The sequence below is a fragment of the Acinetobacter sp. GW821-FHT01C12 genome (genome assembly GCF_059422625.1).
The window spans coordinates 216,278-326,827 of sequence record NZ_JBWKXD010000004.1; the positions used below are offsets into that span (position 1 = coordinate 216,278).

The window sequence follows — 110,550 nt, forward strand, 5'->3', positions numbered from 1 at the left end:
CAAATGGAATATCAACTATGTAATACTAGAACTGATTGCAGTTATTGGGAAAGAATAAAATCACAATGTGAAAATAGTCATGGAAGAAATTTTTTTCCAGATTTTGGTGGAAGCGGGGGCGTAGGTCAATTACCAAGAATAGAAGTAGAGGCTATAAAACCAAGTCCACTCCCTAGTATATATGATCCTTGGCCTGGTGGTGGTTCTGGTGGGGGAGGTGGTTCTACGAGCACGGGTCCAACGTCGAGTTCTGAGGATACGGAGCTTGTTGTTCCTGCTTTTGAGGCAAGGGAATGTTCCGCGGATAGTACTTCTAATCCTATCGTGATTGCAAATGGGAAAAAAATACAGCAGGAGCTAGATTTTACAACCACTGGTGAGATGCCTTTAGCGTTTATTCGCTATTATGATTCTTTTGCTACTGGTACTGCGAATTTTTCAGTCAATGGAAAATGGAGGCATAATTTTGATTATCGTTTAGCTATAGATCCCCAGGGAAAGAGAGTTCGACAATTACCTAATGGTGAAAATTATTACTTAAATGAATTAACGCGTATTCAGAAATCTAATAACGAATTTATTGTTACCCTACCAGATGGTGGGGTTGAAACTTATACACTAAATGGAAGGTTGCTTAGTAAAAAGAATGCTTATGGTATCGGTTGGATACTTTCTTATGATGAAAATAAAAGATTAATTAAAGTCACACATACAAATGGAAGATCTATTAAGTTAATTTGGTATGCGGGTGAACTCTCAGAAGTGATAGACCCTGCTGGAAATATTTATTCATACCACCATAACTACCGCTCACTTTATCTAGTTTCTTATCCTAAAAATACAGGCACACGTACATATTATTATGGCGAAAATGGAGCTGACTCTTATCATATGCTGAGTGGGATATGGATAAATCGCAAGCCTTACAATAGTTATTATTTTAATGGAAACAAAGCAGTTCAAAGTGGCCGGAGTGATGGTACACAAGTTGATAGGTTAACTTTTGGTGATAATTATACAATTGTTACCAATCCTTTAGGTGCAGTTATTAAATATATTTATACAGATAATAAAAAAAATAAACTGGCTAAAGTAGAAAGAAGTGGGGTAAATAACTGCCCGAATAGCAGTATGGAAAATACTTACGATAACAATGGATATGTGATTTCCACCAAAGACTGGAATGGCGTAGAGACACAATATCAGCGTGATCGTTTTGGCAGAGTCACTCAAGAAACTATAGGTATCCAAAATGGTAATGCTTCCAATGCGTATATCAAAAAATATAGCTACCTTGGAGAAACCAGTTTAATCACTCAAATTCAAATGCTTGATGGATCTAATCGTTTAATTCGAGAGGAAACTTATAGTTATTATGCTGCCAATGAACCCACTAAAAACCGCTTAAAAAGCTTCTCCGTCTGCGACCAACACAGTTGTCGTAAAGAACAATACAGTTATACCTTCCATGCCAATACGATGCTGGCAACGATGGCCGTCACTAAAAATGGAAAGATCAGCCGTTATATGTATGACACAGCTGGAAATCTGATCGAGTTTAAGAATGCCTTGGGGCAAACCACGACATATAGCAATTATGATGCTTTAGGCAATGTGGGTAAAATTACTTCAGCCAATGGGCAAGACATTCAATACAGCTATGACAGTCGGGGGCGAGTAACCAGTGAAGCCTTAAAAAATTCACTGGCGAGGTATATCCAAACACGTTATGAATACGGGCCCTTCGGCCGTACCAAAACCAGCTATCCAAATGGAATGGTTGAAACAACGACTTATAATGATAATGGAACGATTGCCAGTATTAGTCATGGTACCGATGGCAATGTCATTAGCCAGCAGAACTACAGTTATTCCAATTTGGGTGTCCTACAACGAGTAGAGTATCGTGAAGGTAATACTGTTCGCTACGCTCGAGCAAATGACCAAAACCAGTTGGGTTGGATAACAGCAGACAAAGGTAATAATGGTCAGAACATTGCTCGGGAATATGATGGCAATGGCAATGTGATTAAACAAAGCAATGCACTGGGCCAGGTAAAAACCTTTAGCTATGATGCCATGGGGCGTTTGCTGACAGAAGGTCAGCCAGATGGCTCAATTGTAAGATACACATGGGATTCCCTGGGTAACTTAACCTCAGTCACTGATCCAGCTGGTAATACAACCACCTATAGCTATAACGGTTTCGGGGAAGTTCTTACCCAGAAGAGCCCAGCCACCGGTCAAACCAGCTACACTTATGACAATGATGGGAATCTCATTAGCTTGACCCGTGCCGATGGCAGTATCACCAATTATAACTATGATGCCTTGAATCGAAAAACTCAGGCCAGGACAGGTGATCAGGTTCAGGTCTGGCGTTATGATGACTGTACATTTGGTATCGGCCGTTTGTGTGCAACGTCAGATGGGGTAACGGGTAAAGGATATGGTTATACCAAATCAGGCCAACTCACCGTTCAAGTGACTAAAATTGATGGTACAGAATACAATTATTAATGGTTATACGATGATTATGACCGTGTGTTTCAAGAAGGTCATGAACTAATATTTAATACCGTGTATATATATGACGAACTGAATCGAGTCAAGGAGGTAATATTCAAATTCGATACAGATATTATCATAACTGTGGTGAGTAATATTCTTTATGAACCCTATGGTGGAGTTAAAAGTTGGACCTATGGCAATGGTCTGACTGAAAAGCGCAGTTATGATCAGGATTATCGCTTGACTGGTATTCGTGGAAACTTACAAAACTATGATTACAGCTACAACAGCAATGACTGGATCACGCAAGTCAAAGATGTTGTAGACGATAGCAAGAGCCTTAGTCATGAATATGATGCGATGGGCCGTTTACTTGGTTCTAGTACAAATGTACAAGCACTAAGATGGGGCTACGATACGGGGTCGAACAGACTGAACCAGTCCAGTAATGCAGCACGTTATGAAATTTCTGCTGGAAATCAGCTTAAATCAATGACCACTGCTGCGGGTATACAATCGTATAGTTATGACACACTTGGAAACTTAACTGCTCGTACAGGTCCGGTCGGGACAGCTAATTACAACTATGCTTATGATGGTTTTGGGCGTCTTAAAACAGTGAAATCAGGTGAAAGCGTTACCCGTTATGATTATGATGTGGACAATCTTCGCAGTCGTAAAGTCAATGGTTCAGCCCACACAGATTATATTTATACGCCTGATGGTCGTTTAACAGCAGAGACATGGCGAGTTGGTAGCATAGGCCGTTTCTATATCTGGTTAGGTGGCGAACCTATCGCTCTGTTCACAAGAGGTGATGTACATTTCATACACAATGATCATTTGGGTCGGGCAGAATCAATTACTGCCCCAAATAAGTCGGTGGTGTGGAAGGCTTCTAACGGTAGTTTTGGGCGTACAGTGACGAATGAAACATTAGGTGTTTTTAATCTTGGATTCCCTGGGCAATATTATGATGCAGAGAGTACACTTTGGTATAACTGGAACCGTTATTATGATGCAAGTATAGGGCGTTATACTCAGAGTGATCCGATTGGATTGGCTGGAGGTTTAAATACCTATGCTTATGTAGGAAATAATCCTATAAATTTTGTAGATCCAAAAGGGCTTGAAGTTAGAGCTGTTTTAAATCGCACTACAAATCGTTTGGCCGTTATGGATATAGATACGAAACAGATGGTTGTTACCACAGCATTTTCTGGTGGTCATATATCAATGGGGCAAATTGTAAGTCCAGGGTCAGGTAAAGAAATACCTGCACCTAATGGAACTTATATTATTACGAATAATCCTAATCCTAAAAATCATCAAGTTGGATGGTATGGTTTATTAAGAAAAGGAGATGGTAAATTAGATGATTTTTACAATGGGCGTGGTGGCTTTCGTTTACATTCAGGCACAGTTAGCCATGGATGTGTAACTGTTGATAGTACTAATAATAACAATTGGGAAAAAGTTTCAAAATTATTGAATAGTACGAAAACATCTCAAGTCACATATGAAGAACCATGGTATTCCCCAAATAAACCGATGACTCGGTATGGAGAAATAGAAATTGTTAACTAAAAATAAATTACGTTTATTCTTGTTTTCTTTAATGATTGGTCTTCTTTTAATAGGATGTGTTTATTTAATTTCTATATTTCATAAGTTAGATTTTGTAGAGTCTAATCTATTAAAATTTAAAGTTGTGAATATATGTATGAGGTTGCCTAGTGAAAAAATACCGACTTATTTATGGACCTCTATCGACTATGAGATTAAAGAAAATCAAGGTCTAGAACAGAATGAAAGAGTAGATTTTTATACTGCTCTTTTGGTCACTTGTGGTGATAAAATCTCAAGAAATCATGATCAAAGCTTAATTTTTTATGAAAGTGTAAAGTTAGAAGATACTGAATTATTAATCAATGACTTAAAAGAATTTATCAGTAGACATAGATCTAAAAACGTATCTGGAGATGAAATCCAAATGTTGGAAAATTGGGTAGAATATTTTGATGTTAAGCTAAAAGAGAGAAGTTATGATAAAGGAAAATAGTTTTAATTATCTTAGATAGTGTTGAGAATGTAAGATTTAGTTTTCTCCAAAAGAAATATTATAAATGATGTTGGGATTTAATCTATGAGGTTACGACTTGTATTTGTTTATAGGCTCCACAGGGGCTGTTTTATAGTTTTCTATTCTTGTTGTTAATGTAAGGTTATAAATATGAAAAATTTTAAAATATTTCTATTTGCTATAATTTACCTCTTATTGGTTATCACAGCTTTCTATTTAGGAAGTGTACTAAACTCTTTTAGCTTAAACCTATGCTATTCAGAAGCAATGGCTTCTCTCTCTAGTCAATCCAAATCAATGATCAATTCAAATGATCAAAAAAAGAAGCAGCAATTTGAATCGATGTTAAATAGTTTACCACTCAATGGATATGAAACAGACTGTGAAAAGATTAGAAGGATTATTCACTAATAGATTGAAATTATTTTAACAGTTAGAGAGTGATATTTATTTATATAATCTAATTTGTGGAGCAATAGGTAGGGGGGATAAGTGTAATTAAAAGGAGAAAGTTTTGAAAAATGATGAATTGATACAAACAGCCCGCGAGCTAGTAAAACAAGATATTCCAGATTACGAACAAGCTTATAAGCTATTAGACCTTGCATATAAACGAGGATCTCCAGAAGCAACTTACGCAATTGCAACATGGTATTTACATGGTGGTCATTTTTTGGAACAAGATTATGTCAAAGGAACTGAATATCTAAAAAAAGCGGCAGAAATGAAATGGCCTGATGCAATGTATGATTTGGCTGTTAGTTATGAAAGAGGAGTATATGTTTCTAAAAATCAAAAAAAAGCGTTTTTATTATATTTACAATCAGCTTTAAGAGGCTCATCTGAAGCGGTTTATGAAGTTTCTAGATGCTATTATTTTGGTATCGGTACTAGAAAGAATAAAGTTCTTGGAGCTATTTGGTATGATCGAGCAGAAGAGTTAGGAAGTGTTCGAAATGATGATTAACTCTTAATATTGAAACTTCTACTTGATACTAAATATTAACTATTCAACTTTTTTTAGTTTTCTATGGCTAGGTTGAAGAAATAGGAGGGAGGTTACTAATGGATAGTAAAATTAATCCTATTTGGGCAGACATAATAGGTAGTAGAAATATTTTACTAAATAGAAGGATAAATGAGTGTGTTGCCCCTTCCCTTCGAGACGCAATAGATAATTTGTCATCTATTCCAGTTGAAAGTACGCGGAGGATATTTGATTTTTGTTTAAGAGAAGTACTATTGCAAATACAATCCTCAGATTTCTATAGTGCAGGTATGATTTTGAATTTGATACATAATCTACCTCTAACTATGGAAAAAGCAAAATCATGGGATGTTGATTACTTTTTATCTATTGAATTAAGTACTTTTTTGGAAAACTTCGAAATAATCATATCTGCTAGAAAAATAGTATTTTTTATCTGTCGAGAGCTAAGTCCTAAATATATTGAATAAAAAGTATTGAATTGGAATCAGCACCATGAAATTGATAAAAATACTGATAATTACAATTTACTTAATGGCAGGAAGTGGTTGTAATACATCAATATTCGGTTATGCAAGCAATTAAATCAAGATATGAGGATATTCAACATACAACAATAAACTCAACTCAATTCTTGCGGATCAACATCTATGGTGACTTTCATCGTAGAAGGTTTGCTATGTAACAGCTGTTGCCACCATTGGCGAATATAAAAATGCATTTTTGCCCGATCTTGAGAAAGCAAAACCACATGGGCTTGGTAACGCCCTGCTTTACGCTCCATTGGCGCTGGAATCGGTCCCCAAATATCAATTAAATTCTCTTCGGCAGTTTGTTTAAGGAGCTGCGTCATTTCAGTCAAAAACTTTAAATTTTCTTCCTGATACTTTGAATCACAACGGATCAAAGCTGTATAACGAAAGGGTGGAAGTAGTGCTGCTTGGCGATCTTTTAAGGTTTGTTTGGCAAAGGTCCGATAGTCATTATGAATCAAGGTGTTTAATAACGGATGATCAGGTCTTAGGGTTTGTAAATAGACCTCACCTTTCATTTCACCACGACCCGCACGGCCAGCAACTTGAATAATCAATTGCGCAGTACGTTCTGTAGCACGGAAATCCACGCTCAATAAACCTGCATCGATATCCAAAATTGCCACTAAGGTGACATAAGGAAAGTGATGTCCTTTTGCCAGCATTTGAGTGCCAAGTAAAATGGTCGGTTCGCTTTTTTGGATTTGATCATAAATCTTTTGCCAACTACCAACCCGACTGGTTGAGTCACGATCTACGCGTAGAACGGGGAAATGAGGGAACAACTCATTCAAAGTTTCTTCAACTTTGGCGGTTCCCATACCGATAGGCTTTAATTGTTGTTGATTGCATTGTGGGCAAGTATCAGGCATACGGTTAATCGTACCACAATGGTGGCAATGTAAATGCTGATAAGGCTTTAAATGCAGGGTAAAGTGAGCATCGCAGTTGGGGCAATTGGCCTGCCAACCACAACTTTCACAGATAAGCACGGGGGCGTAACCGCGCCGATTTAAAAAAATCAGAACTTGTTCTTTTTTCTCTAAACGTTTTTTGATTTCAGCAATCAAAACATCACTTAAGCCATGCTGTTTTTTTGCCACTTTTAAATCAATCAAATGCATTTTCGGCATGATTGCGGCACCAGCACGTTGATTTAACTCAATCCGTGTCAGCTTTTCTTGGCGAGCAAGATAATAACTGTCGATGCTTGGCGTGGCAGAACCTAAGATAATCGGGCAATTTTCTAAATGTGCACGATACATGGCCACATCGCGAGCATGATAGCGAAAGCCTTCTTGTTGTTTAAAAGAAAGATCATGCTCTTCATCTAAAATAATCAAACCCAAATGTGGCAAAGGCGTATAAATTGCAGAGCGTGTACCTAAAATAATAGAGGCTTTGCCCGTTTGCGCATGCTGCCATGCTTGTAAACGTTTAGTATCATTTAAGCCTGAGTGCAGTAAGGCGATATTGCAATGAAAACGTGATTGAAAACGACTGATGGTTTGTGGGGTTAAGCCGATTTCAGGCACTAAAACCAAGACTTGTTTGCCTTGTTTAAGTACTTCATGCATCACTTGCAAATAAACTTCGGTTTTACCACTCCCAGTTAAACCATCCAATAGAAATGCTTGATATTTTTTTTGCGCTTTTAAAATCGCTTGAATGGCTTTCTTCTGATCGTCATTTGGCGTGAGTGGCATCTGTGCCAATTGCACAGGTTCTGGCGTGACATTTTGTGGTTCCAAATCACAACGAACAATGTCTTTTTTCTCAAGGACTTTGAGTGTGGCTGTTTCAACACCACTTAAATTAAGAATATTTTCCTGTGTCCCTTTCGGGTGTAGCTTTAAAATTTTATAGGCTTCTTGTTGTTTTTCAGAACGCTTAACTTTGTCTTCGGCATGTAAGTCTAAAAGTTTCCAGATACGTGCCAATAAATTATAAGGTTTACCTTGACGTAATAAGGTAGGTAACGCCGTTTGAATCACTTCACCGATAGGAAATTGATAATATTGTGATGACCATGTCAATAAACTTAAAACTTTACTGTCTAGAATGGCCTGTTCATCTAACAGTTCAGTAATGGCTTTGAGTTTAAAATGGGAATCCACAGGTTCATCAATCGGTACTTTCTTAACAATAACACCAATCAGATTTTGTCTGCCAAAAGACACTGCAACACGCGCACCGACTTCAGCTTGCGCATATTGTTCAGCGGTGACTTGGTAATCAAAGCAGTCATTCAAATAGACTGGAACAGCAACTTGAATACGATAAATCGTCTGTGGCGTAGCAAGGGTATTCGACATTTTTAATTTAGTGACTCATTAATTTAGTGAGGCTGTGATGAAATTGTTTCATGTCCAGATTCGGCTTGTGTTAGAGTGTAACAGTCATCTATAAACATGAATATGAATGATTTATAGGGTATGACGCAACAGCGTAATCAAAAAATTTTGGAAAACTAGAGCATAATAATGCCAGCATATCAATTTACTGCAATTGATGCTTCAGGAAAGCAGCAAAAAGGCGTGTTAGAAGGAGATTCCGCACGCCAGATTCGACAACAACTACGGGACAAGGAATTGATTCCTGTCACGGTGGATGCTGTTGAACAAAAAGATAAAAATAAAAGTTCAGGATTTTTTCAACGTAAATTCTCGGCTTATGATCTGGCTTTAATGACACGTCAACTTTCTGTTTTGGTCGCTGCTGCAATTCCTTTAGAGGAAGCATTACGAGCAGTTGCCAAACAAAGTGAAAAAGTGCATGTACAAAATCTTTTACTCTCAGCACGTTCAAAAGTGCTTGAAGGGCACTCTTTGGCTCAAGCGATGCAACAAACAGGACGCTTTCCAGATTTGTATATTGCGACTGTTGCTGCGGGTGAACGTTCAGGACATTTAGATTTAATTTTAGATCAATTATCTGATTACACCGAAAACCGCTTTGCCATGCAAAAGAAAATTCAAGGTGCGATGATCTATCCAATCATCTTGATGTTTATGTCTTTTGCGATTGTGATGGGGTTAATGACGTATGTTGTTCCAGACATTGTTAAAACCTTTGACCAAAGTAAGCAAGCCTTGCCATGGATCACTGTGGCGTTAATGAAAGCCAGTGAGATTATTCGGCAGGCTTGGCCCTTTATGCTGGTGTTTAGTGTGGTTGGGATCTTTTTATTAATTCGATTCCTGCGAACTTCTGCGGGGCACTATGCTTTTGATCGTTTAACACTCAGATTGCCATTATTTGGTAAATTATCTCGTGGTATAAATGCAGCGCGTTTTGCCAGTACCTTATCTATTCTTACCCAATCAGGCGTGCCATTGGTTGATGCTTTAAAAATTGGAGCAGCGGTGAGTAGCAATTGGGTGATACGAGATGCTGTTAATATTGCAGCAGAGAAAGTCACAGAAGGTGGAAATCTTGCAACACAATTGGAGCGTTGTGGTTATTTCCCACCGATGATGGTACAAATGATTAAAAGCGGTGAAGCTTCGGGTGAGTTAGATCGAATGTTAAGCCGTGCATCAGATATGCAGGATCGAGAAGTATCCTCGTTTATTTCAACATTATTGGCTTTACTGGAACCCTTAATGTTGGTGTTTATGGCTGGTATTGTTTTGGTTATTGTGATTGCAGTCATGTTGCCAATCGTCAATATGAACAATATGATTTAAGCCAATTATTTTTATAAAGAATATATAGAGAGTAAGCAGATGCAACGAAAGATGAATAGGACTCGTCAGTCAGGTTTTACCTTAATTGAAGTGATGGTTGTGATTGTTATTTTAGGCGTACTTGCAGCATTGATCGTACCCAATGTGATGGGACGTGGTGAAAAAGCCAAAGTTGACACCACTAAAATTGCATTAAAAGGTGTAGCGGGTGCTTTAGACCAGTATAAACTGGACAATGGGCGTTATCCGACAAGCCAAGAAGGTGGTTTAGACGCGCTTGTAAATCAACCTGCAACGGCTAAAAACTGGTTACCTGGTGGTTATGTTAAAGGTGGTTATCCGAAAGACAGTTGGGAAAATGATATTCAATATGTGATCCCTGGTTCTGAAGGTCGTAAATTTGATTTATATTCTTTTGGTGCCGATGGTAAACAAGGTGGTGAAGGAAATGATGCAGATATTTATTACCAACCTTAATTGAAGATTATTTAAGTTATTATTTATGGGATTAATCACTTCATTTAATCGAGTTAATAAATCTTGAGTGAAGTGATAATCTTTCTTGTTTGCTAAAGTGTATTTAATTTATTGAAATATAACAGCTATTTAAAATAACGATGTTTGAGAGTTATAATAAGAATTATTCCCATATTTAATAGTTACAAGAAAGTTAAATTGTGTATAAAAATAGACTTTTTATTTAATTAAAAGCTTGCATAATAGTTCTCAGGGCAATCTGAATTGCTTAGGAGGATGAGATGAAAGCATTATTATTACCAGATGAAATCAGCCAATTTCATTGGACTATGCTCAAATCTGTTCTTTTAATTTTGAGCCTATTACCGATTAGCCAGTTTTTTCTCAATATTTGGCAAGTTGCCGATGCCAATAGCCAGATCATGATTGGTTTTATGGCGATTAGCGTATTTAGTGCATTATCTATTATTAGTTTTTATAATGCCTTAAATTTGACAGTATTTCAGTTAAAAACTGAATTCTCATCATTATTAGAACAATATTTAGTACGTTCATATCGTTATGTGCCAATGTTATTTTTAGCTGCAATGATGTCTTATTTGGTGACTCAACTTTAGTTGAAATATCATGGAAAACCGAGGGTATAAGTATAATCCTCGGTTTTTTTGCACTACAATTTAATGATTCAGATTTATTCAACTAAGTCGGTTGAACCAGGCTCATGGTGATTTTGCGCACAATAGGTAAGATAAACAGTAACACTGGAAAGGCAATCAGCCAAGAAATCCCCCAAGCTGAAAGCCATGTGTATAGCGAAAAATTCTCAAAACCCATGCTTCTGAATGTACTGATACATGAAACAATAAATGTCATGATAATAGACAGTAACAAAGGTAAAACAATCGCTGCATAGCGATGTGGAATCTTTTTAAAATTAAAATAAGATGATTTAGAATTTTGCATTTTTTACTCCGTAAACCAACAAACGCCAGTGCCGAACCAAAATATTAAAATCTTGATTTAAATAGCCCCAAGCCTTGTTGGAGATATGTTGGCACGTTGATTGACGTAAACGTTTACGACTTTATGATCAGCGAAAATAATTTAGCATAAACTTGAAAAAAATATAATAAAAAATGCGCCGAAAATATTTTCAATTTCGTTTTGATAGGGCTTGGATTGAGTCTGGATTGAACATGATTGTCTTTTTAACAGGATCATTTGTCTGTTTTGTATAAGGTTGATCGCTTTAAATTTATCTAAAATGATTTTATCTCTTGAGATGAATTGATAAAAATACGAGGACTCAGCAATGCAACAAATAGAATGGAATGATTTTCTTAAAGTAGAGTTACGGGTAGGAAAAATTATTCAAGCCGAAGTGTTTGAGAAAGCGCGAAATCCTGCTTATATTTTGCATGTTGATTTTGGTGAAGTGCTTGGTGTAAAGAAATCGAGTGCGCAAATTACCAACCTGTATCAACCTGAAGATTTAATTGGGAAGCTTGTGGTTGCTGTTGTGAACTTTCCAAAAAAACAAATTGGACCGATTCAATCAGAGTGTTTAGTGACGGGTTTCCATAATCAAGATGGGCATGTGACGTTGTGTGTGCCTGATGCAAATGTACCATTGGGCACAAAGTTACTTTAATGATTGAATCAAGCGCTTTGTTGAAGCTAACCTCATCTCCTTAAACCAGAGATGAGGGATTCAAGCATTAACGTCTAGATTTAAAGCTAATATCGACTGCTTTCGGTCGATAGATCCAGCCTAAAATTAATAATAAGAGGGATAGCAATAAAATAGGGTAATCGCTAAAGCGGGTGTACCAAGTTTCACCTTGCATGGCTGGTAAATCACCACGAAGCACAGCTTTTTGATCTACAGGGGCTTGTTTTACAATATGCCCATTGTGGTCAATAAATGCTGTTACGCCTGTATTGGTTGCACGAATAAACCAACGTCCATTTTCCTTGGCACGCATTTGCACCATTTGAAGATGTTGTAATGGGCCTGCTGTACCGGTGAACCAAGCATCATTAGAAACAGTCACTAAAAAGTCACTATTAATCGCATTTCGTCGAGTGAGATTCGGATAGGCCACTTCATAACAAATGGCTGCAGCTAAATCATGTCCTTTAATATTAAAAGGTTTCTGATTGGATGCACCTTGGGAAAATCCACTCATGGATGGATCATTTTGTAGCGCAGGTAACACCCAAGCCAATAATCCTGAAAGTGGAATATATTCACCAAAAGGCACCAGACGTTGTTTTTTATATAAGCCTGAAGAATCCGCGCCAGAAGCCATCATACTGTTGTAGTACATTGGATAGCCATTTTTCTGCGATTCTTTTAAGTCCCAATAAGGAATACCCGTTACCCATGCTGTGCCTGAACTTTTGGCTTGTTGATCCATCATATCCAAGAATTGTTGAATATCTGTTTGGAACAGTGGAATCGAGGATTCTGGCCAAACAATCAGATCACGCCCCCATTCAGTACGGCTTAAATTGACGTAAATTTCTAAGGTTTTAACCTGATATTCAGTCAACCATTTTAAATCTTGCGGAATATTGCCTTGAATCAAAGAAACGGAGAGCGGCTTTTCTGCTTTCGGTTGTACGAAAGTGATAAACGATGCGCCCCATGCGCCAAGGATTAAAATGATTGCAGGAAAGATCCAAAAGACTTTTCTATTTAAAATTTCAACCAATGCACAAGCAAGGATAATCACAACAAAAGATACTGCAAACACACCAAAAAGTGGAGCATAGCCATCTAAGAGTCGTTCAGTGAATGCGTAACCTGCAAATAACCATGGAAAACCCGTAAAGACCCAAGTCTTCGACCATTCAAAAATAACCCACAAAGGAGCGAAAGTTAATGGCGTTTCAGGAAAGAATCTACGATATACCCAAGTCTGAATCGCGGTAAAAAGCCCCATGACAATGGCCATGATGGCGATCATCAAGACACTTAATACAGCATTGGTATCTCCATACACATGAATCGATGTATAGAGCCAGAATGCGCCAACAAACCATAGGCCAAAACCATAGCTTAAGCCAATCGCAAATGCTTGGCGTGGTGTACGGCTTTTTAAGCAAGCATACAGTAGGGCAGGCGATAAAATTGCCAACCACCACCAATAATAAGGCGCTAGTGCTAAACTGAACACTGCGCCTGACATTAACGAAATCAATAATGGGAAAATGAAGGGCAGCTGTTTTTGTTGTTGTGATGAATTTAACAGCTTGTCAAAGTATGCTCTCATTTATGTACAGCTCGAATCAGATGAATAGTGCGTGCATCTGCTTCAATAATTGTAAATTCCCAATCTTCAAGCTCAACCACTTGGCCTTGAAGATCACTCACTAGACCAATTTCTTGAAGCAGTAATCCGCCCATAGTCTCTACTTCATCGTCAGGAAATTCAGCATCTAAAACATTGTTAAAATGTTCGATTGGTGTAAGTGCTTGCACAATCCATGTATTGGCTGTGGTATGGGTTGTATCTGGAATGATAAATTGCGCTTCTTCGTCAACGTTATCATGCTCATCTTCAATTTCGCCGACAATCTCTTCCAGAATATCTTCTAAAGTGACCAGACCTGCTGTTGAACCATATTCATCAATTACAATGGCAATATGGGTTTGAGTGTTTTTTAACATTCTCAAAACTTGGTCGGATCGTGCACTTTCTGGGACAAATAATGGCTGACGCATTAACGCATGCACATCGACAACAGATGAGCGATCAGTTAAAAAGGGTAAAAGATCTTTAGCAAGTAAAATACCCACCACGTTTTCAGGCTGATCAGAAGAGAAAACAGGGAAACGTGAATGTGCAGATTCAATAAGAATATCTAAAATATCAAGAAGTTGATCATCTTCTTGTAAACTGACCATCGCTGTGCGCGGAGTCATGACTTCACGGATTTTTGTTGCAGGAAGGTCTAATACGCCTTCTAACATTGCAACAGTATCGGGTTCTAAAAAACGACGTGAATCTTGTACTAATTTTAGCAGTTCATCTCGGGTTTCTGGCGCTGTTCCTAACCATTTGCGTAAGCCACGCATTCCCCACGATGGGCCTGATTCCTCGTGCATGATCTTTCCTAAAGACGCTTAATATCTAGTAAATGTTTTTTTATCATACCGAAGAAAACACAGATGTCTATCTATTAAATAAGGTAAATAGATGAATGTATGTGTCATATTATAGATATATTGCAAGCCTTATTCATTATTTGAGTTTGTGTTAAAATTATTGACTGATTTCGCTTCTTTTTGAGAATAGATAATGTCTGAGCCGATGCCTACAGCAAGCATTCAATTAAACACGCGTGGACTACGTTGTCCTGAGCCTGTAATGATGTTGCATCAAGCAATTCGTAAATCTAAATCAGGTGATGTCGTTGAAGTATTTGCAACTGATAATTCAACCTCTTGGGACATTCCTAAATTTTGTATGCATCTCGGTCATGAGTTGATTTTACAAGAAGAAGTACTAGATGATGCCGGGAATAAGGAATTTCACTATTTAGTGAAGAAAGGTTAAAAGATCATGATGGGTGGAAATCAGTCTATGTTATATGTAATGATTTCCCTTTTATTGATTTAAAAATATTGAAATTTATTTAGCCTGTTTTTAATGGTTAATAAATTTGTGTTATATGTAATTTATTGAATTTTAATAATTATATTATGGATATTAAATCATTTTACAAAATTAAAAATGACAGAATTTTGACTTATGATTATAATCTAAACATATTTTTTAATAATAATTAACTCATTCAAATGAACAGCTTAGTAAATAGCATTTATAAAATATTGGATCAGCTTGGACTAAACGCACAAAAACGAGCTTTGCATATCCAATTTACAAATACAGACTTAAACAACCAAGTCTTCTTACAACGTATCGATGGACAACATGGTCTAAACCAAGGTGTGTCTATTGAACTGATTTGCCTTGCCACTTCGGCTGTGATTCCGCTTAAACAATTCATTGGTAGCCAAGTGGCCATTGATCAAGTCACAGATCATGGACAACTGTTTCGTAGCACAGGGGTGATTACTGAGGCCGCACAAGGGCAAAGTGATGGTGCACTGACGTTATATAAACTCAAACTCGAAGATGCCACTTCACTGTGGCATAAACGCCGTAACAGCCGAGTGTTTATGAATAAGTCGGTTGTGCAAGTCATAGAAACCCTCTTTAAAGAATGGCAAGACAAAAGCCCACTCTTTGCATCGAGTCTAAGCCTCGATAAAAGTGGTCTTAAAAAAGATTACGATATTCGACCATTCATTATGCAGAGTAACGAAAGCGACTATGCATTTTTAAGCCGCTTGATGCGCAGTGAAGGGATCAACTGGCTGATTGATGAAGCGCAATTGATTGTACCTAGTTCTGCGACTCAAATTCAGCCGCAAAAACTGCGCTTGGTGGATGATAACAGTGAATACAAAGCACTAGAACGAAGAAAGATCCGCTTCCATCGCAGCAGTGCCACAGAACAACAAGACAGCATTACCAGCTTTATCGGGCAACGTAGCTTACAACCCACCGCTGTCCATGTACAACGCTGGCAAGCAGATGTGTTAGAGCAAGAAGAGGGTGCAGGTAGTGTTCAAAGCAAACACCAACACAGTCAAAATCAAAACAATGCCAGTCTCGGTTTAGAACAAGCTTGGCATATCAGTCCGGCATGGATTCAAGACCTGAATGGTGAAGACCAAGCAACTGCTTCAAATAACAATCAGATTGAAAAGATTAACCAAAACCTCAGTCATTATTACGATGCTCAATCCAAACAATTTGTTGCCAACTCCACTGTACGTGATGCACAAGTAGGTTACTGGTTTGAGTTAAACGAACACCCAGAAATAGACCAACACAGTGGCTCAGATAAAGAGTTTCTGATCACGTCAAAGACATTCTATAACCAAAACAACTTACCCAAAGATCTGAGCGAGCAAATCAATCACTTGCTCCAACAGAGCAATTGGGTCAATTCAAATGTAGACTCAAACAACCCAGAACGCCAAGCCAATCAATTGGTACTACAACGTCGTAATATCACCACTGTTCCTGAATACCATCCACTACAACACCGTCCAAGTACCCATCCACAACGTGCCAAAGTGGTTGGGCCAAGTGGAGAAGAAATTCATGTCGATGAATGGGGACGTATTAAAGTTCGCTTCCTATTTACTCGCAATGAAGATCACAGTCATGATGGTGGTGCAGGGAGCAATGACAACGACACCGATTCCGCTTGGGTGGATGTACTGACCCCGTGGGCAGGTGAAGGTTATGGTGCGCGGTTCTTACCGAGGATCGGCGAGATTGTCGTGATAGATTTCTTTGATGGCAATATTGACCGACCATTTGTGGTGGGGCGTATCCATGAAGCGCAACGAAGCCCAACGAAATTTGATGACAAAGGCCAATTGCCTGATACCAAAAAATTAGCAGGAATCAAAAGTCGAGAAGTTAAAGGCAGTGGCTATGGCCAGCTTAGATTTGACGATACCACAGACCAAATCAGCAGCCAGCTACAAAGTAGTCACGGCGCGAGTCAACTTAACCTCGGTAATCTAAGTCATCCTAAAGAAACTGATATCAGTAAAGGACGAGGCGAAGGCTTTGAACTAAGAACAGACCAATGGGGAGCAGTGCGTGCAGGACAAGGTTTATTGCTGAGTACCCATGCTCAAGATTCAGCTTCAGGTAACCATCTCGATGCGACCGCCGCGAAAAGTCAGTTAGAAAGTAGTCTAAATAATTCCAAGGCCTTAAGTGAAGTTGCCAAGAACCAGCAAACTGATCCTTTAGAAAATTTAGATCATTTGAAATCGTTTATTTCATCTTTGGAAAAAGATGAATCCAGTGAAGCAAAAAATCAAGCAGATACCTTTAAGCAAGCCCTGATGTTATTGGCCTCACCCAATTCGGTTGCGCTTGCTACTAATGAAGATCTACATCTTTCTGCCGATCGACAAATCTATGAAACTGCGGGTGATAGTATTCAATTGAGTACGCAAAAGAATATAGTCGCACATGCACAATCAAAGATCAGTCTTTTTGCAGCACAAGAAGGGGCAAGATTATTTGCTGGAAAAGGTAAAGTTGAGATCCAAGCACAAGGCGATGGTGCGGATTTGATTGCGCGTAAAGGTATTCAAATTATTTCAACTGAAGACAAGATCGAGATTAAAGCGGATAAGAAAATTATTTTGATTGCAGATGGTTCGCAAGTTGAAATTAGTGGAGCAGGTGTTTTACCGACCACTGCGGGTAAGTTTGAGAGTAAGGCGGGGCAGCATAAGTTTTTGGGTGGGCAAAGTCTTTCTATAGACAAAATTGACCTTCCAATCTTTAAAATTACCAATAATTTAAAACCTATAGAATGCCCAATTAAATCAAAATTAAGTAATGTTACTGATAAAAATAAGAATGAAGGCTTTTCTAAAGGAACTAATTTAATTTCACAAAGCCATCAATGTACAAGTTTATTAAATGCAGTAAAAACTGTAGATTTTTTCCCACCAAAATTGTCAGGAAAAATACTTAATTATGACAAAGCTGGACAATTGGTTCTAAAAAGTATAGGGAAAAATGACTCTATAAGCTCAGGTTGTGTTGTTTATGTTGATCCTACTACAGGGCAAAGATCAGAAGTATTAGAGTATGACTTTTCAAATTTTAATGAAAAATTTGATATTGCTTTTAATCCACAAACAAATGAAATTATAGCTACTACCAAATTAAGTTATGTTGGTTTCAGAAGAGTAGTTTTGGACAGAAATGAGAACATTGTTAAAAACTTGAAAGGTGAAGATGTGGAGCTACCATTTGATAGTACATATGTCTTTAATGAAAAGTTTTATAAGGTGCTAGATGAGGAGGTAGAAAATCCTAAATGGATAAATGATTCAAATCTTAAAGATATTATGGAAAAAAATTTGAATAAAAAGCAATTTTACTTAGTACCAAAAAATTGTAGTACAACGGGCTGTGTTTGCAAGATAAAAATAAAATTAAAGATTCAGGAGGATAGTGCTTCAGATCGAAAAATTTATTTATATAAATTTGCTGTTAGGCCAAATGCAGATCACTGGGGGGGGGCAGTGACTAAAAATTATTTAAATAAAATAAATTCAGCAGAGATATATTCACTGATAGATAAAGGGTCAATAGATTTTAGCCATTACTCAATTGACAATTGGGCACCTGAGCCAAATTGGAAAAATGAAAATGCATATACGCATGAAGTTGGGCATTTGTTTAATTGGGTTGATGAATATTTTGATAATGGTGGTGCTGTCCATAAGATGTATATTGATTCAAATTCAAACCCACCAAATCAGATAAATTTAAAGCAAGTTGAACCAAAAAATGATTGGAAAAGATTTTCAGCAGAAAATTTAATGGGGAAAGGAGCTTTAGCTGAAAATCCATTGATGCAGAATTATTATCTGAATCAAATTCGTGATTGGTTTTCAGATGAAACAGGAATAAGTTGGGATGTTGAGTCTTAAGAAAATAATATTTATTTTAATGATTTTAGGATGTTCTAAGATGTCATATGGCGACAATAAAATTGAATTTTACACTTATTCCTCTCCCAGTTTATATGGTAGTCCACTAGTTCAGAGGATTGGCATAAATAAAAATGTAAAATATTACTTAAAGAATAATTACACTGATATTGGTGATAAAAATAATATTAGAGGGATCGGATTAATTGAAAGTAAAGCGAGTGATAACAACTGGTTGGAGTTTAAAAATAAATATAAGGATCTCTTGAAGTTGTCAAAAAAAAGCGATCAATTTATGAAAAGAACGGATAAAATTATTGGTCGATATATTGAAAATAGTGCTGAGCATATTGTTTCTGCACCTGTTACTTCTGCTGCTTATGAAGATAAAAATGCGAAGGAGTTTGAAAACTGGTTTAAAGGAAAAATTAATGATTATGATAGTGTAAAGGAGTTCAAGCTAAGCAAGGGTTTTTTTGTTGAAGATAAAATTATAAAAAACAATAGCAATTATCAGTTAGTTGTTAATTTTGTTAACCCAACTGGCTTTAAAGTTGGAATAAGTAATATAAAAGACTGGGAGACTTTAGAAAATTCAAACGAAAACATTATGAACGCTCGTTTATCTATTTATAATGGTTTTGATATGTTTCATACCGATTTATCCATTAATAACATAATAGAAGGGAATGATCACCAAAATGTGCTTTTTTTAGAGCCATATGCTAGTAAACAGTTTACTTTTTTGATAGATAAAAATGAAATTAAAAAAATAGATCATTTTTTAAAAGAAAATCCTCATGTTAAATTAAAATTTTATACTAAATTTAATTTGGATTTTATTTATCCTGCTGATATTTCAGGGAGATTTAATTATGTAACTCAAGATAAAGAGTTTATTTATTGAATATATTCCATATTAATAATCTACATCTATGTAAGCAAATTTAAAAAACGATTAGCTTTGACATCGCTCTAACGAGATTAAATTAATAAACCCGCCGAAGCGGGTTTATTGATTTACATATTTGGATAGTTTGGACCACCGCCACCCTCAGGTGTTACCCAAGTGATATTCTGAGATGGATCTTTGATATCACAAGTCTTACAGTGAACACAGTTCGCAGCATTAATCTGGAAGCGCTTAGAACCATCATCATTTTCCATAATCTCGTAAACACCAGCAGGGCAGTAGCGTTGAGCTGGCTCATCCCATTTTGGTAAGTTGACATCGACTGGAATCGAAGCATCGGTCAGCTTTAAGTGAGCTGGCTGATTCTCTTCATGTACGGTATTGGATACAAATACAGAAGATAAACGATCAAAGGTTAATTTACCGTCTGGCTTTGGATAAGTTGGTTTAAATGTCGCAGCATCTACAGTTTTTAATGCACTAAAGTCAGGTGCAAGGTCATGTAGGGTAAATGGCACTTTAAAGATATTTTGATCGATAAAGTTAAATGCACCACCCATCCATAAACCGAATTTATGCATTGCTGGACCAAAGTTACGTGAACGATGTAACTCTTCTTTTAACCAACTGTTGTTGAATTTGTCAGTATAAGCAGTCAATTCTTTAGCAAAGAAGTCTTCGCCTTCAGCCACACGCGCAACCGCTAAATCGCCACCTTTCTCATGACCCGCTTGGATTGCTTCAAATACAGCTTCACCACACAACATACCCGATTTCATCGCAGTATGAGAGCCTTTGATTTTAGCAAAGTTTAAGAAACCAGCATCATCACCAATTAAGCAACCACCTGGGAAGGTCAGTTTAGGTAGAGAGTTTAGACCACCTTTAACAACTGCACGTGCGCCATAAGAAATACGCTTACCGCCTTCAAGATATTGCTTGATCAGTGGATGCGTTTTCCAACGTTGCATTTCAGCAAAAGGATACATATGTGGATTTTCATAAGATAAATCGACAATCATACCCAAGGTTACTTGGTTATTTTCAGCGTGATATAACCACCAGCCGCCTGAAGAACCTGTTTCTGCCAAAGGCCAGCCTGAACCATGCATTACTAAACCAGGTTTATGTTTTGCAGAGTCAATTTCCCAAAGTTCTTTGATCCCGATACCGTAATGTTGTGGATCAGCATCTTGGTCTAAGTTGTATTTTGCAATCAAACGTTTACCAAGGTGTCCACGGCAACCTTCTGCAAAAATTGTGTATTTTGCATGAAGCTCGTAGCCAGGGGTAAAGTTATGAGTAGGTTCACCATCTTTACCAATACCCATATCACCAGTTTGGATGCCTTTTACAGAACCATCTTCATGATAAAGGATTTCTGAAGCAGCAAAGCCAGGGAAGATAGAAACTTCTAACTCTTCCGCTTTTTGACCTAACCAACGCACGACATTACCCAATGAAATAACATAGTTACCATCATTGTGCATGGTTTTAGGAACCATCCAATGTGGTGCTTCTTGTGACTTTTCAGCAGACATGAGGAAATAAGTTTTGTCCTCAGTCACAGGTACATTTAAAGGTGCACCTTGTTCTTTCCAGTCAGGGAAAAGTTCATTGATTGCACGAGGTTCAAGTACAGCACCAGAAAGGATATGCGCACCAACTTCAGAGCCTTTTTCAACCACACAGACGGAAAGGTCTGGAAGATTGTTTTCAAGAGCTAATTGACGAATTTTAATCGCAGCAGAAAGACCCGCAGGGCCTGCGCCTACGATCACTACGTCAAACTCCATCGATTCGCGTTCGATGTGTTCCATGTAGGACTCCTCATATTTCTAAGGGTGGCAACCGTGAGCATTTATTGGGAATTAATAAATCGGTGCTGCCATGAGTGTTCTAAAAATTCCGTGATACGAATTAACGCTCGTACCAATAATATATTTTGCGCTAGTATAGTTAGAAACCCTAATCTAGCCAATTGGCTGAGTCGTATTATTTTTAAGTCAGCAAGGCATAAACCATGGTAAATCAAAATAATTCAACATCAGCGGCTCAAAATCAGCCAGATTCTGATAATAAAAACTTAATGAGCATTGCACAATACTTAAAAGATGTACAGGCGGGTCACAAAAGGTCAATACCCCCTTTAGAGCAGTGGCAGCCAAAGCATTGTGGCAAAATGGATTTGACAGTAAAAGCCAATGGCGAATGGTGGCACGAAGGTCAATTGATCAAACGCCAAGCGCTTTTAGACCTGTTTACAAAAGTACTTTGGAAAGAAGACGGGAAGTTCTATTTAAAAACCCCAGTTGAACAGATTGAAATTCAAGTTGAGGATGAACCTTTATTGGTCAATCAAGTTGATCAGGTGAATCTCGATGGGCAGGTCTATCTACAAGTTACCACCACCAATCAAGACATTACACTGATTGATCCAGAACACCCTATTTTTATGCGTGAATATCAAGGTGAGTTAAGACCTTATGTACATATTCGTTTTGGGATAAATGCCTTGATTCAACGTTCTGCTTTTTTCCATCTGATTGAATATGGGAAATTGCTTGAAAATGAACAAGGAGATACCATTTTATCTTTAGAAAGTGGTGATTTTCACTTGCAATTAGGGACTTGAGGTTTAATCTTGTTAATTATTTTTACCGTATGCCAATAGTGGATCAAATGAGCGCGATTCTTCCTCTCTCTCCTCTAGAAAATCCAATGCCAAAAGCCTTGGCAGATGCCCCGATTGGTATTTTTGATTCAGGTATCGGTGGGCTTTCTATTGCACAGGAAATTGCCAATTATTTACCAAATGAACGTATTGTTTATTATGCCGATACTGCACATGTCCCTTATGGCCCACGGACGGATCAAAATATTCGTGAATTAACTGCACAAGCAATTGAATGGTTATATCGTCAAGGTTGTAAAATCGCAGTTGTGGCATGTAATACCGCTTCAGCATTTAGTCTTGATTATTTACGTGATCATTATGGTGAAAACTTTCCTATTGTTGGGCTGGTGCCTGCTTTAAAGCCAGCAGTGCTACAAACCCAGTCTAAAGTGGTTTCCGTTTTGGCTACACCTGCCACTTTTCGTGGAAAATTGATCAAAGATGTGATGCAGCGTTTTGCAGAACCTGCCAATGTCGAAGTACTGACGATTACCAATCTTGAACTGGTTCCCTTGATTGAATCTGGACGTTATAACAGTTTGGAATGCAAACATAGCCTGCAAAAGGTTTTAGATCCAGTCATTGCCAAAGGTTCAGATTATTTGGTGTTGGGCTGCACTCATTACCCTTACTTAAAACAAAGTATTCAAGAATTATACGGCCCTCAGCTTAACTTAATTGATTCTGGATTAGCGGTTGCACGACAAACGGCGCGTATATTGTTAAAAAATGAGTTAATATCAAGTAGCTTGCAAGAAAAAGGGGTGCGTTTACAATGTTTTGTGAGTGGGGAAAATGCAAAACAATTAGAAAATGTCATCAAACATCTCATACAACCAAAAATTACATGGTCTGTAGAAAATATTGTTGAAAAACTCGGCTAATTCTTTCAATATTGAACAGATTTAATATATTTTCATAAGTGTAGGGCATATCCAACTTAAAGCTCATGGATGGATTTAAGTAGGGTGTGACAAGAATGGGTTAACCTATGCTCGATAAACGGTATCAAGTTTTTATTACAACATCTGGCAAAGAAATGCAGCCAGAACGGATGGTCGTGTCACAAACCCTTATAGGGATGGGGTTTTTTTCTTGGGGATTAGAACAACGGACACCATTAAGTACCGCATTTGCACGTCGTCAGATAGATGACTGTGATTACGTTTTATTGTTGTTGGGGAGTCAGTACGGTGAACAATCTGTTTCAGGGGTGAGTTATTTACATCTTGAATATATTTATGCGGTGACCAAACAGAAACCAATTATTGTATTTATGCATGAGAGTCCTGAATTTCGCGAACCGCATTTAAAAGAAGAAAGTACGCTGCTAAAAGAAAAGTTTAATGAATTTAGACATCAACTACAAAAAGAAGTTGAGCAAGTCGTTACTTATCGAACTTTACGAGATTTAGAACTTGCGGTACGTTCATATATGCCACAAATGCTAGAACGTTATCCTGTCGTAGGATGGGTCAGACCTCAGAATATTCAGGTCTTACAAGATGAGATTGATCGTTTAAAAGCAAAGTTGGCACATGTTTCCGTAGAGCAAGGAAAAAAAGAAGCAGATCCATTTTTAACTTTACCCAAAGTTTCATTACATGAAGTGTTTAATTTTGATTATCGAATGCATGCCTATCAAGATGGTAATTTTAAAGAGTTATCGCCAGCGCGTGAGATGACATGGGCAGAGTTATTGAAAATCTTATCAGTTGAATTTAGACAACCGACGTCTGAGGATTTTTTCTCTAAAGTCTTAAATGAATATTTGAATAATACGGGTTTAACCGATGCGCAAGTGGTGATGCCACGTGCTCATGCTGTGTCTAGAGCGCAGATTAATGTGCGTTCCTTGCATACGATTAAGCAACAAGTCCGTCAAAATGAATGGATCATCCCTGTGGGGCGTGATGATCGTCAGCGTATGCTCTGGCAGATGACGGATAAATGCGTGAAACTGCTTGAAAGTTCACAACGTATTAGCAGCCGCTCTTCAATTTTTTAAGTTAAATAAATTGAGTGAGTTAAGATAAAAAATTTTGTTTAGATAAAGACTCTGTTAAGCTGATCATTCGAGATAAACTATTCTGTAAATCGGGTGAAAATGTCTTTATCTAAACCTAAAGTCCTGATTATTATTGCTAATTTAGGGACACCAGATGCGCCTACAGCTCCAGCTGTTCGGGCTTTTTTAAAGCAGTTTTTATCAGATCAGCGTGTTATCGAAATTCCCAAAATTTTATGGGCAATTATTTTAAATGCATTTGTTCTGCCTTTTCGACCAAAGCGTGTTGCCGAAGCTTATGCACAAGTCTGGTCAAATGATTCACCGATGCGTGAAATTCTATTTGAACAAGTTGAATCACTACAAAAAAAATTAATAAGTACCAATGCTGATTTAGATTTAGAGATTGTGCCAGCAATGACCTATGGGCGACCGGGTATTGATGCTGTATTGAATGATGCGAAAAACAAGCAGTATGACCATATTGTTCTTTTTCCGCTATTTCCTCAGTATTCTGCAACATCAACAGCCCCTTTATATGATGCCGTTGCACAATGGTTGTTAAAGCAACGCAATATCCCGGGTTTAAGTTTTATTCGAGATTATTATCAACACCCACTTTATATTCAGGCGCTAGCCAACAGTGTGCGTGATTATCAGCAGCAATATGGACCAGCCACTAAACTGTTGATGTCTTTTCACGGGATCCCACAGCCTTATGCAGATAAAGGCGATCCTTATGCAGAGCGTTGTCGTATCACTGCACTTAAGGTAGCTCAGGCGTTAAATTTAAAAGACGACCAATGGGCGATCAGTTTCCAATCCCGTTTTGGCAAACAAGAATGGGTAAAACCGTATACCGACCAGCTCTTGCAAGAGTGGGCAGCGCAAGGTGTTGAATCTGTTCAAGTGCTAAGTCCTGCATTTTCGGCAGATTGTTTAGAAACCTTGGAAGAGCTGGCGATTCAAAATGCTGAATTGTTTTTAAAGGCAGGTGGTCAACACTATGCTTACATTCCGGCATTAAATAGCCGTGCGGATCATATTGACTTATTTGAGCAACTTTTACAGACTCAATTGAATACACTCAAGTTTCATTTACAGGTATAGGGTTTTTTAGGAAAATTATCATGTTACAAGTCAAGATTGTACCCGTTACTGCATTTGCCCAAAATTGTTCTATTGTTTGGGATTCGGAAACCAAAGAAGCGGTATTGATTGATGCTGGTGGTGAGCCTGAGAAATTAAAACAAGAAGTTGAAGCATTAGGACTGACAGTCAAAGCATTGTGGTTAACACATGGTCATTTGGATCATGCAGGTGCGGTAGGTGCATTGGTCAAAGAATGGGATGTGCCTGTGATTGGTCCGCACAGAGAAGACCAGTTTTGGTTAGAAATGATTCAAGACGTATCTGCCCGTTATGGATTTCCAATTCCTGAGCCTGTTCATGTCAATCAATGGTTAGAGGGTGGTGAAAAGCTAAGCTTAGGGGATGAAGAGTTTGAAGTGCGTTTTGCACCAGGACATACACCAGGCCACGTCATTTTTTACAATGCCAAATATGGTGTGCTGTGGACTGGAGATGTGCTGTTTAAAGGTTCAATTGGTCGTACTGACTTTCCAAAAGGCAACCATCAACAGCTCTTGGATTCAATTCAGCGTGAATGTTTTACCCTGCCTGATGAAACTCAATTTATTTCAGGGCATGGTCCAATGAGTACCATTGGTTTTGAAAAACAACACAATCCTTTTGTGGCAAGTAAAGCGGGTTGAGTATTCACCGTCTGGCTTTATAGTAAAAATAAGAAATGAAAATGGTGAAGTAATCAATATTTTACTCACCATTTTTGTTTTAAATGTATAGTTTATTAATGATTCAACATTTTGTAAGAATCTGTAATAGTAACGTGAATGATCTGAGTGAAAACAGTTCATAGAACGATGCTATTTATGCTCATCTTTAAATAACTCTTGCAAAAGTTATTCATCTCATCATGGAAATAATATACGTGGAGAATGAGAAAATTAAAATTATGCTTCTTTCATAAGTCCTTTTTAAAACTATAAATCAACATAGGCTTCACGCTAGGGGAGATGGAACTTTCAATATCCATATGATTTGCTCAACATGATCATTTTTGATTTATGAAAGAGATCTATTAAATAGTTTAATAATAGTGGTGAATTGATTTGAATCATTTTACTTTACCATTTCCAATTTGATTAATAAGATGACTATTGCAAATAGAATTCCAATCGCGATAAGAGAAAAATCGAGCGTATATACTCCAATAAAAGTAAAAAATGCACATAAAATTGTAAGGATGGCGACAAAAATTTTTAAGCCTATAGGCACTTTAATACTCCAAGTTTCATTATAAATTGAAACTAATCAAATTTTTATATATAAAGTGTGAAGTGAAACATGCCGTATCATATCGCTATACAGATTAAAAAATAAATAGTTATTGTGAAGTATAAGTATAATTTTCTTTAATTGTTTCTAATAAAATGTTTTCGTTTAACCATGCTAAGTCTGTGATGATTGCATTAACTTGGCACACAGCTTAAGAATCTTCTGCTTGAGGTGCGTCTTCTGTCGGTAGCGTGTAGTCTCCATTGGCCCATGCACCTAAATCGATCAGTTTACAACGCTCAGAGCAAAATGGACGAAATTCGTTGCCTTCCCATGTAGAAGGTTCACCGCAGCGAGGGCAAGGAAAAGTTTTAGACATATGGAAATCCTCATTTAAAAAAGCAAAAACCGTAAAGAGTTGTTAAACTTGTGAACGATTTCTTGTTAGTTTGATCTGATTATGTCGATTCGTCAATTTCAAGCACAGCGTATGCATGCTCCTCGTGATTTTCAATGTATTGAAAATAACCCAATTTGTGTAGAAATTGGGGCAGGAAAGGGCAAACATGCCTTGCTCTTTTCTGAACAGCACCCTGAACTGAAATTGATTGCGATAGAAAGAACTCGTGAAAAATTTATTGCCATGCAGAAACAGCATCAGTTGGAAGGTCAAACAAATTTAACCCCTATTCATGCAGATGCATTGCCATGGGTGGTGCATGCACTTTATCCCAATCAGGTACAACAGCTTTTTATCCTCTATCCAAATCCAGAACCGCATAATCCTGCGCAACGCTGGTTAAATATGCCTTTTTTTGAATTTTTGCTTTCCAGATTATCTCCAAATGGCAGTATCACGTTAGCCAGTAATATTCCTGAATATATTGCTGAAGCAGAACAGCAACTAAAAGATGTTTGGAAACTGCCCTATGAAAAACAAACGATTGCATCAGATTCAGCACGTACGCATTTTGAAATTAAATATTTAGAACGTGGTGAATTGTGTCAGCAATTGATTATTGCTAAACCTGAACACTATCAAACCCGTTTTGATGAGGTCGGACCACGTCAGGGTCAAAGTGTTGAAAACTTATCAGAGCCGTCTGATGCCAATTAAGAAAATTGCCATCATCGGGGCAGGGCCAGCAGGTTTAATGGCTGCAGATGTTTTAAGTCAGTCTACAACTGATTATGAAGTTCATGTTTTTGAACAGAAACCTTCTGCTGCACGTAAATTTTTGATGGCTGGAAAGACGGGGCTGAATATTTCCCATGCAGAAGCATTTGAACAATTTATTCAACGTTATGATCATGTGGAATGGTTAAGACCTTGGGTAGAAAAGTGGGATGCGACATGGATTCAAAATTGGATGCATGGTTTAGGGATTGAATCCTATGTAGGCAGTTCAGGGCGAATTTTTCCTGTAGAAATGAAGGCGGCGCCTTTGTTACGTGCTTGGTTAAAGCAGTTGGCAGCGCAGCACGTTCAATTTCATTATCGTCATCAAATTACAGATTTAAAGCAGCAACAACTCGAAATTCTTGATCTAAGAAACAATGCAACACAGCAATTGGATTTTGATGCGATTGTTCTGGCTTGTGGTGCTGTGTCATGGTCACGTTTAGGCAGTGATGGCGCATGGCAAAAGTGGTTGCCTGCTTCTGAAATTGAAGCGTTTCAAGCGAGTAATGCAGGTGTGGTTCGGGCATGGTCGAATTATATGCAACCTGTCTTTGGTCAGCCTCTTAAACGTGTAGATGCTTGGGTGGAAAATTCTGCAAAGACACAAGGTGATATTGTGATTACCCATTATGGACTAGAAAGTGGCCTCATCTATAAGCAGGGACGATTATTACGTCAGTTAGTACAACACAATCAACCGATGTCGATTTATTTAGACTTGTTACCTGATCAAACTGTTCAACAGCTTACTCAGAAATTACAGCCGTCCAAAAAGCAATCCAGTACCAATATTTGGCGCAAGGCAGGTTTAGATGCTGCCAAAGCCAATCTGATTCGTGAATTGGTAGATAAATCAGTATGGAACATTCCTGAAAAACTCGCACAACAGATGAAGCATTTAAAAATTGAGCTTGAAGGATTTCGTCCGATTGAAGAAGCGATCAGCTGTGCTGGTGGTGTAAAGCAAGCCGTATTAACACAGCATTTACAACTAAAATCCAATCCCTCTGTATTTTGCTGTGGTGAAATGCTGGATTGGGATGCCCCGACAGGAGGATATTTGTTGACGGCATGTTTTGCGACAGGGCGTGCTGCGGGTGAGGGTGTACATCAATATCTCAATAGATGAGATTAGGCAAAAAATATGATGGTGTTTTGATTAAAAACGCGACTTTTATGCTAGTTTGATGCTATTGCCAATAGCCTTTGAAATAGGGAGATTTTCTCAATGTCTGCTGAAAAAATATATACGGGAAGTTGTTTGTGTGACGGTATTCACTATGAGATTCATGGTGAAATTGGAGAGGTGATCGAGTGTCATTGTCAACGTTGTCGTAAAGCCAATGGCACAGCATTTGCGACTAATGCGCCAATTCAAAAAGCAGATTTTAAAATTACCAAAGGTGAAGAATTACTGAAAAAATTTGCATCGACAGCAACAACAACACGTTGTTTCTGCCAAGAATGTGGCTCACCAATCATCAGTATTAAAGCAGAAACACCAGATACCTATCGTTTAAGAATTGGAACTTTAGATACAGCTTTAGAACAGAAGCCAACAATGCATATTTTTACTGCTTATAAAGCAGAGTGGGATACGATTTGTGACGGTTTACCTCAATATGATGAGCGTCCATAATCGTGTAGAAAGGGATCGAATAGATCCCTAACTTGATTGTATTGTTGTTATTTTGCTGTTAAAGCATCGCCTTCAAATTTGATGCCATTCCAGCCATTTTGTATAAACTGGCGAATGTTCTGATGGTCTGTAGCATCAGGCGTTGCCAAAACAGCAGCATAATGCTCTGCAAATAGATTCAGTGTTTGTTGTTGATCTAAATCATTTAATTGTGCAAAAGAAAAAACTTTGGCACTGCCTTGGTTCTCAGTAGCAGCATTATGCTGTTGACCATTTTGAAATGCAGTCGGAGTGTGGGTATAACGAGCTTCAATATGACTGATGACATCTGCAAATTTTGCATTGCCTGCTTGAAGTTGTTTCAATAAATCTTGAGCCATGATGTGAAAATTCCGTGTTAAATCGTGCCAATATCATAGCCTATGGTTAAATAATTCAGTAATGCTATTTAATATTTTGAGATGGGCCATTCTTTAACCATATTTGCTAAAATAACAGCATCGAAATTCATAAAAATAGGTCGGTATGAATCGTCATAATATTAAAAATAAAGATTCAAACTTTATTTTGAGCCTGATCGGTCTTTTTGCTGAACGCCCATTATTATTAAAACTACGCCGTATCTTGATGGGTTTTATTCCTTTTCTACAGCTACAAAGTCAGGTCAAGAATATTGTGTATTTGTCGTGGTTGGTGGATATAGATCAAGTTCGTTCACGCTATCCACAGCCTATTCAGTTATGGGAAAAGCAAGGGAAAACGATTTTTACCATACTGACATATCAGCATGAACATTTTGGTTTTTCTTTTTTAGGTCCATTACGCAAATTGATGCCATCACCGAAACAAAGCAATTGGCGCTTTTATATTGCCCCTACACAACAGGATAAAACGGTGATTTTCGAGCAAGTTATGATTGACCAGCAGCTTTATGTTTTGAGTGGGCGTTTGGCAAGTGATGCGATGCCAGCACAATATGCAAAGAAATTTGTTCATCAAGTCTCTGAACAGCTGATTCAAACAGAGCTTGAACTTGATCCAGTTTATCAATTGTCTAGCACGGTTCAAATCAATACAGATCCGCGCTTACCTGAGGCGTGGCAAAATTTATTCTCTTCATGGGATGAGGCCATTCAATATCTGGCTGAACAAGACCATGCATGGGTAGAATGGGTCGATCAACCTGAAAAACTATCACAAGGGGATATTGAAATGCCTTTTGATTTTAGTCAGGTTCTGCCTGCGCAAGTGCTTAATATTGCTTGCCCCTTGCTAAAACAATGGGGTGTTCGTGAACAAGATGTATTTGCCTTTGTTGTGCCAACTTTGGACTTTTATGTCAGAAATGAGTTGCCACTTAAATTAGATCGTTAAGCTTCTCCATGTTAATCTGTGGATAACTATCCACTTATACACAAGTTGCTTATAAACAAGCTGAGCTGTAAAAAATCGGATGGTGGGTAAATGCGTTTTTTAAAAAGTTTTAAGGATATCTAAACATGAATTGGCTATTGGTCGCATGCGGTGGGGCAATTGGTGCAAGCTTACGTTATGGTGCAGGATTTATTATTTCTAAACCACATAGCCTATTCCCTTGGACAACATGGTCGATCAATATCTTGGGCTGTTTCTTGGCTGGGATTTTTTTCGCTTTTACCCAACGCTATCCTATTTTACAGAATGAAACTCGATTATTTTTAATGGTTGGAATCCTCGGTGGTTTTACAACTTTTTCCAGTTTTGGTCTGGAAACATTCCAGCTGATTCGGCAGGGACAGTTTCCAATTGCTTTGGCTTATACCGTTTCTAGTGTGATTGTTGGTGTGATCTGTTTAGCGATAGGCTTTTATATTTTTCAAATGCTTTTATCCACAAAATAATGTGCAATATTCAAAAATGAAAAAGCCTAAGCTGAGGGAAGCTTAGGCTTAGACATAACATACAGTTCAATTAACGTTTAAAACGGGCAAAGCGCTTATTGAAGTTGGCAATACGACCTTCATTGCTTGCCTGACGAATTTCACCTGTATAGAAAGGATGTGAAGCACTGGATATATCGAGTGTGACATAAGGATATTGTATGCCTTCATATTCTTTGGTATTTGTTGTCTTGATCGTGCTACCAATAACAAAGTATGCATTGGCATTGGTGTCATGAAATAACACTTGACGATATTCTGGGTGGATACCTTGGCGCATGGTTTTAACCTCTAATTATTTAAACTTGATGAAATGTTATAATATTACATTTAACTTGTAAAGTACTTCATTTGATGGGTATTCGTGTTGTCTAGCGGATTTGAAAAAAAGTGAGATAAAAAAAGAAGCCTAAGCAGGAGGATCTGGCTTAGACTTCAAATATAAGTTTAATGTAAAGCTCTATTCTTAAAATTAGATGAAGCGTATAACGAAATTTTTAAAATGAATGCATTGATCATGTTACTTTTAAATGAACTGGATGCAATCGGCTTCAATAAAAAACATCAAGAAAACTTAGTCTTGTAAAGGCACCAACTCTTCAAAGAGATCTTTTAAATTATCATGGACTTTAAGTTGAATCAGATTCCAGTATTGTCCTGAAATCGTGCGATTTACCATTAAGGTATCTGGTGATGGTTTAAATACATCCCAATACTTCAATGATTTTTTCACCAGTTTGATGCCATCATGATGTGCTGAATTTTCAGCAAAATCATAATGTGTGGTCAATGGTCGTAATAAAATTTCAAGCCATGCCTCATATAACTCTACTGGAAATTTACCTTTCTCAGCTAACGCATCTAAAACGGTTAAATGCTCTTCAATCGTCACAATATCTTGTTTTCGTGCAGCTCTGACCAAGGCTTTAAAATGAGTAATGATTTCATTGGATAAGGTTTTTACACCGCCAAAATCGTAAATGATCACACTGCCATCTTCACGGAAAGCAAAGTTGCCAGGATGAGGGTCGCAATGGAAACGTTTTAAGAAGAAAATCTGTTGACCCAATGCCAAAATTAAACGGCGACCAATTTCATTGCGCACAGATAAATCCCAAGTACTTGCAGTCTCAATACTTTCACCTTTTTCAAGGCTTAGGGTTAAGATGCGACGACTCGAATAGTCTGTAAACACTTTGGGAATAATAATTTTTGTGTCCAAAGCTTGATGGAATGTTCTAAAAACTTGTAAGTTTTGTGCCTCAATTTCGTAATTGAGTTCTTCATGTAAGCTGTCTTGAATCTCTTTAAATAAGCGATCTTGTAATTTTTTATCTACTTTTAAAACACCCATTAAGCGTAATGCCAAACGAACTTGTTTTAAGTCACTTTCACATGCTTCATCTACCCCAGGATATTGTACTTTGACCACAACTTCAGTGCCATTTTTTAACATGGCTTTGTGAACTTGGCCAATAGACGCTGCTGCGAAGGGTTGTTCATCAAAATGCAGAAAGGTTTGATCAATCGGTTTGCCTAGCTCGCGTTCTACTTGTTGTTTAATTTCAGCAAATGGCATTGCAGGCGCTTGACGTTGTAATTTAGCAATTGCTCGTGCGACTTCAGGTGGAAAGATATCTTTATATTGCGAGGCGATTTGACCAACTTTCATCACAGCCCCTTTCATTTCTCCTAAGGTATCTGCAATTTGAACACCAATATCTTGGAACAGCTTACTGCGGGCTTCATTTTTTTGTTCTTCATCCGCATTAAAGTTACGAATTGAATTTGATACCGTTTTCGTCGCGATACTTGCAGTCATACTCGCAAGTTTCATAAAGCGGCGACCTGGGGTACTGGTACTTTTCGACATTCGTAACCATCCTTTAATTGGGATTAGACGTTTAATTCATTTTGATCATAGGCGACTATTGTTAAACTGCCTACTCTAATTTGTTAAGCGTTTGTTTCTACTTGGCTATTTAAAATCTTAAAATATCCAGCATGCTATCGGTTTCTTCTCAGTGGTTTTGGATTAAAATATTCTTCAATATTTTAATCGTTGTTGGATCATGAAAGTTTATCGTTATTTAACTGGTAAGGATGATGTGAATTTCTGTGCACGGGTCAGTAAAGCTTTAAATGACGGCTATGAGTTATATGGTTCTCCAACGTTGACGTTTAATGGAACTGATGTCATTGTCGGGCAAGCCATTGTAAAAGAGGTTGGCAATGCATCTGAGATGTCTGAAAAGTTTCAGCAAGCCTATCAGCTTCAATCTGAGTAAAATAAAGGACACTTATAAAAAATAATGCTGTATTTAAACAGCATTATTTTTAGGTAAACGCATTCAATATAAGCGTTTTTAATTTAAGACTGACTCAACCTTTTATTGTTCATATACAGGCGCGTTAATAATAAAACACAGGCAATGGTCAGTCCAATGATCAGTCCTGTCCATACCCCAGCGGCGCCCATATCGGTATGGCGAGCCAAATAAATTCCAACAGGGAAAGCGATGATCCAGTAGGCCAGCATAGTGATCCACATTGGGCCTTTGGTATCTTGCATTCCACGTAAACAACCCGCAGCACTGACTTGCCATGCATCCATAAGTTGGTAGCCAATTGCAAATAAAATTAAATATATCGCTGCTTGGGAAACATTATAGTCACTGGTATAAACAGACACAATTTGAGGGCGTAAAATCAACAGCAGTAACATGGTGATACAGGCAAATAAGGTACTGGTCATTAATCCAACTTTCTGGACTTTTCGCATCGCATACCAATTCTTTTCACCATAATAAGTCCCTGTGCGAATGGTCAGCGCTAAAGCCAATGACATTGGAATCATAAACAATTGTGATGTGATGGATAAGGCAATTTGATGTGCTGCAACGGTAACTTCACCAAGCGGACTGAGTACAATTGCGCCTGTACTAAAAATACTGACCTCAAAGAAAATTGCCAAACCAATCGGTAATCCCAGTTTGAGGATACGTTTAATCAGTACGCGGTCTATTTTCTCAAACATATTTAAGGGTTGTGTAGCTTGGTAGCGTTTGGCTTTTAAAATATAAATGCTAATCGTGATGAACATGATCCACTGTAACAAAGCTGTTGCAAAACCACAGCCAGCACTTCCCAAGTGTGGAATCGGCCCAATCCCATACATAAAAATAAAATTCAGCGGAATTTGCACCACAAGCGCAACGAGGCTAATCACTGTAACAGGGCGAGGGTAGCCTAAAGCTTCGGAATAGCCGCGTAATGTTGAATACATGGTAAAAGCAGGCATACCAAAAGCAATCGCATGTAAAAACAAACTGGCTTTAGGCAATAAAGATTCAGGCACACCAACCAAAGGCAACAATAAAGGAATGATCTGTAAAACCAGCATGCCAATAATACCCAGCAATAAGGCAACCCATAAAGACTGGCGAACAATCGAAGGGATGTTTTCTGGGGTACGCGCACCGTTGGCTTCTGCCACTAAAGGTGTGGTTGCGATCATGATGCCACTAAACAGCAGCATGACTGGAATCCATAAACCTACCCCAACAGCAATTGCGGCAAGATCTTCGGGAGACATATGTCCAGCCATAATGGTATCAATCAAACCAAAGCCTGCGGCAGCAAACTGAGTGATTAAAATTGGGAGCATTAAGTTAAAGAGTTGCTTTAATTCAAAGCGGGTAGTTGTGGCTTTTATCGATGCAGACACAGTAAATACTCGTTTTAAATGTGCTTAGAAAATAGATTGGTTAGCGTTGTAGAGTGAGAAGCACACCTATAAAAATCACCACGCCACCTAAAAGACGTTGCCAGTTTACTGGCGTTTTATCTGTACCCAGTAGTCCAAATTGGTCAACGATCATCGACATTGCAATTTGTCCAAAAATAATTAAGCCTGACAGGGTTAAAAAACCCAGTTTTGGTGCAGTATAAATGCTCATACTGATTGCATAAACACCTAAGCAGCCACCTAGCCAAAGATACCAAGGTATCACTGCTAAACTTGAAAGGGTTGGTCTTTGTTCAGCTTGTACAATCACCAAAATAGCGAGCAATAGTGTACCAACTAAAAAGGATAAAAGGGCAGCTTGTAGTGGAGAATGCAGATATTCACGCAATTGAGTGTTAATTGCAGTTTGAAAGGTCATGGCAATGCCAATACCCATCGTAAGTGGTAAAAGGAACAATAATTGACTCGATAATTTTAGCATTCTTCTTCATCTACTTTTATTGTTAATGTTCAGTCTAAAGCAAATTGATGACTTGTTCTAATCGGATGGTAGAAGTCATGTTAAAATAATCATTCTCTAAACTTGTTCTGAGCTTTCTTTGACTGATTTAACACCTCAAAATATACCTTTGTCGCTTTATATCCATATGCCGTGGTGTGTCCGTAAGTGTCCGTATTGTGACTTTAACTCACATGCTGTACCCGATGGGAAGCTGTCTTTAGATTTAGAGCAAGAATATTTATTGGCATTGGTTGAAGATTTTAAAACCCAAGTGGATTTTGCTCAGGGCCGTAAAATTCATAGTGTATTTATTGGTGGTGGAACCCCGTCATTGATTTCCGCACAAGGTTATCAGTGGCTTTTTACCCAGTTAAAAGCTTTAGTACCGTTTGAGCAGGATTGTGAAATTACTTTGGAAGCCAATCCAGGGACAGTTGAACATGATCCATTTGCAGATTATTTAGATGTTGGAATTAATCGTTTATCGCTTGGGGTACAAAGTTTTAATCCTGATCATTTAACAAAGCTGGGGCGTATCCATTCCAATGATGATGCTGTTTCCGCCATTCAACATGCCAAACAAGCGGGTTTTCAACGCGTCAACGTAGATTTGATGCATGGTTTGCCAGAACAGACCTTAGAACAAGCCTTGTATGACTTAAAACTTGCAGTCGAAAATGGGGCAACCCATATTTCATGGTATCAATTGACCATTGAACCGAATACGGTTTTTTTCCGCACTCAGCCTATTTTACCTGTAGATGATGTTCTAGAAACCATTCAAGAACAGGGTGAACAATATTTAAAAGCCAATGGCTTTATTAATTATGAAGTGTCTGCATGGCGGAAAGAAAAACCTTCATCACATAATTTAAATTATTGGCAATTTGGCGATTATTTAGCGATTGGGGCAGGGGCACATGGCAAAATTACCCAAGCTGATGGTGTATACCGTTTTCAAAAAACCCGTTTGCCTAAAGACTACTTAGCCAAAGTGCCGGCTGAACATTTGCAATTTAAACGTATTGAAAAACAAGACATGCCTTTTGAATTTATGATGAATGCTTTACGTTTAAATGAGGGTGTTCATGCCCAAATGTATCCTGAACGTACAGGGTTGAATTTGTCTGATTTAGATCAGGTGATTGGTTCATTAAAACAGCGTAAATTGATGTTAAATGATGACACACAGTTGGCGTGTACAGCGCAAGGTCATGTATTTTTAAATTCTGTGCTGGAAGAATTTCTATAAATGTACAGTACAACAATTTAGCTTTTGTTATAATCTGACTTAAAACAATAATCTATTAAAAAGTTAAGGTCATCACAATGAATAAGTTTCTAATCAGTGTGTTATTTGCTGTGGCAAGCATTTCACTGGCATATGCAAAAAACGTTGTACCCCAATTTAGCGACTATCCTGTGAAAGCTGTGTATACAGGCAAGACTGCGAAACTTGATCTTTCAGACCCAAGCGCCAATATGTTTCGTACTCGACTGAGAGATGCATTAACACAAAAACCAGATTTTGCCGGTGAATATGTCACCACCATGTGGGGTTGTGGCGGGGGATGTAGAGTCTATTCTTTTGTCAATAAACGTACGGGTCAGCTTTTAGCGGATGGCTTTGGTGGTGAGGAACGGACTGAAGATGTGATTGCAACACGTCCAAACAGCCGTCTCTTAGTCACACAAGAAGAGCATATGGACCAAAACTATGCAGTGGATCAAGTGACTACACGTTTTTATGTGCTCGAAAAAAATCGATTTAAGTTGATTAAAACCATTACTCAACCCGCATCTAAAACTCAATAGAGAGATGATAGGGGAGGATTTGATCCTGCCTGTTCGTTCAACATCGTAACGGGTTTATTTAAATGATTGTTTAACTCTTATGATGTTTGCTTTAGCGCATCCTTGATTATTGAAAACGCGGGGGAAATCAGTTTTCTACTGGTATAAAATAAATAAAATGCTGGGTGGGTAATTGAGTATTCAGGCATGATTTCAATTAAATGCCCCTGATTGATCTGAGGACCTGCCAGATCTTGAGGAATGTACGCAATACCATAACCACATAAGCTTGCTTCTAGAATTTGCTCAATGCTGGTAAAGATCAATTGCCCTTCACCTTTAAATGCAATGTTCTGTCCATTTTCAGTAAAGGTCCAAGACAAAAGCGAATGATCTGTCAGTATTCGTACATGAAGACAAGCATGTTTTTTTAAATCATGGATCGATAGAGGCATTGTATGTTTGGCGATATAGTCAGGTGATGCAACCAAGCACATTTTGATAGGCTCGCTAATCGGAATCGCGACCATGTCTTTCTCGACTAAATTACCCAGTCGCACTCCTGCATCATAACCTTCCTTGGCGATATCAATCCGTCTATTTTCTGAAATCAGCTCAATTTGAATATCTAGATAATCGCATAAGGTGTTTTTGAGTTTTTTCCACAGATGATATTTGATGACATAATCATCTGCTGAGATTTTTACCTTCCCTACAGGTTTATCATGCATAGAGCTTAATAGTTCTAAACCAAGTGTAATATCTTCTATATTTTTACCCACCAGCTCAAATAATCGTTGACCTGCATCAGTAACTGTCAGACTACGTGTTGTGCGATTAAACAGTTTGAGTCCAATTTGCTCTTCTAAATGACAAATACTTTGGCTGATAGCAGATTGTGTCACACCAAGCTGAGCTGCAGTTTTGGTAAAATTTTTATTTTGAATCACTGCGGTAAATGTACAGAGGTCATTTAAATTTGTTTTCATTATTTATAAGTATCACTAATGATAGCAATCAGATTATAGCAGCTAATTCTGTGAATGTTGCTTTGTTAAGATGTATCTATCGCAACAAAAATCAATTGGATTCAAAATGACAAATGTAAAAATCAAAGCACCGTATTGGGAAATTGCTGCAAATCTATATTTCCCTGAAAATTTTAATCAAACTGAAAAATATCCATGCATTATCAGCGCTCATCCGATTGGGAGTTGTAAAGAGCAAACATCAGGAAATGTCTATGCTAAAGCATTAGCAAAAGCTGGCTTTATCGTGATTGCCTTTGATGCCAGTTTTCAAGGAGAAAGTGGGGGCGAACCTCGTTCTATTGAAAATCCAACTTTACGCGTCGAGGATTTTCGTTTAGTGGCTGATTATTTGGTCACACTTGATTATGTCGATGAAAATAGAATTGGTGTGTTAGGGATTTGCGGTGGTGGCGGTTATGCATTAAATGCAGCAATGACCGAAAAACGGATTAAGGCCGTGGGTACGGTAGATGCGGTGAATTTTGGACGCCTATCACGTGAAGGGTTTAGTCAATGGAATCCATTGGAAAAATTAGAGCTTATTGCAAAACAACGCACAGCTGAAGCGCGGGGCGAAGTACGACGAGTCGATGGTTTATTACCGAATACGGTGTCAGAAGCACAAGCCGCAGGTATCAATGATATTGATGTACTCGAAGCAACTGAGTATTACAAAACAGAACGTGGTCAACATCCTAACGGTGAATCTAAAGCATTATTTTCTCATTCAGCTGTTTCAATTGGATGGGATGCATTTCATCTAGCAGAAGTATTACTGACACAGCCATTGCTTATCATCGCAGGAGATAAAGTCGGTGGCTTTGGATCATACCGTGACAGTCTGGAAATCTATGGGCGAGCACGTTCTGAAAACAAACAACTGCTGATTTTAGAAGGGTGGTCACATTATGATTTATATGACAAATCTGAACCTGTTGCCCAAGCATTAGCAAAACTGATCCCCTTTTATCAAAAATATCTTTAAGTTCAGGATTTCAAGGATAGGCTTCTGCTACAAGTGAATGAATATCACTGTAGTGCAGCTTGCACTGTTATATTTAAAAAACAAAAGAGCGCCGTAGCGCTCTTTTGTTTTTTCAGAAATCTTAAATTTTAGTAATCAAAACTAAAATGTTCTGCATCAAGTGCCATCATGGTACGAGATGGGTTTACCATGGATTCAGCATGACCTTGTGAACGTGGTAATAATTGTTCAAAGTAGAAATCTGCAAGTTTGATTTTTGCTTTATAGAACTCAGGAACTTCCGCACCATTACCAGACGCTAATTTTTCAGAAGCGACTGCTGCTTGTTGCGCCCAGTAGTAAGCCATCATTGCATAACCAGAGAACATCAAGAAATCGACAGAAGCAGATGATACGATTTCACGGTCTTTGCGAGCTGCAAGCATGATACGAACAGTCAAAGCATTCCATTGTGCACAGATTTTGGTTAAATCCCAGGCAAAACGACGCATATATTTGTTACGTGCATGTTGACCACAGAATTTCAAGATTTCAGCGGTATATTCACGAACCACTTTACCTTTAGATGAAAGCAGCACTTTACGGCCAATTAAATCCAGTGCTTGAATACCTGTTGTACCTTCGTACAAAGTCGCGATACGCGCATCACGTGCAATTTGTTCCATGCCATGCTCTTTGATATAGCCATGACCACCAAACACTTGCATACCCAAATTCGCAGATTCAAGCCCCATTTCTGTCAAGAAACCTTTGAGAATCGGGGTATAGAAACCAAGCTTATCATCATATTCTTCAAATTTTGCTTGATCACCTTGTAACATTGCATCAGTCATTTTATCTGCAAGCTGAGCTGCGTGATAAATCATGGCACGACCGCCTTCTGCAAATGCTTTTTGAGTCAAAAGCATACGACGTACATCGGCATGGTGAATGATTGCGTCAGCCACTTTATCTGGATCTTTTTTACCAGATAGGGCACGCATAGACATACGGTCTTTTGCGTATGGTAACGCACCTTGGAATGATAATTCCGCGTGAGCAAGGCCTTGTACAGCAGTACCAATACGCGCTGTGTTCATGAAGGTGAACATTGCATGTAAGCCTTTATTCACTTCACCAATCAGATAACCTGTTGCACCGTCAAAGTTCAATACCGCTGTAGCAGATGCACGAATACCCATTTTGTGTTCAATAGAACCACAAGTCACAGGATTACGTTCACCCACTGTACCTTCAGCTGTAGGGATGAATTTAGGCACAATAAATAATGAAATACCTTTAGTACCTGCGGGTGCATCTGGAAGACGCGCAAGAACGATATGGATAATGTTTTCAGTTAAATCATGTTCACCGGCAGAGATGAAGATTTTTGTCCCTGTAATCGCATAAGTACCATCAGCATTAGGTTCAGCCTTAGTTTTTACTTGACCTAAGTCTGTACCACATTGTGGTTCAGTCAGACACATTGTTCCTGACCATGTACCCGCAGTCAGGTGTGGCATATAGGTATTTTTTTGTTCGTCTGTACCAAATTGCAGGATGGTATTCATACATCCCATGCTCAAACCTGGGTACATGGTGAATGACCAGTTTGCAGTCCCCATCATTTCAGATTTGATCAGGTTTAATGACATTGGTAAACCTTGACCACCAAACTCTTCAGGATAAGACAGACCTTGCCAGCCACCTTGAATAAATTGGTTATAGGCTTCTTTAAAACCTTTTGGCGTCGTGACTTCACCATCTTTAAAATGACAGCCTTCTTCATCACCAGATTGATTCAGTGGAGAAAGTACATTTTCACAAAAATCTGCAGCACCTTCTAAAATCATATCGACAGTATCAGCATCGGCATTTTCGCCAATTGATAGTGTTTTATAATGTGCAGAATAGTCAAAAACTTCATTCATTAAAAAACGTATGTCACGGAGCGGCGCTTTATATGCTGGCATGTGTTTAATCCTAATTTAAAAATAGTTTTGGATTTTCAATCTATAGCTTCATTATTCATAATCATATGGGAATTACATTGATAAGACTCTCTAAAAAAATTGTCAGAAATGCGAATTTGGTAGAAAAAGCACATGTGAATTTGTTGATTTTTTGATAGTCTTGTACACTTTGTTTTTTATTGTTTCATTGTTATTTTTATTGTCATTATAATATTCAAGTGGGTAGATCTATCATGCATTTAAAAAAATTAACATTGTGTTTATTGGGTTTGAGTTTATCAGCATGTTCTACACATGTGATTAAAAGCAATGCTTTAAATGCAGATCAAGACGCTCCGCAACGTGCAATTCAAGGCTTTAATGCCTTGTATGAATATCCGAATTTTGATTACCGTGGACAAGTCAAGGTTCGACTTGATAGCGTTCAGAAAACCAACACAGCTGATACAAAGCAATTAGACCCTACAATTGAAAAAAAGGTCAATCAGTATCTGAAAGATCAAAAAATTAAGTTAACTGATGCACAAAAAAAAGACCTTTATCAAGCAATTGCTAAACAGGACTCAAACTCTTTTAGTCGCTTTGCTGGTATGGGGGCAGATATTGTACAAAATATAGTGAATGATTTACAGATTCGTTATGATGGAACAGTAAATTATCGTCAGAAAATGGCATCGTTTAACTTAGAGACACAGTATAAAAAACCCAACCTCTCTGTGGAAATGCGCGTTCCTACAGTATTGGATCTGAATAATTATAAATTTTATACCCATATTTTTTCTTTAATGCCTTATTTAGCCAATACACAAGATCAGAATAAATATGCCTATTATGATTTCTCTAAATACAAAGATGATATTGCCAAGGTAAATGGAAAAGCCTTGGTTGAGTTTCTTAAACAATCAGGCGCAACCTCTTATTTGATCGCTTCCCCGAATCAAATTGAAAGTCTTGCGGTGAGTTCAGCTGAGAAGCAAGCGGGTGTGGTTGAAAAAATCCGCTTAAATACCAGCATTGAAGAAATGTTTTTGCAAGGGCAATTGTATTCCACAGTGAATCGTGAATATTTCATGAATTCAGTGCTTGGATTGAGTCCTACAAATATTGCAAAACTCTTAGATACTACTGGAGAAAATCAATCAAGCGATGCTGCTAACGAAGCGGCACAAGCTGCAATGAAAGCAGTAGAAGAAGCCTCAGCGGGGATTAATACTGATGATGCGGGAGTGGCTGATGCCGCTAGCGCCATGTATCAACTTTATAGTGCAGTCAATCGTCAATCTCATGAAGCGTCTGAAGAAGAGGTGGACGCTGTTTATGCAGATGCACAAGACGCGGCTAAAAAAGCAGTTGAAGATGATGAAGACTATGCCACTAGCCAAGCTTCTGATGTTGCTGATCAGGAAGATGATAAGGTTGAAGCTGAGTCTGAAGACGCATCAGCAGAGCGTCAGAAAATTTTAACTGAACAACAATGTGAAGACTTAACAAAAGCAAAAGCTCATCCACGTTTTGGTGATGTGGAATATTGTCAGTATCATTATGAAATTGATGTTTTAAGTGCTGAAGCAAAGGATGATGCATCTTCAGCCAGTAAAGCTTTACAGCAGCAAAGTAATGCAGCGCTTGTCAAAACCTTTACAGGCTATGCGAAAGACCAGTTGGTTGATGCTCAACAATTTAAACAATTGTGGAATCAACATCATACTGAAGTTGAAGCCAGTTTGCCGCCTAAAAATAAACGTAATCCTTTAATCGTTGATCTGTCTTTAGATAACAAAGGCCGAGCGGTAAAAGCAGATTATGATTTGGGTGTGGATTTTGATAAATTAAATCGTAAACTGAATGTTAAGATGGATATGCAATTTCTTAATTATGGAAATGCCAGCAAGATCGACCAGAGTGTTTTACAGCAAGCCAAACCATTTAAAGATATCTTTAAAGGCAGCATTATGGAGCAAGCTGTAGGCGGTATTGCGGGTGTTTCAGGTGATACAGGTAGTCATTCAGAACAAAAGTACTTAACTTTAGATGAGCGGTTAGCGCAGTTGGCTGAACAAGTTTATACACAAACGGGTTCTTATGAAAAAACCTATAAAGCCGTATTTATTGCCAAACTGACTGCAGAAAAACCTGAGCTAATCAAACAATATTCTGCTCAAGATTTACAGGAAATTGCAGCGATTTATGCTTATTCTTATTCTGATGAAGAGATTTACAATCCGAAAGGTCAGGCTTTAAAACAGATCCAAGCTTTACAGAAAAAGCATCATTTGGAAGATGACCACCAATATGATGATGGACTTGGAAATTCTGTTGATGAGATTGTAGCTAAAGTCTGGAAAGATAAACAAAGTGTTTTAGAAATTCAGAATTTAGTCAAGAAATACAAAACCACTGAAGCTGTTTTTGCGCAATATTATATGCAGAAGTTTGAAGCAGAAAATGAGATTGAAAAAGGGCAACGTGCTGACTTTATCAAAACAGCGAAGATTTTAGCCAAGTCTTATACTGCGTTTAAACGCAATAAATTTAACGATCAGGTTGTAGCTGGCTTGGATCAAGACGCGACTGAATTTATTGATTATGATTTATTTAAGCAAACTTATCAGATCTTGAGTGATGCCAAGTTAAAGTAATTGATCTTGGTTTGGTTAAAAAGAACCTCAATTGAGGTTCTTTTTTTATGGATTTTTTTTAAACAAAGATACATCCATGATTAAAGAAAATCTTTTAAATTTGGACGAACCCCATTCCAAATATAAAAGGCTTCGATGGCTTGCCCAACCAACATCCCGAAGCCTTCTGAGCTTGGAACCTGACGCGCTTTGGCTTGATCGATAAAACTTGAAGGTTTGCCATAGGCCATTTCATAAGCATGGTGAAAGGTTAAGGTTTCAGGAAGAATCAGTGCATCACCCGTTAAGCTTGCTGAAGTCGCATTGATAACAAGATCAAATTGCCCATCTAATTCATCTAGGCTACAAGCAGAAAGTTCTGCTTCAGGAACAGCGCTTTGTAAATCGGCCACCAATTGTTCCGCACGTGAACGGGTACGGTTGGCAATCACAATTTTTTTAGCCCCTGCTTTTACCAGAGGGTAAACCACGCCGCGAGTTGCACCACCCGCACCAATAATCAAAATATCTGTGTTTTCTAAAGTCCAGTCTAATGCTTTAATCGCATCGACTAAACCTTGTCCATCCGTATTATCACCATGCAATACGCCGTTTTCCATCCAAAGCGTATTGACCGCCTTGGCGATTTTTGCACGTTCTGTCAGTTGTTGGCATAAGGCAAAAGCTTGTTCTTTAAATGGCACAGTAACATTCATACCTACGCCATTGTGAGCAAAGAATTCAGTTACACTTGCAGCAAAGCCATCGAGTGGGGCAAGACGTTTTACATAGTTGAGATCAATACCAGTCTTTTCTGCAAAGGCATGGTGTAGTTCAGGTGAACGAGAGTGTTCAATCGGATTTCCAATGACTGCGAATAGTTTACTCATGCCAAATGTCCAAGTATTGATTGTGTTGATTTTTAGAGAATGTCGACAATATACGTGAAAATGGATGATACAACCAAACTATCTGCGGTTTAGCTTATGCTAAAATTTGAATAAATTGATGATTTAGAGCGCTTTTTTAATCACGCTAAAGCTGGTTTTTAAGAGGAAGGTTTTTTGAAAAAATGTTGTGCTTCAAAAAAGATACTTATGGATTGCAAACTGACTCTAAGAAGTCAAGGAAAATCATAGCAAAAACAACAAGAAAGCCAGCAGATAAAACAACACTAGAAGTAATTGAGATGCTGTCAGAGAGATGGTTGTTAGAGATAATGGTGGTTGAAATGGAGCATGCTAATAAAAATAAAATACTGAATGAAAGAGTAACCTTGTGATTTTCTAATAAATTCCTCATACCTACCTCTGGTTTCTACTGCTATAATATTCTTTAAACGCTAAGACTTTTTCAAAAAAATTAAGGAAATTTTAAGGTTGGTATCTTAGCTCAAGTTTGAGCATATATTAAATTAAAAAAGTATTCTTATCGTGAATTATTCTCATTTTAATTGTGAGTAAATCTTTCAAGCGTTATTTTCTCAGAAGTATTCATTGGTTTAAGTTAAAAAGCTATCTTGAATGAAAGATAGCTTTTTAACGATGAAACCTAAATGTCGAGAGATTATTTTAATATCGACAACCAGTCTTTAGGCTTTAAATAATGATCAGTGAGACGTTTTTCTGGACTATTTTCATCCCATTCTGGGCGATAAGACCAAGCTGCAAGCGGTGGCATGCTGACCAGAATAGATTCAATTCGACCACCAGTTTGTAAGCCAAATAAAGTCCCGCGATCATAAACCAAATTATATTCAACATAGCGACCACGACGATACAGTTGGAAGTCTCGTTGGGCTTGTGTAAATGATTTATCCTGATTTCTTTGGAAAATAGGCAAAATAGCATTTAAATAACCATTAGCGACCGCTTGGATATATTCAAAGCATTTTTCAAAATCCCATTGATTTAAATCATCAAAAAACAAACCCCCAATACCACGTTGTTCATCACGATGTTTTAAATAGAAATAATCATCACACCATTGTTTATGTTCCGCATAAATTTCTTCACCAAACGGTGCGCACAGATCAAATGCTGTTTGGTGCCAAGATAAAACGTCTTCATCATTCGGGTAAAAAGGCGTGAGGTCAAAACCACCACCAAACCACCAAATTGGTGCTTGTCCTTCAGGTTCTGCAACAAATAGCCGTACATTGGCGTGAGATGTTGGAACATTGGGATTTGTTGGATGAATGACCAAAGAAACACCCAAGGCTTGAGCTTTGGCTCCAGCAATTGCTGGATGTCGTTCTGTTGCTGAAGCTGGCAGTTTGGAAATGTTGATGTGAGAAAACATCACCCCGCCTTTTTCGATCACAGTACCATTCTGTAGAACACGTGAACGACCACCACCGCCTTCAGGGCGTTGCCAGTCATCAATTTCAAATGTTGCAGTGCCGTGGCCTAATTTTTCTTGTTGCTCTAGGGCAGAGCAGATTCGAGCTTGTAAATCTGTTAGGAAATCACGAACACGTTGAATATCTGCAGAAGTCGGGTTTTGCATGATCATCCTCAAAGGAGAATTGAAAAATTTTCTACATCAAAACATAAAATGCTAAAAAAACAAAACCAAGTCATCATAAAGGCATGTTTTGAACGTGACGTGAATGAATCGAATGAGACTAAAAAAAATCTTTGGGTATCGCGGATACATGCTGCGCAATCCCGAGCAATTCACTAGGTTGAAATCTATGCTTAAGCTCAGCACAATGTATTGAAGGTAAATTCAATTTTTGGGTTTATTTCTTTTGAATGTAAATTGCGTATCGAGCAGTGAATATGAGTTGTTCTTTGATTCAAAAATACAATGTTGCTGGACCCCGTTATACCAGTTATCCAACGGTTCCATATTGGGAGGAGGCATCATTTTCGCTGCAACAATGGAAACAGACCTTAAAGCGCTCTTTTGATGAGTCTAATCACTCTGAAGGCATCAGTCTTTATATTCATTTACCATTTTGTGAAAGTCTATGTACATTTTGCGGATGCCATAAAAAAGTCACGAAACGGCATGATGTTGAACAACCCTATATTCAAGCCGTTTTAAAAGAATGGGACTTATATTGTCAGTTGTTAGCAGACAGACCCATCATTAAAGAAATCCATTTGGGTGGCGGGACACCAACATTTTTTTCAGTTGAGCATTTACAACAATTAATTCAAGGTATTTTAGCCAAAGCCAATATTGCGGATGGTTATGAATTTAGTTTTGAAGGGCATCCCAATAATACTACGCGAGATCATTTACAAGTCTTGTATGAGCTTGGTTTTCGCCGTGTCAGCTATGGGGTGCAAGACTATAATGAGACTGTTCAGAAAGCTATTCATCGTGTGCAACCTTTTGAAAATGTAGAAAGAGTCACGCAATGGGCAAGAGAGATTGGTTATACATCGATTTCACATGATCTGGTTTTTGGTTTGCCATTTCAAAATTTAGCAGATGTGTTGCATACCATTGATTTGACTAATACGTTAATGCCAGATCGCTTGGCTTTTTATAGTTATGCGCATGTGCCTTGGATTAAGGGCAACGGACAGCGTGGGTTTAAAGATCATGATGTACCTAAAGATGGGATGAAGCGAACCCTATATGAGGAAGGGAAAAAGCAACTTTTAGCGCATGGTTATCATGAGATTGGAATGGATCATTTTGCTTTAGATCGAGATGAGATGTATCAAGCATTTCATGCAGGTACTTTGCATCGTAATTTTATGGGTTATACCTCATCAAAAACACAAGTCATGATCGGATTGGGTCTATCTTCAATCAGTGATAGTTGGTATAGCTTTGCACAGAATGAGAAAAATTTAGATGCCTATTACACTTGTCTTGAAAATGATGAGATTCCTGTGGTGAAAGGGCATGTGTTAAGTGTCGAAGATTTAAAGATTCGTCAGCATATTTTGAATTTGATGTGCACCTTTCAAACCTCTTGGTCAGATCAGGCGATGGATTTTGCTGAGCGTGGTGATGTGATTCAACAGCTTGTTGAAATGCAGCATGATGGTTTATTGAACATTGAAGCGGATCGGATTGTGATCACGGAGCAAGGGAAGCCTTTTGTTCGAAATATTTGTATGGCGTTTGATTTGCATTTAAAGCGTAGAAAGCCTGAAACGCAAATTTTCTCGATGACGATTTGATTATATTTTACAAAATATTGTATTTAAAAATTTAGATGAAGAAGTGTAGATGATTCCTTTCTTTTCAGGGATGAAAAGAAACAAAAATCCTTTGTTGGGCAAAGGGGACTCCTGTCACCCTTGCCCAACGGCGACATCCCTGTCGCCATCCGCGATAGCAAAACCTTTCTTGATGTTTTATTTATAAAAATTAGTGAATTAATAGAGAGGTTATGGTTTTACTGATTTCTTTTGTTCAATTAACTTATTAATGACTTCACCATATACCCAAGTATTTAAAATACCATCTGAGCTTTCTAGGCCAATAATATCTAAAAATTTTTCATAGCTAACAGCAACTTGTTCTCTATCATCTGTATCTAGGCTGTATGGGTCAATTTGATTGATGCCATCAGCAAGAGTTTTAAGTAATTGTTTTTTAGAGGGCGGTGTATGACTCTCATAAAGTTTAATAAAAGCTTGACTTGTATCGGCTATATTTTGATTGAGTTTTTGCTTTAATTGAGGATTTTTGATTCCCGTATATAAAAAATTATCGGGCAAGAAATGGTCTTGTTGTTGAAACTGTCTTAATTGTTGAATGGTTGCAGATTGGGTTTTTGAATCAGATGCCTGACACTATGTGCTGAGTAAAAGGAGACTGATTGCAAATAAGGTTGAGCTTAATTTCATTAGTTCAGTCTCCTATTATTTAACTTAGTGATTATTTAAAAATCATCTTTCTCATACATATGTGACATACGATCATGTTTGGTTTTTAAATAATCTTCATTGAACTTATTTAAGCCCACTGTCAACGGTACACGGTCTAATACATCAATACCTAAATCTGTTAAAGCTTTTAATTTTAATGGATTGTTGGTAATTAGCCTGACTTGTTTAACCTGTAAATGATCGAGCATGATGCTACACATATCATATTTACGTGCATCAGCAGGTAGGTTTAACAATAAATTTGCATCAACGGTATCATGCCCTTGATCTTGCAAAGCATAAGCACGGATTTTATTGGTCAAACCAATACCACGACCTTCTTGGCGCAAATATAAAATCACACCTTGGCCTGCATCATTCATCATTTTCATGGTGTTGTGCAATTGAGGGCCACAGTCACATTTTAATGAACCAAAGGCATCGCCAGTTAAACATTCTGAATGAATACGAACTAAAACGGGGTTTGTAGGCGCGATTTCTAAACCCTTAGAAAGAGCAACATGCTCTTCACCTGTTTGTGGATCTTGAAATACAGAAATTTTAAAATCACCATAAGCAGTGGGTAATTTTGAAGTGGCAACAAACTCTATTGACACAGAATCTTCCATCTATTTGTTTAGAAATTGGCTAAAGTATAGCGTAATGCTTGGACATTGGTAGGTTTGTAAAGCATGTTTTTATAGATAACATTGCTATAAAAATTTCTTTTTTGTATAAAGCACACGATAATAGTTGATATATAGATAGATTATTCATGATAATTGACACCAAGAGCACACTTGCTGACTTGGAAGTTCCAATGACGCATCATTATAAATGTGGCTGATTGAATGTGATATCATTGGTTCTCACAATCATGCTAACCCGTTTACCTAGCTAGATTTGCCAGGCTTTAGAAGGCTTTGCCACATATGTTGTATACCGAAATACCTAGTCATCGTCCTGTTACGCCTTTGTTGAATGAAATTAATCATCCTCAACAATTACGTCAGTTTGAGCAAAGCCAATTGCCGCAGGTCGCAGACGAATTGCGTCAATTTATTTTGTATGCTGCTGGACAAAGTGGCGGGCATTTTGGTGCAAACCTTGGCGTTATAGAATTAACAGTTGCCTTACACTATTGTTTTGAAACACCACGAGATCGTTTAGTTTGGGATGTGGGTCATCAGGCGTATCCACATAAAGTCCTTACAGGACGCCGTGAGCAATTGATGACCATCCGTTCTAAAGATGGATTGGCGGCTTTTCCAGCGCGTGATGAATCTGAATTTGATACCTTTGGTGTAGGACATTCATCGACTGCAATTTCTGCTGGCTTGGGTATGGCCTTGGCACGTCGTTATCAAAAAGATCCTTGTGAAGTTGTTGCTATCGTTGGTGATGGTGCGATGACTGCTGGAATGGCATTTGAAGCCATGAATGATGCAGTGGCGCATAATGCTGATTTGATGGTGGTACTCAATGACAATGATATGTCGATTTCATGTAGTACGGGTGGTTTTGCAAAGCATTTAGCTGCAATTTGGGAACAAGGGCAATTCATCAATATTGATGAAGAAGGGCAAGCTTTTGTACAGGATTGCCCTGAATGGAACTACAACTCTCGTTTACATCAATCTGCGACTGATGCTGCGGATAATCTATTTAAAGCCATTGGTTTTGATTATTTTGGCCCATTTGATGGCCATGATGTGGAGCAACTGGTACAAGTCTTTAATGCGCTGAAAAAGCGTAAAGGGCCACGTCTGATCCATGTCTATACCGTGAAAGGTAAGGGTTTTGCACCTGCTGAAGCGGATCAAATTAAATATCATGCGATTGGCAAAATTAATGCTTCAGTAACTAAAAATGTAGCACCAAAATATTCAGATGTATTTGGGCAATGGCTTTGTGATGAAGCTGCACAAGATGACAGATTACTTGCAATTACACCTGCCATGTGTGAAGGCTCAGGCATGGTGCAGTTTGCCAAACAATTTCCAGAGCGCTACTTTGATGTTGCAATTGCAGAACAGCATGCCGTGACATTAGCTGCGGGTATGGCATGTGAAGGATTGAAGCCAGTTGTGGCAATTTATTCAACCTTCTTACAACGCGGTTATGACCAGCTGATTCATGATGTTGCTTTACAAAATCTTGATGTGACCTTTGGTATTGATCGTGCAGGCTTAGTCGGTGAAGACGGTCCTACGCATGCTGGTGCGTATGACTATGCTTATATGCGTACTGTACCGAATATGGTGATCATGGCGCCAAAAGACGAAAACGAATGTCGCCAAATGTTGCATACAGCATATCTATACAAAGGCCCAACTGCAGTACGTTATCCACGCGGTAACGGTTTAGGTGTGGAAATTCAACAACAGTTGATTGAGCTGGAAATTGGTAAAGCTGAAGTATTGTTAGAACTCAATACTGAACACGAAGAAGGTATCACGATTTTGGCCTTTGGTAGTCGAGTTCAACCTGCGCTTGAATCAGCAAAACAACTGGCACCAAAGTTGGATATTGCAATTCGTGTGATCAATATGCGTTTTGTGAAACCATTGGATGAACAGATTATTCGTGATTTGGCAGACAAAACTCACTTATTTGTAACTGTTGAAGAACATGCGGTGATGGCGGGTGCGGGTAGTGCGGTCAATGAGTTCTTGGCACAGGCACAAATTGTAAAGCCAATTTTAAACCTAGGTTTACCAGATGAATTCCTCGCACAAGCAAGCCATTCTGAAATGCTTCAAGACTGTGGTTTAGATGTAAAAGGTATTCAAAACTCGATTGAACAGGCTTGGTTAAAGCTGGTACAACACGTTTAAGCTCATGTAAAAGTTAAAGTTGTAAAATTTTAGCAACAAAATTTCCCAAAAAGCGCCGATATTTGCTAAAATGTCGGCGCTTTTATGCATTATTCTTTATCAGTATCTTCAAATTTGTAGTGGGTGTTCAATGGAACCTATGGTGGTGATGGCTGCGCGTGCGGCTCAGTTAGTTGGTCAAGAGCTTTTAAAAGCGCATCAAAATCGTCATAAACTCGATCTACAAGTCGAAGAAAAAGGTATTGATGGTCCAGTGACTCGTGTAGATCGTTATATCGAGCAGTTGACTATTGATACGCTTCGTAAAAGTTATAAAAATCACAGCTTCCTTGGTGAAGAGTTTGGACTACAAGAAGGTAAAGGTCACGATGCCGATTGGTGTTGGGTGATTGATCCTCTTGATGGTACTTTAAACTTTATCAATGCTTTCCCACATTTCTGTGTATCTATTGCAGTTCAACATAAAGGTGTAACTCAACACGGTGTTATTTATGACCCTGTGAAAGATGAGCTATTCTCTGCAAGCCGTGGTCGTGGCGCAATGTTGAATCAACGTCGTATTCGTGTGAATGTTAAAGACAGTCTTGAAAATACCTTTATGGGTGTAGGTCATGCTTACCGCGCTAAACGTAATGGTGAGATTGTTTCTTATGCGAAAAACCATTTTGAATCATTATTAAATGTAACTGAAGCTGGCGCACAATATCGTCGTGCGGGTTCTGCTGCATTGGACTTGGCTTATGTTGCAGCTGGTCGTTTAGATGGTTATTTTGAACTCGGTTTAAAACCTTGGGATATCGCAGCAGGCGAGCTTATGGTGAAAGAAGCGGGTGGTACAGTCGTTGATGCTCGTGGTGGTTCAGATTCTATGGAAAATGGTCAAGTGATCGCGTGTTCTATGAAAATGTTAAAACCATTGATGCAAGCTGTTGTTCCTGCTTGGGGTGAAGCTGCGAAGTAATTTATACTTGTGTAAGATTGAGTTTTAAAAAGCCTTCATCTTTATGAGGGCTTTTTTATGGGTTGTGATTTAATGCGATACTATCAATACTAAATATCGTCGTTTAAACATTGGTGATTGCAAGACCTAACGAATAGTACTGATATAAAAATAATACAACTTATTGGGGGACGCTAAGGGTGAGCAATTTACTGGATAAAGTAAAAAAGTTATTTGGTTTAACTCTATGAGCCAAAAAATGGAACAGGGAAATCCATATCTTAAAATAGATGAATCTAAAACAACTCAAGAGCAATGCGAAAGATTATTGCTATTAGAGCATGAGGATCATATGGAAATTATTTGGGATCTTCAAATGAGAAAAGATTCTTATGCTATTCCTTATATAAAGCGAGCAATTTTTTTAAAACCCCACTTGGCATATTTAGCTAGTGAAGAGGATTCTACCTATTTCAAAAGATGTCTTTGGGTATTACAAGAAATAGGTACAGTAGAAGCTATCAATTTAATAGAAGAATATATGGATTCAGATAAAGAAGAGCTTACAGAACAGGCACGGTATAGAATTTATCGAATTAATGGTGGCACTTAGATGAAATCCAAAAACTAACTCGGAATAAATCAATTGAAAACTATTTATCAAAATGAAAAATTTAGTCTAAAAACCCATCATACAATCCCTCATGAAGAGGTTGCACTGCAAAACATAGACTTTTGGATCATTATAGATGGACAAACATTTTGGGGGAGTGCAACCACAATTGAAAATATTCAATATTTGATGCAGAAAAATATGCAAACAGGCGCGTTTGCTTTAGGCACATATCATTGGCAAACCAATACGATTATTCTAAGCGAGTTTACCGTTGAGTGTTTAGGGGGAGCTGTAGCAGATATTCTTGAGGATGAAAGTTTAGCTGTAGATCAAGTTTTTTATTTAATTCCTGAAGATAATGAATGACTTAATACAATACAGGAAAAACAATAAAACTTCGTGACATTATTATAAATTCTGCTATACTCTGCGCACGCACTAAATTTCGTTCATTACCTGAACATTTCTCTTCTATATTGTGTATGCGCGTCCGGTCCAAAGAGAGGACAATATTTCGCGCCCCACCCAATCGCTTAAGCGATTCCTTCAGGTTGCGGCTGTTATCAAATGTGCGTTATACGCATCGTCGTTCTCGGATCGCCGCTGATTCTATATTTTCAGCGATTATTGCTGTGCCGCTTTTTGCCGATGTCCATCAGACCATATATTAATGGAGCACCCACATTAGGGTGAATATCTCTATGAGCAAAACTTTTGCTGAATTTTCATTAGACGAGTCGCTACAGAAAGCACTCGAGAGTCTTGGTTTTACTACGCCGACTCCTGTTCAAGAACTATCTATTCCAGCGGCTTTAGAAGGAAAAGACCTTCTAGTATCAAGCCAAACTGGTTCTGGTAAAACTGCTGCATTCTTACTCCCTACGTTAAACGCTTTAGCTGGTCAAGATACTTTTGTACCATTTAAAGATCGTATGAAAGCAGTAACTCAACCAAATATCTTGGTGATTTCACCTACTCGTGAACTTGCACAACAAGTATGTCAAGATGCGATTGCATTTGTACGCCATATGAAAGGTGTACGTGTTGCAGCAATCATGGGTGGTATGCCTTTTGGTAAGCAAATCCAACAATTAAAAGGTGCACAAGTTGTTGTTGCGACTCCAGGTCGTTTACTTGATCTTGTAAACCGTCGTCAAATTAAACTTGATTTAGTTGATGCTTTAATCGTCGATGAAGCTGACCGTATGCTTGACTTAGGTTTCTCTGAAGACCTAGAAGCAATCAGCGATTTAGCTTTAAATCGTAAACAAACATTAATGTTCTCTGCAACATTTGCACCACGTATCATTAATCTTGCTGAACGCATGATGAACGAACCTGAACGTATTGCAATTGAAACAGGTCATTCTACAAATACTGATATTACCCAAACTTTACATTGGACTGATGGCTTTGAGCATAAGAAAAAATTGCTTACGCATTGGTTAAATGAAGAAGACGTAGATCAAGCAGTTGTATTTGCTTCAACTCAAGAAGATACAGATATGCTTGCTGAAGAGCTTGCAGAAGCTGGTCTTTCAGTTGTTGCGCTTCATGGTGCTATGCCACAAACTGTACGTAACCGTCGTTTACGCAGTATCCGTGAAGGTCGTGCAAAAATTCTTGTTGCTACAGACGTAGCTGCTCGTGGTCTTGATGTACCAACAATCTCTCACGTAATTAACTTCGGTCTTCCAATGAAGAATGAAGATTATGTGCATCGTATTGGTCGTACAGGCCGTGCGGGTCGTACTGGTAAAGCAATCACTTTAGCAACTTACCGTGAACGCGGTAAAATCCGTGCTTTAGAAGATTATTTAGAAGCGCGTTTAAGTGTTTCTGAAATCGAAGGTCTAGAGCCATCTCCACCTCCAGCTCGCGGTAGTCGTGATGGTGGCGGTCGTGGTCGTAGTAACGGTGGCGGTCGTCGTGAAGGCGGTCGTGGCGGTTTCGGCGGTGGTCGTCGTTTTGAAGGTGAATCAAACTTCAAACGTCGTGAAGGCGGTGATGATCGTCCACGTCGTAGCTTCGATGACAAACCACGTGGTGATCGTCCATCTTATGGTGATGATCGTCCTAAGCGTGATTTTGGTGATCGTCCACCACGCCGTGAAGGTGGTTTCGGTGATCGTCCACAACGTTCATTCGGTGGCGAAGATCGTCCTAAGCGTGATTTTGGTGATCGTCCACCACGTCGTGAAGGTGGCTTCGGTGACCGTCCACAACGTTCATTCGGTGGTGAAGATCGTCCTAAGCGTGATTTCAACTCTGATCGTCCACGTCGTGAAGGCGGTTTTAACGATAAACCTCGTTTTAACTCGAATGATGACAACCGTGGTAACAGCGTAGATTACAAACCACGTCGTGAAGGCAGTTTTGCTGATCGTCCTAAGCGTGATTTTGGTGATCGTCCACCACGTCGTGAAGGTGGTTTCGGTGACCGTCCACAACGTTCTTTCGGTGATGATCGTCCTAAGCGTTCATTCGGTGGTGAAGACCGTCCGAAGCGTGAATTTAATTCAGATCGTCCTAAACGTGCGTTTGGCGGTGATGATCGTCCTAAGCGTGAATTTGGGGGTGAAGATCGTCCAAAACGTGAATTCAATGCAGACCGTCCGCGTCGCAAATTCAACGATTAATTAGATATTTTTAATAAAAAACCAGCCTTCAGGCTGGTTTTTTATTGCAAGTTGAAAAGTATTTGGTAGAATAAAGTGTGACATAGTTCAATTTATTTAATAAAACAGTTAGACTTAACTTATGAAAAATTGAATCTAATAAAGTTGATGATTTCTTTGAGGTAATTATGTTATATATGTTCTCACTTTTATTAATCTCAAATGTTGGGTACTTTTTTTATAGCCTGCTTTTTAGATAATCTATTTGCTCATTAAATAAAATTTAAAAGTAAAAAACTAAAAAATAGTCCAACAAACATTGTTTATAAAGATGAATATTCTTTATGATTTTTTATTATCTTTTAATTACAAAACATATAGATATTTAAGAGTATAGTATGTGGGCTGATAAATGCAGGAAAAAGTTCAGCTATGAATAAACACAGTCATTCCGAAGCTGAAGCTTTAATTGAAGTCAAAAATTTAAGTTTTAACCGAGGTGAACGCGTTATCTACGATAATGTGAGTTTGCAGATTCGTCGTGGGCAGATTACCGCAATCATGGGACCATCTGGAACAGGTAAAACAACCTTGTTACGGCTCATCGGTGGTCAGCTTAGCCCAGATGCTGGTGAAGTACGACTTGATGGGAAAAACATTGCTTCGATGTCACGTAATGAGCTTTTTGCTGCACGTGCACGTATGGGGATGTTATTTCAGAGTGGTGCGTTATTTACCGACATGACCGTCTATGAAAATGTTGCTTTTCCAATTCGCGCACATACAAAATTACCAGAAAATTTAATTGCTGAGTTAGTGGCACTAAAATTAGAGTCGGTTGGTTTGCGTGGTGCTGAAAAGTTGATGCCCGCAGAACTTTCTGGCGGGATGAATCGACGCGTGGCGCTTGCTCGTGCGATTGCGCTTGACCCAGATTTGATTATGTATGACGAACCTTTTGCTGGGCAAGATCCGATTGTGATGGGGGTTTTGACCCGATTAATTCGATCATTACGTGACGCTTTAGATCTAACAACAATTATTGTTTCACATGATGTTGATGAAACATTATCAATTGCTGACTATATTTATGTTGTGGCTGAAGGTAAGGTGCAAGGCGAGGGGACACCTGAGCAATTGCAACAACACGCTTCTCCATTTGTACAGCAATTCTTAACAGGTTCGGTTGAAGGTCCTGTTGATTATCAATTTAGTCATCAAGCCTATTTAAGTAATGAGGTTAGTTCATGAATGCTATTGCCTTATTGGGTAGACGCGTTCTAGAACGTGTTCAGGGCATTGGTGTTGCAATGCTCATGTTGTTGCGCATTTTATTCTCTTTGCCAACAATACTTGGTGTAAAACTTTTCATTTATCAGATGTATCGAGTAGGCGTACTGTCTTTATTGATCATTGCGGTATCTGGGCTGTTCATCGGTGCAGTACTCGGTTTGCAGATGTATAACATCTTGGTCACTTTTGGTAGTGAAGCCATGTTGGGCGCGGCTGTGGCTTTAACCTTGTTGCGTGAACTTGCGCCTGTTGTGGCTGCCTTGCTTTTTGCTGGTCGTGCTGGCTCTGCTTTGACTGCTGAAATTGGTCTAATGAAGGCAACTGAACAATTATCCAGTATGGAAATGATTGGTGTTGATCCGTTAAAGCGTGTGATTTCTCCACGTTTATGGGCCGGTATTGTCAGTTTACCGATGCTGTCTGTGATCTTTGCTGCGATTGGTATTATGGGTGGCAAAATGGTCGGTGTGGATTTTCTCGGCGCAGACGAAGGCTCGTACTGGAGTGGTATTCTGAGTAGCACTCAGTTTATGAAAGATGTGTTTAACGGAACCATCATTAAAAGTTTAGTATTCGCTTTAATTTGTACTTGGATTGCGGTGTATCAAGGTTATGCTTGTGAACCAACATCTGAAGGTATCGCAACATCTACGACACGTACTGTTGTGTATTCATCGTTATGTGTTTTAGGTTTTGATTTCGTGTTGACTGCGGTCATGTTCGGAGGTGTTTAATGAAATCACGTGCTAGTGAGCTGACCGTCGGTATTTTTGTCATCATTTTTGGTCTTGCTCTATTCTTTTTAGCCATGAAAGTGAGTGGTTTGGTCGGTACAAACTTAAAAGACAGTTATGAAATGACTGCAACATTCGACAATGTGAATGGTTTAAAACCGCGTGCCAAAGTGACCATGAGCGGTGTTAAAATTGGACAAGTTGATGCAATTACACTTGATCCTGTGACACGTCATGCAACGGTTAAATTCGATTTGGATGGTTCATTGACCACCTTCAATGCGGAACAGTTGAAGAAAGTAAAAGAAAATGCGCTAGGTGATTTACATTACAGTGCTGATTATCAGGCTGCAACACCTGAGAAACAAAAAGAAATGGAAAAGCAACTGTTAGGTAACATGAAATCCATCACAAATATTGATGAAGATGCTTACATAATGGTCGCAACCAATGGTCTTTTAGGCGAAAAATATTTGAAAATCGTACCAGGTGGCGGCATTAACTACATTAAACGTGGTGAAAGCATTGAAAATACCCAAGGTACGATGGATCTAGAAGATTTGATTACCAAATTTATTACGGGTGGTGCAGGAAAATCATCAACTGGCGCATCGGAAGCTAAAGATGCATCTGCATCCACTGAAACAACTGATGCTCAAACTTCATTTGTTGAATAGGCATTAGAGGAGTTATTGAAAATGAACATGCTGTTAAAACAAACTTTTACTGCAACTATTTTGGCAACTATGGTGGCGACTGCGGCTCAAGCTGCTCCAGCAGAAGCGCCACCAGCATTTGTTAAACGTGTTGCTGATGGCCTGATTTCGCGCTTAAAAGCAGATCAAGGTAAATTGCAAAACCCTGCTACTGTGAAAGCGATTGTTCGCCAAAACCTTGATCCTTATGTCGATGGTCAAGCGTTTACACGTATTGTGATGGGAACTTATGCAAATAGCAGTACCCCTGCTCAACGTGCGCAATTTGAACAAAACTTCCGTAATACTTTGATTGAGAATTATGGTAGCGCATTTGCGAAGTATTCAAATCAATCGTATTCAATGCGTCCGTATAAGGCAACCAACAGCAAGTTTCCTGTCGTTACTTTAGACTTCAATAACAATGGCGAAAAGATCCCTGTATCTTTCCAGTTGTCTGATGCAGGCAGCCAATGGAAAGTACGTAATTTGAATGTGTCTGGTATCGATCTAGGTTTGCAATTCCGTAACCAATTTGCTGCGAACGTGCAACGTAACGGCGGTAATATTGATAAAGCAATTGCAACATTCAAGCCTGATGCAGACGCTGCTGTTAAGAAGTAAGCTCATAACATAGATAGGTGCAAGCGAGTGATTGAATTTAAAAATCAGGAATTATATGTTAGCGGTAAAATTGCTTATGAGAATGCTGAAAGCTATTATTTAAATGGTTTGAAAGTGATTCAAAATGAGAAAAATTTTCCAATAACTGTGAATCTATCACAGCTTGAACATGGCAGTACCCTTGCTTTATCTGTGTTTGTACAGTGGTTACGTCAAACCCCAAATCTTCAGGGGTTACAGTTTAAAGCAGTGCCTGAAAAGATGATGAAAATTATTCAAGCTTGCCATTTGCAAGATGACTTGAAATTAATTTAGCGTATGCAAGATTGATGTAAAAAAGCACCTAAAGGTGCTTTTTTATTGACTCATTTTCTTTTCTGCCTTGAGCAGTGCTAAATCTCAACTCAATCCAATAAGGGGAATGGAGTATTTAAATCCATTTCTTCCATCTAAAGTAAGCCAAAGGCCCTACAAAGAAAGCAATTAAGATGGTAATCACCACATAAAAGCTCCAGTGACCATGGGCAAAAGGCAGAATCTCCGTGTTCATCCCATAAATACTGGCAATCAACATCGGTGGCGCAAGCATACTGGGTAAGATGGAGAAGCGACGAATGGTATCGTTCTGTTCAGTGTTAATAAATCCAGAGGTGGTATCAAGCAAGAATCGTACTTTTTGGAACAAGAACGCGTCATGTTCTACAAGGGAACGTACATCTTCACTTAACTCTCGAATATCTGCATCATAGATATGGCTCCCCAATGCGCGAGGACGAGACAAAAAGGTCAAAACACGACGTAAGTCAATCAGACAAAGTTGTGCTTTTCCAAGCATATCTTCCTTTTGTGCTAGACGAGTAATCATGTCATCTAAGTCTAAAATCATTTCACGATGACGGACGTTGAGGACTTCTGTGGAATATAACTCTAAGTCTTTGTGGATATCTTCCAAGATATCCGCAAGCTCATCCAGTTTTGCTTCTAATAAGCCTAAAAGAATCCATGTCGGATCTTTGTATTCAATTTCATAGTCATTACGGCGTGCGCGTGCGCGAAAGGCACGAAAGGCAACCAGTTTTTCACCACGCAAGGTAAATAAGCGGTCTTTATGCAAAATGAACGCAACTGTCTGCACATTGGCAAGCATGTTTGAAGTATCTTCGGGATCGCCTTCAACTTGGTAATTTTTATTTTTTGTTAAAAAATAAGTACTGATATGTAGAATCCCATCATCATCACGGTAGAATCGTGCAGAGGATGAAATGTCTTCTAAAGATTTAAGAGTTGGTAAATTTTGCTGATAAGCATCTAAAACCCATTCTTGTTCTTCTTGTGAAGGTGCAATGAGGTCAACCCATACCAAGTCAGGATGTAGGTCGAATCCACCATTAATTGTTGCATCTTCTAAGCTACCGCGCTCAGTGGCGTAAAAGGCTTCAAGCATTATGTCTTTTCTCCCTTGCGCAGTGTGGTGTCAATTTGATGTGTGTATTTTAGACAAGGATTTTAGGAAAAACACTCATTACATTGCTGTTTTGTAAAAAAAATCTTGATTGGCCGTCTGCATTTTTAGCATGACAAAATTAAAGTTAGGTTAAATTTATGAATTCTATTGCTATTTTTTGTGGTTCATCGTTAGGTACGGATCAAATTTTTGCTGATGTAGCAGAGCTGACTGGTGAAACAATCGCCAAGCAAGGGAAAACTTTGGTCTATGGTGGTGGTCGTTCAGGCTTAATGGGCATTGTTGCTGACAGTGCTTTGGCAGCAGGAGGCAAAGTGATTGGTGTAATCCCTCAGGGTTTGGTCGATCGTGAATTGGCTCATCCAGATTTGACTGAGCTGTATATTGTTAAAAATATGCATGAACGTAAAACAAAAATGTCTGAACTTTCCGATGGCTTTATTGCATTGCCTGGTGGTGCAGGAACCATTGAAGAGATTTTTGAGCAATGGACGTGGGCGCAATTGGGAATTCATTTAAAACCTTGTGCGTTTTTAAATGTTGAAGGTTTTTATGATGATTTATTGAAATTTATTCAACTCACGACAGACAAAGGTTTTTCTAAAGCACGTTTTACAGATCAGTTGATTGATTCTGCTTCGATCGAAGAAATTTTAACCCAGTTTAGTCACTATCAAGCACCAGAACCAAAATGGGGTGTAAAAGAACGTGAAGAATTGGTTAAATTAGATCAAGCAGATCGTACATTTGGTTAAAAACTAAAACACAATATATTGTTTTTAAATTTATTGCTGTCACAATATATTGTGTTTTTATTCTATTTTTAAATCTTATGAATGTAATTACTGTCGCGGCAGCTGTGATTTTGAATGATAAAAATCAATTGCTTTTGGTGAGAAAGCAAAATACACAATTTTTTATGCAGGTTGGTGGAAAGCTAGAACCCAATGAACCACCTGAGCAGACCATGTTGCGTGAGATTTTAGAAGAAATTAGTGTTCAAGCCGAGATTACTCAGTTTATTGGGCGTTTTGAAACAAAAGCGGCCAATGAAGCAGACTTTCAATTGGTGAGTTATCTCTATCAAGTCGATGTAAAGCAAACACCAAAAATCAATGCAGAAATTGCTGAAATGAAGTGGATTGATTTGGATGATGCGCAAACGCTTTTAGCGCCATTGACCAAAGAGATCGTGATCCCATGGTGTAAATCAAATTTAATCCATTCATAATTTTTGCTATGTTTGCTTCACAATGCATGTATCGCTGAACGATGAGGAAAATTTATTGAGCTGCGGCAATGCAGACGCTATAAATCTGCTGGCACCCCAAGTTTTCTAAAGCGTGGGTTAAAGCATGAATTGAACTGCCTGTGGTCACGACATCATCAATAATCAGTACTTTTTTATATTTTCTTTTTTCTGTTTTAATCATTTTAAATTGATATTCAATATTTTCTAAGCGCTCAATTCTACTTAAACCTTTTTGTGAGTGTTGTGCTTCTCGAATCACGGGTTGCCATACTGGGATATTTAATTGCCTTGCCATGATTTTGGCGATAATCAGCATTTGATTGTAGCCACGTTCTTTTAAACGAGCAGTAGAAATTGGCATAGGGACAATGGCTTGAATTTTAGGTAGGCTTAAATTCAATAAACTTTGTGCCAATAGTGTCTGATATTGCAGTTGTTGTTCATATTTATAGACTTGGATGATGCGATCAATTGGGAAGTCGTAACGGTAAGCACAAAGAATATGTTGTTGATGCCGTTCTATATGCTGCTTATACCAAGGAAGTTCGTTCCAACATGTGTTACAAAGAGAATGCTGTTGTTGTCGATCTATTTCACAAAGGAGGCAAGGGGAAATGCTTTGTACGCTTTTATGGAGAAGTTGATTGATAAATTGGAGCATGCTCTGTTCTATTTTTTATTTGGGATTAATTTCGCATAGTGTGCTGAATAGATCAATAGCAGATTTTTATTAAGCTTTATATCGCTTAATCTTCATATCACCATGTTATGACAACCTCCATGTCATCATTTGTGGTTATCGATTTTGATAAGCATCGTTAAACTGAATGAATCAAATATCTAAGCTATGATGTTTATGTATGGATGTTCTAAATATATGTTTAGACATAGGCATATCTCGGTGCTTCTGGTAGCCAGCGTTTTAATAAAGCTTCAGCATTTTCTGGATCATCTTTTAGTACTTGACTGGCAACATAATGTGCTTGATTAAGTAAATGATCATCTCGTTCTAGCTTGGCGACACGGAAACCCAAATCTCCTGTTTGCTTGGTGCCCAGTAATTCACCCGGCCCTCGGATTTCTAAGTCTTTTTCTGCAATGATAAAACCGTCATTGGTTTCACGCATGATGCGTAAACGTTCTTGGCCATTTTGTGATAAAGGATGTTTATAGAGTAGGGCGCAGAAACTTGCGGTTGCACCACGACCGACACGACCACGTAACTGATGCAACTGAGACAGGCCTAAGCGTTCAGCATTTTCAATCACCATAATGGAAGCGTTTGGAACATCGACCCCGACTTCAATCACTGTCGTTGCAATCAGCAGTTGCAATTCATTGTCTTTGAATTGTTGCATGACCCGTTGCTTCTCATCGGCTTTCATTTTTCCATGGACTAAGCCAATATTAATCTGTGGAAAGCGATCTTTAATCTCTTGATAGGTGGCTTCTGCGGCCTGAGCATCGAGAGTTTCTGATTGTTCTACCAATGTACACACCCAATACGCCTGTTTACCCTCAGCGCAGTTGGTGGTGATACGATTCAAGACCTCTTCTCGTCTATCAAGTGGAATCGTGACTGTTTGAATGGGAGTACGTCCAGGAGGCAATTCATCAATCACTGAGGTATCTAGGTCACCATAGGCAGACATTGCCAGTGTGCGAGGGATTGGTGTTGCTGTCATGACCAATTGGTGTGGTGTGGTGTTATCCACGCCTTTATTACGTAAAGCTAGACGTTGATCTACCCCGAAACGATGTTGTTCATCAATAATCACGAGACCAAGTTTGGAAAATTCAACATTGTCCTGAAATAAAGCATGGGTACCCACCACAATATTGGCAGTTCCATCTTTAATGGTTTGTTCAGCCGCAGCGCGTGCTTTGCCTTTTTGTTTGCCTGAAAGCCATGACACATTTAAACCGAGTGGCTCGAACCATTTCTTAAAATTGATATAGTGCTGTTCAGCTAAAATTTCAGTCGGTGCCATTAGCGCCACTTGCCAACCTTCTTCCAAAATATGACAAGCCGCAACACCTGCAACCAATGTTTTACCTGCACCGACATCACCCTGAACCAATCGCAACATGGGTTTGTTTTGTTTTAAATCTTTGGCAATTTCGTTTGATACACGTTTCTGTGCATTGGTCATTTCAAAAGGTAAGCTTGCCAATAAGGCTTTTGCAAATTTTTTACTGGTTGAAAATGCTGGGGCTGCAATTTGTTGAATATAAGCACGTCGGGTTAATAGGCTGATTTGATGTGCAACCAATTCTTCAAAAATTAAACGTTGTTGAGCTGGGTGAGAGCCTTGTGAAAGTTGTAGCATATTGGCATTTACAGGAGGGTGATGAATATACTCCAGCGCCTGTTTAAGCGCGTAACCATTGGTGAACTTTTCAGGTAATAACTCAGGTAAAGCATCAGCGTGCTGGTTTAAAGCTTGCTTAACGTATTCACGTAATTTGGGTTGGGTTAAGCCTTCGGTGGCAGGGTAAATTGCTGTTAGTTGGGTTTTAGGGAGTGCTGTATGTTCAGTAATTAACTGGATCTCAGGATGGTAAAGTTCAAGGCCACGAGCCCCTACACGGACTTCCCCAAAAATTCTTAAACGATTACCCGCTTTAGCACGATCTGTGAGTGCTTTATAGATATGATAGAAGCGTAAAGTAACTTTGCCAAAATCATCTTGTAATAAAATCGCCATCGATTTGCGTTTACCGGGTGGCATATCGATTGATCTGACCACGCCTTCCATGAGATAACTACGACCGACTTGTAATTGGTTCATGGGAATGATCGTGCTACGATCTTCATAATCACGTGGCAAATGAAACAGCAAATCATCTGTGGTGAAAATATTTAGTTTTTCAAGTAAAGCAGCGGCGGCATTGCCAACCCCTTGCAATTGATGGACGGCAGCCATGTCCCCTCAACTTAAGTTTGATTGATTTTGAAAATCGGTTTCGAAGAATAGGTCGTGTAATGCATATTCTATTTATTGGTTATGGTAAAACATCGCAACGTGTTGCCAAACAATTATTTCAGCAAGATCACCAAATTACCACAGTTAGCCGAAGTGCGAAAGATGATGATTTCGCACAACATTTGATTCAAGACATTCAACAACTCGATTTAGCGCAAATTCAGCCTGTCGATGTGGTGTATGTATTGCTCGCACCATCTCGAAATTCTCCGCTAAGTGCTATCGAAAATTATCAACAAACCTATGTCGACTCGGTGCAGCCGATTGTTAAGGCGCTAAGAAATCATCCAGTAAAACGCATCATCGTGGTGTCATCTACACGTGTTTATGGGGAAAACCGTGGTGAACGTATTGATGATGAGTCAATGCCTATTCCAAGTGATCAACAAGGGCAGTTGTTATTGGAAATGGAGCGGCGATGGCAACAGGCTTATCCATCTAAATGTGTGATTGTGCGCCCAACTGGGATTTATGGTACATCCGTTGCTCGTATGATTAAACTTGCAGAAACCACACACAGCTATCCCAATATTCATTGGTCAAATCGAATCCATATAGATGACCTTGCATATTTCTTAGCGCATTTGCTTCACGTGGAACATCCAGAAAAATCATATATTTGTACAAATAATCAACCGCTACCATTGCATGAAATAATTTTATGGTTCCAACAACAGTTGAATTTATCGCACTTGGTTTTGGAAAGTTCCAATCAAACAGGGAAGCAAATTTTTGCGGAGAGGATGCTTGCAACAGAATTTAAGTGGGTACATCAAAACTGTTATCTTGATTATCAGAAGAATTTAAACCTTAAAATATACTAGCTATTTTTAAGGATCATTTTACGTTTTAGATAAGTTTGTAAATGAACTAAAAAATTGTTAGATATTAAAATGGGTTGGTTCAGTATTGTTTATTATAGAGGACTTGAGAAGTTCCCTCTCCTTGCCGGAGAGGGTTAGGGAGAGGTAATCATCCCAGCCTTCTCCCAAAGGAAAAAGGCACTTTAAAGCTTTTATTTTTTCTTCCGTTTTAAACGCTTCTTGGCTTGTTGAGCGGCTAAAGCATCTAAAGCTTCTTTTAACTCCTCATCTGTAAATGAGGTGATATGGTGAAGCATTTGCAAAGTTACATCATCAAGCACCAAATTGGCATATTGCGCAACATTTCTAAACTGCTCATCAAAAACAATGGCATGGTCTTCATTGGTTTTGATATAGCCTTGTTCAGTTAAGACTTTCATAAAACTTTGGAATAACGCTTTATCAAAGAACTCAGGTGAGTTGAACTCATACAATACAGATAAACGTTGTCCAACCAAGTGACTTAATTCTTCAACTTGGCGAATCGAGATATTTCCAGAGCCACGTTGAGTAATTAAAGCCAGCGTCATGTAATAACGTTCAAGACTTTGACGTACTGGAGCAGCTAAAACAGCCAATTGATTATGGTCTTCTGAGTTTGGCGCAGGGCTGAAAATAAAATCTTCATCATCGACAAAAATTAAATTCGCTTGAGCCAAAGCATCGACATATTCAGTCACTTGAGCCTTGATTTCACTATCTTTCCATTTTAAGAACAACTCTGCTTTTAAGAATGGATAAAGGGTACGAATCACATTGAGTAAATCAGACTTACTGATCTTGCCATTATGTTCGACCAATGCCGCAACCAGCGACGGTAAAACAAAAGCATGCAAAATGTTATTACGGAAGTAAGTCAGTAAAATGGCTTGATTATCTTCAATGGCAATAATATCGCCAAGGACGTGTTGAACACGTTTAATCAATTTCAGCTTCATACCATAGGCAATAATTTCTTTACCTGACAATGGTGTGACCTGAGTACGGCTGTCATAAGGATTTGCAGTTAATAACTTGCGATATGTATCAAGCTGTTTAATGCAGATTTCTTCATCAAGTGTATGTTTTGGAGTTGCCAATAAAATCAGGGACAATAAAGAAACAGGGTTGATCACCACAGCACGGTTGATATTTTCCAGAATCGCATTTGCCGAGCTGGTTACTGCATCTGAGACTTCTTGCGGGATTGGATCATCATTATGTTCAATGGTGATTTGATCAGCGCCATGTGCTTTGAGTAAGTCATCTAAGAAAACAGGTTCACCAAAATTGACATGCACTTTACCAAAAATACGCTCAATTTTTTTCAGGGTTTGCAAGATTCCCCAAATGGATTCAGCTTCTTTTGGCTTACCATTCATTTCGCCCACATAAGTTGCGCCTTCCATCAAGCGCTCATAACCGACATAGGTTGGGATAAAGACAATCGGTTTGGCACGGCCGCGCAAATGACCATGTACCGTCATTGCGAGCATGCCAGTTTTTGGGGGTAACAAACGTCCAGTTCGAGAACGACCACCTTCAATAAAGTATTCAAGAGGTGTGTTTCTAGACAGGATGCTAAATAAATATTCTTTAAATACCGATGTATAAAGTGCATTGCCGCGGAATGAACGACGGATAAAGAATGCACCGCCTCCACGCAGTAATTGACCGACAAATGGCATGTTAAGGTTATCGCCTGCAGCAATATACGGCACCATCAAACCACGTTTATAAATCACATAAGACAATAACAAGTAATCGATATGGCTACGGTGACAAGGTGTATAAATCACTTCATAGTCTTTGACTAACTCGCGCACAGTATTGAAGTTATGTACTTCAACACCGTCATAAAGCTGTGTCCATAGACGAGTCAAGGCCATATCTGCAAAGCGTACAGCCGATGCAGAATAGTCGGATGCAATTTCATTTACAAAACCAATCGCTTTATGTTCAGCATCAATCATGCTGATTTTTGAGCGAATACTTTCTTTACGAATTGCATCCTGTACATCAGGGGCTTTAATCAGTGATTGCATGACATTACGGCGATCAGATAAATCTGGGCCGAGAATGACCTCACGCTGACGATCTAAGTAGTCATTTAATTGATTGACAATATAAGTGGCTGGTGAAATATTGGGATGAGCAATTTTTGCATGATCGACCAAAGCTCTAAGTGATTGCGCTTCATGGAATTCTAGGAACGACTGTCGACCATGTAAACCAATGTTCATCAACTGTTTAACTTTACTTGGCGTTGCCCAAGTGTCAGTAAATAACAGTTTAAACCAAGAGTCTTCTTTATCTGGTGAACGTCCCCACAGTACTGTAACAGGGATCAATTCAATATCTAAATCAACATTTTGATCAAGTGATTCAATCAGTCTAACTAAACGCGGCGGATAAGCATGCGTAGGCGGATTAAAATAATTGTTTTCATCTTGGTGTTGTAAAAATAAAATCGCAGCTTTTTCGCGACTATTGCCAATCATTAATGGGTCAAGTGCAGGAGGAAGCTGCAAACGACGTGTTTCACCATCAACAACTAAAGCGTTACTTCGTGAGTAATTCTGTAGAACATAGCAGACAACCTTTTGAGTTGTGGGCTGAATGAGCTCAGAATTTTCAGTTGAAGGGTCTAAAGGTTGAGCTTCTGTAGGAACCTCTCCAAGAACATGTGGTGTTACCACAAGGTCAAGTATTTTACTCGAAAGTCGACGATACATTTGACCAAAGCCACTCTTGGACATAAATACTCCTAGCCAATGGTGAATCACGCAATAAAGCGGATAAAAAATATTTTCTGTAATTAAAGCACAGAACAGTATGTCATTTTCTGACAAACTGCGGGTCGCTTGTCAGATTTTATCGTTAAAAAACGTATTTTAAACAATCCATCAGCACAAGAGAAGTGACAATACAGTTTATGAAAATTTAATGTTTCTCTCAGGACTTATGGCAAAATAGAGTTAAATCTCTAAAATATGGATACTTTGTTCTATCCATTGGAATAAAGTCAGTATTCAGTATATAGAAAGGTCACTTATGAATGCTTTAACCCAAGAGCTTGTAGAGCTTTTAACCCTTGAAAAACTTGAAGAACATATTTTTCGTGGTCAAAGTCGAAATTTAGTTGGTAAGCGTGTTTTTGGTGGGCAAGTTTTAGGACAAGCACTGCGGGCAGCATCATATACCGCTGATCGCCCTGTGCATTCTTTACATGCATACTTCCTATATGGCGGTGATATCAATGCCCCAATCATTTATGAGGTTGATCGGTTACGTGATGGCAAAAGCTTCTTAAGTCGTCAAGTACGTGCAATCCAGCATGGACGTACCATTTTTTCTGCAATGGTATCATTTGCAACACCTGAAGAAGGCTTGAATTATCAAATTGCTGAACCAGAATATCCAGCACCTGATGAATTAAAAGCAGAGCAAGAGCTTAAAGAAAATTTAATCAGTTTTATCCCGGAAAATATTCGCGCTGCGTTTATGCGTCCACGTCAGGTAGAAATTCGTCCGATCAATGTGACCAATCCATTTCAGCCACAACCTGAAGCACCGTCTTATGCACATTACTTGCGTACGCATGAGCCATTAGCCGCAGAGCAGGCGGATGATATCTCCTTAAATCAAGCAATTGTTGCGTTTTATTCGGACTATACCTTGATGATGACTGCTTTGCGCCCACATGGTCTCAATTACCTCTCGCCAAGTTTACAATGTGCCAGTATCGATCATACGATCTATTTCCATAAACCAGTAAAAGCAGATGATTGGATGCTTTATGATATGGATGCAACCGTCAGTGCAAATTCACGTGGTCTGAATTTTGGCCGTATGTGGCAAAATGGCGAATTGGTGTGTAGTACCGTTCAAGAAGGCTTGATGCGAGTACGTGAAATCGAAACTCAATAATACTTTTGCATTGATATGCTAATCGTGAAACTCAGCCATCATCTATGATGGCTTTTCTATTTTTTAGCAGAGCTTGTGACAAAAAAATGCTCGATTCTAAATAACTTCAATGGCATAGTTCAACGTGTAAATATTTATAATAGTCAGCGAAGATGAGTTTAAATACCCAAATTTTTATTGCAGCCATTCTTGGTGTGGCATTTGGATTTTTATTAAATCAATTCCCTAATACTCAATTTTTAGATGCCAGCATTTATGGTTTGAGCATCGCCAGTAGTATTTTTATTGGTTTATTAAAAATGCTTTTGGTTCCACTTATTTTTAGTTCAATCTTGGTGGGTGTTTCAAACTTAGAAGCGGGCAGTCAACTCAGTCGAGTTTGGAAAATAACCTTGGCTTGTTGTGTAACCACAACGACATTGGCACTTATTCTCGGTTTAGCCTCAACACATCTATTCAATGTTGGACAAGGTGTGGATATTGCAATGTTTCAGGATGCAATGAATCAACATAAAAGCCCAGATTCACTGACACCTAGCTCATTTTTAACCAATTTTATTCAAAATACCCTCATCAATCCATTTAAAGCATTTAGTGATGGTAATGTTTTGGCAGTCGTGCTGTTTGCTTTGTTATTGGGTTTGGCACTGGTACATGGTGGAGAGCGCTTTAATTCAATCAAACAACTGGCACGTCAGTTTTTTGACATCATGATGATGTTAGTGGGTTGGGTGATGAAAGTTGCGCCGATTGGTATTTTTGCGTTGATGGCAAAGCTCATTGCAACAGAAGACATCTCTATTTTAAGCCGTCTTGCTGAGTTTGCTATTGTTGTTACGGGAACCACCATATTTCATGGTGTCGTGGTTCTGCCATTGTTGTTATGGATCTTTGGAAAAATGGATCCGATTACCTTTTTTAAAGGAACGCGTGCAGCATTAATTACAGCATTTGCAACCAGTTCAAGTTCTGCAACCATGCCTTTGAGTTTAAAGTGTACTCAAGAAAATTTAGGAGTGCGCCCACAAATTGCAGGTTTTGTGATTCCTTTCGGTTCTCAGTTAAACATGGATGGAACAGCACTTTATGAAGCAGCAGCAGCGCTTTTTATTGCCAATTTAATGGGTTTAGAGTTATCAATTACCCAACAAGTGATTGTCTGTCTGACTGCGATGATTGCTTCATTGGGCGCACCAGGTATTCCAAGTGCGGGCATGGTCACCATGATTATGGTGCTACAATCTGTGGGATTGCCAGCGGAGGCAATTGCCATTCTTCTGCCAATTGACCGTATTCTCGATACTGTACGTACTGTAGTGAATGTGCAAGGGGATATGATGATTAGTGTGGTTGTTGACCGAAACATCAAAGATATGGAAAGTCCAACTTAGTCTATGGTTAGAATCTTGTTCTAAAAGATTGACCAAAAAAAGCAAGACTAAATCCTGCTTTTTTTATTTGATTTCAGTATCACTATTCAATAGTTATTATGCTGCAACTCTAGGCAATGCACGTTTTGCTGCTGGGGATTGATCCAAATAAGCAATCGCATCTTCTGTTTTAGCTTCATGTACTGGATCATACCAAGGCATTAAATAGCCCAATTGCTGTGAAACCAACCATAATGGATGTGGCATTAAGCGATTATCTGATTGTGCGATACTTGCCCATTCACGCCAAATCCAAGGCTTATAGAAAGCAGGTTTTTTATCTGCATAACGTGGGTCTTGCCCCATGATATGTGCAGCACCATCAACCCATAAGCCTAATACAGCGGCAATCACGATAACACTTTGATAATAACGAGAAATATAACCACCACCCAAATGACGATACAGATCAAAAGCCACTGTACGGTGTTCAATCTCTTCGGCACCATGCCATTTGACTAAATCAAGCATATTTGGATCTGCACCTAGTTCCGCCCATTTTTTATTATAAAGCGCATATTTACCCAAGACACAAGTCATATGTTCAACAGTGGCGACGATACCTAAGCGGAACAAATCCCATTGATGATCGAGGACTTTGGGTACTTTAAAGCCGAGTGGTTGATCTGCAAGTAATTTGCCAAACAAGAAATCCATAATCTCAAGATTACGTTGAATATCAATATTACGCACAGTTAAGTATTCTTTATTTGCCGAAGCATGTGCTTGAGCATGCATCGCTTCTTGGCGGATAAAAGCACGAACATCTTCAGCTAATTTTTCATCTGTGATTTTGGGTAAAACACGATTGTATAAACGGCAAAACCAAAATTCACCTGCTGGAAGAATATTGTTAATTTCATTGATAAAGTAGCTGACAAATGGCTGATTTGGAATCCAATCGACAGGGGTATCTTGCCATTCAAATTTCACTTTACGTGGTTTGATGTGGTACTGAATAGACGATCCAATCCGACTGTTCTTTAATTTAGCGAGTAACTTCATCACAGTGTCCTAATTTTTCTTTGGTGATTTCACACTTTATTATTCAAGTATAAAAAAATGTCCTAAATAGTTATTAGCAATTTAGGACATTCCAGTATCAATATGTGATGAATTTTGTTAGACAAGACTTTTTTATTTATGCTTGTGGATTTTCATCTACATTTCCATCAATATTTTCACTATTGAATTCGGATTCTTGGTCTTGATCAATGAACTCATCATCCAAATCATCTTCAGTGGCTTCAGGAATTGCATCAATATCAAAATCTAAAGTTTTGTCTAAGGTGTAATTTAAGCGACCCGCCATAATCGAAGCAAGTTCTTCTAGACCTTGTTTGTTGAGTGATGAAAACAGTTGTATAGAAAAATTCAACTTCATTTTCTTCAATTGCTCTTGTACATCTAACAATACTTTACTGGCAGGGCCACGGTTGAGTTTGTCGGATTTAGTTAACAGCACATGCACAAACAAGTGACGTGAATATGCCCATTCCAACATCATCACATCGAAGTGTTGTAAAGGGTGGCGAATATCCATGAGTAGAACCAGACCTTGTAAACTTTTTCGATGAATCAAATAATTCTCAAGTTCTTTTTGCCAGACAATTTTCATTGCTTCAGGTACAGCCGCATAACCATAACCTGGTAAATCGACAAGGCGTTGATCTGGATTACCTAAACTAAAAAAGTTAATCATTTGCGTACGGCCTGGTCTTTTCGACGCGCGTGCCAATTGCTTTTGATTGGTCAATGCATTGATAGCACTTGATTTTCCTGCATTTGAACGGCCTGCAAAGGCAACTTCATAACCAGTATCTTCTACACAAAGATTCAGTTTAGGCGCACTCATTAGAAATTCAGCTTTACGCAACCAGTTCAAAGATGAAGTTGAGTATTCTGATATCGCAGGATCAGCCTTTTTTTCATAACTGATTTTTTGTTTAGGGGCGCTTGAGGTCTTACTATTTTTAGACTTTCCACTGCTGCGATGCATATTTCAACTTCAATAAACGGATAAACAAAGTGCATTATAAAGGAAGTCGGAGGTTCAAGCGAATTTTGATCGTGTTAACTGAAATATTGGCTATTAAGATGCTGGACGATGAGCTTTTGTGACTTAAACATTGAGATTGGGAATGGGTGAGTTTACGATCTTTGGATGTTGTGGTGGCGCATTGAGAACATCGGCAACAGTATAGTGATCTAGGCTTTGATAAAACTGTTCAACGGCCTGGTCTAAAATACCCTTTAAGCCGCAGCGTGGACGTAGCACACAAGGTGGCGTATTGCACTCTACAATTTGTGCATCACGTTGGAGAATTCGTACAATATATCCTAAGCGAAATTCTAAGATGTCTGGGTTTAAGCGCAAACCACCGCCTTTACCCCGTGTGGTAATCAACCAACCTTGTTTTCCCATAAAATGCACAATTTTGACCAAGTGATTTTCTGAAACATGTAAATCTTCTGCAATTTCAGCAATCGTATAAGGCACATCTTTTGGAGGCGCGATGTACATTAAGATGCGCAGGGCATAGTCGGTAAATTTATTTAGTTGCATGTAGGCTGCTCATCTATGGGTAAAGATGTATCTCATCCTGAAATAAATAAGGCCAGTCTATCATAGACCAGCCTTATAAAGAACGGATGTAGATTTAGATACCTGCACCACCCGTACCAAACGCTTCACTATGAATTTGTTCAGGTTTAATACCACGAGCCACCAATGCTTGGTGTTGTTGTTGCATAAATGGTATTGGGCCACAAAGATAATAATCAGCATTGGCTGGGAGTAGTGCTGTATCAACCGTTGCCAAGTCTAAGCGACCAGCCACATCATAGTCCTCACCTATAACATCACCGCTATGTGGGAACTCATAAGCTGTAAATGTACTGAGACGTGGGAATTTAGTTTTTTGCTCTTGGATATGTTGTTTCATCGCATGTACTTGGCTACTGCGACATGCATGGATAAAGCTAGCCGGTTGAGGCATGTTTAAAGTCACCAATTGGTTAAGCATTGCAATCATTGGGGTTAAACCTACACCCGCACTAATGAAGACATTACGTTTGCTACTATCAATCAGGTAGAAGTTACCTGTTGGAGCAGACACTTCAATTTCTGAACCTTCAGCTAAGCCATGTAAAGTATTTGATACCCAACCACTTGCCAAATCACCTTTTTCATCTTCACGTTTAACTGAAATACGTAAATAGTCTGCTTGTGGACTTGTCGATAGTGTGTATTGACGTGGTTGTTTTAAGCCTAATGCTTCAACAAATACGCGCACTGAAATATATTGACCCGCTTCATATTTAGGTAATGCACCACCATCGACTGGTGCAAGATAGAAAGAGGTAATTTCTTCGCTTTCATTCACTTTTTTAGCGATTTTAAATTTACGCCAGCCTAACCAGCTGCCTTGAGTTTGTTGGTGCTGTTCATAAATCGCTTTTTCAGTGCTGATAAATAGATCGGCCAATTGCCCATAAGCTGCAGCCCATGCGTCAATTAATGGATCTTCCATCGAAATAGTTAATACTTCACTAATCGAATGTAATAGGTTTTCACCGACAATGTTGTAATCAGGTGCTTGAATATTCAGACTGACATGTTTATGGGCAATCAGTTCAACCACAGGCAAAAGTACAGAAGGGTCTTCAATATTTTCAGCATATGCTAAAACAGCACCAGCCAAGGCTTGAGCCTGTGCACCACTACGTTGATGCCCCATGTTAAAGGTTTCTTTTAATTCGGGATTATTGCCGAGCATGCGGTTATAAAAATAACCGGTAAGTGCTACACCATTTTCGCGAAGAACAGGAACTGTTGCTTTTACAAGGTCAATTTGCTGCGGAGTCATTGTTGATCTCTCTTGGCTGTCATTTATAAGATGTATTTAAAATATACCTTATAAAGTGTATTTGCAATACACCTTTAAGAAAAACACATAAAATAATTATGGTTTATTTTTAATTTAAGTTTTATTAATTGAAATTATTGAATTTATTTTTAAGTTTTTTAGATGAATTTTTTGAATAAGTTTTTAGATGTGTTTAGGGGACATGATAAGTGGGATAAGCGAATAAAAACATAAGCAAGAACATAATGTATAAAATAGAGAATAAAAAGGAGCGCTAACGCTCCTCATATTTGTGTTTAAACGAATTAACGCCCACCAAATAATGAACCTAACAAACCGCGGACCAGTTTTTGCCCTGTAGGACCGCCTAAGGTTCTTGCGGCACTTTTAGCAAAAGTTCCGATCACATCTTGAGTCAGTTTGGCACGTGCAGCTGCAGCTTTTGCTTCCTCTTTTTCTAAGCGTTCTTGCTCTTTGGCTTGTTGTTTATCGATGGTCTGTTGTTGCTTGGTGAGCTCTTCTAATTGCTTGGCTTGTTGAGCCACTGCATCAAAAGCCACCTGCTGTTGTGAGCTATCAGAAACTTTACGTTGTAGCATTTCATAAGCGCTATCACGATCCACTTCATTGTCATAAACACCCGCAACAATACTTTGTGCCATTAAGGCTTTTCGTTCATCTAAAGTGATTGGGCTAAATGATGAGTAGGGTGGCATCACCATCGCTCGTTCAACCACTTGAGGTGTACCTTGTTCATCTAGGCAGCTAATAAGCGCTTCACCAACAGCCAGTTCTGTAATTGCTTGATCTACTTTAAACTCTGGATTAGCGCGGAAGGTATCAGCAGCAGTTTTTACTGCTTTTTGATCTTTAGGGGTAAACGCGCGTAAGGCATGTTGTACACGGTTGCCCAATTGCCCTAAAACATTTTCTGGGATATCTAATGGGCTTTGTGAGATGAAATAAATTCCGACACCTTTAGAGCGAATTAGACGGACCACTTGTTGAATTTTTTCTTGTAAAGCCGGGCTGGCATTATCAAAGAGCAAATGCGCTTCATCAAAAAAGAATACCAATTTGGGTTTATCTAAGTCACCGACTTCAGGTAGCTTTTCAAATAATTCTGAAAGCATCCAAAGCAGGAAGGTTGCATAGAGCTTTGGTGTGTTCATCAGCTTATCCGCAGCCAATAGGTTGATATAACCATGTCCATTGGCATCAGTTTGGATAAAATCCATAATATCAAGGCTTGGCTCACCAAAGAAACGTTGACCGCCTTGATCACCTAAAGCCAATAGATTACGCTGAATAGCACCTAAACTTGCTGGTGAGAGATTGCCGTATTCTGCTTTTAAAGCTGCCGCATTTTCACTGACATAGGTCAGCATGGCTTTTAAATCTTTAAAATCAATTAACAGTAAGCCTTGATCATCTGCAACACGGAACACCGCTGAAAGTACACCTTCTTGAGTGTCATTTAAATTCAGCATTTGCGAAAGTAACAGTGGGCCAATTTCAGAGATTGTGGTACGGATAGGATGTCCTTGCTCACCAAATAAATCCCAAAAAATAGTCGGTGACCCAGCAAAAGGAACACTGTCTATCCCTAAGCTTTTAATGCGTTCTTCAAATTTAGGATTGGTTGAACCTGCTTTGGCTATGCTGGAAACATCCCCTTTGGCATCGGCAAGAAATACGGGTACACCAATCCGTGAAAAACTTTCAGCAAGCACTTTAAGGGTAATGGTTTTACCTGTCCCTGTGGCGCCTGCAATTAAACCATGACGGTTAGCAAATTGTGAGTGTAATACAATATCTTGTGTTGTATCTGAGGTTTTTTTTGCGATGACGATTGGTGTGCCCATTGTTATTCCTATAGCTTTAATTTGAGTTTGGATATTCTTCATCTGACTCAATATTTATATCATTGTTGTTATACAAAATTGCATTAAATGATGATGTTGTAAATCTGTTTTTATTGTTGAATATGAATGTAGGGTGGTGTGGATTGTTTCTTGAAATGCACAGGGAATAAGTAAAAGCTAAATGTACTTTTCGCTGAATGATCTCTGCACTTAATCGCGTTTAAAGGTAAGTGTAGGGCCCTTGCTATCATTTATATAGTAAAGACCCAGAGATTATATATTAAGCCTGAATGGCTTGAAGTGCGTTTTGAATATCTTGGATTAAATCGTCTGGATGCTCTAAGCCAATACAGAAACGAACCAATAGACCTTGCTCTAGGTGTGTGCGTTCTAAATGACGCATGTCTGTCAGATTATAAATCATGACTAAGCTGACAGGACCGCCCCAACTAAAACCGAGTTTAAATAAAGATAAATGATCACAAAACTTTCTGATTTTGTTGATATCAAACTCAGGTTTAAAAATAACACTAACAAGACCAGCACTTTGTCCTGTTTGGCAGGTCTGGTTCCAATAGGTGTGGCTTATATTGTCAGAATCCGCAGGATGTAAAACTTGAGCAAACGCATTTTGATTCTTTAACCAATTTAAAATCTTTAAAGCACTTTGAGACTGATGCTCATAACGAATTTGCATTGAGGCCAAACTACGTTGCACTTGTGCGGCATCATCAGCCGAAATCGCGATACCTTGAATGGCATGCATACGGAACAGCTTATGATGTAAAGCTTTATCTTGAGTGACCAAAGATCCCATTAAAATATCGCCACCACCACTTGGGTATTTGGTTAAGGCATGTACGCTGATATCTACACTTAAATGTTCATGACTAAAATCAAAGGCATTAAACGCTAGGCCAGCGCCCCAGGTATTATCCAAAGCCGTGAGGATATTTTTTGCTTTGGCTTTTTTGACTAAACTCACCAAATCAGGAAATTCGAGTGTGACTGAACCTGCGGCTTCTAGCCAAATCAGTTTGGCATTTTCATTGGGTTGGAATGTATCTGCATCGATAGGATTATAAACTTGAACGATAATACCATAACTTTTTTCAAGATGACGTAGATGTTCCATGTTGGGAACATAGATATTGTCTGCAACCCAGACTTCATCTCCATGACTCAAAAAACATGAATTGACCAGATTAATTGCAGATAAACCACTGGGCGCAAGCAAGCAATATTCACCACCTTCTATTTGGGCAATGTGATCACCTAGGGTAAACGTTGTCGGCGTGCCATGTGTTCCATAACTATAGTCATAACGATCTGTCCAATGGCGATTAAATAGTGCATCGGTATTTTCAAATATAATTGTTGACGCACGAAATAGGGGAGGCTGTATTGTATTTATATATTGTGGTGCTTTACGAGAAGAATGAATTAAAGCAGTAACTGGTTTTTGTTTCACAGGAATACTCAATTTTTGTTAATAGCTGTACTAAAGTAAGCAAAACATAATCGCTCAGTGACGAAAAGCAATAAATTGTGAAAAATAATAAATAAAATTGATATTGGCTTCATTTTTGCATTTATCCAACTATGTTTTGTGGTTTGTAGCGTAATCGATACAACAAGAATAGGTGATAACATGAAAAAACTTAAAGTGCATTATTTTCAGCATATTGCAGGTGAAGGCTTTGGTAGCTGTTATGAGTATTTAAAAGCGATGGGCGCAGAAATTACTGCAACAGAATTTTTTGCATTACCCACAGATTCACAATTAGAAATAGAAGCTTTGCCGCATGTCAATGATGTGGATTTACTCATCATTATGGGTGGGGAAATGAGTGTAAATGATGAAGCCAACTATCCTTGGTTAAAGGTCGAAAAACGATGGATTCGCCGTTATTTGGCATCGGAAAAGCCCGCAATCGGGTTGTGTTTGGGTGGGCAGTTGATAGCCAATGCTCTAGGTGCCAATGTTCGGCGTAATACTGTGCAAGAGATTGGCTGGACTTTGGTTAATAAAAGCAACCATGTGCCAGAAGATTATTTCCAATTGCCTGAACGTGTCAATGTTATGCAATGGCATAGTGAGACCTTTGATATTCCCAAAGGTGCAATTCGTTTGGCGGAGAATCCAGCATGTCCCAACCAACTTTATCAGATTGGTAAAAATGTATTGGGGTTTCAGTTTCACCCAGAAATCACCCCGCATAGCCTAAAAATCTTCATTGAGCATGAAGAAGAAGATATGGTGTTTAGTGGAGTACACAGTCAATCATTATTGAAGCTAAAAAAATCGCAACAAACGGATTATGTGATTGGGAATCAGTTGCTCAATCATGCGATTGACTACGTTTTAAGGGTTTAAGCTGGTGTTTAAATAATAAGCGCTTTATTTATAATTAATTACTCAAAAAAAGGTAAAAATGTCCAAATAAGTTTGCTTAAGTGTTAAACAATCGTTATAATGAGCGACCCTCCGATATGGTGGGGTGAATGGCGAAGAAAGTCATTCAGATCGTTACAGTCGTGGCATCGATCACGACCTTAGTGATTTTCACTGCCTTTGACACTTACCTTATTTAGTGGGGTGAGATGCGTCAAGGGTGATTCTTTATATATTTGGCTTGGAGTTAACTGGTATGTCTAACCAGAGAATTCGTATCCGTCTTAAGTCTTTTGATCATCGTTTAATTGATCAATCTTCTCAAGAGATCGTAGAAACAGCAAAACGTACTGGCGCACAAGTGTGTGGTCCAATTCCGATGCCTACTCGCATCGAACGTTTTAACGTTTTAACATCACCACACGTGAACAAAGATGCGCGTGACCAATATGAAATCCGCACATATAAACGTTTGATCGACATCGTTCAACCTACAGATAAAACTGTAGATGCGTTGATGAAGTTGGATCTTGCAGCTGGTGTTGATGTTCAGATCGCATTGGGTTAAGGCTTTCGGTTAATTAACGCTCTATAAGTTAATTAGGCCGCTTTTTTAGAGGTTTATGCACATGGCTATTGGTTTAGTCGGTCGCAAGTGCGGTATGACACGTATCTTTACAGATGCTGGTGTTTCTGTGCCTGTAACAGTGATTGAGGTTGATCCTAACCGTATCACTCAAATCAAAACGCTTGAAACTGATGGTTATCAAGCGATTCAAATCACTACTGGTGAACGTCGCGAATCTCGCGTAACAAATGCTCAGAAAGGTCACTTTGCGAAAGCTGGTGTTGCTGCTGGTCGTTTAGTTAAAGAATTCCGCGTTGCAGAAGCTGATCTTGAAGGTCGTGAAGTTGGTGGCACTATCGGTGTTGATTTGTTCGCAGTAGGTCAAGTTGTTGACGTTACTGGTCAATCAAAAGGTAAAGGCTTCCAGGGTGGTGTTAAGCGTTGGAACTTCCGTACGCAAGATGCTACACATGGTAACTCAGTATCTCACCGTGTAATTGGTTCTACAGGTCAAAACCAGACTCCTGGTCGCGTGTTCAAAGGCAAAAAAATGCCTGGTCACTTAGGTGATGATCGCGTAACTGTACAAGGTCTTGAAATTGTATCTATCGACGCAGAACGTTCAGTTCTTGTTGTTAAAGGTGCGATTCCTGGTGCTACTGGTGGCGACGTTATCGTTCGTCCTACGATCAAGGCCTGAGGGGAAATAACGTGAATTTAAAAACTGTTTCCGGCTCTGCTGTTGAATTGTCTGAAGTTGCTTTCGGACGTGAATTTAATGAAGCTCTTGTACACCAAGTTGTTACAGCTTATTTAGCTGGTGGTCGTCAAGGCTCTAAAGCTCAGAAGTCACGTGCAGACGTTTCTGGCGGTGGTAAAAAACCATTCCGTCAAAAAGGTACTGGCCGCGCTCGTGCTGGTTCTATTCGTAGCCCAATCTGGGTTGGTGGTGGTAAAACTTTTGCTGCTCGTCCACAAGATTGGTCTCAAAAAGTAAACCGCAAAATGTACCGCGGTGCAATGCAATGTATCTTAGCTGAACTTGTTCGCCAAGATCGTCTTGTATTGGTTGAAGAGTTTGCAGTTGAAGCTCCAAAAACTAAAGAATTGCTTGCAAAACTAAACGGCTTGAACGCTACTCGCGCATTAATCGTTACTGAAGCTGTAGATGAAAATCTATATTTAGCTGCTCGTAACCTTCCACACGTTGATGTGGTTGATGCTGCTGGGATCGATCCTGTTGGCTTGATCGCGTTTGATAAAGTTGTTATGTCTGTTGCGGCTGCTAAGAAGATTGAGGTAGAACTCGGATGAACAACGAACGTATCTATCAAGTCCTAAAAGGGCCTGTTTTTTCAGAAAAAGCACAAGTTCTAGGCGAAACTGCTGGTGTTCAAGTTTTTAAAGTTGCTATCGATGCAAACAAACTTGAAATCAAAAAAGCAGTAGAGCAATTATTTGGTGTAGAAGTTGTTAAAGTTAACACGACTATCACTAAAGGTAAGACTAAACGCTTTGGTAAAACATTAGGACGTCGTTCTGATGTTAAAAAAGCATACGTCACCCTGAAAGCTGGCCAAGATGTTGAAATGGCTGACTTGGGCGATACCGCTGAAAGCACAGCGGAATAAGGACGAAAATTATGCCAATTCAAAAATGTAAGCCAACGTCTCCAGGACGTCGCTTTGTAGAGAAGGTGGTTCATAATCATCTTCACAAAGGCGCGCCTTATGCACCGTTGGTTGAAGCTAAAAAACGTACTGGTGGTCGTAATAATAACGGTCACATTACAACTCGTCACGTTGGTGGTGGTCATAAACAAAACTACCGTATCGTTGACTTCAAACGTAACAAAGACGGCATCCCTGCTGTAGTTGAACGTATTGAATACGATCCTAACCGTACATCACATATTGCTTTATTGAAATATGCTGACGGTGAACGTCGTTATATTATTGCTGCTAAAGGCTTACGTGCTGGCGATAAAGTACAATCTGGTAACGATGCTCCAATTCGTCCAGGTAACTGCTTACCGCTTCGTAATATGCCTATCGGTTCTACATTACATAACATTGAGCTTAAAATCGGTAAAGGTGCACAATTAGTGCGTTCTGCTGGTACTTCTGCTCAGTTGTTGGGTCGTGACGGTTCTTACGCAATCATTCGTCTTCGTTCAGGCGAAATGCGTAAAGTACACGTTGAATGTCGCGCTGTGTTAGGTGAAGTATCTAACTCAGAAAGCAACCTTCGTTCACTTGGTAAAGCAGGTGCTGCACGCTGGCGTGGTGTTCGTCCTACCGTTCGTGGTATGGCGATGAACCCAGTTGACCATCCACATGGTGGTGGTGAAGGGCGTAACAAAGGTATTCAACCTGTAAGCCCATGGGGTCAAAAAGCTAAAGGGTACAAAACTCGTACCAATAAGCGTACGACTAAGATGATCATTCGCGACCGTCGCGTTAAGTAACAAGTAAAGGAATCTGACAATGCCTCGTTCTCTGAAAAAAGGCCCATTCGTCGATGCGCACTTGTTCGCTAAGGTTGAAGCGGCTATCGCGGCTAATAACCGTAAGCCGATCAAAACTTGGTCGCGTCGTTCGATGATCCTCCCGGATTTTGTTGGTTTAACAATTTCTGTACATAATGGTCGTAACCATGTTCCGGTGATCGTATCTGAACATATGGTTGGTCACAAACTCGGTGAATTCGCGCCAACTCGTACCTATCGTGGTCACGGTGTTGACAAGAAGTCTAAACGTTAAGGTGCTATGATGGAAGTTACTGCTAAATTACGCGGTGCCGCTATCTCGGCACAAAAAACTCGTTTGGTTGCAGACCTAATCCGTGGCAAATCTATTGCTCACGCGCTTAATATCTTAAACTTCAGCAACAAAAAAGCTGCAGTTGTAGTGAAAAAAGCATTGGAATCTGCAATTGCAAACGCTGAACACAATAACAGTTTAGATGTAGACGACCTTAAGGTTACTACGATTTACGTTGATGAAGGCACTAGCCTTAAACGTATTATGCCACGTGCTAAAGGCCGTGCAGATCGTATTACTAAGCGTACTTGTCACATTACCGTTAAGGTAGGGGTTTGATATGGGTCAGAAGGTTCATCCAATCGGTATCCGCCTTGGTGTTGTAAAACGTCATAACGCCAACTGGTATGCGAGTCCGAAACAATACGCTGAATACTTGCTTAAAGATCTTCAAGTTCGTGAGTTTTTAACTAAAAAACTTAAAAGCGCGATGATCAGCAATATTCTTATCGAACGTCCTACAGGCGCTGCTAAAGTAACAATTAGCACTGCTCGTCCAGGTATCGTTATCGGTAAAAAAGGCGAAGACATTGAGAAATTACAGCGTGAACTTACCAAGATTATGGGTGTTCCAGCGCAAGTAAGCATCAACGAAATCGATCGCCCAGACTTAGACGCTCGTTTAGTTGCTGAAGCAATTGCTTCACAATTAGAGAAACGTGTAATGTTCCGTCGTGCTATGAAGCGTGCGGTTCAAAACACTATGCGTGCTGGTGCTAAAGGTATCAAAGTTGAAGTTTCTGGTCGTTTAGGTGGTGCAGAAATTGCACGTACTGAATGGTATCGTGAAGGTCGTGTACCTTTACATACACTTCGTGCTGACATCGACTATGCAACTATGCGCGCTGAAACTACTTACGGTACGATTGGTGTTAAAGTTTGGATTTTCCGTGGCGAGATCTTAGGTGGCATGAAACAAGTCATGAACCCTGCTCCTGCTGAAGAACGTCCAGCTAAACGCGGTCGCGGTCGTGGTGAAGGTCAAGAGCGTCGTGGTCGTCGCAATGATCGTTCTGCTGAAAAAGGAGAATAATCCATGTTGCAACCTAAACGTACTAAATTCCGTAAGGTGCAAAAAGGCCGTAACACTGGTCTAGCGCATCGTGGTAGCACAGTATCTTTCGGTACAATCGCACTTAAATCTGTTGAGCGTGGTCAAATGACTGCTCGTCAAATCGAAGCTGCGCGTCGTACAATTAGCCGTCGTGTTAAACGTGGTGGTAAGATCTTTATCCGTGTTTTCCCAGACAAACCAATTACTGAAAAACCATTAGAAGTTCGTATGGGTAAAGGTAAAGGTTCTGTGGAATACTGGGTTTGCCAAATCAAACCAGGTAAGATCTTGTACGAAATGGATGGTGTTAGTGAAGAATTGGCACGCGAAGCGTTTACGCTTGCAGCTGCTAAGCTTCCATTTAAAACCACTATCGTTACTAAGACGGTGATGTAATGAAAACTAAAGATCTACGTGAAAAATCGGTAGAAGAGTTGGCAGCTTTGCTTGATGAGCAACAGCTTAACCAATTCCGTCTTCGTATGGCGAAAGCAACTGGTCAATTGGGTAAATCGCATGAAGTTGCGTTAACTCGTAAGACTATTGCTCGTATCAAGACCCTCCTTACCGAAAAACAGGGGAACGCACAATGAGTGAGCAAACAGTTCGCACGTTAACAGGCAAAGTAGTAAGTGACAAAATGGACAAGTCTATTGTTGTACTTATTGAACGCCGCGTTCAACACCCGTTGTATGGCAAATCAATCCGCCGTTCAACAAAATTACACGCTCATGATGAGAACAACACTGCTAAAACTGGCGATGTTGTAACCATTAAAGAAAGCCGCCCAATTTCAAAAACTAAAGCTTGGACTTTAGTGGAAGTTATTGAAGCAGCTGCTGAGTAATTAGACGTTCTTGTTGCATCATCGGTCAATTTCGAGTACTCTTTGAGCCTTTCGAAATTGCGACCGGTGATGCTCGGTTTTGGAGTAGGGCAATGATTCAGACCGAAAGTATGCTAGACGTAGCAGACAACAGTGGTGCTCGCCGCGTACAATGTATTAAAGTACTTGGTGGTTCACATCGTCGTTATGCTTCTGTTGGCGACATTATTAAAGTTACTGTAAAAGAAGCAATTCCGCGTGGCCGTGTTAAAAAAGGTGACGTGATGAATGCAGTTGTAGTTCGTACTAAATTCGGTATTCGTCGTCCAGACGGTTCTGTGATCCGTTTCGATGATAATGCTGCAGTTATCTTGAACAACAACAAGGCTCCGATTGCCACTCGTATTTTCGGACCAGTGACTCGTGAACTTCGTACTGAACAGTTCATGAAAATCATTTCATTGGCTCCTGAAGTTCTATAATAGAGGCAATCATGGCTAAGATTAGAAAAGGCGATCAAGTAATTGTGATCGCAGGTAAAGAAAAAGGCAAACAGGGTACTGTTTTGTCTGTTTCAAATGACCAAGTTAAGGTTGAAGGCCTTAATTTAGTTAAGAAGCATCAAAAGCCGAACCGTGCAACAGGTGCTGAAGGCGCTATTGTTACACAAGAAGCTTCGCTTCATATTTCAAACGTGGCAGTTTTTAATGCTGCAACCCAAAAGGCTGACCGTGTTGGTTACCAAGTGATTGAAGGCGTGAAAACTCGCGTTTATAAATCAAATGGTGAATCAGTGGCGGTAGCGAAGTAATAGGTTGAACTAGGCTATGGCCAGACTTAAAACACGTTATAACGACGAAATCCGAGCTAAGTTGAAAGAAGAACTTGGTTTGGGCAATGTGATGGAAATTCCTCGCATTACTAAAATCACCATCAACATGGGTGTTGGTGCAGCTTCAGCTGACAAGAAATTGTTAGATGGCGCTTTGGCGGATATGCAAGCTATTGCTGGTCAAAAACCAGTTCTTACATTAGCGCGCAAATCAATCGCTGGTTTTAAAATCCGTGATGGTTGGCCGATTGGTTGTAAAGTAACTTTACGCGGCGAACAAATGTACGAATTCTTAGACCGTTTGATCTCTATCGCTATCCCTCGTATTCGTGACTTCCGCGGTTTTTCTGCGAAATCATTCGATGGTCGTGGTAATTATTCAATGGGTCTCAAGGAACAAATTATGTTCCCTGAAATCGATTTTGATAAGATCGATCGTATTCGTGGTATGGATATTACTATCACTACGACTGCTCGTACTGATGACGAAGGCCGTGCGCTAATCCGTGCATTCGGCTTCCCGTTCAAATAAGAGGTCGATATGGCTAAGAAAAGTATGATTAATCGCGAATTGAAACGCGAAACTACAGTTGCTAAATACGCTGCAAAACGTGCTGAATTAAAAGCTACGATTGCAAACGTAAATGCATCTGATGAAGAACGTTTCGAAGCGATGATGAAGTTACAAGCATTACCACGTAATGCGTCTCCAGTACGTCTTCGTAACCGTTGTGGTTTAACTGGTCGTCCTCATGGTTACTTCCGTAAGTTCGGCTTAAGCCGTAACAAATTACGTGACACAGTAATGCAGGGTGATGTACCGGGCGTTGTTAAGGCAAGCTGGTAAGGAGCGACTATAAATGAGTATGCAAGATACCGTTGCCGACATGCTAACACGTGTTCGTAACGCACAAATGGCAAAGAAACAAACTGTTTCTATGCCTAATTCTAAGTTGAAAGTTGCAATTGCAAACGTACTTCAACAAGAAGGTTACATTTCAAATGTAGAAGTTGCTGATCTTGAAGGCAAAGCTACTTTGACAATTACTTTAAAATATTTTGAAGGCAAACCAGTTATCGAAACTGTGAAACGCGTAAGCCGTCCAGGTCTACGTCAGTATCGCGGTAAAGATGCACTTCCGAGCGTTAAGCAAGGTTTAGGTATTGCAATTGTTTCTACAAGCAAAGGCATCATGACTGATCGCGCTGCACGTGCTGCAGGCGTTGGTGGTGAAGTTATTGCTTTTGTTTCTTAATAGGTGATTCCTCATGTCTCGTGTGGCTAAAGCCCCAGTAACTGTACCTAACGGTGTAGCAGTTACTCAGAACGGCCGGCAGGTCGAAGTGAAAGGCAGCAAAGGTACGTTGTCTTTCAACCTGCATGCGCTGGTCGAGCTTAAACAGGAAGAAGGTCAACTTCATATTGCTCCAGTTAAAGAATCTCGCGATTCTTGGATGCAAGCTGGTACTGCTCGCGCTGTTCTTAATAACCTTGTAAAAGGTGTTAATGAAGGCTTCGAACGTAAGTTACAACTTATCGGTGTTGGTTATAAAGCTGCGGTTAAAGGTACAGTTGTGAACCTTAACCTTGGTTATTCTCACCCGATTGATTACGCTCTTCCTGAAGGTGTAACTGCTGAAACTCCGACTGCTACTGAAATCATTTTGAAATCAGCTAACAAGCAATTGTTAGGTCAAGTTGCTGCAGAAATCCGTGGTTATCGTCCACCAGAGCCGTATAAAGGTAAAGGTGTTCGCTATTCTGACGAAGTTGTTCTTCGTAAAGAAGCTAAGAAGAAATAAGGCGCGAGGTTCTTATGAACGAAAAGAAACAATCCCGTTTGCGTCGTGCGAAAAGCACACGCTTGCACATTCGTGCATTGGGTGCGACTCGTTTGTGTGTAAACCGCACGCCGCGTCACATCTATGCTCAAGTTATTTCTGCAGATGGTGGCAAAGTATTAGCGCAAGCTTCTACTTTGGATGCATCTTTACGTAGCGGAACTACAGGTAATGTAGATTCAGCTACTAAAGTAGGTGCTTTAATCGCAGAACGTGCAAAGGCTGCTGGTGTAACTAAAGTTGCATTTGACCGTTCTGGTTTTAAATATCATGGTCGTATCAAAGCCTTGGCTGATGCTGCTCGTGAAAACGGCTTGGAGTTCTAATCATGGCTAAAGTTGAACAAAACGAAGGTCTTGTTGAAAAGCTGGTTGCCGTTGATCGTGTAGCCAAAGTTGTTAAGGGTGGTCGTATCTTCTCTTTCACAGCATTAACTGTTGTGGGTGATGGTAATGGTCGTGTAGGTTTTGGTCGCGGTAAAGCGCGTGAAGTTCCAGCTGCTATTTCTAAAGCACTTGAAGCTGCACGCCGCAACATGATCACTGTTGATCTTGTTGATGGTACTGTACAACATCCTATTCATGCTCGTCATGGCGCTAGCCGTGTTTACATGCAACCTGCATCTGAAGGTACTGGCGTAATCGCTGGTGGTTCTATGCGCGCAGTTTTAGAAGCTGCTGGTGTACGTAACGTATTGACGAAATGTTATGGTTCTACTAACGCGGCTAACGTTGTAAATGCAACTTTTAATGGTTTACGTGATATGACGTCTCCTGAGAAAGTTGCTGCTAAACGTGGTCTTTCAGTAGAACAAATTTTAGGGTAATCAATCATGAAAACGATTAAAGTTACCCAGACTAAATCTTCTTCGCATCGTTTGAAAAATCACAAACTTTGCCTACAAGGTTTAGGTCTGCGTCGTATTGGTCATACAGTAGAAGTAATAGATACACCTTCTAACCGTGGTATGATCAACAAAGTCTACTATATGGTTAGTGTAGAGGAATAAGCCATGACTCTGCGTTTAAATGAGCTTGCACCTGCTGAAGGTGCAAAACGTGATAATCGTCGTTTAGGCCGTGGTATCGGTTCTGGTGTCGGTAAGACTGGTGGCCGTGGTGTCAAAGGTCAGAAATCACGTAAAAGTGGTGGCGTTCGTCCAGGCTTTGAAGGTGGTCAAACTGCGTTATATCGTCGTTTACCTAAATTCGGTTTCACAAGCCAATTGGCTTTGAAAACTGCTGAAGTACGTTTGTCTGAACTTGCTAAAGTTGAAGGTGATATTATTTCACTTGAAACTTTGAAAGCTGCGAATGTTGTACGTAAAGATATGTTGCGTGCTCGTGTTGTTCTTTCTGGTGAAATCACTCGTGCATTCACTGTTCAAGGTGTTGCATTGACTAAAGGCGCTAAAGCTGCTCTTGAAGCTGCTGGCGGTAAAGTCGAGGAGTAATCGCGAGTGACTATGTCTCCTAGTTCTTCAGGTCATGTTAACATGATGAAAGGTCAACCATTTCATGTGAAATATCGTGAAATTATTCGCCGATTAATGTTCTTGATTGGTGCATTGGTAGTCTTTCGACTAGGAGCGCATATTCCGCTGCCAGGTATTGATAATGTTGCTCTAGAACGTTTTTTCAAAGCTAATGAAGGTACTTTTTTAGGTTTGTTTAATATGTTCTCGGGTGGAGCATTAGAACGAATGTCCATTCTGGCGTTAGGTATCATGCCGTACATTTCTGCATCTATTATTGTGCAGTTGATGTCGACCGTGGTGCCTTCGTTAGAAGCATTGAAGAAAGAAGGCGAGCAAGGTAAGCGTAAGATTAATCAATATACGCGTTACGGCACCCTTTTACTCGCATTAGTCCAAGGTATCGGGATGTGTGCTGGTCTAATCAGTCAAGGTATTACTTTGACTTCAGGACTGGCTTTTTACATTCCAGCGCTAACATCGTTAGTTGCAGGTACCATGTTCTTAATGTGGTTAGGTGAGCAAATTACTGAACGTGGTGTTGGTAACGGTATCTCAATGATTATCTTTGCAGGTATTGTTGCTGGTTTACCAAACTTAGTGATTCAAGCATTTACTTCGGTAGATAATGGCCAATCAAGTTTAATTGGTTTGGCTATCTTTGGATTGCTATCAGTTGCTGTTTTAGCAGCGATTGTGTTTATTGAAAAAGCTCAACGTCGTATACCTGTGAACTATGCTCAAAAACAGCAAGGTCGTCGTGTATTCACTGCACAGCAAACGCATTTGCCATTGAAGATCAACATGGCAGGGGTTATTCCAGCAATTTTCGCAAGTTCGTTATTGTTGTTCCCTGCAAGTTTAGGTCAATGGTTAGGCAGTGCTGATCCAAATGCAGGAATTGTAAAACGTAGCCTACAAGATTTGGCATTGGTATTATCGCCTGGACAACCGTTGTATTTAGTGCTCTTCGGTGCGTTAATTATCTTTTTCTGTTATTTCTATACGGCGCTTGTTTTTAGCCCGAAAGAAGTATCAGAGAACTTGAAACGCAGTGGAGCTTATGTACCTGGTATTCGCCCAGGTGAGCAAACTGCTCGTTACTTAGATCATATTCTTAATCGTTTGACGTTTATTGGTGCAATCTACATTACAGTCATCTGTTTAATGCCGATGATTTTACAAAGTTCTTTTGGTATTCCATTCCATTTGGGTGGTACCTCATTACTTATCGTAGTTGTTGTTGTTATGGACTTTATGGCTCAGCTTCAAGCCCATTTGACATCACATCAGTATGACGATCAATCGTTAATGAGAAAAACGACTGCTCATCCTAAGGGATAAGCGCACTTAGAAGGTTTCATCATGAAAGTACAAGCTTCTGTAAAGAAAATTTGTGGTAGCTGTAAAGTTATCCGTCGTAATGGGGTTATTCGCGTAATTTGCAGCGCAGAACCTCGTCATAAGCAGCGTCAAGGTTAATTTAATTAAGACCTGTTGATTTCAGTAGGCTAATTAGGTTATTATCCGCCCCTCAAGATTTTTGTGGGGCGGTTGATTATCTCTACTGCCTTTTTGGAGAAATTTGAATGGCTCGTATTGCCGGTGTAAACATTCCGGATAACAAGCATGCTGTTATCTCTCTCACGTATATTTTTGGTATTGGCCGCCACACAGCTAAAAACATTTTAGCTGCTGCAGGTATTACGACTACTACTAAAATTCGTGAATTAGATGATGCTCAGCTTGATGCGATTCGTGCAGAAGTTGCTAAGGTTCCGACCGAAGGTGACTTACGTCGCGAAATTTCCATGAACATTAAACGTTTAATGGATTTAGGCTGCTACCGCGGTCTTCGTCATCGTCGCAGCTTGCCTGTTCGCGGACAACGCACCAAAACTAACGCACGTACCCGTAAAGGTCCGCGCAAACCTATTAAGAAATAAGATTTCTGGAAGCTAAAAGATGGCTAAAGATACTCGCACACGCAAGAAGGTCACTCGTACCGTCTCTGAAGGTGTTGCACACATTCACGCTTCTTTTAATAACACCATTGTTACGATTACTGATCGTCAAGGTAATGCATTGGCTTGGGCTACTTCAGGTGGACAAGGCTTCCGTGGATCACGTAAATCAACTCCGTTTGCTGCTCAGGTAGCTGCTGAAGTTGCTGGTAAAGCTGCTTTAGATTACGGTTTGAAAAACTTGGACGTCCTTGTAAAAGGTCCTGGTCCAGGTCGTGAATCTGCGGTTCGTGCATTAGGTGCAGTGGGTTATAAAATTAACAGCATTACCGATGTGACACCGATTCCGCACAACGGTTGCCGTCCACCTAAAAAACGTCGCGTGTAAGGAGAAACATTCATGGCTCGTTATATTGGTCCAAAATGCAAACTCTCTCGCCGCGAAGGGACAGACCTGCAATTAAAATCTGGCGTTAAACCATTTGACGTCAAAACAAAAAAATCTGCTAAAGCTCCTGGTCAACATGGCCAAAGCCGTGCTAAACAATCAGAGTATTCACTACAATTACGTGAAAAACAAAAAGTACGTCGTATGTACGGTGTTTTAGAGCGTCAATTTAGTAACTACTACAAAGAAGCTGCTCGTGTTAAAGGCGCAACAGGTGAAAACTTGTTGAAATTGCTTGAAAGCCGCCTCGATAACGTTGTTTATCGCATGGGTTTTGGTTCTACACGTGCAGAAGCTCGTCAGCTGGTATCTCACCGTTCAATCACTTTAAATGGTCGTCGTGTTAACATCGCGTCTATCCAAGTTAAAGCGGGCGACGTGATTGCAGTTCACGAAAGCGCTAAACAACAATTACGTATCAAAAACGCAATTGAATTAGCTGCTCAACGTGGAACAGCTGCTTGGATTGAAGTAGATCATTCAAAACTTGAAGGTACATTTAAAGCTGCACCAGATCGTTCTGATTTACCTGCTGAAATCAACGAAAGCTTGATTGTAGAATTGTATTCTAAATAATCCTTGAGGTAGCAATAATGACGCGTACTGCAAACGAGTTTCTAACTCCGCAAGCGATCAAGGTCGAAGCGGCAAGCGGGACCTCGGCAAAAGTGATTCTTGAACCATTAGAGCGTGGCTTTGGTCATACTCTTGGTAATGCTTTACGTCGCATCCTTTTGTCTTCTTTACCTGGCGCAGCCGTGGTTGAAGTTGAGATAGAGGGTGTCGAGCACGAGTACAGTACTTTAGAAGGCTTGCAGCAGGACATCGTCGAGCTCTTGCTGAACCTAAAAGGATTGTCTATTAAGCTGTTCGATCAAAACGAAGCATATTTGACATTGGAAAAACAAGGTCCTGGCGATGTAACTGCTGCTGACCTTCGTTTACCACATAATGTTGAAGTGGTTAACCCTGAACATCTGATTGGTACTTTAAGTGCTTCAGGCTCATTAAAAATGCGCTTGAAAGTTTCTCAAGGTCGTGGTTATGAAACTTCTGACTCACGTTTCCCTGAAGGCGAAACGCGTCCTGTAGGCCGTCTACAGTTAGATGCTTCTTATAGCCCGATTAAACGTGTGTCTTACACAGTTGAAAATGCTCGTGTAGAACAACGTACTGACCTTGATAAGCTCGTCATTGATCTTGAAACGAATGGAACTGTAGATCCTGAAGAAGCTATCCGCAAAGCGGCAACAATCTTGCAACAACAAATTGCAATTTTTGTTGATCTTCAGAAAGATCAAGCTCCAGTTGCTCAAGAGCCACGTGAAGAAGTTGATCCAATCTTGCTTCGTCCAGTTGATGATCTAGAGCTTACTGTTCGTTCTGCTAACTGTTTGAAAGCAGAAAATATTTACTACATTGGTGATCTAGTACAGCGTACTGAGGTTGAGTTGCTTAAAACTCCTAACCTTGGTAAAAAATCGCTTACTGAGATCAAAGATGTTCTGGCTTCTAAGGGCTTACAGCTCGGCATGCGTTTAGAGAACTGGCCACCAGCTAGTCTCCGTATGGACGATCGTTTCGCCTATCGTAGCCGTTAATTAAGTAGGACTATCACCATGCGTCATCGTAATAGTGGTGTGAAATTAGGCCGTACCAGCAGCCATCGTAAAGCGATGTTTCAAAACATGGCTAATTCTTTGTTTGAGCATGAGTTAATTAAAACTACTGTGCCTAAAGCAAAAGAGTTACGTCGTGTAGCTGAGCCTTTAATCACTTTAGCTAAAAACGATACTGTAGCAAACCGTCGTTTGGCGTTTGCTCGTACTCGTTCAGCAGCAACAGTTGGTAAATTATTTACCGTTCTTGGCCCTCGTTACAAAGAACGTAACGGCGGTTATCTACGTGTTCTTAAAGCTGGTTTCCGTGCAGGTGATGCTGCACCGATGGCTTATGTAGAACTTGTGGATCGTGAAGTAAACTAATTACTCACGTCACAGAACAATCGGTTGTTCGAAAAAGGTCGGTGTTTCACCGGCCTTTTTTTATGCCTTTTTGTTGGACAATTTATGGTTTTGTCCCAAATTGACTTAAATTTCGTCAGGAAAATGCAAACTTGACATTGCGTATTGTCAGATTTGTGCTTTAATAAAAAAGTACTCTTAAAAAGGTTATAAAAACAACATGGAAAAGCAAGTTGATATTCTTATCGTTGGTGCAGGTATCTCTGGTATTGGTGTAGCTGCGCATCTTTCAAAACACTCACCACAACGTTCATTTGAAATTATTGAGCGTCGTGAGAGCTTCGGTGGTACTTGGGATTTATTTAAATATCCGGGTATCCGTTCCGATTCAGATATGTCTACTTTTGGGTTTAATTTTAAACCTTGGCAAAAAGCCAATGTCTTGGCAGATGGCGCTTCGATTAAAGGCTATGTTGCTGAAGTTGTCGATGAATTTAAATTAAAAGATAAAATTCATTTTAATCAACGTGTACGTACTGCAAATTATGATTCATCAATTAAAAAATGGGTCGTACAAATTGAAGATGAAAATCAAAAACTCAATACGTGGGTTGCAAACTTTGTAATCGGATGTACGGGTTATTATAATTATGACCAAGGTTATCAACCTGATTATCCAGGTAAAAATGATTTTAAAGGCGAATTTATTAACCCACAATTTTGGCCTGAAAACTTAGATTATACGGGTAAAAAAGTAGTGATTATTGGTAGTGGTGCAACAGCTATTACCTTAGTGCCTGCGATGTCAAAAGGTGGAGCAGGGCATGTGACCATGTTGCAACGTTCACCAACCTATATTGCTTCAATCCCATCTATTGATTTTGTTTATGACAAAATGCGTAAGGTTTTACCTGAAGATGTGGCATATAAGTTAACCCGTGCACGTAATATTGGTATGCAACGCGGTATTTATGCGCTTGCACAAAAACAACCGAAGTTACTGCGTAAGTTCTTACTCAAATCGATTGAAATGCAATTAAAAGGTAAAGTGGATATGAAACACTTTACCCCAACATATAATCCATGGGATCAGCGGTTATGTGTTGTGCCAGATGGTGACTTATTTAAAATTTTACGCTCTGGTAAAGCCAGTGTTGAAACAGATCAAATTGAGAAAATTACTGCAACAGGTATTCAATTAAAATCTGGTAAGCATTTAGATGCAGATATCATCGTTTCAGCAACAGGTTTAGAAATCCAAATCTTGGGTGGTATCAAAGCTACAATTGATAATAAGCCAATGAATACGTCTCAGCACATGCTGTATCAGGGTGTGATGGTTAGCGATGTGCCAAATATGGCAATGATCATTGGTTATATCAACGCGTCATGGACATTGAAGGTTGATATTGCAGGTGAGTATATTTGCCGTCTTATAAACTATATGGACAAGAAAGGCTATGACGAAGTTATTCCACAAGGTGATGCAACTGAATTGATGGAAGATACGGTGATGGGTAGTTTAAGCTCAGGTTATATTGCTCGTGCGGCGGATGTGATGCCGAAACAAGGTAAGCATGCACCTTGGAAAGTGTCGAATAACTATTTAGCAGATCGTAAAGAACTTAAAAATGCCAAGTTTGAAGATGGTGTTTTAAAATTTCATAAGCGTGAAGCACAACTCGCAAAAAAGCCTAAACTGGTTTCTTAATCAAACCTAGAAGCAACCAAACTAAGAAATAGCAAAATAAACAAGCTATGAAATAAACAAGGAGCGTAAGCTCCTTTTTTATTGCGACATAAAAATTGATTTAAAAAGAATGCTTGGTGATAGAAAAAGGAGCCAAAGCTCCTTTAATAGTAATTGGATAAATTATAAAGAACGGGAAATCAGTTCTTTCATAATCTCGTTTGTACCTGCATAAATACGATTTGCCCGATTATCGATATAAGCACGTGCAATTGGATATTCCAGCATATAACCATAACCACCATGTAATTGAAGGCATTCATCAACCACATTAGAGAATACTTCTGAAATTTTGTATTTTGCAGCAGCTGCAGCATCAACACCTAATGTACCTTCAAGTTGTAATTCCATACAACGGTCGAGGTAAGCACGGCAGAAATCAATTTCTGTGCGCATTTCAGCAAGTTTAAAACGTGTATTTTGAAAAGCACCGATCGGTTTACCAAACGCTTTACGGTCTTTGGTATATTGAACGGTATGTGCCAGCGCTGCTTCTGCGCCTGCTTGGCAGATAATCGCGACCAGCATACGTTCCCATGCCAACTCTTTCATCAGCATGATAAAACCCATGCCTTCCATACCCAATAAATTTTCTTTTGGTACACGAACATCTTCAAAGAACAATTCGCAAGTATCTTGTCCTTTCATACCAATTTTATTGAGGGGTTTTCCTTTGCTAAAGCCAGCACGGTCAGCTTCAACGATAATCAAAGATAGGTTGGCAGAACCTTTCTCTGAACTGCCTGTTTTACATACCACAATTGCCATGTCGCATAGATAACCATTGGTAATAAAGATTTTAGAACCATTGATCACATATTCATCCCCATCTAAAACGGCGGTGGTGCGAACACCTTGTAGGTCTGAGCCTGTTCCCGGTTCTGTCATCGCAATAGCTGTAACGGTTTCTCCAGAAGCCATTTTAGCAATCCAATGCTTTTTCTGTTCTTCATTACCAAAGTTGTTGATGTAGTTGGCAACAATATCCGAGTGCAAAGAAAAACCTGTAGAAGAGTCCATTGCATAGGCTTGTTCTTCAATCAGAATCATACTGTAGAGGCGATCTACGCCATAGCCACCATATTCTTCAGGCATGGTTGCACAGAGCAGCCCCATTTCACCTGCTTTGTTCCATAAATCGCGATCTACATGTTGTTGCTGTTCATATTTAGCAATATTTGGCACAACTTCTTTTTCATAAAATTTACGTACGGTTTCACGAAAAGCATCGTGATCGGAATTAAACAATTTACGAGGCAACATATTGGTTAAAGGTCGGATAGCACCTGATTGCATTTTTATAATATCCATATGAGTTTTAGTGAGTTGAAATTATGTGAATTGCTTATGTGCCGCAATGAGATGAATGCTCAAAACTCATTTTTAAATGATGAATTTGGTCATTTAGAAGAATTTAGCGAGAAATTGGTCGGGAATCGGGTAAACTAAGTCAGAATTAACCATTGGGGGAAAATGATGTCAGAAGAACTTACTTTAGAAGAACGTAAAGTGATTTATCGTGCTCGTCGCGGTTTAAAAGAGATTGATGTATATTTTGACCCATATGTAAAACAATATTACTTAGCAGCAAGTGCGCAAGAAAAAGCCTTGTTTAAAGAGTTAGTTGATCAGGAAGACCCAGATTTATTGGATTGGTTTATGGAAGTTTCAGAGCCACCTCGACCTGAACTCAGAAGCTTGATCAATAAACTTAAAGATTATGTCCACGGATGAGTTAAAGACTCACCAACGATATCAATTCAAACCCAGTCGTATTGCACTGGGTTTTCAGCTTTTGTGTTTAACAATTATTTTTATAGTGCTGTACTCCATTATCACTGTATGGATAAGTGGATTACTGTTGTTGTTGTTGGCGTGCTTCAGTCTAAAAATATTTAGAATGCGTCCAAAAGTCCGAAGTTTAGAACATTTTGATTTAGATCAGCGGACCCTACAATATGAGGATTCCAATCAAATTCATCATGTGCAAATTCAGCAAATGATTGATCATCGATTTTATATCGCAGTGTATTTTGCTGAGAAAAACAATAAAAGTTTAATTATTTGGCAAGATCAAGTGAGCAAAATACAGTGGAAATCTTTAAAATCTCGGGTAAAACTAAGTTAATTGTCTAACAAATATAAAAAATCTAATTTAAATTTAATCTAAATAAAACATAATCTTATTTATATTTTTGCTTATTTAATATCCATTGTTAGACCAAATATATACAAAATAGCGCAATTGTAAAATTGTCCGACAATTATCTCTGTAAAAATCTGATCTTGCATGTAAATTAAAACTACCAACAGCGAGGAGGAATTTCCAAATGGGTGAAATTCATACGTTTTGGTTCTTAGTGGTTGCAATTGTTTTTGCAATTATATTTGGAAGACTAGGAACTATGCTGAGGGAACAGATTGAGAAAGCTAACGCTAACAGTGTTAATGGTAGCAAATTTAAAAGACTTAAAACCAATAAACTCTCTTAAAGAGTTTACCTTTTAACAAGTAGCATGTGCTGAACCGTCGCAATGCTACTTTTTTTTGCTTAAAATTTGTATAAAAACCAGATCAGGTCAATTGAATACTTTCTATATTGTGGCAAATTCTTCAGATGAAATTAGAGCTATTACTCTGTTATTCAGAGATTGCATCTGATATTGTTATTTTAAAAGGGATATAAACACAATTATATAGAGGACAGGAAGTATGTCTAAGGTCCACAAGCTTGGTCAATTGATGCTGACCGCTGTTGTTGCCTCATCTGTGTTATCAGGTTGTTCATATGTTGTAAAATCAGGTGCCAATGTTGCGCTTGGCTTTAGTGAAAAACATATCGTCCCACCCATTTTGGCGGGCAATGATACTGATATGGCGTGCAACTCAGGCAATGCATTAACGCCAGCGATTATGGCAACAAAAGATATGGGGGCCGACCCCACCCGTATGGCAGTATTGTTATATTCAGCTGCGGGGATGTGTGCAGAAAATCGTGCTTTGGATGCAGAACTCAGATATTTACGTGCTTCAAAAGACGGTAAAGTGACTGAAGCGCAAGATGCTCGTATAGAACAAAAACGTTGGGCAGCCCTTGCCGCAGAACGTCAATACACGGGTTATCAATTATTTGCAGAACGTTGGCAGGCAAAATATAAATATACTTTAGGTGATTCTTGTCCAACCATGCGTAAGGACTTAGATCAAACTATCTATTTAATTGGTATGCTCAGTGGTTTGCAAGCGATGACCAATGACATTAACTCTGGCGGTGCAGTCAATGTACCGAAAGATATTGCTGCGATTGTTGAACGTGGTATGGCATGTCTAGACAATAACAAATTCTGGGGTGCGCCAATGGCGACCCGTGCAGTGATTTGGATATTGTTACCAGGTGCAGGAGACGGTAAGCCTGATCCAACCCAGACTTTACAACAATCAATGCAAATCGCAGAACAAAAAGGTGTTCGTCTAGCATTTGCAATGAATGCAGTTGCAGCACAAGCCAGTGGTGATGACGCTAAATTAAGAGCGGCGTTAAAAGCTTATGCAGCATCGCGTGCAGATGATAAGCCAGTAAACCCTGAATTTAGATTGTTAGATGGTATGGCAGGTCAAATGGTTCAAGGTATTGCAGATCGTTATTGGACTGAACATACTGGTGTTCGTGCAGCAGATGATGGAATGACCACATTCTGGGATGAACAAGCATCTACGGGTGATGATGAATTGTTTAATGATTTACCTGCACCAACTGAAGAGCCAAGTGCTTCAGCTGACGAACCTGTAGCAAATCCATAGTATTCAATTGCATGAATTGGTTAGAATTGAGGAAGAGCGACAGCTCTTCTTTTTTTATGGTGTAGCATGGAACAACACAAGTTAGATAAAAATATATTGTTTATTGCAACCTGTATCATTTTTTTTGCAATTCTTCAGCTTTTTCAAAATCATTTCATTTACCAGCATGATGTTTTTTTAAGCCAGCCTTGGCGTTGGTGGACAGGGCATTGGGTTCATGTGGGGTGGATTCATTATGTTTTAAATGTTTTGGCTTTGGCCTGTTTACCATTTTTATTTCCAAACATTAAAAAGCAAGTTTTTATTGCTTTATTGCTTATTTTACCGCCTTTACTCAGTCTCTGTTTTTATCTGATTTATCCTCATATTTTTGCTTATGCAGGTTTGTCTGGGATTCTTCATGGCCTGTTTGTATTTTGTGCAATCGTCAGTTTAAAAGAAAAGCCAGAACGAAATTTTGCCTTCATCGTATTGTTATGCATCCTCGGCAAAATTACATGGGAACATTTTTTTGGTGCACTACAAACTGAACAATTGATTGGTCATCCTGTTTTAATACAGGCGCATTTGCTTGGGGTGATTTTTGGAAGTATTTGTGCCATCTTGAGCTTAATTTTTCGACTTAATGTTATGAAATAGAAAATGAATCAAGAATATTATTTGTATGAAGTATTATTCTATAAAATTTCATTATTTTGATGAGGTTAAGCACATCGAAGTGTAAAGATATTTAAAAAATAAATTTGAATGAATACTTTGTAATGAATGGATGCTGATTCTCATTTGTGGTTAATTATGTGAATGTTACATCTATTTTAGTTGTAAAAAATATAAGTACTGAGTTGTTTTTTCACATTTAATGATAAGACTATAGATGAGTTGACAAAAAGCTCGCCAAAAAAATTAATCTTTGTCATGTTTTTCTTAGGAAAATTAAGGCAAATTTGAGTGGTGATGATAGGAATGGGTATTGGTAAAGGATTTTACCTCTCACCTAATAATAAAAGATAAGCTGTGCAAGCGATTGTACACTGGTTATAAAAACTGGAATAACAATGCAAGAACCTGTAAATAATAGATCGGGATTAGGTCTACTCAGTTATCTCTGGAATGAGTGGTTCTCAACCTTTTCCATCCTTATTCTGCTTCTCCTGACCTTGATCATTGGGACAGGGGATATGATTCATGGGCAAATGCTTCGTTTAGGTGAACGCCTATATGGAGACGAAAAAATAGGAATGCAATATTCCTTTTTACGTGCTGAGCCCAACAAACCTTCATGTGACCGCAATGTAGATATCGATAAGCTTGTTAAAGAAAAAATGCAACAGGAAGCCAGTGATCCTGATGCGGCATTTTTTGGTTTAACGCCAGAAGCAGATGTTCGCGCTTCATTCGTTTCAGCTCAAACGGATTGTGAACAGAAATATGCGTTCTATGATAAATCGATCAAACATATGGAAGATCATCCATCCCTTCGTTCATATCGTTCGATGGAAACGGGTTTCTTCTGGATATTGAAATGGGGCTCTGAACATCGCGTACTCATCCTGATTTTGATGGTGGTGATTGCTGCAATTACAGCATCATTGAAGATGCATCATATTGGGCTACGTCCAGCGCGTACCAAGCTTGATTTTAAAGTCTATAACATTGCGATGGTACTGGGGAATGCCTTACTGAGCTTCTCGGTCATTAGCCAATATCGTTCAGTACTCAATTCTGGTGTTGAATCGACCCTTGAAACGATTGGGGTCTATTGGTTATGGATGATTCTGTTTGTGGTCTTAACAGTCATCAGCCTGTTTAAATTATTCCGTACACCAGAAAATGCTGAAGAAGGTGGTAAATTTGGCCTTGCGCTGCTGAGCATACCTTTATATGCCTTTATGGCAATTGTGACAGGTATTGCGTTTACTTTCTTTATGGACTACCCAATGGGGCAAGGTATTTACCTTGGCTTGTTGACTGAATTTTCAAATATCTTCCTTAACTTAGCACTGTTTATTTGGGCGGGTATGTTATTGACCCAAACACGTGTGATGGATCTTTTCTTGGCGATTCTTCGTCCTTGGAACTTAGCGCCTGAAACGTTGACGTGGATCATTTTGATTGGTGCTGCAATTCCAACCGCATATACAGGTGCTTCGGGAATCTTCGTTGTTGCTGCTGGTGCAATTATCTATAAAGAAGTGTGGAATTCAGGTGCACGTCGTCAATATGCATTGGCTGTTTCAGCAATGTCAGGTTCACTTGGTGTTGTATTACGTCCGTGTCTATTGGTGATCTTAATTTCAATGCTGGATAGCCGTCATGTAACTTCAGACGAGTTATTTGATCATGGTATTTATGTATTCTGGTTAACCGCATTTATTTTCTTAGGGGTGTCGTTATTCCTTGCTGAGAATAAGTTCCGTATTAACTCACCGAAAACTGCTGTCCCTGGTATGTTGCGTGCTTTCGTTCCAGTGCTTCCATATATCTTGATTGTTGCTGTCGTGATTGGCTTCTATCAGTTTGGTCTGGACACGAAAATGGATGAATTTACTGCACCTGTAATTCTTCCAATCATGCTATTGGCATTTATTTTATTTGATAAGTTATTGGGTAATAAATTACCAATACCAGAAAACCCAAATAAAGCGCTTGCTCTAGAGCATGAAAAAAATTCTGAATACTTACGTGAGCATGGCGATACTGCTGAAACAAAACGTGGCTTCCGTAGCGCAATTCGTTTTGCAACATCGGAAAGTGTTGGTCATATTGGTGCGTTAATTATCTTAATGGCATTGTCTGCAAGTGTTGGTGGTCTGATTGAACGTAGTGAGATCGTGACCATGGTTCCAACGCATCTGGGTAGTATCTTGGTGACACTTGGCTTTATGGCATTGTTACTTGCATTAATTGGTATGACAACAGATCCATTTGGTGCGGTGATTCTCGTTGCTGCAACGATTGCGCCAGTTGCATTTGAAAATGGTATTCATCCGATTCACTTCTGGATGATTGTACTGGTTGCATTTGAGTTTGGTTATGTTACGCCACCTGTTGCGCTCAACCATTTGCTGACGAGGCTCTCGGTCGGTGATGCAGAGGTTGCCGCCGCCGATGCAGAGGCAAAAGCCAAATATACAAGCTTCTACTATCGTTATGAGCGTTGGATCTTACCAATCGTGGTGCTGTTCTCAGCATTGGTGATTGTGACCTATGCGCCGTACATGTTTAACCTGTTTGACTGGTATGCCAGTAAATAATTGAATGTCTAAAAAGCGCCTTCGGGCGCTTTTTTTCTGTCTGTGGCTTTGAATAGATTTAGTGATCTTCAAATTGAAACTGCTGAATGTACTCACTCGGCGTCAAACTGGTTTCACGTTTAAACATGGCACTAAAGGCACTGGCACTGTCATAGCCCAGATCCAGCGCAACGTTGAAAATAGATTTATTCATTGCCAAATCAGTCATGGCTTGCATCAGCCTTGCCTGCCGTACCCAATGACTAAAATGCATATTGGTTTCTTTCTGAAAATGTCGAGTGAGGGTCTTCGGACTAACATGTAAAAATTGGGCTGCGTGTTCGAGTGTCCATGTATGGCTAAGATCAAGTTTGATTTCAGCACAAAGCTTTTGCAATTTAATATTTTGTGGCTCAGGTAAGTTAAATGGTAGAACAGGGAGAAGCTCCAACTCATCTAAAATTAGTTCAAGCAATCGTGCTTCACGACTTTGAGGATGGATTGTGGTTTGAATGTGCATCGCTGAGCGAATAAGCTCTTTTAGCAGAGGCGAGATCGTGACAACACGACATTCATTGACTAATTTTGAACGCGCATCTGGCTCAATAAATACACCATAAGCTTGCACATCACCACTGATCAGTAACGCATGAGCCTTATATGCTGGAATCCATACACCGCGTCCCGGTGGCGTGACCCATGTTCCTTCTGTCGTTTGAATACGGAGAACACCAGAAAGCGTATGAATCAGTTGAATACGTTCATGGCTATGCCAATCTTCAATATGCCCATGGGAATAATTTTCAGTAAAGGCATAAATTGGATAATCTAAAAATCCATGATCATAATTATTCCCCACGATTTACTCCTCATTCAATACGGCACTGCCAATCACACATTCGTGGAATTGCTTAGTCCTCAAGCATAATGTCCTTTTTGCGATAGTTATTGTCATTTTGTCGTACAAATACAAAATGATTATTTTTTAACATGGTTGAATCTTTCTGTATAGGCAGAGCAGCATGTTTCAAAAAGCTTATTTCTACCCATTGTTTGCCATTTTATTTTGGGCTGGAAATGTGATTGTGTCTAAAATGGCAAGTCATGCAATTTCACCTGTGGCGATTACATTTTATCGTTTGGTTTTTGCGCTCGCGGTGATGAGTACTTTTGTGTTGATTCCTACTTGGAAAAATCGCCATATTATTCGCCAGTATTGGAAACATTTGGCTTTAGGTGGATTTCTTTCTGTATCCTTATTCCAATTTTTGTCTTATCAAGCAGCGACAACCACGACAGCAACCAATATGGCGATTGTGACAGCATTGATTCCATTATTGACGATTATTTTAAGTACATGGATTTTAAAGGATCAGATTAGCTATGGCTTAGTGATCGGAGGCTTCTTATCATTCTATGGCATCTTGTATTTATTGAGCCATGGGCATATTGCTCAAGTTTTTAGCCAAGGGATGCATCTTGGCGATGGCTTGATGTTACTTGCCGCAATCGGCTACGCCTTATATGGTGTGCTGTTAAAACGTTGGAAAATGCCGATCCCTGCATGGCAATCGAATTTTGTGATGTCGAGCTTTGCCATCTTATATGTTTTGCCATTTTTTATCTTTTTACCGGCATCACAAATGCAACTGAATCAACAGACCATTCCTTTGATTTTGTACGCCAGTATTTTCTCATCGATTTTATTGTCTTATCTATGGATTGAAGGCGTAAGACATTTGGGGCCCAATAAAAATAGTATTTTTATGAATTTATTGCCTGTGTTTACAGCTTTAATTGCCGTGGTGCTCTTGGGTGAACATTTACAAGTTTTTCATTTGGTTGGTGGTGGTTTAACACTCTGTGGAATTTTATTGGCGCAAATTATCCAAAAGCCAATCCAATGGAAAAAATCAACACAGCAGTCGTTGGACTCACTTTAAAATATTGAAATGTCTATTCTTTAAAATAAAAAAGCCTTAACTTATAAAGAGGTTAAGGCTTTCTGATAGCAGATCGTTATTTTTGTACATGATCAAAAATTATTGATTTTGTGCCGCCATTTGCTGTTGAAGTAGCTTGATTTGCTCTTCCTTAAGTTTAATCAATTGATCAGCATCAGCATGTTGTGATTTGAGGTTTTGTTGCTGATCATCAAGTTGTTTTTGGATGTCTTCTAGTTTAGCCACTTCTTCTTTCGCTAAACTGGCATTTTCAGGAATTTTATCTTTTAAAATGGATGCTTTGACCAACTCTACATTGGCAGTCTCTGAGGCTGCACTTTGTTCAACAGGCGTTGCCACAGGGGGTGCTGCCGCTTCCACTTTCTTCGCAGCAGGTGTAGTCTGATTCAATTGCTCATTGATTTGGGTGCTTTCAGAGGTGTTATTTAACCAGAAAAAAATAGCAATTAAAACGATAACTGCCCCCAACCCGCCTGCAATAATCCACATTAATTTTGAATTGTTTCTTTGTTCTATATGCATTTTATTCGGTCCGATCTATTTTGAAGAGCGAGGCTTGAATTGAATGACCCCAATTTCATCAGGTATAGCAGGTTCTTCAGGCGCATCTACATGGGTAGGGCGATTTTCAGAATATCCACACTCGATGCATTCAATCCATTCAGCATCGCCTTGGGTGAGCATAACAATACGATCCATCGCTTCACATTTTGGACATTTTGCACCAGCAATGAAACGACGTCTAATATTCATACACCCACCACACTTTAAACAATTTTGACCGTTAGTTTAAGCGTTTTTTTAGCTATTCGTCCAACCTTGATGACGTAATAATGCATCTATTTTAGGTTCACGACCACGGAAATTGATAAATGCATCAAGTGCTGTATCTTTTCCGCCAACTGCAAGGATTGCCTTACGGAACTCTTGTCCAGTTTGGGTATTAAACACACCTTCATTTTCAAAGCGGTCAAAAGCATCACTTGCTAAAACTTCTGCCCATTTATAAGAATAATAACCCGCAGCATAACCGCCCGCAAAAATATGGCTAAAACCATTTTGGAAGCGGTTATAAGGTGCTGTTGCTAAAACTGCATACTTCTGGCGAATATCATCTAAAGTTGCTTGGATTTGTTCAGCATTTAGTGCCGGTGTAAGTTTATGAATGGTTAAATCGAACAATGCAAACTCAATTTGTCGTAAAGTTTGCATACCTGACTGGAAGAAACGAGCATTGAGTAAGGCTTTTAAAAGATGCTCAGGAAGTGAGTCTTTAGATTCAATATGTTCACTGATTAAAGCCAAGCTTTCCGTATCCCATGTCCAAAATTCCATAAACTGGCTAGGTAACTCCACGGCATCCCATGCAACGCCGTGTGTTCCAGCAACTGCAATATTGTCTACTTCGGTCAACATATGGTGTAAGCCATGACCAAACTCATGGAATAAGGTATTCACTTCATCATGCGTTAATAGGGCAGGCTGATCACCGACAGGTGGGGTAAAGTTCCCAACCATATAGCAGATTGGTTTTTGTAACCCCGTTTCGGTTTGCATACGCGAGCGGAAACCACTCATCCATGCACCACCACGTTTACCGTTACGTGCATAGAGGTCAAAGTAAAAACCACCAATCACAGTGCCTTGGTCTTCTAGTTCATAATAATGAGCATCTGTATGCCAAAGTGGTGCTTGGCGTTCAATGACTTGAATTCCATATAAACGATTGACCACATTAAATAAGCCTTGAATCACTTTAGGTGCAGGGAAGTATGGTTTTAAATCTTCCTGAGAAAGGTTGAACTGTTGAACTTTTAGTTTTTCAGAATAATAACTACTGTCCCAAGGTTTTAGCTCATCTATGCCATCTTGTTTGGCAATGGCTTTGAGTTCTTCGATTTCTTTTAATGCAGGTGTACGTGCATGCTCTGCTAAATCAACCAGAAATTGATCAACAGTGGCCACATCGGGTGCCATTTTTGAAGCAAGTGAGTATTCTGCAAAATTTTCAAAACCTAAAAGCTTGGCCATTTCCTGACGTAAGCTGAGGATTTCAACCATCACGGGTGCATTGTCAAATTGCGTATCGCTGGCTTGATCTGAGGCGCGTGTAACATAAGCGTGATAGATTTCTTCACGGAGCGCACGATCTTCTGCATAGGTCATGATGGCCAAATAAGATGGAATATCTAAGGTAGCAACAGGCTGATCTAGTTCGCGTTGTTGACCGTATTGTTTGAGTAATTCAATACTGCCTTGTGGTAGACCTTTAAGCTGATCCGTGGTTAAAGTTTTGCTATAGGCTTGGGTTGAATCCAAAACATGATTAGAAAAATCAGAAGACAATTGGGATAATCGTGCTGAAATTTCTGCATAGCGTTTTTTAGCTTCACCTTCGAGGGCAACACCTGAAAGTTTAAAATCACGTAAAGCCAGCTTAATTGCACTTTGTTGCGCCGTTGGCAAGTCGCTAAAAATCGTATGATCATAAACATTTTGATAAGTTTGGAATAAGGCAACGTGTTGACCGATCTGAGTGTAGTATTCACTTAGACTTGGTAATAAGTCTTGATAGACTTCACGCGTTTCAGTGTTATTCATCACTGCGTTGAGGTGTGACAAAATTCCCCAAGATTCACTCATGTTATTTTCAAGTGAATCTACATTTTCGATCACTGCAAGTTGTTGTTGAATGCTTTCAGGGACTTGGACCAAGTCATTTAAAAATTTTTGACCGTCTTGGATGGCTTTTTCAATATTTTGTTTGAGTTGATCTAAACTAATTTGATCAAATTGCGGTACTGGCAACGTTGCCTGTTCTAGTGTCATGAGCTTTATGCCAAATCATTTCTTAAGTTATAGATAGATGTAGGGCTTCTGGCAGGGGAAATCAAGGTGTGACAATAAAATTAACACAGATGTTAATGGACTTGTTTGGTTTTGAGGTTGTATTCAAAAGGGATAGAATATGCGCCCGCATCAAAACTGATGCCTAAAATATCTTTTTTAAGATAAAAGCCATTTGCATTTTTTAGCGCAATAAAATTTCGATCTTCAGCATAGTATCGGTATAGGTATTGCAGATCTGCGCTATCACAGTCATTAGACGTTTTAGAAAGCGTTGCTGTTTTATTTTCAATACATGGGTCAAGTTGCTGAGCAATTTCATTTGAGATTTGTGCTGCGGACAATTGATATTTTTGTAGAATTTGTGACAATGTTGCGAACTGTTTATTTTTTAAATCGATCACGTAATACTTTTCACGAAAATAGCTTCGTCCGCCTTCAATTTCTAAATGGGTATAAACACTTAAATAGTTTTGATCCTGATAGATCTTTCCTGAACTAAAGTCGATACGTGTAGCATCATCTGCCAAAAGTTCGTGTTTGATCTGTTGGTTGATTTTTTCAAAACCTTTGCCTTGGATAAAGGGAATATTTCCTGAAAAATTCGTATATTTTGAGGGAATAGGTTGGGTTTTAAAGGTGATGGTTTCAGCAGAAGCTACACAGCTGAGTAGCAGTATTGAGAGTGATAGTATATTTTTAATTTTCATGCTGTTATTTCTAGAGTTATTTGAGTCGCTATAGATGCATTATAAAACAAGGAAGACTCTATGAGGGTACAAGAAAAGTATTTTTAGACGTATTCAAATTTAAAATTTTAATGATAAAAAAGAGAGCCGAAGCTCTCTGATTTTGTGGTAAGTAAAATTACTCAGTCTTTGCTTTTGCGTTCGACTTTTTCTTTTTTGCTTTAGCCTTTTTCTTCACTTTATCTTTAGCCTTTGTTTCAGGCTGAGTTGCAGCACTTTTTCCAGGTTTTTTATTGTAAGAGCTGGGTTTTCCTTTGGGCTTTTTCTTTCGAATGGGACGTTCCCCATCTTCGCTGGCATTCCCACTGTCAGATTCAGATTTAACTTTGACAGGACGTTCAGAAAAAACTTCTTCTTTGGCAACGGGTTTTGCAACACGTGGTGCACGACTACGGATTACACGGCCCGCATGCGACAGTTGTTGTAACAATTCAAAATCAATCTTACGTTCTTCTAGGTTAACCCCAGCAACTTTGATCTTGACTTCGTCACCCAAGCCAAAGGCTTGACCACGATTTTGACCGACTAAATTTTGACTAACTTGGTCATAAACAAAGTAGTCATCGCCCAATTGACTCACGTGAATCATACCATCCACATATAAGTCTTTTAGGGTTACAAATAAACCAAATTCAGCAGTTGCACTGATCACACCAACAAATTCTTCGCCTAAATGTTGCTGCATATAGTGACATTTCAGCCATGAAGTAACCGAACGCGAGGCTTCATCTGCACGACGTTCAGTTGCAGAGAAATGTTCACCCGCATCTTCTAAAGCCGCACCTGAAAGTGGATACTTTTTGTTGGTTAAACTGGCTTTAATCGCACGATGTAATAGCAGGTCAGGGTAGCGACGAATTGGTGAAGTGAAATGGGTATATGCTTCATAAGCCAAGCCATAGTGCCCCACATTTTTTGGACCATAGTAGGCTTGCATCATTGAACGTAATAACACTGCATGAATACTCGGTGCATCAATACGATCTTTGGTTGCTTCAATCACCGTTTGATAATCGGCTTGTGTCGGTTGGTCAGGGAATTTAAAGCCCAATAATTTCACAAAGTCTTTTACTTTTTGAATGCGTGAAAACTCTGGTGCTTCATGCACACGATACAACATTGGAACTTCATTTTTTAAGCAATATTCTGCTGCTGCAACGTTGGCAAGCAACATGCATTCTTCAATAAGCTTATGCGCAACATTACGTGAACGCGGTAAAATTTCTTTAATTCCACCCAATTCATCAAAAGTCATGTAGGTTTCAACGGTTTCAAATTCCATTGCATGACGTTGTGCACGTAAACCTTTTAAAGTTTCATACAATTGGTAGAGCGTATTGACTGACTTACGGACATCACGATCTTCAGGAATTGCATTGCTGTCGCCATCCAAATATTGTGCAACTTGGGTATAGGTTAAACGTGCTTTTGAATGCATCACTGACGGATAAAATTCAAATTTAGTCACTTTACCAGCACGACTTAAATTTAAATCACACACCATACATAAACGGTCAACATGTGGATTTAAAGAACATAAGCCATTTGAAAGTGCTTCAGGCAACATTGGTAATACATAGTGTGGGAAATACACTGATGTACCACGTTCTTGCGCTTCATCATCTAAAGGTTTACCAACACGGACATAATGACTGACATCTGCAATCGCGACAACGACACGATAGCCACCACCAGGACGTTTTTCCGCATAGACTGCATCATCGAAGTCACGTGCGTCTTCACCATCAATGGTGACTAAAGGCAAATCTCGTAAATCTATACGGCCTTGACGATCTTTTGCAGAAGGTTCTTTAAATGCTTCAGCTTCTTTGATGACTTCTTCTGGGAACTCATAAGGTAAACCATATTCTAAAATGGTTTGTGGGATAATGATTTCAGTATCAGCTTTATCCGCCATTGATTGAATCACATGACCTGTCGCAAATTCATCTCGTGTTGGATAGTCATCAATTTCAACACGTAATGCATCGCCGACTTTGGCTTTGGCATGTTCAATCAGTTCTTTTTCTAAAGTTATGGGTTGATGTGCATTGGGAGGTGCAGGTTGAATAAAGTATTCACCTTCAAATTCTGCAACTTTACCAATCAGTTGTTTAACTCGACGTTGAGTCACTTCGGTAATATAGCCCCAAGCTTTACCTTTACGATCTACAGAAGTTTGTTGGACTTTAACGCGGTCACCATGGAAGACTTGACGTAATTCGCGCTCAGGGAGAAGGAATTCATCTTTCTTACCATCTAAGCTTGCAACGCCTAAACCTTTAGCGTTGACATAAACAGTAGCGTCTAGGGTAGGTTGATCTGCCATCAGCTGATATTTAAAACCATCTTTCATCAACTGACCATCACGGACCATTGCACTTAAACGATGGCTGAGCGCATCTATACTTTTTTGATCGACAATTTCAAGCAGTTCAACAAGATCTGCATGTGACAATGCTTCTTGTTTTCGTTCAATGATTTCTAAGATAAGGGTACGACTTGGAATGGGATTGTCGTAACGCTCAGCTTCAGCTTTGGCTTCAGGATCGACCCAATTTTTCATGATGTATTTGGTTTCTAGTCAGAAGATATGATTAGCATAAGACATAGCGTGGAATACTGCACGTAATTGATTGCAATATTGTGTTTTTAATTTAGTTTTTAGAGAAAATTTCTAGGTATTTGTAGATTGTGATTATTTTGCAGCATAAAAAAACAACAAAATGATGAAAATCGCTTAAAAAGTATTTAATTGAGTAAATTTCTCTATTTTTTTTAATGTCATCACTTGCCGAATCGGGTTTTAGTTTGTATTATGGCGGCTCGTTACGGTGAGATGGGTGAGTGGCTGAAACCACATCCCTGCTAAGGATGCATACGGGTAACTGTATCGAGGGTTCGAATCCCTCTCTCACCGCCAACGATTACTTATGACGCGCTCATAGCTCAGCTGGATAGAGCACTTGGCTACGAACTAAGGGGTCGGGAGTTCGAATCTCTCTGAGCGCACC

111 protein-coding genes, 2 tRNA genes and 3 pseudogenes are annotated in these 110,550 nt (G+C 39.2%); 82 read left to right on the forward strand and 34 right to left on the reverse strand.

Going from position 1 to position 110,550, the window contains the following annotated elements:
• The first annotated feature begins 3 nt into the window (after nucleotides 1-3).
• The 5 genes from AC07WY_RS12680 to AC07WY_RS12700 all read left to right on the forward strand — a co-directional run bounded on the left by AC07WY_RS12680 (nucleotide 4) and on the right by AC07WY_RS12700 (nucleotide 6,052).
• Nucleotides 4-2,520 carry an RHS repeat domain-containing protein gene (locus tag AC07WY_RS12680; RefSeq protein ID WP_494736491.1) on the forward strand — a complete coding sequence of 839 codons (2,517 nt, stop codon included), beginning with the start codon at nucleotides 4-6 and terminating at the stop codon, nucleotides 2,518-2,520.
• 135 nt (nucleotides 2,521-2,655) lie between these two features.
• A complete protein-coding gene (locus AC07WY_RS12685; RefSeq protein ID WP_494736471.1) occupies nucleotides 2,656-4,098 on the forward strand; it encodes an RHS repeat-associated core domain-containing protein in 1,443 nt (480 codons plus the stop codon).
• Nucleotides 4,088-4,573 carry a hypothetical protein gene (locus AC07WY_RS12690; RefSeq protein ID WP_419337595.1) on the forward strand — a complete coding sequence of 162 codons (486 nt, stop codon included), beginning with the start codon at nucleotides 4,088-4,090 and terminating at the stop codon, nucleotides 4,571-4,573. Before AC07WY_RS12685 ends, AC07WY_RS12690 begins: the two co-directional genes overlap by 11 nt.
• Nucleotides 4,574-5,108: 535 nt before the next feature.
• Entirely contained in the window at nucleotides 5,109-5,561 is a 453-nt protein-coding gene (locus AC07WY_RS12695) for a tetratricopeptide repeat protein (protein ID WP_419337594.1), read from the forward strand.
• 98 nt (nucleotides 5,562-5,659) lie between these two features.
• Complete coding sequence (locus tag AC07WY_RS12700) at nucleotides 5,660-6,052, forward strand: hypothetical protein (protein WP_419337593.1); 393 nt, start codon at nucleotides 5,660-5,662, stop codon at nucleotides 6,050-6,052.
• 152 nt (nucleotides 6,053-6,204) lie between these two features.
• On the opposite strand, the gene AC07WY_RS12705 is transcribed toward AC07WY_RS12700, so the two are convergent.
• Entirely contained in the window at nucleotides 6,205-8,430 is a 2,226-nt protein-coding gene (locus AC07WY_RS12705; RefSeq protein ID WP_494736472.1) for a primosomal protein N', read from the reverse strand.
• 168 nt (nucleotides 8,431-8,598) lie between these two features.
• Here AC07WY_RS12705 and gspF point away from each other — a divergent pair, with 168 nt between their 5' ends.
• The 3 genes from gspF (at nucleotide 8,599) to AC07WY_RS12720 (ending at nucleotide 10,898) form a co-directional block, all read left to right on the forward strand.
• The gene (gspF, locus tag AC07WY_RS12710) at nucleotides 8,599-9,804 is read left to right on the forward strand and encodes a type II secretion system inner membrane protein GspF (protein ID WP_004725548.1); all 1,206 of its coding nucleotides are present in this window, start codon (nucleotides 8,599-8,601) and stop codon (nucleotides 9,802-9,804) included.
• 39 nt (nucleotides 9,805-9,843) lie between these two features.
• Complete coding sequence (gene gspG, locus AC07WY_RS12715) at nucleotides 9,844-10,281, forward strand: type II secretion system major pseudopilin GspG (RefSeq protein WP_004725550.1); 438 nt, start codon at nucleotides 9,844-9,846, stop codon at nucleotides 10,279-10,281.
• 281 nt (nucleotides 10,282-10,562) lie between these two features.
• On the forward strand, nucleotides 10,563-10,898 hold the full coding sequence (locus AC07WY_RS12720; RefSeq protein ID WP_004725552.1) for a hypothetical protein: 336 nt from the start codon (nucleotides 10,563-10,565) through the stop codon (nucleotides 10,896-10,898).
• An 82-nt stretch (nucleotides 10,899-10,980) separates the two neighbouring features.
• On the opposite strand, the gene AC07WY_RS12725 is transcribed toward AC07WY_RS12720, so the two are convergent.
• The gene (locus AC07WY_RS12725) at nucleotides 10,981-11,244 is read right to left on the reverse strand and encodes a DUF2798 domain-containing protein (protein ID WP_034617824.1); all 264 of its coding nucleotides are present in this window, start codon (nucleotides 11,242-11,244) and stop codon (nucleotides 10,981-10,983) included.
• A gap of 349 nt (nucleotides 11,245-11,593) precedes the next feature.
• On the opposite strand from AC07WY_RS12725, the gene AC07WY_RS12730 reads away from it, so the two are divergent.
• Entirely contained in the window at nucleotides 11,594-11,932 is a 339-nt protein-coding gene (locus AC07WY_RS12730) for a tRNA-binding protein (protein WP_105713855.1), read from the forward strand.
• Between the two features lie 67 nt (nucleotides 11,933-11,999).
• Here AC07WY_RS12730 and lnt read toward each other — a convergent pair whose 3' ends face one another.
• Both lnt and AC07WY_RS12740 read right to left on the reverse strand, forming a co-directional pair.
• Nucleotides 12,000-13,559, reverse strand: coding sequence for an apolipoprotein N-acyltransferase (gene lnt / locus AC07WY_RS12735; RefSeq protein ID WP_154131012.1), 1,560 nt, complete (start codon nucleotides 13,557-13,559; stop codon nucleotides 12,000-12,002).
• Nucleotides 13,556-14,395, reverse strand: a complete 840-nt coding sequence (locus AC07WY_RS12740) for a CorC family transporter (protein WP_004816763.1) — start codon at nucleotides 14,393-14,395, stop codon at nucleotides 13,556-13,558. The genes lnt and AC07WY_RS12740 overlap by 4 nt, the downstream gene beginning before the upstream one ends.
• A 193-nt stretch (nucleotides 14,396-14,588) precedes the next feature.
• On the opposite strand from AC07WY_RS12740, the gene tusA reads away from it, so the two are divergent.
• The 3 genes and pseudogenes from tusA (at nucleotide 14,589) to AC07WY_RS12755 (ending at nucleotide 19,745) form a co-directional block, all read left to right on the forward strand.
• Nucleotides 14,589-14,846, forward strand: a complete 258-nt coding sequence (gene tusA / locus AC07WY_RS12745; protein WP_004725563.1) for a sulfurtransferase TusA — start codon at nucleotides 14,589-14,591, stop codon at nucleotides 14,844-14,846.
• Nucleotides 14,847-15,088: 242 nt separating this feature from the next.
• Nucleotides 15,089-17,653, forward strand: a pseudogene (locus AC07WY_RS12750) (type VI secretion system Vgr family protein); the annotation flags it as partial.
• Between the two features lie 1,225 nt (nucleotides 17,654-18,878).
• Nucleotides 18,879-19,745: a hypothetical protein gene (locus AC07WY_RS12755; RefSeq protein WP_494736473.1), complete on the forward strand. Its 867-nt coding sequence runs from the start codon at nucleotides 18,879-18,881 to the stop codon at nucleotides 19,743-19,745.
• Between the two features lie 113 nt (nucleotides 19,746-19,858).
• Here the strand turns inward: AC07WY_RS12755 and AC07WY_RS12760 are convergent, their stop codons facing one another.
• A complete protein-coding gene (locus tag AC07WY_RS12760; RefSeq protein ID WP_494736474.1) occupies nucleotides 19,859-21,571 on the reverse strand; it encodes an electron transfer flavoprotein-ubiquinone oxidoreductase in 1,713 nt (570 codons plus the stop codon).
• 203 nt (nucleotides 21,572-21,774) lie between these two features.
• Between AC07WY_RS12760 and AC07WY_RS12765 the strand changes: the two genes are divergently transcribed.
• From AC07WY_RS12765 to AC07WY_RS12785, 5 genes are all read left to right on the forward strand, one after another.
• Nucleotides 21,775-22,386, forward strand: a complete 612-nt coding sequence (locus AC07WY_RS12765; RefSeq protein ID WP_004816777.1) for a DUF1285 domain-containing protein — start codon at nucleotides 21,775-21,777, stop codon at nucleotides 22,384-22,386.
• Nucleotides 22,387-22,433: 47 nt separating this feature from the next.
• On the forward strand, nucleotides 22,434-23,312 hold the full coding sequence (gene murI, locus AC07WY_RS12770) for a glutamate racemase (protein ID WP_034616447.1): 879 nt from the start codon (nucleotides 22,434-22,436) through the stop codon (nucleotides 23,310-23,312).
• A 107-nt stretch (nucleotides 23,313-23,419) separates the two neighbouring features.
• Nucleotides 23,420-24,436: a DUF4062 domain-containing protein gene (locus AC07WY_RS12775; RefSeq protein ID WP_096735246.1), complete on the forward strand. Its 1,017-nt coding sequence runs from the start codon at nucleotides 23,420-23,422 to the stop codon at nucleotides 24,434-24,436.
• A gap of 99 nt (nucleotides 24,437-24,535) precedes the next feature.
• The gene (gene hemH, locus AC07WY_RS12780; protein ID WP_262087155.1) at nucleotides 24,536-25,546 is read left to right on the forward strand and encodes a ferrochelatase; all 1,011 of its coding nucleotides are present in this window, start codon (nucleotides 24,536-24,538) and stop codon (nucleotides 25,544-25,546) included.
• Nucleotides 25,547-25,566: 20 nt separating this feature from the next.
• A complete protein-coding gene (locus AC07WY_RS12785; RefSeq protein WP_262087153.1) occupies nucleotides 25,567-26,211 on the forward strand; it encodes an MBL fold metallo-hydrolase in 645 nt (214 codons plus the stop codon).
• Nucleotides 26,212-27,005: 794 nt separating this feature from the next.
• Here AC07WY_RS12785 and AC07WY_RS12790 read toward each other — a convergent pair.
• A complete protein-coding gene (locus AC07WY_RS12790; protein ID WP_004816790.1) occupies nucleotides 27,006-27,173 on the reverse strand; it encodes a DNA gyrase inhibitor YacG in 168 nt (55 codons plus the stop codon).
• Between the two features lie 75 nt (nucleotides 27,174-27,248).
• Here AC07WY_RS12790 and AC07WY_RS12795 point away from each other — a divergent pair, with 75 nt between their 5' ends.
• The 3 genes from AC07WY_RS12795 to AC07WY_RS12805 all read left to right on the forward strand — a co-directional run bounded on the left by AC07WY_RS12795 (nucleotide 27,249) and on the right by AC07WY_RS12805 (nucleotide 29,616).
• Nucleotides 27,249-27,911 carry a tRNA (guanine-N(7)-)-methyltransferase gene (locus tag AC07WY_RS12795; RefSeq protein WP_262087542.1) on the forward strand — a complete coding sequence of 221 codons (663 nt, stop codon included), beginning with the start codon at nucleotides 27,249-27,251 and terminating at the stop codon, nucleotides 27,909-27,911.
• A complete protein-coding gene (locus AC07WY_RS12800; RefSeq protein ID WP_494736475.1) occupies nucleotides 27,901-29,106 on the forward strand; it encodes a TIGR03862 family flavoprotein in 1,206 nt (401 codons plus the stop codon). The genes AC07WY_RS12795 and AC07WY_RS12800 overlap by 11 nt, the downstream gene beginning before the upstream one ends.
• Nucleotides 29,107-29,205: 99 nt before the next feature.
• Nucleotides 29,206-29,616 carry a GFA family protein gene (locus AC07WY_RS12805; protein WP_004725587.1) on the forward strand — a complete coding sequence of 137 codons (411 nt, stop codon included), beginning with the start codon at nucleotides 29,206-29,208 and terminating at the stop codon, nucleotides 29,614-29,616.
• Between the two features lie 47 nt (nucleotides 29,617-29,663).
• Here AC07WY_RS12805 and AC07WY_RS12810 read toward each other — a convergent pair whose 3' ends face one another.
• Nucleotides 29,664-29,996 carry a HopJ type III effector protein gene (locus AC07WY_RS12810; protein ID WP_262087152.1) on the reverse strand — a complete coding sequence of 111 codons (333 nt, stop codon included), beginning with the start codon at nucleotides 29,994-29,996 and terminating at the stop codon, nucleotides 29,664-29,666.
• A 145-nt stretch (nucleotides 29,997-30,141) separates the two neighbouring features.
• Between AC07WY_RS12810 and AC07WY_RS12815 the strand changes: the two genes are divergently transcribed.
• Together AC07WY_RS12815 and crcB are read left to right on the forward strand one after the other, a co-directional pair.
• Nucleotides 30,142-30,990 carry a DUF2071 domain-containing protein gene (locus tag AC07WY_RS12815; protein WP_262087151.1) on the forward strand — a complete coding sequence of 283 codons (849 nt, stop codon included), beginning with the start codon at nucleotides 30,142-30,144 and terminating at the stop codon, nucleotides 30,988-30,990.
• 125 nt (nucleotides 30,991-31,115) lie between these two features.
• A complete protein-coding gene (gene crcB, locus AC07WY_RS12820) occupies nucleotides 31,116-31,496 on the forward strand; it encodes a fluoride efflux transporter CrcB (protein WP_034616430.1) in 381 nt (126 codons plus the stop codon).
• A 70-nt stretch (nucleotides 31,497-31,566) separates the two neighbouring features.
• Here the strand turns inward: crcB and AC07WY_RS12825 are convergent, their stop codons facing one another.
• Nucleotides 31,567-31,815: a type B 50S ribosomal protein L31 gene (locus AC07WY_RS12825; RefSeq protein ID WP_262087150.1), complete on the reverse strand. Its 249-nt coding sequence runs from the start codon at nucleotides 31,813-31,815 to the stop codon at nucleotides 31,567-31,569.
• Nucleotides 31,816-32,109: 294 nt separating this feature from the next.
• Nucleotides 32,110-33,408 (reverse strand): ABC1 kinase family protein, encoded by a 1,299-nt coding sequence (locus tag AC07WY_RS12830; RefSeq protein WP_004816806.1) that lies wholly within the window; start codon nucleotides 33,406-33,408, stop codon nucleotides 32,110-32,112.
• Nucleotides 33,409-33,607: 199 nt separating this feature from the next.
• On the opposite strand from AC07WY_RS12830, the gene AC07WY_RS12835 reads away from it, so the two are divergent.
• A complete protein-coding gene (locus tag AC07WY_RS12835; RefSeq protein ID WP_262087149.1) occupies nucleotides 33,608-33,823 on the forward strand; it encodes a DUF1737 domain-containing protein in 216 nt (71 codons plus the stop codon).
• Between the two features lie 83 nt (nucleotides 33,824-33,906).
• Here the strand turns inward: AC07WY_RS12835 and AC07WY_RS12840 are convergent, their stop codons facing one another.
• Both AC07WY_RS12840 and AC07WY_RS12845 read right to left on the reverse strand, forming a co-directional pair.
• Complete coding sequence (locus AC07WY_RS12840; RefSeq protein ID WP_494736476.1) at nucleotides 33,907-35,262, reverse strand: MATE family efflux transporter; 1,356 nt, start codon at nucleotides 35,260-35,262, stop codon at nucleotides 33,907-33,909.
• Between the two features lie 40 nt (nucleotides 35,263-35,302).
• The gene (locus AC07WY_RS12845) at nucleotides 35,303-35,764 is read right to left on the reverse strand and encodes a DMT family transporter (protein WP_004725603.1); all 462 of its coding nucleotides are present in this window, start codon (nucleotides 35,762-35,764) and stop codon (nucleotides 35,303-35,305) included.
• A 118-nt stretch (nucleotides 35,765-35,882) separates the two neighbouring features.
• On the opposite strand from AC07WY_RS12845, the gene hemW reads away from it, so the two are divergent.
• Together hemW and AC07WY_RS12855 are read left to right on the forward strand one after the other, a co-directional pair.
• Nucleotides 35,883-37,037, forward strand: coding sequence for a radical SAM family heme chaperone HemW (gene hemW / locus AC07WY_RS12850; RefSeq protein ID WP_034616421.1), 1,155 nt, complete (start codon nucleotides 35,883-35,885; stop codon nucleotides 37,035-37,037).
• Nucleotides 37,038-37,114: 77 nt separating this feature from the next.
• On the forward strand, nucleotides 37,115-37,600 hold the full coding sequence (locus AC07WY_RS12855; protein WP_419335889.1) for a hypothetical protein: 486 nt from the start codon (nucleotides 37,115-37,117) through the stop codon (nucleotides 37,598-37,600).
• 77 nt (nucleotides 37,601-37,677) lie between these two features.
• Here AC07WY_RS12855 and AC07WY_RS12860 read toward each other — a convergent pair whose 3' ends face one another.
• Complete coding sequence (locus AC07WY_RS12860; protein ID WP_494736477.1) at nucleotides 37,678-38,568, reverse strand: LysR family transcriptional regulator; 891 nt, start codon at nucleotides 38,566-38,568, stop codon at nucleotides 37,678-37,680.
• A gap of 106 nt (nucleotides 38,569-38,674) precedes the next feature.
• Between AC07WY_RS12860 and AC07WY_RS12865 the strand changes: the two genes are divergently transcribed.
• Nucleotides 38,675-39,595 carry an alpha/beta hydrolase gene (locus AC07WY_RS12865; RefSeq protein ID WP_419335891.1) on the forward strand — a complete coding sequence of 307 codons (921 nt, stop codon included), beginning with the start codon at nucleotides 38,675-38,677 and terminating at the stop codon, nucleotides 39,593-39,595.
• Between the two features lie 128 nt (nucleotides 39,596-39,723).
• Here AC07WY_RS12865 and AC07WY_RS12870 read toward each other — a convergent pair whose 3' ends face one another.
• Nucleotides 39,724-41,547, reverse strand: a complete 1,824-nt coding sequence (locus tag AC07WY_RS12870; protein WP_004725609.1) for an acyl-CoA dehydrogenase C-terminal domain-containing protein — start codon at nucleotides 41,545-41,547, stop codon at nucleotides 39,724-39,726.
• A gap of 233 nt (nucleotides 41,548-41,780) precedes the next feature.
• On the opposite strand from AC07WY_RS12870, the gene AC07WY_RS12875 reads away from it, so the two are divergent.
• A complete protein-coding gene (locus AC07WY_RS12875) occupies nucleotides 41,781-44,186 on the forward strand; it encodes a hypothetical protein (RefSeq protein ID WP_419335892.1) in 2,406 nt (801 codons plus the stop codon).
• 80 nt (nucleotides 44,187-44,266) lie between these two features.
• On the opposite strand, the gene aroE is transcribed toward AC07WY_RS12875, so the two are convergent.
• Together aroE and hemF are read right to left on the reverse strand one after the other, a co-directional pair.
• Nucleotides 44,267-45,055 (reverse strand): shikimate dehydrogenase, encoded by a 789-nt coding sequence (aroE, locus tag AC07WY_RS12880; RefSeq protein ID WP_262087145.1) that lies wholly within the window; start codon nucleotides 45,053-45,055, stop codon nucleotides 44,267-44,269.
• A 676-nt stretch (nucleotides 45,056-45,731) separates the two neighbouring features.
• On the reverse strand, nucleotides 45,732-46,673 hold the full coding sequence (gene hemF, locus AC07WY_RS12885) for an oxygen-dependent coproporphyrinogen oxidase (protein ID WP_262087144.1): 942 nt from the start codon (nucleotides 46,671-46,673) through the stop codon (nucleotides 45,732-45,734).
• 275 nt (nucleotides 46,674-46,948) lie between these two features.
• Between hemF and hemN the strand changes: the two genes are divergently transcribed.
• The gene (hemN, locus tag AC07WY_RS12890; protein ID WP_262087142.1) at nucleotides 46,949-48,313 is read left to right on the forward strand and encodes an oxygen-independent coproporphyrinogen III oxidase; all 1,365 of its coding nucleotides are present in this window, start codon (nucleotides 46,949-46,951) and stop codon (nucleotides 48,311-48,313) included.
• Nucleotides 48,314-48,523: 210 nt separating this feature from the next.
• Here the strand turns inward: hemN and AC07WY_RS12895 are convergent.
• Nucleotides 48,524-48,985, reverse strand: a pseudogene (locus AC07WY_RS12895) (DUF4844 domain-containing protein).
• 35 nt (nucleotides 48,986-49,020) lie between these two features.
• Nucleotides 49,021-49,623 (reverse strand): GTP cyclohydrolase II, encoded by a 603-nt coding sequence (gene ribA, locus AC07WY_RS12900; protein WP_016539373.1) that lies wholly within the window; start codon nucleotides 49,621-49,623, stop codon nucleotides 49,021-49,023.
• 315 nt (nucleotides 49,624-49,938) lie between these two features.
• On the opposite strand from ribA, the gene dxs reads away from it, so the two are divergent.
• The 10 genes from dxs to AC07WY_RS12950 all read left to right on the forward strand — a co-directional run bounded on the left by dxs (nucleotide 49,939) and on the right by AC07WY_RS12950 (nucleotide 59,678).
• Nucleotides 49,939-51,843, forward strand: a complete 1,905-nt coding sequence (dxs, locus tag AC07WY_RS12905) for a 1-deoxy-D-xylulose-5-phosphate synthase (RefSeq protein ID WP_419335894.1) — start codon at nucleotides 49,939-49,941, stop codon at nucleotides 51,841-51,843.
• A 130-nt stretch (nucleotides 51,844-51,973) separates the two neighbouring features.
• Nucleotides 51,974-52,804 (forward strand): inositol monophosphatase family protein, encoded by an 831-nt coding sequence (locus tag AC07WY_RS12910; RefSeq protein WP_004725624.1) that lies wholly within the window; start codon nucleotides 51,974-51,976, stop codon nucleotides 52,802-52,804.
• A gap of 226 nt (nucleotides 52,805-53,030) precedes the next feature.
• Nucleotides 53,031-53,396, forward strand: coding sequence for a hypothetical protein (locus tag AC07WY_RS12915; protein WP_419335895.1), 366 nt, complete (start codon nucleotides 53,031-53,033; stop codon nucleotides 53,394-53,396).
• Between the two features lie 33 nt (nucleotides 53,397-53,429).
• Nucleotides 53,430-53,765, forward strand: coding sequence for a hypothetical protein (locus AC07WY_RS12920; protein ID WP_419335896.1), 336 nt, complete (start codon nucleotides 53,430-53,432; stop codon nucleotides 53,763-53,765).
• Nucleotides 53,766-54,100: 335 nt separating this feature from the next.
• A complete protein-coding gene (locus AC07WY_RS12925; RefSeq protein WP_262087139.1) occupies nucleotides 54,101-56,038 on the forward strand; it encodes a DEAD/DEAH box helicase in 1,938 nt (645 codons plus the stop codon).
• A gap of 411 nt (nucleotides 56,039-56,449) precedes the next feature.
• Nucleotides 56,450-57,268, forward strand: coding sequence for an ABC transporter ATP-binding protein (locus tag AC07WY_RS12930; protein WP_004725631.1), 819 nt, complete (start codon nucleotides 56,450-56,452; stop codon nucleotides 57,266-57,268).
• Nucleotides 57,265-58,044 carry a lipid asymmetry maintenance ABC transporter permease subunit MlaE gene (gene mlaE, locus AC07WY_RS12935; protein ID WP_004725633.1) on the forward strand — a complete coding sequence of 260 codons (780 nt, stop codon included), beginning with the start codon at nucleotides 57,265-57,267 and terminating at the stop codon, nucleotides 58,042-58,044. Before AC07WY_RS12930 ends, mlaE begins: the two co-directional genes overlap by 4 nt.
• Complete coding sequence (gene mlaD / locus AC07WY_RS12940; RefSeq protein WP_419335898.1) at nucleotides 58,044-58,721, forward strand: outer membrane lipid asymmetry maintenance protein MlaD; 678 nt, start codon at nucleotides 58,044-58,046, stop codon at nucleotides 58,719-58,721. The genes mlaE and mlaD overlap by 1 nt, the downstream gene beginning before the upstream one ends.
• Nucleotides 58,722-58,742: 21 nt before the next feature.
• Complete coding sequence (locus AC07WY_RS12945) at nucleotides 58,743-59,363, forward strand: MlaC/ttg2D family ABC transporter substrate-binding protein (RefSeq protein ID WP_004725637.1); 621 nt, start codon at nucleotides 58,743-58,745, stop codon at nucleotides 59,361-59,363.
• Nucleotides 59,364-59,390: 27 nt separating this feature from the next.
• Complete coding sequence (locus tag AC07WY_RS12950) at nucleotides 59,391-59,678, forward strand: anti-sigma factor antagonist (RefSeq protein WP_004725639.1); 288 nt, start codon at nucleotides 59,391-59,393, stop codon at nucleotides 59,676-59,678.
• A 115-nt stretch (nucleotides 59,679-59,793) separates the two neighbouring features.
• Here AC07WY_RS12950 and AC07WY_RS12955 read toward each other — a convergent pair whose 3' ends face one another.
• Nucleotides 59,794-60,807, reverse strand: coding sequence for a magnesium and cobalt transport protein CorA (locus AC07WY_RS12955; protein WP_494736478.1), 1,014 nt, complete (start codon nucleotides 60,805-60,807; stop codon nucleotides 59,794-59,796).
• A gap of 158 nt (nucleotides 60,808-60,965) precedes the next feature.
• Between AC07WY_RS12955 and AC07WY_RS12960 the strand changes: the two genes are divergently transcribed.
• Together AC07WY_RS12960 and AC07WY_RS12965 are read left to right on the forward strand one after the other, a co-directional pair.
• Entirely contained in the window at nucleotides 60,966-61,583 is a 618-nt protein-coding gene (locus AC07WY_RS12960) for an LOG family protein (protein ID WP_004816846.1), read from the forward strand.
• Nucleotides 61,584-61,660: 77 nt separating this feature from the next.
• Nucleotides 61,661-62,059, forward strand: coding sequence for an NUDIX hydrolase (locus tag AC07WY_RS12965; RefSeq protein ID WP_494736479.1), 399 nt, complete (start codon nucleotides 61,661-61,663; stop codon nucleotides 62,057-62,059).
• Between the two features lie 52 nt (nucleotides 62,060-62,111).
• On the opposite strand, the gene AC07WY_RS12970 is transcribed toward AC07WY_RS12965, so the two are convergent.
• Both AC07WY_RS12970 and recG read right to left on the reverse strand, forming a co-directional pair.
• Nucleotides 62,112-62,741 carry a ComF family protein gene (locus tag AC07WY_RS12970; RefSeq protein WP_494736480.1) on the reverse strand — a complete coding sequence of 210 codons (630 nt, stop codon included), beginning with the start codon at nucleotides 62,739-62,741 and terminating at the stop codon, nucleotides 62,112-62,114.
• Nucleotides 62,742-62,961: 220 nt separating this feature from the next.
• A complete protein-coding gene (recG, locus tag AC07WY_RS12975; protein ID WP_209827912.1) occupies nucleotides 62,962-65,007 on the reverse strand; it encodes an ATP-dependent DNA helicase RecG in 2,046 nt (681 codons plus the stop codon).
• A gap of 59 nt (nucleotides 65,008-65,066) precedes the next feature.
• Between recG and AC07WY_RS12980 the strand changes: the two genes are divergently transcribed.
• Nucleotides 65,067-65,891 (forward strand): NAD-dependent epimerase/dehydratase family protein, encoded by an 825-nt coding sequence (locus AC07WY_RS12980; protein ID WP_494736481.1) that lies wholly within the window; start codon nucleotides 65,067-65,069, stop codon nucleotides 65,889-65,891.
• 191 nt (nucleotides 65,892-66,082) lie between these two features.
• Here the strand turns inward: AC07WY_RS12980 and plsB are convergent, their stop codons facing one another.
• Nucleotides 66,083-68,668 carry a glycerol-3-phosphate 1-O-acyltransferase PlsB gene (gene plsB, locus AC07WY_RS12985; RefSeq protein WP_096735218.1) on the reverse strand — a complete coding sequence of 862 codons (2,586 nt, stop codon included), beginning with the start codon at nucleotides 68,666-68,668 and terminating at the stop codon, nucleotides 66,083-66,085.
• Between the two features lie 295 nt (nucleotides 68,669-68,963).
• Here plsB and AC07WY_RS12990 point away from each other — a divergent pair, with 295 nt between their 5' ends.
• Nucleotides 68,964-69,839 (forward strand): acyl-CoA thioesterase, encoded by an 876-nt coding sequence (locus tag AC07WY_RS12990; protein WP_004816853.1) that lies wholly within the window; start codon nucleotides 68,964-68,966, stop codon nucleotides 69,837-69,839.
• Between the two features lie 152 nt (nucleotides 69,840-69,991).
• A complete protein-coding gene (locus tag AC07WY_RS12995; protein ID WP_494736482.1) occupies nucleotides 69,992-71,230 on the forward strand; it encodes a dicarboxylate/amino acid:cation symporter in 1,239 nt (412 codons plus the stop codon).
• Nucleotides 71,231-71,326: 96 nt separating this feature from the next.
• Here AC07WY_RS12995 and AC07WY_RS13000 read toward each other — a convergent pair whose 3' ends face one another.
• The 6 genes from AC07WY_RS13000 to AC07WY_RS13025 all read right to left on the reverse strand — a co-directional run bounded on the left by AC07WY_RS13000 (nucleotide 71,327) and on the right by AC07WY_RS13025 (nucleotide 78,474).
• Nucleotides 71,327-72,274, reverse strand: coding sequence for a metal-dependent hydrolase (locus AC07WY_RS13000; protein ID WP_056512178.1), 948 nt, complete (start codon nucleotides 72,272-72,274; stop codon nucleotides 71,327-71,329).
• Between the two features lie 136 nt (nucleotides 72,275-72,410).
• The gene (yihA, locus tag AC07WY_RS13005; protein ID WP_154129675.1) at nucleotides 72,411-73,268 is read right to left on the reverse strand and encodes a ribosome biogenesis GTP-binding protein YihA/YsxC; all 858 of its coding nucleotides are present in this window, start codon (nucleotides 73,266-73,268) and stop codon (nucleotides 72,411-72,413) included.
• Nucleotides 73,269-73,391: 123 nt separating this feature from the next.
• The gene (locus AC07WY_RS13010) at nucleotides 73,392-73,835 is read right to left on the reverse strand and encodes an RrF2 family transcriptional regulator (RefSeq protein ID WP_004725666.1); all 444 of its coding nucleotides are present in this window, start codon (nucleotides 73,833-73,835) and stop codon (nucleotides 73,392-73,394) included.
• A 94-nt stretch (nucleotides 73,836-73,929) separates the two neighbouring features.
• Nucleotides 73,930-75,138 carry an NO-inducible flavohemoprotein gene (gene hmpA, locus AC07WY_RS13015; protein WP_494736483.1) on the reverse strand — a complete coding sequence of 403 codons (1,209 nt, stop codon included), beginning with the start codon at nucleotides 75,136-75,138 and terminating at the stop codon, nucleotides 73,930-73,932.
• A 305-nt stretch (nucleotides 75,139-75,443) separates the two neighbouring features.
• Nucleotides 75,444-77,003: a helicase HerA-like domain-containing protein gene (locus tag AC07WY_RS13020; RefSeq protein WP_315078987.1), complete on the reverse strand. Its 1,560-nt coding sequence runs from the start codon at nucleotides 77,001-77,003 to the stop codon at nucleotides 75,444-75,446.
• A gap of 280 nt (nucleotides 77,004-77,283) precedes the next feature.
• Nucleotides 77,284-78,474: a PLP-dependent transferase gene (locus tag AC07WY_RS13025; protein WP_494736484.1), complete on the reverse strand. Its 1,191-nt coding sequence runs from the start codon at nucleotides 78,472-78,474 to the stop codon at nucleotides 77,284-77,286.
• Nucleotides 78,475-78,654: 180 nt separating this feature from the next.
• Between AC07WY_RS13025 and AC07WY_RS13030 the strand changes: the two genes are divergently transcribed.
• The 30 genes and pseudogenes from AC07WY_RS13030 (at nucleotide 78,655) to AC07WY_RS13175 (ending at nucleotide 94,903) form a co-directional block, all read left to right on the forward strand.
• Nucleotides 78,655-79,380, forward strand: coding sequence for a type 1 glutamine amidotransferase (locus AC07WY_RS13030; RefSeq protein WP_004816865.1), 726 nt, complete (start codon nucleotides 78,655-78,657; stop codon nucleotides 79,378-79,380).
• 274 nt (nucleotides 79,381-79,654) lie between these two features.
• Entirely contained in the window at nucleotides 79,655-79,966 is a 312-nt protein-coding gene (gene rpsJ, locus AC07WY_RS13035) for a 30S ribosomal protein S10 (RefSeq protein WP_004725677.1), read from the forward strand.
• Nucleotides 79,967-80,027: 61 nt separating this feature from the next.
• Nucleotides 80,028-80,666 carry a 50S ribosomal protein L3 gene (rplC, locus tag AC07WY_RS13040; protein WP_004816868.1) on the forward strand — a complete coding sequence of 213 codons (639 nt, stop codon included), beginning with the start codon at nucleotides 80,028-80,030 and terminating at the stop codon, nucleotides 80,664-80,666.
• A gap of 11 nt (nucleotides 80,667-80,677) precedes the next feature.
• On the forward strand, nucleotides 80,678-81,280 hold the full coding sequence (gene rplD / locus AC07WY_RS13045; protein WP_004816870.1) for a 50S ribosomal protein L4: 603 nt from the start codon (nucleotides 80,678-80,680) through the stop codon (nucleotides 81,278-81,280).
• Nucleotides 81,277-81,597 carry a 50S ribosomal protein L23 gene (gene rplW, locus AC07WY_RS13050; protein WP_004725684.1) on the forward strand — a complete coding sequence of 107 codons (321 nt, stop codon included), beginning with the start codon at nucleotides 81,277-81,279 and terminating at the stop codon, nucleotides 81,595-81,597. The genes rplD and rplW overlap by 4 nt, the downstream gene beginning before the upstream one ends.
• An 11-nt stretch (nucleotides 81,598-81,608) precedes the next feature.
• Nucleotides 81,609-82,433: a 50S ribosomal protein L2 gene (gene rplB / locus AC07WY_RS13055; RefSeq protein ID WP_004725686.1), complete on the forward strand. Its 825-nt coding sequence runs from the start codon at nucleotides 81,609-81,611 to the stop codon at nucleotides 82,431-82,433.
• Nucleotides 82,434-82,452: 19 nt separating this feature from the next.
• Nucleotides 82,453-82,728 (forward strand): 30S ribosomal protein S19, encoded by a 276-nt coding sequence (rpsS, locus tag AC07WY_RS13060; protein ID WP_004281508.1) that lies wholly within the window; start codon nucleotides 82,453-82,455, stop codon nucleotides 82,726-82,728.
• Nucleotides 82,729-82,737: 9 nt separating this feature from the next.
• Nucleotides 82,738-83,067 carry a 50S ribosomal protein L22 gene (gene rplV, locus AC07WY_RS13065; RefSeq protein WP_004816873.1) on the forward strand — a complete coding sequence of 110 codons (330 nt, stop codon included), beginning with the start codon at nucleotides 82,738-82,740 and terminating at the stop codon, nucleotides 83,065-83,067.
• Nucleotide 83,068: 1 nt separating this feature from the next.
• Nucleotides 83,069-83,885, forward strand: a pseudogene (gene rpsC, locus AC07WY_RS13070) (30S ribosomal protein S3).
• Nucleotides 83,825-84,238, forward strand: coding sequence for a 50S ribosomal protein L16 (gene rplP / locus AC07WY_RS13075; protein ID WP_004725694.1), 414 nt, complete (start codon nucleotides 83,825-83,827; stop codon nucleotides 84,236-84,238). Before rpsC ends, rplP begins: the two are co-directional and overlap by 61 nt.
• Nucleotides 84,238-84,435 carry a 50S ribosomal protein L29 gene (gene rpmC, locus AC07WY_RS13080; protein WP_004725696.1) on the forward strand — a complete coding sequence of 66 codons (198 nt, stop codon included), beginning with the start codon at nucleotides 84,238-84,240 and terminating at the stop codon, nucleotides 84,433-84,435. The genes rplP and rpmC overlap by 1 nt, the downstream gene beginning before the upstream one ends.
• Entirely contained in the window at nucleotides 84,432-84,689 is a 258-nt protein-coding gene (rpsQ, locus tag AC07WY_RS13085; RefSeq protein ID WP_004725698.1) for a 30S ribosomal protein S17, read from the forward strand. Before rpmC ends, rpsQ begins: the two co-directional genes overlap by 4 nt.
• Before the next feature lie 92 nt (nucleotides 84,690-84,781).
• Complete coding sequence (rplN, locus tag AC07WY_RS13090; RefSeq protein ID WP_004725701.1) at nucleotides 84,782-85,150, forward strand: 50S ribosomal protein L14; 369 nt, start codon at nucleotides 84,782-84,784, stop codon at nucleotides 85,148-85,150.
• A gap of 11 nt (nucleotides 85,151-85,161) precedes the next feature.
• Nucleotides 85,162-85,479, forward strand: coding sequence for a 50S ribosomal protein L24 (gene rplX, locus AC07WY_RS13095; RefSeq protein WP_004725703.1), 318 nt, complete (start codon nucleotides 85,162-85,164; stop codon nucleotides 85,477-85,479).
• Nucleotides 85,480-85,495: 16 nt separating this feature from the next.
• Complete coding sequence (gene rplE / locus AC07WY_RS13100; protein ID WP_004725705.1) at nucleotides 85,496-86,032, forward strand: 50S ribosomal protein L5; 537 nt, start codon at nucleotides 85,496-85,498, stop codon at nucleotides 86,030-86,032.
• Nucleotides 86,033-86,041: 9 nt separating this feature from the next.
• Nucleotides 86,042-86,347, forward strand: a complete 306-nt coding sequence (gene rpsN / locus AC07WY_RS13105) for a 30S ribosomal protein S14 (RefSeq protein WP_004725707.1) — start codon at nucleotides 86,042-86,044, stop codon at nucleotides 86,345-86,347.
• Between the two features lie 13 nt (nucleotides 86,348-86,360).
• Entirely contained in the window at nucleotides 86,361-86,756 is a 396-nt protein-coding gene (rpsH, locus tag AC07WY_RS13110; RefSeq protein WP_004725709.1) for a 30S ribosomal protein S8, read from the forward strand.
• 13 nt (nucleotides 86,757-86,769) lie between these two features.
• Nucleotides 86,770-87,303, forward strand: a complete 534-nt coding sequence (rplF, locus tag AC07WY_RS13115; RefSeq protein WP_004725711.1) for a 50S ribosomal protein L6 — start codon at nucleotides 86,770-86,772, stop codon at nucleotides 87,301-87,303.
• Between the two features lie 14 nt (nucleotides 87,304-87,317).
• The gene (gene rplR / locus AC07WY_RS13120) at nucleotides 87,318-87,668 is read left to right on the forward strand and encodes a 50S ribosomal protein L18 (protein WP_004725713.1); all 351 of its coding nucleotides are present in this window, start codon (nucleotides 87,318-87,320) and stop codon (nucleotides 87,666-87,668) included.
• A 2-nt stretch (nucleotides 87,669-87,670) separates the two neighbouring features.
• The gene (gene rpsE / locus AC07WY_RS13125; RefSeq protein WP_004725715.1) at nucleotides 87,671-88,168 is read left to right on the forward strand and encodes a 30S ribosomal protein S5; all 498 of its coding nucleotides are present in this window, start codon (nucleotides 87,671-87,673) and stop codon (nucleotides 88,166-88,168) included.
• Between the two features lie 6 nt (nucleotides 88,169-88,174).
• On the forward strand, nucleotides 88,175-88,351 hold the full coding sequence (gene rpmD, locus AC07WY_RS13130; protein WP_004725717.1) for a 50S ribosomal protein L30: 177 nt from the start codon (nucleotides 88,175-88,177) through the stop codon (nucleotides 88,349-88,351).
• 3 nt (nucleotides 88,352-88,354) lie between these two features.
• Nucleotides 88,355-88,795: a 50S ribosomal protein L15 gene (gene rplO, locus AC07WY_RS13135; protein ID WP_004725719.1), complete on the forward strand. Its 441-nt coding sequence runs from the start codon at nucleotides 88,355-88,357 to the stop codon at nucleotides 88,793-88,795.
• A 45-nt stretch (nucleotides 88,796-88,840) separates the two neighbouring features.
• Nucleotides 88,841-90,160 carry a preprotein translocase subunit SecY gene (gene secY / locus AC07WY_RS13140; RefSeq protein ID WP_171066869.1) on the forward strand — a complete coding sequence of 440 codons (1,320 nt, stop codon included), beginning with the start codon at nucleotides 88,841-88,843 and terminating at the stop codon, nucleotides 90,158-90,160.
• 21 nt (nucleotides 90,161-90,181) lie between these two features.
• Entirely contained in the window at nucleotides 90,182-90,298 is a 117-nt protein-coding gene (gene rpmJ, locus AC07WY_RS13145; RefSeq protein WP_000867907.1) for a 50S ribosomal protein L36, read from the forward strand.
• 107 nt (nucleotides 90,299-90,405) lie between these two features.
• Nucleotides 90,406-90,762: a 30S ribosomal protein S13 gene (rpsM, locus tag AC07WY_RS13150; protein ID WP_004725722.1), complete on the forward strand. Its 357-nt coding sequence runs from the start codon at nucleotides 90,406-90,408 to the stop codon at nucleotides 90,760-90,762.
• Between the two features lie 19 nt (nucleotides 90,763-90,781).
• Entirely contained in the window at nucleotides 90,782-91,168 is a 387-nt protein-coding gene (gene rpsK / locus AC07WY_RS13155; protein ID WP_001040166.1) for a 30S ribosomal protein S11, read from the forward strand.
• A 12-nt stretch (nucleotides 91,169-91,180) separates the two neighbouring features.
• Nucleotides 91,181-91,804: a 30S ribosomal protein S4 gene (gene rpsD, locus AC07WY_RS13160; protein ID WP_004725725.1), complete on the forward strand. Its 624-nt coding sequence runs from the start codon at nucleotides 91,181-91,183 to the stop codon at nucleotides 91,802-91,804.
• Between the two features lie 17 nt (nucleotides 91,805-91,821).
• The gene (locus AC07WY_RS13165; protein WP_004816876.1) at nucleotides 91,822-92,829 is read left to right on the forward strand and encodes a DNA-directed RNA polymerase subunit alpha; all 1,008 of its coding nucleotides are present in this window, start codon (nucleotides 91,822-91,824) and stop codon (nucleotides 92,827-92,829) included.
• An 18-nt stretch (nucleotides 92,830-92,847) separates the two neighbouring features.
• On the forward strand, nucleotides 92,848-93,213 hold the full coding sequence (gene rplQ / locus AC07WY_RS13170) for a 50S ribosomal protein L17 (RefSeq protein ID WP_004281488.1): 366 nt from the start codon (nucleotides 92,848-92,850) through the stop codon (nucleotides 93,211-93,213).
• A gap of 199 nt (nucleotides 93,214-93,412) precedes the next feature.
• Complete coding sequence (locus AC07WY_RS13175; protein WP_419335906.1) at nucleotides 93,413-94,903, forward strand: flavin-containing monooxygenase; 1,491 nt, start codon at nucleotides 93,413-93,415, stop codon at nucleotides 94,901-94,903.
• 162 nt (nucleotides 94,904-95,065) lie between these two features.
• On the opposite strand, the gene AC07WY_RS13180 is transcribed toward AC07WY_RS13175, so the two are convergent.
• Nucleotides 95,066-96,238: an acyl-CoA dehydrogenase family protein gene (locus AC07WY_RS13180; RefSeq protein WP_004725731.1), complete on the reverse strand. Its 1,173-nt coding sequence runs from the start codon at nucleotides 96,236-96,238 to the stop codon at nucleotides 95,066-95,068.
• A 180-nt stretch (nucleotides 96,239-96,418) separates the two neighbouring features.
• On the opposite strand from AC07WY_RS13180, the gene AC07WY_RS13185 reads away from it, so the two are divergent.
• From AC07WY_RS13185 to AC07WY_RS13210, 6 genes are all read left to right on the forward strand, one after another.
• Nucleotides 96,419-96,676: an FAD assembly factor SdhE gene (locus AC07WY_RS13185; RefSeq protein WP_004816878.1), complete on the forward strand. Its 258-nt coding sequence runs from the start codon at nucleotides 96,419-96,421 to the stop codon at nucleotides 96,674-96,676.
• Complete coding sequence (locus AC07WY_RS13190; protein WP_494736485.1) at nucleotides 96,663-97,070, forward strand: protein YgfX; 408 nt, start codon at nucleotides 96,663-96,665, stop codon at nucleotides 97,068-97,070. Before AC07WY_RS13185 ends, AC07WY_RS13190 begins: the two co-directional genes overlap by 14 nt.
• 202 nt (nucleotides 97,071-97,272) lie before the next feature.
• Complete coding sequence (locus tag AC07WY_RS13195; RefSeq protein ID WP_004725737.1) at nucleotides 97,273-97,434, forward strand: hypothetical protein; 162 nt, start codon at nucleotides 97,273-97,275, stop codon at nucleotides 97,432-97,434.
• Nucleotides 97,435-97,654: 220 nt separating this feature from the next.
• On the forward strand, nucleotides 97,655-98,743 hold the full coding sequence (locus tag AC07WY_RS13200; protein WP_004816880.1) for a hypothetical protein: 1,089 nt from the start codon (nucleotides 97,655-97,657) through the stop codon (nucleotides 98,741-98,743).
• Between the two features lie 66 nt (nucleotides 98,744-98,809).
• Nucleotides 98,810-99,382, forward strand: coding sequence for a rhombosortase (gene rrtA, locus AC07WY_RS13205; protein WP_262087123.1), 573 nt, complete (start codon nucleotides 98,810-98,812; stop codon nucleotides 99,380-99,382).
• A gap of 416 nt (nucleotides 99,383-99,798) precedes the next feature.
• Nucleotides 99,799-101,997, forward strand: coding sequence for a TRAP transporter large permease subunit (locus AC07WY_RS13210; RefSeq protein WP_419335908.1), 2,199 nt, complete (start codon nucleotides 99,799-99,801; stop codon nucleotides 101,995-101,997).
• A 58-nt stretch (nucleotides 101,998-102,055) separates the two neighbouring features.
• Here the strand turns inward: AC07WY_RS13210 and AC07WY_RS13215 are convergent, their stop codons facing one another.
• Complete coding sequence (locus AC07WY_RS13215) at nucleotides 102,056-102,835, reverse strand: AraC family transcriptional regulator (protein ID WP_494736486.1); 780 nt, start codon at nucleotides 102,833-102,835, stop codon at nucleotides 102,056-102,058.
• Between the two features lie 163 nt (nucleotides 102,836-102,998).
• Between AC07WY_RS13215 and AC07WY_RS13220 the strand changes: the two genes are divergently transcribed.
• The gene (locus AC07WY_RS13220; protein ID WP_034614348.1) at nucleotides 102,999-103,919 is read left to right on the forward strand and encodes a DMT family transporter; all 921 of its coding nucleotides are present in this window, start codon (nucleotides 102,999-103,001) and stop codon (nucleotides 103,917-103,919) included.
• A gap of 99 nt (nucleotides 103,920-104,018) precedes the next feature.
• On the opposite strand, the gene AC07WY_RS13225 is transcribed toward AC07WY_RS13220, so the two are convergent.
• The 5 genes from AC07WY_RS13225 to rnr all read right to left on the reverse strand — a co-directional run bounded on the left by AC07WY_RS13225 (nucleotide 104,019) and on the right by rnr (nucleotide 110,105).
• Entirely contained in the window at nucleotides 104,019-104,462 is a 444-nt protein-coding gene (locus AC07WY_RS13225) for a hypothetical protein (protein ID WP_494736487.1), read from the reverse strand.
• A 15-nt stretch (nucleotides 104,463-104,477) separates the two neighbouring features.
• A complete protein-coding gene (locus AC07WY_RS13230) occupies nucleotides 104,478-104,687 on the reverse strand; it encodes a YheV family putative zinc ribbon protein (RefSeq protein WP_171066870.1) in 210 nt (69 codons plus the stop codon).
• A 54-nt stretch (nucleotides 104,688-104,741) separates the two neighbouring features.
• Nucleotides 104,742-106,769 carry a M3 family metallopeptidase gene (locus AC07WY_RS13235; protein WP_494736488.1) on the reverse strand — a complete coding sequence of 676 codons (2,028 nt, stop codon included), beginning with the start codon at nucleotides 106,767-106,769 and terminating at the stop codon, nucleotides 104,742-104,744.
• A 92-nt stretch (nucleotides 106,770-106,861) separates the two neighbouring features.
• Nucleotides 106,862-107,497: a hypothetical protein gene (locus tag AC07WY_RS13240; protein ID WP_419335912.1), complete on the reverse strand. Its 636-nt coding sequence runs from the start codon at nucleotides 107,495-107,497 to the stop codon at nucleotides 106,862-106,864.
• Between the two features lie 157 nt (nucleotides 107,498-107,654).
• Nucleotides 107,655-110,105 (reverse strand): ribonuclease R, encoded by a 2,451-nt coding sequence (rnr, locus tag AC07WY_RS13245; protein WP_178283395.1) that lies wholly within the window; start codon nucleotides 110,103-110,105, stop codon nucleotides 107,655-107,657.
• A gap of 264 nt (nucleotides 110,106-110,369) precedes the next feature.
• On the opposite strand from rnr, the gene AC07WY_RS13250 reads away from it, so the two are divergent.
• A tRNA-Ser gene (locus AC07WY_RS13250) sits at nucleotides 110,370-110,459 on the forward strand.
• 15 nt (nucleotides 110,460-110,474) lie between these two features.
• Nucleotides 110,475-110,548, forward strand: a tRNA-Arg gene (locus tag AC07WY_RS13255).
• Nucleotides 110,549-110,550: the final 2 nt, after the last annotated feature.

What these genes read in the sequence shown, in the direction of transcription:
- AC07WY_RS12680 (WP_494736491.1), top strand. Translation starts at nt 4, where the DNA reads ATGGAATATCAACTATGTAATACTAGAACTGATTGCAGTTATTGGGAA.
- AC07WY_RS12700 (WP_419337593.1), top strand. Translation starts at nt 5,660, where the DNA reads ATGGATAGTAAAATTAATCCTATTTGGGCAGACATAATAGGTAGTAGA.
- AC07WY_RS12705 (WP_494736472.1), bottom strand. Translation starts at nt 8,430, where the DNA reads ATGTCGAATACCCTTGCTACGCCACAGACGATTTATCGTATTCAAGTT.
- gspF (WP_004725548.1), top strand. Translation starts at nt 8,599, where the DNA reads ATGCCAGCATATCAATTTACTGCAATTGATGCTTCAGGAAAGCAGCAA.
- gspG (WP_004725550.1), top strand. Translation starts at nt 9,844, where the DNA reads ATGCAACGAAAGATGAATAGGACTCGTCAGTCAGGTTTTACCTTAATT.
- AC07WY_RS12720 (WP_004725552.1), top strand. Translation starts at nt 10,563, where the DNA reads ATGAAAGCATTATTATTACCAGATGAAATCAGCCAATTTCATTGGACT.
- AC07WY_RS12725 (WP_034617824.1), bottom strand. Translation starts at nt 11,244, where the DNA reads ATGCAAAATTCTAAATCATCTTATTTTAATTTTAAAAAGATTCCACAT.
- AC07WY_RS12730 (WP_105713855.1), top strand. Translation starts at nt 11,594, where the DNA reads ATGCAACAAATAGAATGGAATGATTTTCTTAAAGTAGAGTTACGGGTA.
- lnt (WP_154131012.1), bottom strand. Translation starts at nt 13,559, where the DNA reads ATGAGAGCATACTTTGACAAGCTGTTAAATTCATCACAACAACAAAAA.
- AC07WY_RS12740 (WP_004816763.1), bottom strand. Translation starts at nt 14,395, where the DNA reads ATGCACGAGGAATCAGGCCCATCGTGGGGAATGCGTGGCTTACGCAAA.
- tusA (WP_004725563.1), top strand. Translation starts at nt 14,589, where the DNA reads ATGTCTGAGCCGATGCCTACAGCAAGCATTCAATTAAACACGCGTGGA.
- AC07WY_RS12755 (WP_494736473.1), top strand. Translation starts at nt 18,879, where the DNA reads ATGTCATATGGCGACAATAAAATTGAATTTTACACTTATTCCTCTCCC.
- AC07WY_RS12760 (WP_494736474.1), bottom strand. Translation starts at nt 21,571, where the DNA reads ATGGAACACATCGAACGCGAATCGATGGAGTTTGACGTAGTGATCGTA.
- AC07WY_RS12765 (WP_004816777.1), top strand. Translation starts at nt 21,775, where the DNA reads ATGGTAAATCAAAATAATTCAACATCAGCGGCTCAAAATCAGCCAGAT.
- murI (WP_034616447.1), top strand. Translation starts at nt 22,434, where the DNA reads ATGAGCGCGATTCTTCCTCTCTCTCCTCTAGAAAATCCAATGCCAAAA.
- AC07WY_RS12775 (WP_096735246.1), top strand. Translation starts at nt 23,420, where the DNA reads ATGCTCGATAAACGGTATCAAGTTTTTATTACAACATCTGGCAAAGAA.
- hemH (WP_262087155.1), top strand. Translation starts at nt 24,536, where the DNA reads ATGTCTTTATCTAAACCTAAAGTCCTGATTATTATTGCTAATTTAGGG.
- AC07WY_RS12785 (WP_262087153.1), top strand. Translation starts at nt 25,567, where the DNA reads ATGTTACAAGTCAAGATTGTACCCGTTACTGCATTTGCCCAAAATTGT.
- AC07WY_RS12790 (WP_004816790.1), bottom strand. Translation starts at nt 27,173, where the DNA reads ATGTCTAAAACTTTTCCTTGCCCTCGCTGCGGTGAACCTTCTACATGG.
- AC07WY_RS12800 (WP_494736475.1), top strand. Translation starts at nt 27,901, where the DNA reads ATGCCAATTAAGAAAATTGCCATCATCGGGGCAGGGCCAGCAGGTTTA.
- AC07WY_RS12805 (WP_004725587.1), top strand. Translation starts at nt 29,206, where the DNA reads ATGTCTGCTGAAAAAATATATACGGGAAGTTGTTTGTGTGACGGTATT.
- AC07WY_RS12810 (WP_262087152.1), bottom strand. Translation starts at nt 29,996, where the DNA reads ATGGCTCAAGATTTATTGAAACAACTTCAAGCAGGCAATGCAAAATTT.
- AC07WY_RS12815 (WP_262087151.1), top strand. Translation starts at nt 30,142, where the DNA reads ATGAATCGTCATAATATTAAAAATAAAGATTCAAACTTTATTTTGAGC.
- crcB (WP_034616430.1), top strand. Translation starts at nt 31,116, where the DNA reads ATGAATTGGCTATTGGTCGCATGCGGTGGGGCAATTGGTGCAAGCTTA.
- AC07WY_RS12825 (WP_262087150.1), bottom strand. Translation starts at nt 31,815, where the DNA reads ATGCGCCAAGGTATCCACCCAGAATATCGTCAAGTGTTATTTCATGAC.
- AC07WY_RS12830 (WP_004816806.1), bottom strand. Translation starts at nt 33,408, where the DNA reads ATGTCGAAAAGTACCAGTACCCCAGGTCGCCGCTTTATGAAACTTGCG.
- AC07WY_RS12835 (WP_262087149.1), top strand. Translation starts at nt 33,608, where the DNA reads ATGAAAGTTTATCGTTATTTAACTGGTAAGGATGATGTGAATTTCTGT.
- AC07WY_RS12845 (WP_004725603.1), bottom strand. Translation starts at nt 35,764, where the DNA reads ATGCTAAAATTATCGAGTCAATTATTGTTCCTTTTACCACTTACGATG.
- AC07WY_RS12855 (WP_419335889.1), top strand. Translation starts at nt 37,115, where the DNA reads ATGAATAAGTTTCTAATCAGTGTGTTATTTGCTGTGGCAAGCATTTCA.
- AC07WY_RS12860 (WP_494736477.1), bottom strand. Translation starts at nt 38,568, where the DNA reads ATGAAAACAAATTTAAATGACCTCTGTACATTTACCGCAGTGATTCAA.
- AC07WY_RS12865 (WP_419335891.1), top strand. Translation starts at nt 38,675, where the DNA reads ATGACAAATGTAAAAATCAAAGCACCGTATTGGGAAATTGCTGCAAAT.
- AC07WY_RS12870 (WP_004725609.1), bottom strand. Translation starts at nt 41,547, where the DNA reads ATGCCAGCATATAAAGCGCCGCTCCGTGACATACGTTTTTTAATGAAT.
- AC07WY_RS12875 (WP_419335892.1), top strand. Translation starts at nt 41,781, where the DNA reads ATGCATTTAAAAAAATTAACATTGTGTTTATTGGGTTTGAGTTTATCA.
- aroE (WP_262087145.1), bottom strand. Translation starts at nt 45,055, where the DNA reads ATGAGTAAACTATTCGCAGTCATTGGAAATCCGATTGAACACTCTCGT.
- hemF (WP_262087144.1), bottom strand. Translation starts at nt 46,673, where the DNA reads ATGCAAAACCCGACTTCTGCAGATATTCAACGTGTTCGTGATTTCCTA.
- hemN (WP_262087142.1), top strand. Translation starts at nt 46,949, where the DNA reads ATGAGTTGTTCTTTGATTCAAAAATACAATGTTGCTGGACCCCGTTAT.
- dxs (WP_419335894.1), top strand. Translation starts at nt 49,939, where the DNA reads ATGTTGTATACCGAAATACCTAGTCATCGTCCTGTTACGCCTTTGTTG.
- AC07WY_RS12910 (WP_004725624.1), top strand. Translation starts at nt 51,974, where the DNA reads ATGGAACCTATGGTGGTGATGGCTGCGCGTGCGGCTCAGTTAGTTGGT.
- AC07WY_RS12915 (WP_419335895.1), top strand. Translation starts at nt 53,031, where the DNA reads ATGAGCCAAAAAATGGAACAGGGAAATCCATATCTTAAAATAGATGAA.
- AC07WY_RS12925 (WP_262087139.1), top strand. Translation starts at nt 54,101, where the DNA reads ATGAGCAAAACTTTTGCTGAATTTTCATTAGACGAGTCGCTACAGAAA.
- AC07WY_RS12930 (WP_004725631.1), top strand. Translation starts at nt 56,450, where the DNA reads ATGAATAAACACAGTCATTCCGAAGCTGAAGCTTTAATTGAAGTCAAA.
- mlaE (WP_004725633.1), top strand. Translation starts at nt 57,265, where the DNA reads ATGAATGCTATTGCCTTATTGGGTAGACGCGTTCTAGAACGTGTTCAG.
- mlaD (WP_419335898.1), top strand. Translation starts at nt 58,044, where the DNA reads ATGAAATCACGTGCTAGTGAGCTGACCGTCGGTATTTTTGTCATCATT.
- AC07WY_RS12945 (WP_004725637.1), top strand. Translation starts at nt 58,743, where the DNA reads ATGAACATGCTGTTAAAACAAACTTTTACTGCAACTATTTTGGCAACT.
- AC07WY_RS12955 (WP_494736478.1), bottom strand. Translation starts at nt 60,807, where the DNA reads ATGCTTGAAGCCTTTTACGCCACTGAGCGCGGTAGCTTAGAAGATGCA.
- AC07WY_RS12960 (WP_004816846.1), top strand. Translation starts at nt 60,966, where the DNA reads ATGAATTCTATTGCTATTTTTTGTGGTTCATCGTTAGGTACGGATCAA.
- AC07WY_RS12965 (WP_494736479.1), top strand. Translation starts at nt 61,661, where the DNA reads ATGAATGTAATTACTGTCGCGGCAGCTGTGATTTTGAATGATAAAAAT.
- AC07WY_RS12970 (WP_494736480.1), bottom strand. Translation starts at nt 62,741, where the DNA reads ATGCTCCAATTTATCAATCAACTTCTCCATAAAAGCGTACAAAGCATT.
- recG (WP_209827912.1), bottom strand. Translation starts at nt 65,007, where the DNA reads ATGGCTGCCGTCCATCAATTGCAAGGGGTTGGCAATGCCGCCGCTGCT.
- AC07WY_RS12980 (WP_494736481.1), top strand. Translation starts at nt 65,067, where the DNA reads ATGCATATTCTATTTATTGGTTATGGTAAAACATCGCAACGTGTTGCC.
- plsB (WP_096735218.1), bottom strand. Translation starts at nt 68,668, where the DNA reads ATGTCCAAGAGTGGCTTTGGTCAAATGTATCGTCGACTTTCGAGTAAA.
- AC07WY_RS12990 (WP_004816853.1), top strand. Translation starts at nt 68,964, where the DNA reads ATGAATGCTTTAACCCAAGAGCTTGTAGAGCTTTTAACCCTTGAAAAA.
- AC07WY_RS12995 (WP_494736482.1), top strand. Translation starts at nt 69,992, where the DNA reads ATGAGTTTAAATACCCAAATTTTTATTGCAGCCATTCTTGGTGTGGCA.
- AC07WY_RS13000 (WP_056512178.1), bottom strand. Translation starts at nt 72,274, where the DNA reads ATGAAGTTACTCGCTAAATTAAAGAACAGTCGGATTGGATCGTCTATT.
- yihA (WP_154129675.1), bottom strand. Translation starts at nt 73,268, where the DNA reads ATGCATCGCAGCAGTGGAAAGTCTAAAAATAGTAAGACCTCAAGCGCC.
- AC07WY_RS13010 (WP_004725666.1), bottom strand. Translation starts at nt 73,835, where the DNA reads ATGCAACTAAATAAATTTACCGACTATGCCCTGCGCATCTTAATGTAC.
- hmpA (WP_494736483.1), bottom strand. Translation starts at nt 75,138, where the DNA reads ATGACTCCGCAGCAAATTGACCTTGTAAAAGCAACAGTTCCTGTTCTT.
- AC07WY_RS13020 (WP_315078987.1), bottom strand. Translation starts at nt 77,003, where the DNA reads ATGGGCACACCAATCGTCATCGCAAAAAAAACCTCAGATACAACACAA.
- AC07WY_RS13030 (WP_004816865.1), top strand. Translation starts at nt 78,655, where the DNA reads ATGAAAAAACTTAAAGTGCATTATTTTCAGCATATTGCAGGTGAAGGC.
- rpsJ (WP_004725677.1), top strand. Translation starts at nt 79,655, where the DNA reads ATGTCTAACCAGAGAATTCGTATCCGTCTTAAGTCTTTTGATCATCGT.
- rplC (WP_004816868.1), top strand. Translation starts at nt 80,028, where the DNA reads ATGGCTATTGGTTTAGTCGGTCGCAAGTGCGGTATGACACGTATCTTT.
- rplW (WP_004725684.1), top strand. Translation starts at nt 81,277, where the DNA reads ATGAACAACGAACGTATCTATCAAGTCCTAAAAGGGCCTGTTTTTTCA.
- rplB (WP_004725686.1), top strand. Translation starts at nt 81,609, where the DNA reads ATGCCAATTCAAAAATGTAAGCCAACGTCTCCAGGACGTCGCTTTGTA.
- rpsS (WP_004281508.1), top strand. Translation starts at nt 82,453, where the DNA reads ATGCCTCGTTCTCTGAAAAAAGGCCCATTCGTCGATGCGCACTTGTTC.
- rplV (WP_004816873.1), top strand. Translation starts at nt 82,738, where the DNA reads ATGGAAGTTACTGCTAAATTACGCGGTGCCGCTATCTCGGCACAAAAA.
- rplP (WP_004725694.1), top strand. Translation starts at nt 83,825, where the DNA reads ATGTTGCAACCTAAACGTACTAAATTCCGTAAGGTGCAAAAAGGCCGT.
- rpmC (WP_004725696.1), top strand. Translation starts at nt 84,238, where the DNA reads ATGAAAACTAAAGATCTACGTGAAAAATCGGTAGAAGAGTTGGCAGCT.
- rpsQ (WP_004725698.1), top strand. Translation starts at nt 84,432, where the DNA reads ATGAGTGAGCAAACAGTTCGCACGTTAACAGGCAAAGTAGTAAGTGAC.
- rplN (WP_004725701.1), top strand. Translation starts at nt 84,782, where the DNA reads ATGATTCAGACCGAAAGTATGCTAGACGTAGCAGACAACAGTGGTGCT.
- rplX (WP_004725703.1), top strand. Translation starts at nt 85,162, where the DNA reads ATGGCTAAGATTAGAAAAGGCGATCAAGTAATTGTGATCGCAGGTAAA.
- rplE (WP_004725705.1), top strand. Translation starts at nt 85,496, where the DNA reads ATGGCCAGACTTAAAACACGTTATAACGACGAAATCCGAGCTAAGTTG.
- rpsN (WP_004725707.1), top strand. Translation starts at nt 86,042, where the DNA reads ATGGCTAAGAAAAGTATGATTAATCGCGAATTGAAACGCGAAACTACA.
- rpsH (WP_004725709.1), top strand. Translation starts at nt 86,361, where the DNA reads ATGAGTATGCAAGATACCGTTGCCGACATGCTAACACGTGTTCGTAAC.
- rplF (WP_004725711.1), top strand. Translation starts at nt 86,770, where the DNA reads ATGTCTCGTGTGGCTAAAGCCCCAGTAACTGTACCTAACGGTGTAGCA.
- rplR (WP_004725713.1), top strand. Translation starts at nt 87,318, where the DNA reads ATGAACGAAAAGAAACAATCCCGTTTGCGTCGTGCGAAAAGCACACGC.
- rpsE (WP_004725715.1), top strand. Translation starts at nt 87,671, where the DNA reads ATGGCTAAAGTTGAACAAAACGAAGGTCTTGTTGAAAAGCTGGTTGCC.
- rpmD (WP_004725717.1), top strand. Translation starts at nt 88,175, where the DNA reads ATGAAAACGATTAAAGTTACCCAGACTAAATCTTCTTCGCATCGTTTG.
- rplO (WP_004725719.1), top strand. Translation starts at nt 88,355, where the DNA reads ATGACTCTGCGTTTAAATGAGCTTGCACCTGCTGAAGGTGCAAAACGT.
- secY (WP_171066869.1), top strand. Translation starts at nt 88,841, where the DNA reads ATGAAAGGTCAACCATTTCATGTGAAATATCGTGAAATTATTCGCCGA.
- rpmJ (WP_000867907.1), top strand. Translation starts at nt 90,182, where the DNA reads ATGAAAGTACAAGCTTCTGTAAAGAAAATTTGTGGTAGCTGTAAAGTT.
- rpsM (WP_004725722.1), top strand. Translation starts at nt 90,406, where the DNA reads ATGGCTCGTATTGCCGGTGTAAACATTCCGGATAACAAGCATGCTGTT.
- rpsK (WP_001040166.1), top strand. Translation starts at nt 90,782, where the DNA reads ATGGCTAAAGATACTCGCACACGCAAGAAGGTCACTCGTACCGTCTCT.
- rpsD (WP_004725725.1), top strand. Translation starts at nt 91,181, where the DNA reads ATGGCTCGTTATATTGGTCCAAAATGCAAACTCTCTCGCCGCGAAGGG.
- AC07WY_RS13165 (WP_004816876.1), top strand. Translation starts at nt 91,822, where the DNA reads ATGACGCGTACTGCAAACGAGTTTCTAACTCCGCAAGCGATCAAGGTC.
- rplQ (WP_004281488.1), top strand. Translation starts at nt 92,848, where the DNA reads ATGCGTCATCGTAATAGTGGTGTGAAATTAGGCCGTACCAGCAGCCAT.
- AC07WY_RS13175 (WP_419335906.1), top strand. Translation starts at nt 93,413, where the DNA reads ATGGAAAAGCAAGTTGATATTCTTATCGTTGGTGCAGGTATCTCTGGT.
- AC07WY_RS13180 (WP_004725731.1), bottom strand. Translation starts at nt 96,238, where the DNA reads ATGCAATCAGGTGCTATCCGACCTTTAACCAATATGTTGCCTCGTAAA.
- AC07WY_RS13185 (WP_004816878.1), top strand. Translation starts at nt 96,419, where the DNA reads ATGTCAGAAGAACTTACTTTAGAAGAACGTAAAGTGATTTATCGTGCT.
- AC07WY_RS13190 (WP_494736485.1), top strand. Translation starts at nt 96,663, where the DNA reads ATGTCCACGGATGAGTTAAAGACTCACCAACGATATCAATTCAAACCC.
- AC07WY_RS13195 (WP_004725737.1), top strand. Translation starts at nt 97,273, where the DNA reads ATGGGTGAAATTCATACGTTTTGGTTCTTAGTGGTTGCAATTGTTTTT.
- AC07WY_RS13200 (WP_004816880.1), top strand. Translation starts at nt 97,655, where the DNA reads ATGTCTAAGGTCCACAAGCTTGGTCAATTGATGCTGACCGCTGTTGTT.
- rrtA (WP_262087123.1), top strand. Translation starts at nt 98,810, where the DNA reads ATGGAACAACACAAGTTAGATAAAAATATATTGTTTATTGCAACCTGT.
- AC07WY_RS13210 (WP_419335908.1), top strand. Translation starts at nt 99,799, where the DNA reads ATGCAAGAACCTGTAAATAATAGATCGGGATTAGGTCTACTCAGTTAT.
- AC07WY_RS13220 (WP_034614348.1), top strand. Translation starts at nt 102,999, where the DNA reads ATGTTTCAAAAAGCTTATTTCTACCCATTGTTTGCCATTTTATTTTGG.
- AC07WY_RS13225 (WP_494736487.1), bottom strand. Translation starts at nt 104,462, where the DNA reads ATGCATATAGAACAAAGAAACAATTCAAAATTAATGTGGATTATTGCA.
- AC07WY_RS13235 (WP_494736488.1), bottom strand. Translation starts at nt 106,769, where the DNA reads ATGACACTAGAACAGGCAACGTTGCCAGTACCGCAATTTGATCAAATT.
- AC07WY_RS13240 (WP_419335912.1), bottom strand. Translation starts at nt 107,497, where the DNA reads ATGAAAATTAAAAATATACTATCACTCTCAATACTGCTACTCAGCTGT.